The organism is Mucilaginibacter sp. JRF, assembly GCF_015223065.1.
GTDB lineage: Bacteria > Bacteroidota > Bacteroidia > Sphingobacteriales > Sphingobacteriaceae > Mucilaginibacter.
The window spans coordinates 115,343-230,685 of sequence record NZ_JADFBY010000005.1 but is presented as its reverse complement, the minus strand read 5'-3'; the positions used below and the strand labels follow the sequence as shown (position 1 = coordinate 230,685).

The following is a 115,343-nucleotide window of genomic DNA, read 5'->3' as shown; positions in this document are numbered from 1 at the left end:
CCTCCATTAAACGATTGAAAATAACATCCTCACTATCACCTTCCCCAATGACTACCAATTTTGAAAAATATATTTCAGGGTAATTGTATACGGCTTCCTTAATAAATTTATAAGCCTCAGTTGTTTTCTTAGGTAAAACAATCCCGTTTACCTGGGTTTGAAAAAGTTCCGTAATTCTAAAATGATGAATAGATTCCGGGTCGAGCCGCTTAACGATGGCGGAGGTATGAGAAGATAATAAGACCTGGCAATTCGCCTTTTTCGCGATTGTGTTCAAGATTTTTATAACCCTCCCCAATAGTTGCGGGGCAATATGATTCTCCGGCTCTTCAATAGCCAAGATAGTCATTAGTGGCCGATCAATGCCTATGGTTTCTTCTTCTTTATCGTCTTTTGCCAGCTTTTCTTCGATCTCTAAAAGTGCGCATACAAGCGTGAGATAGAACAATGAGCGATATCCTTCACCTAATTCATCCACATTGAATTTTCGATGGACAGGGGTTGGACTAAAGGAAATTTCAAGTTTTTTTAGTATTGAATCAAAGTCACTCCCGCCAAAGCCGAGTGAGGTTTCTTTATATCGTTCATCTTTGTGAAATTTGTCCCAATAGCCATTTATTGCTTTTTGCACGATCTCCAATTCCGGTAACCCCCTGAAATCGTCATTAATTTCAGCGATCTTTTCATCAAACTTTTCCTTGAATTCATCTTTGAAATTTATTTTCCGCAATACCCGGTATAGAATACTACCAGAAGCATACTTTAGCTGTTCGGCTGGCCGACGAATTGCTGGAACGTAAAGTATTTGAAATATTGATTTGAAATGCGATGGGATTGGCTGCTTAATTTCTTCACTTTCTTCTTCGTCGCCTACTTTAATAAAATACGTTTTAATATCAACGCTACCTTCCGGCTCGTAATCGATTTTCTTCCAGTTAGCTTCAAGCCTGATGCGAACATAGGGATCAGCACCTTCCTCATCGACAACCATGTAACTAAAGAAATGAGGGATATTTTCTTTTTCCGCCTCTGAGAAATCCAGTCGCACTTCTATAAATAACTCTCGGGAATCAAAGTCTTCAGGGCTTTCATCCTTACCGATATGAAAATCCTGAAAGCGTATATCGCGTTCGCTATGTAAGCCAAATAATTTCCTTAAAGCCTCCAATGCCGAAGTTTTACCTGAACTATTCAGCCCTATAAATGCGGCCAGATCTTTTTTGATTTCTATTGTGACCTTTTCTCCAAATGACCGGAATCCTTTGATTTTTAATTTACTTATTAACATAAAGTAGTTTATTTTTTAGCAAGCAACACGATAAAAAAAATGAAATATATGGTTAACAATATAAGACCTAATACTCAGGGAAAACTCACGAATTTCGTGCTGAGAAGATTTGAGAAGTATATTGATAAGATTTATGTAGTAAAGTTAATGATTATTATAATGAAATAATATGGTACAGATTTACTATTCAATACTTCAATCTTATCAATCAAAACGCCCCCTGTTTACACCGCTAATTGTCATCAGCAATGTAAAAAGGGGGCGTACCTGGGCCGGCATCGCCGGCCCGCCGGGCATTTTTAAAATCTTAATTCCGTTATCTAAACAGATAAAGGATAGAACGGTCAATGATGGAGAGCGTGGTAATGATATTTACGAAAGCCTGGCCGCAGGCAACAGCCTGTTAAGAAATAGGTTGATATCGCTCTGTTGCTTATGGATTATACAATCTTTACATTTATCACTACAGCAATATTTTTAAAGCAATGGAGATTATAACCGGATATTTCTGGGACCCAAGTCAACCGGATAGTCAGGTATTTGGTGAATTGACCATTAACGTATCAAAAGATCAGATCAAGCTGAAATTACATGGCATGATCGCCTGTTTAGAGCTGCCCATGTGGCAGATCAATTACCATCAGGCCATTGCCGTTATTCAGGGTTATACCACTTCCAGAGAATGCTTATCTTTATTCCAATTGCGGGTTGAACATTATGAAAATTTAAGTCATGACAGCGACCCGAAATCCTTGAACCGAAAAAGTACAACCATTAGGTTACACTGTGAGCGTTATATTATTTCAGCCAATCATTTCTTCTTGGGAAATGAACGTTTCCGATGCCATCAATTAAAATTCTTGCCACAATTTTCAGAAGAGTTGGATGAGGGAGACAATTTCACTTCTAATTTTCGGGAAGTGCATTTTACAGATGACGACTATTTAGAAAAAAAAGGAGATACTCTAACGTATACGCTTCAAGGTAAGCCCCCTCTAGATATTCCATTTTCGGGCGGTAAATTACAATACACCGGGTCTTTTGGAGATCTTCCGCTGATGCCCAGAAACTCGCTTCGTATTGAAAAGTCATATTGCTTTAAATTCATTTTTGATACGCCTTTGACATTTCCTGAGATGCACACTTTTTTAAAAAAGAGCCGCACTTTTTTCACGCTGATGACAGGGACCTATTTAGGGTTGGAAAATATCCGCATCAATGCGAGCCAGCAAAAATGGCATAGTTTCGATGTCGACTTTAACAAGCGAAACATTTATTATCCGGGCGGATTTCCACCCAAAAACCGTATGCTCTATCTTAACGACCTGGTACAGCATAATTATTTTAATATTTTCATGGCGCTTTACCCTGACATTGAATTGCCACTCAGACACTACCTTAATTTCATCGAAAACGATAAAGATGATCCAGAGCAAGACCTTTTATCATTGGTCGCTGCGATAGAGATCATGTTTAATAAAACCCATCAGGCAATTAACTCACAAATCGGGGAACTGTCCAAGGTCGCTAAAGAAGTGATCGCCTTGCCCGGTATTAAACAGCACCAAATCGATTTTTTATTAACCTTCAGGAAAGGAACCAAATTAAAGGCGTTCCGGATCAGGGACAAGTTGATCAAACTGATCGATGATAGTGAGATACTTACTAAGCTAACAAGAGACTCCGAGATCTTTACCGAACAAACGCTGAGCGCGAGGCATTATCTTGTACATGAGGCGGATATGGCGAGTAACGCACTTATCAACGATACCCTGCTATTAAGGCAAGCTAACATGAAACTCAAAATCATCTTAGAGTACTATTTACTGCTTTACTTGAAAGTGCCTAAAGCAACCATAGAGAAAAGGATCTATTTGATTTTGCCCAACCACGTTCAATTTTCCGATTAATAATGGACATCATCAAACTAACTTTTATATCGCTTCAAAAAAGTTCGCACATCGCATTTCCAAATGAAGAAATACCCTATCATGTTTTTCTATCCTTATTTGAGAAACGCTATCATGAAAAAGAGGAGATGTGGGTATTGGAAGCAGTGCAACAAAATACTCCTTATTTCCTGCAAAGTTTAAAGGATTTCGTTCAGGAACACCAGAATGAGCATCCGCAGTTTCATGAAGTATTACGGTTCTTCGCCAGACTAACCACCAATCACTATTTTCTGATCCATAAAGGAATATTAACCGATACCGCCATCATACATCAATACTGGGATTTTTTGGCTAAAAAGCATCAGTCAGCAGGTATCGCTTATGAAAACTACCAGGATGGCTTATTGCCCCCGGCGGTCTTTTCCAGTTATAATCTTAACGTTTACGGACAGCATTATTTAAAGATCGGGCAGCCGGTAAGGTCGTTAAGAATATGCCGGTTTTGTCAGTCCAAGCAGGGCGAACGCAATAAATTCGGCCACGAAGTTTCATTTAAGAATAAGGCGCATGCGATATCTGAAGCATTAGGGAATAAAACGACGGTGCTGCTGGAAGAATGCGATGCTTGCAACGAACGTTTCAGTACAGGTATAGAGCCATCCCTCATTCAATATCTGAGCCCTTACCGATCACTTTTTGGTCTTGACGGCAAGGGAGGAAAAAAGAAGTTAAAAGGCCTGGACTTCAGCATGCGCTCAGATACAAAAACAGTAAGTATCAAGTTGGAAAAAGATGTTCCCGCGCTTACAGATGCCGTTGAACCGAAAAGTTTTAAAGTCGATCTGAATTTAAGGGAAGGCTTCATACCGCAGGATGTTTATAAATCGCTTTGCAAATTCGTGATAAGTGTCATACCCAGCAGCGCTTGTGTTGATTTTGAAGAAACGGTCAATTGGATCAATGGGGACTGGAACGAGAAAAAGTTACCAAAGATCGCGTTATTGCAGGATAACCAGTTTTTCACCGATACATCATTGTTATTAACCTATACCCGTAAAGATGAAAATCTTTCGTTACCATACATGATCGGCGAATTCCATTATGCGCACAACGTATTTGTATTTATCGTGCCCTTTAGTGCAAAAGATAACCAAAAATTCGTGAAAGCAAATGCGTATCAACATTACTGGTCATCATTTAACACGATGCGAAAAGGAAGGAAATGGAAATTCATCGACTTCAGTGTAACAACACAAATTAAATTACAAATCAATTTCGAAATCAAAATTCCTAAAGAAAAGTAATGTACAGGCTACTGAAGAAAGATATCGAGCATTTTTATAGAAATTATAAGTTGATCGGAAAAGCAAAAAAGCGTTCCGAAACTAATTCGGAAGTAGTATCATGCCGGTTTTGCGGAAAATCGTCCCCCGAGGTTACTTTTGGTAACGATGCACATTTAGTACCGGAATTGATGGGCCGGAATGATTTTGTGTATTCGGAAGAGTGTGATAGCTGTAACAACCTATTCAGTAAGTATGAATCCCATCTGGCCATATACCTTCGTCCCTACTTAACAATGCTCGGCGTAAAGGGAAAGAGAAAAGTCCCGGTATTTCAATCCAGGTCGCAAACCGATAGTGTAGATAAGCGAACGACCATTAGAACAGAAGTTAACAATCAAAAAGAAATTGTTTTAGGTTCGTTGGATGATTATCAGATCGACCATGAAAAAAAAGTTATGACCCTTACCTTCAGAAATCCGCCTTATATACCTTTAAATGTTTACAAGGCATTCGTGAAGATAGGCTTATCGCTGCTTCCCAATGAAAAGATAGAAAAATATAAGAACTTGTTCCATTGGATCAGCGACCGGCCTTATGGAAGGCTTGACTACTTTCCCGTCATCGTGAAAACCATGATGACGGAAAGCCAATTCGCGGAACCACGGGCAGAACTTTCTGAAACCAGAAGAACGATTAAAAAGGACGGATTTATCCCAAACCTTACCCTGCATCTTTGCTTTGGTAACCTGATCTTTCAAATCTACCTGCCATTAGCCAAACGTTTCGATCACAGCAGAATGAAGGTTAAAAAACCTATTTATATTCTCAGTCATCATATTTTCCAGGGCCTTGGTGAGAAGGAAGCCTCACGGACAGTCAAAACAGAAGAGCTCGGTGAAAAACAGCCCGTACAACTCGACGAGAAAATCAGCTTTACATTTACAAGCGGAGAGTTTAATATTTAAGTTGTTTAAATCCCGTATAAAATGCAAAGCAATAACCTTATGAATTGTGGCTTTATAAATATTATCTTAGAAGGATGAACCTACCTCATCTTCATCGTTATGAAAATCGCTACACCTGCGCATCTTGCCCGCTACACTTATAATACAGTCAGATTAGCCAAAACATTTGAACAAACTCCGCCCGAGTTGATCATCCGGGACTTGATGGAGGGTCTATATTTTGCGAGTATGAAAACTGAGGAAGGCCGGCCTGTTAAAGTGAACGTTACCTTTATTGACCATTTGCGGCCTGAAGAAAAACCAGTTGCGACAGCAGATGTCTGGCGAGTGACGAACTTTCAAACGCCTTTACCTTTCGATATCAAAACTATCGTAAAATTATCCCAGGCAGCCGATCCCTGGAGTAGTTCACTTGCGGTCTATTATGATGAGAATGACAAGCTGTGGATCAACGGTCTTATCGACCAAACTATCCACGCGCAGCGTTTTATCCATCATGAAGGTAACAACAAACCACAGCTGCCCGGTATGTTTCAGACCAGTATTATTGGCATAGGTTGTTTGTCCGTCATCTATGATTATGAACTAATCGCCGTCTTACGTCAAAACGTACTGGTCAACAAATTTTTGGATGTCCTCCATTATGGACCAATCTCCGAAATGCTAAAGACAGACAGTAAATCGGCCGCCCAAAAGCTTGAAACCTTTATCAAGCAACATCATCGTCGAAGCTTTCAGGGTGACTCATCCCTCTTCGCATTGCGTATTTGGCAAAGCACGCTTTCGCGTTTGTTACTTCAGGTGCAACTTTATCATCATGGCGGTGCAATCCTGATCACCAATCAAACAGAAGGGTTAACCGTCAAATATCAAATGGATTATCCGCGTTTACATCAGGCCATGGTAGCCATGCTGCAAACGGGTGCAGCAGCGAGTGCTAGCGAACAAGCCATTATTACCAGCCGCAAATTACATTTTCCAATCGATGATTACATTTTGCTTGAAAAGGCTCGTATGGAACATCAGGAAGCAGAGAATCAATTAAAGGGCGCCATACGTTTTGTCGCAGCGCAAAGTTGTGTAGATGGGCTTATCGTATTGAATCATCAGTTAGAAGTTTGCGGTTTTGGAGCGGTGATCGATGAGATAGATCCGCCCAAAGAAATCTATTTCTCGGATACCAATAAAGTCACTGTATCGAAACTCACATCCCGTAATCCGGATAATTTTGGTACCCGGCACAGGTCTATGATGTCCTATTGCTGGCATCATGACGACGCACTCGGGTTAGTCATTTCGCAGGATGGTGATCTTCGGGCTGTGAAGAGATTAGGAGATCAATTGGTTATTTGGGAAAATATTAAGATTCAAAACTATGTAAAGAGCAAAAAGATCCGGCATCTTGGTGTATTTGAAAAATCCGTTGGCATGGATGAGTTGGATTAATTCTATTTTATAAGTTTACAAGTATTAAGAGTTTTTAGCGATAAATCACAGACCTTACATGGATTACGAATATGTTTACTACGGAAACGGTTTTAGTTTTTATGATAACTTTATCAAGGGAATCGGAGACCTTATCGTAGTCCCACACAATACAGAAGGTAAGCTCGCTTCCAGTTATGTAGATTTTGTCGATGAGTTTAACCTATTCGACTATATACCCGGTAAATCCCAAATCGGTGATTTAAAATTGATCAATTTACAGGAGGACAGGAAATATGTACTATTCGCTTGCGTAGAAGCCACCAAAGGCACGACCTATGGCGCGATAAGGCTGGTCGCATTGAAAATAGCTGAACTGATGGTTACCGATAAACCGTTATCAGCTGTTATCCCCAATTTTGGTGGAAAAGATCAGTATGAGAGCGCGGTTTATACCCGTATCATTTTAAAAGCGTTTGGCGAGGGCAATTTGAGAAATATCCGTACGAACTTTATATCTAAATATCATCAGGTATATTCTGAACTAGAACCTGATTTCGAAAACGCTGAATCCAGTGCCCGTATCGCGCTTCGTTTCAGCCTCCCTAAAATCGTCAATTATGAATGGGTCAAAGATTTGATAGACTCTAATACCTTTTATCATCAATTGGCTGTAGAAAAATTTAAAGAGTTTAAATCTGCCACCGACAATGGCAATGGTTTTTATCACTCACTAGAACAGGAATTCCATCATTCCGGCCTGGTATTTCAAGAATTCATCCGGAAATTTGATGAAAAAACGGAACAATATAAGGTGCTGAGGCTTTGCGGCGAACTGATCGCTTATTGTGATCGTAACGCTTATAAAAAAAAGGAATGGAACCTAAATAAAGATTTCCGCACACTGGCACAATCAGGCGTCAAGCAGACACAATGGGTATCTAATTTGCTCCGGTACAAGGCTACCAAAAATTCCCTGGATGTCCTGTCTCCGAGTATACGAAATGCTATTTTGTTCTTGGAAGAACCGAGGAAACATTTAACGATGTTGTCCGAAAACCACCGGCAATTTACCTCAAAAGCATTGTGGGATATCCGATATGACCGAGACCAGTTTGAAGCAGACTGTTTTGATATCTTTCAAAACTTTGGTATAAACGCTTCTTTACCGATCAACAATGGCACGCTCTATTCGAGAATACTTTATGCACCGGAAATAAAGATATTGTGGTATCCGGCTGAAAAAGAATTTTCGGAACAATTGGTGGAGCATCAAAGTTCAAAACCGAAACCGGAGACGGGCTTGACAAATGAGCCGCCAGCGGTTGAAGAAGAGTTGCTGAAAACCAAAAACTGGAGGGGCCTGATCCATGCTGATAGTTATTCTGTAACAGATCAATTGGGTTACCGGGCATATGCGGAGGTGATGGCGGCATTTCTTACTTCACCATTGACCAAACCGCCATTGACCATCGGTATCATGGCCCCCTGGGGTAAAGGCAAAACAAATATCATGAAGTTTATCGAAGGCAGGCTTAAGCAGTATCGTCCGAAAATTCAAAAAGATACCGAGGCTGAAAAACCGGAAAAAACCACTTATCGTAAACTTATAGACTGGTTAAAAAAAGATACAGAAAAGATCTTTGGTATCAATGTCAAGGATTACCCAGTTGTATGGTTCAACGCCTGGAAATTTCAAAAAAATGAACAGATCTGGGCTGGACTTGCCCATGAGATCATCACCCAACTGGCTGAGCAATTAGAACCCGTTGAACGCGAAAAGTTTTGGCTGAGGCTTAACTTAAAGCGGGTTGATAAGGATAAAATAAAAAAGGACATCGTTCTGAAATTCCTGCAAAAATTATTTTTCCCGGCAGTGTTGGCCGTTGCCGGTATTATCCTGGGTCTTTTGCTTAAACTTTTTCAATACCCTGTTTTTCAAATAATTTCGCCAACGGTTTCCTTTGGTGGAATCGCAATTGCTATAGGTTGGGGATTAAACGTTGTCGATAAATTAAAAGGCAAACCACTGGAAGCTGATATCAGCAAATATTTATACCAGCCCGCATATAAAGATAAATTAGGCTACTACACGGCGATGGAAGAAGACCTAAAAGAAGCATTAAAGCTTCTTTCGAACGAAACCAAGCCCCCTGTTATTTTTATTGATGACCTTGACCGTTGCTCACCGGCAGCTATCACTGAATTAATAGAGGCGATCAACTTGTTTATCAGCGGTGATATTTCCAGCTGTTATTTCGTTATAGGTCTTGATGCCCAAGTTGTTGCTGCTTCACTCGACGTAACTTACGATAAATTGGGATTAAAAACCGCGAATATGGGTAAGCAGCATGGATCGATTGGCTGGTATTTCTTAGAAAAGTTCATCCAGTTACAGTTTAACCTTCCTGTGATGCAACAACGACAAACTACGCGTTTATTAAATCATCTGTTTGACGTGCAGGAAGAACTTTCAATAGAAGAAGCCACCGTGCGTAACGAAATCATTGCCATCTATGAGACAATCGAGGGAGAAATAGACACAATTGATGATCTTGATCAGATTTTTACCGAAGAGAAAAGAGAGATTGAGGCTAAAATCATTCAGTTCGATATTGCCTTAGTTGAGCGCTTCCAGTTAAAGGTCATTAGCAGAGCAATCAGTAGTTATGAAATCGTAGAAGATGAGCTGCAGGCCGTAGTTGAAAATGTATCTGCTTATTTAAGCACTTCACCAAGGATGATCAAGCGCTTTGTGAATTTGTTTATGTTCTATCGTTTTCTTCAATATACGGAGACTTGCAAAGGGGTTAGTAAGGCTGACCTCAACGTTCTCGGTGATTGGATATTAATCATGATCCGTTGGCCGCAATTGGTAAGGGCTATTCAATGGGATAATGAAAAAGATTTCCTACACGGCGAAGATGCTTTAGCGCGCGCTGAAGACTTGGAGCGATTGATCTCCGAGGGAGCAGACTATGAGGGCTGGTTGAAAAAATGTTCCGAGCGCACGCAGGAACTAACCTGGCAGTCAGACCGCCAATTGTTTCAATTCATTTCTGACCGGGAAGATGAAGAACTCCTGGTCACCGCCGTTGAGAGTGGACTATGGTAATTTACTGGTTTTAATCGCCTCACAAATAGTTTAATTAGGCGATGTCAGTTAATTAAAGCAAAATAGTAATACTTGAGTAACAAAATAACACAATCCGAAAACTCCGATGAGCTTTTCCTTAGCAAATTTTGGCGTTAGTAAACGAATTTATTAGAATATGTCACAAGTAATTATTAATAAAACCTTGGTCAGGCTCGAACCAGTGTTCCTCTACATCTTTCTTGGAAATCCGGCGTTTTAGGGCCGCTTTGGTTGTCTGGAAGGTGTTCCCAAGCGGCCCTCAAGACTATAGCTTTCAACTTAATGTATTGAAATCAACTAAAAGCATAGATGGATATATAGCCCAGGTGGGATTATTTTAAACTTCCTCATCATTGTTAAAGTCTGAAAATTTAACAAAAGGATCTTCTGCTATACGTTTTTGCTTTGCCCAAGCTAGCCACTCTAAAAACGCAGAGCTATGCTCTTGTTTAAGAGTTAATTCAGCCAGATATTCATCCAAAACCTTAAGCTCTTTCCAACGCAAAGCATCAGCTATTAAAGTTTTAAAAGCAGCCTCCTTAGCCTGTTGCTTTTTGATTACTAATTTTCGTTGATTTTCTAATCCTTCCTCTATTTTCTGTCTTTCAGCCCTCTCTGCCCATCCTCTTTCCAGTTCGCGAGCTGATAATTCCATGTGGTTTAGAATAACCAAAATCTGATCTTCTAAAAGTAATCGGCCATCCTTCCATTCTCTTCCTCCAGACCAATCCATTCGAAATGCGAGTTGCCCCGTTGGTTCAAATTCCTGAAAATCATATACACCTTTTTTAGGAAGCTTTTTGTTGATTTCTCTTAAACTGATGCGCTGTCGTACTTTTCTTAAGTGTACAAAAGCTTCACCTTCGTGAATTGTAATTTCGTAGCCGCGTCTTTTCCAGCATTTAACTAATGTGTCCATTATTCTTAGTGCCCGGCCGATATTTGATTTAGAAACCCGGATAGGCAGCTGATCTCTTTCGGTTCTATACATGTCTCTTGATACCCGGGGCGTTCTTTTTAAACCGTTTTCTGCTGCGATTATTAAGGGGTCTGGATTAATCAAACGGTAAGGAACTTTAAATGACAATTCATTCTCACCGGGAAACATAATCGGCGGTTCAACTTCTGAAATATCTTTCTTCTCTATAACCACTTCTTCCGTAGGTTCACTAGCAGATACTGGTGGTAAAGACGTTTTTGTAACTTCTTTACCAAATTGTATTTTCGACCACTGGCCTTGCTCCGGCAATGGAATCTCCGATCTCAAGCAGTATTTACGTAGCTCAGTTGATTTAATTCCCAGTTCCTCAGCTAAACGTGATATGGGTTTTTCCCAAACTAGATGGTAAAGTTCCTCCCGGCTAAGCTTATGTTTTTCCATGACAAGTTTTATTAGGATAAGACGTTTTATTTTGGATGTATGCGGAGAATAAACACAATATAATCCGCAAAATTGCGGATAAAATTAATATATTTACCGCATAACCAAAGATATGTATATACATCAATTAAAGGATTGGCCATCTTTTACGTGGGACACTGAAGCTATACTTATCCGTTTAGGCGAAGTAAGGTATCGGCAAGGGCATATTTGGGGTTTGATGAGTTCGGCGGGCTTTAAATTGAAGGAAAACGCATTATTAGACACGCTGACATTAGATGTTACCAAATCCAGTGAGATAGAAGGTGAAAAATTGAATACGGACCAGGTAAGATCTTCTATAGCCCGAAGGTTAGGTATCGAAATAGCAGGCGCTGTATCCGCTGACCGAAATGTAGACGGAGTAGTAGAGATGATGTTGGATGCAACTCAGAAATATACCGATGTCCTGACAGCAGATCGCTTGTTTGATTGGCATGCCGCGCTATTCCCAACCGGAAGAAGTGGTATGCATAAAATTACAGTTGCGGCCTGGCGCACTCCGGAAGCTGGCCCTATGCAGGTTGTTTCCGGGGCCATGGGCAAGGAAAAAGTACATTTCGAAGCTCCGGAAGCAGAACGGCTACCTGCAGAAATGGAGGCCTTTTTAAATTGGCTCAATGCAGAATCTAATACTGATGCAGTGTTGAAAGCTGCCATAGCACATTTATGGTTTGTGACCATACATCCATTTGATGATGGCAATGGTCGTATAACCAGGGCCATTACCGATATGCTGCTCGCACGGGCAGATGGGACATCGCAACGGTTCTACAGCATGTCGGCTCAGATCATGCGGGAAAAAGCGGATTACTACCACATACTTGAAGCAACACAAAAGGGTAGCCTGGATATTACCCCGTGGTTGAAATGGTTTTTAGATTGTCTATATTTCGCGATGGATCACACGGAAGAAACATTATCTGCCGTAGCGAAAAGAACCCAGTTTTGGGATAAGCATAGAGAAACTGTATTAAATAGCCGCCAGCAGCAGATGGTCACCGCCTTGTTGGATGAGTTTTATGGCAAGCTAACCAGTACTAAATGGGCTAAGATGACAAAGAGTTCTCCTGACACCGCATTAAGGGACATCCAGGATCTGATAGAGAAAGGTATATTAGAGAAAGAAGCAGGTGGCGGTCGAAATACAGCTTATAGTATAGTTGCCTGATACTACTTGTCGCAATACCGATAAATTATGATCGATACCCAACTGAATTTATATAGATCTATATTTAAAGGTAGAGCAGATGTGTTTGCACTACGGTGGGAAAAGAATGGGAAAGGTAGTTATATGCCAGCGTACAATTTTGACCCGCATCGGTATAGGCTTCATAAGATCAAAGGCGGAACCTTTCAAAATTTTAATGAGAAATCCTTTCAGCCATTAACCGACGATCAACTTGTTAAACATCTTAAAGGTCAACAAATAGTAGGTATCTATCCTATGTTGCCAGATAACACTTCATGGTTTATTGCCGCTGACTTTGATGAAGCTAATTGGGTAGATGAATGCAGGATATTTATTAAAACCTGCGAAGAGTACGATATACCGGCTTATTTAGAGCGTTCCCGTTCGGGACAGGGCGGACATGTGTGGATCTTCTTTGAACAACCATACGAAGCATTCAGGAGCAGAAAGATAGTGATGTCTCTATTACAAATAGCGGGCATAGTTTCAGTATTTGATAAAAACTCAAGCTTTGACCGGCTATTTCCTAATCAGGATTATCTTTCAAAGAAGGGCTTAGGTAATTTGATCGCGTTGCCATTAAACGATACGAGTTTAAAACAGGGTAACAGTTGTTTTATTGATCCTGCTTCTTTATTACCGTTTACCGATCAGTGGATATTCCTGAAAACAATAAACAAGGTATCAGTAGATCACCTTAATAACGTCTATAAGGAACAAACCGAACCCGATATACCAACAGTAGGTTTATTTCAGAAAGAGCCGGTACCAGGCAAATTAAATATTGTATTACGCAACGATATCTCTATTGGGCGAATAGCTCTACCTGCTTCGCTTATCGCTTTTCTAAAAGATGAACTCAACTTTGCCAACAACGAATATCAAATAAAAAGAAATATCAATAAAAGCACATTTGGTATAAAGCGCTATTTTAAATTGCTAAACGAAACTTCAGAACAGATCTCGATTCCCCGCGGATTTATTGGCAGGTTATTACGTTTCTGTAAAGAACAACAGATCGATTATATCCTTGAAGATGACAGGCAAAAAGTTGAGCCGATTTCATTTAAAGGTTCAATAAAACTAAGAGACCATCAGATAGGCGCTCAGACCGCCGCGGAGAAAAAGAACTTTGGTGTGATCGTAGCGCCACCTGGTTCCGGGAAAACGGTGCTAAGCCTGGCAATTATAAAAGACAAGCAACAGCCTGCTCTTATTTTGGTTCACCGCAAGCAATTGGCGGATCAATGGATAGAGCGGATCGAATCATTTTTAGGAATTCCCCAAAAAGAGATCGGACGCATTGGTTCGGGTAAAAATAAACCCGGCAAACAAATAACTGTGGCCATGATGCAAAGCATGGAAAAAGCATTGGGGTCAGCAGATGCTTTAGGCCTGATCAATTCTTTTGGAACCGTTATTATTGATGAATGCCACCATGTACCTGCAGAAAGCTTTCAACGTGTGATCTCCAGGTTGAATAGTTATTATATGTACGGTTTAACCGCTACGCCATTCAGAAAATATAGTGATGGTAAATTAATCTTTATTCATCTTGGCGAGGTTATACATGAAGTTAAAGCTCCCGAGATCAAACACCAGACAGAAGCACAGATCATCATCCGGGATACTCAGCTGTTTGTGCCGTTCAATATCAAAACCGACCAGTTTGAAACATTGTTTAAGATATTAATACATGATTCTACCCGAAATCAACTCATTTTAAACGATGTTGTCTCGCAATTAGATCTCGGCAAGAAAGCAGTTATCATTACAGAACGGAAAGAACATATTGCCTCTCTGCAGCAATATTTAAAACAACAGTAGGATACAATATCGTTAAGCGGTGAGGATTCTGATTTAAGTAAGAAAGCCAAATGGACAGCTATCAAAAAGGGGGATTTTCAGGTATTGATCACAACAGGCCAATATTTTGGAGAGGGAACAGATATACAAAATATTGAATGCTTGTTTTTGGTTTATCCCTTTGCCTTTGAGGGAAAGCTGATCCAATACATCGGCAGGGTCCAACGCTCAGAAATAGCCCCGATCATTTATGATTACCGTGACCACAGGATAGCCTACCTTGAGCGGCTATTTAAGAAGCGGGATACACATTATAAAAAGTTCGACAAAGATGGCTTGATAACCCCGGCGGATAAAAGCGAAACAGCAGATCTTCAAATTAATGAACAAATAGAAGTCGCCATTGAAAATCTGGAGTTCAGGTTTGGCTTGATAGCTTTCAAATGGCATATTGCAAACTTCAACAATAAAGCGATCGAATTCGAGATTGAGAATATAAATATCAGACCGGAATTCACTGTACTTAAGCTTTATTTTAAGCGATTGCTCAAAAGGGATAGTGTCAAAATTAATATCCGGGCTACATTTCAAAATAACAGGCTGATATTTAAATCCGCGATGTCTAGTGATATTGATAAGATAAACAAAGAGGTCATTGAGAGCGTAAAATTCAGGTTTTTAAGTAAAGATATCATTAAGGGTGTTTCTTCGTCCGAAGAAAATTTGTTAGACGTACAACAATTACAAAAAGGACAAGAACAACTTTTTTACCCTTCTGAGGAAGACCTGCTTGAAAATATATTGGAGCTCAAAAAATATAAGCATCATCGTCAACTCCGCTACCTTTCCACAATACATGAGCGTCATATCCTCAAACTGAGATTTGTATTAGAGCCCTTTTCGTTTGTATTCCTGCTTTCAGGAGAACAACAATATCACGTAATATGGGAAACACTGGATACCGAAGAAGCAACCTACATATGGCATATTGAAAGATCTGCTAATGAATTGGAAAAGGAACTAAAGAAAATAGATAGACTACTGGGAGTTATCAGAAGTAAAGGCCGCCAAGACTATTTAGAATCCAACCCGGAAAACTTTAGCCGTATAGTCCATGATTATTCAGACGAAAAAGGTTTAGTCATTTGGAAAGACCAATTAGAAGAAAAACTTTATTAAGTTCAAAGGCGCGGTTTATATGTTCAACAAGAGGCTATCACTTAAATCACTATAATCTATTCTTGCCCATAAATAGACTTACAAGCAAGAATAGATCATTTAGCTCAATATTAATTCCTATCCAGTCAACACCTCTATCAGGTGTTTTAATCATTTTAATGCTTCTCTTATCGCCTTAGCAATAACGCTGTCATCAATATCGTCCAGATAAACCCGGGTTTGAATTTGCGTTTCATGACCCAATGCGTCCTGGATTATTTTGATATCAACATTTTTCTCGTTTAAGTGACTGGCGAAACCGTGCCTCAAAGCGTTTGATGTAAATCGCTTTTTCCAGCCCACAGCTTCTGCCATCGCTTGCGAGTCTTCATTAAAATCTTTCAAAGCCGAATCAATTCTGGTATCGATCTTTCTCGCCGTATTATGCTCTGTCATAATAAAAGGGAAGATATACCCGGCATCCGATTGTTCAAAATAGATTTCGAAGGTATTGATGACATCAACAGCTTTCGGATGTAATTCAAAATCATATTGCCGCTTGTTTTTCGAACGTCTGTATTGAATTCCATCATTAACAAACTGCTCTTTCTTTAGCTTAAGCATGTCATTAAAATTCATGCCTCTTGAGTAATACATGAATTGCATAAGCAAATGAGAACGGTACATCCTGGTGTCTTTTGCAAGCTTTAGTTTCATGATCCGTTCCCAATAGTCCGATTTGATCGAGCGTTTCTTTGTCCGGATACGTTTATAAGCTTTAAAATTAATGAAGCTTTTGGGGTGGTGATTGACCGTCACCAACCCGTCCTTTATAGCAAGGTTCCATATCCGGTAATAAGTCCGCAGGTAATGACTTTGTGTTGATTCTGAAGTACCTGATATCTGCTTTTCATACGCTTCATGATCCGCTTTCGTAAAGGCAACAAACATTTTATCCTTGCCTTTCAAGAGTTTCTTAATAGTAAGTCTGCCGTTATAGAATACATTAGCATAACCGGGATTATCAACAGAATCATAATAGTCGACAAGATGTTTAATATAAGCCAAAATTTTATTGGGCTTACCAATGGCTGCTGCTGGCTGCGTTGATTGGCTCGTTAAGCGTGCCTTGATTTCTACATGCGTAATCGGCCGCCCCATCTTCTCTGCTGATTTAATTTCAAAATCAATGTCATCGAGGATTTTCTTTATCCTGGATATTAATTCGATATGATGAGGGTGACTTGATTTGGGGTAACCGGTCTTGGCATCCCAATTTTTAACTGAACTACTATAGCCTGTTGTGATGTACTTAGATATTCGGTTTTGAGTTAACCGTATCCTTACCTCATGTTCGCCAATAATGTAATTTTTTTCAGTTTCTAATATTTCTCTGTACGTCCAAAGAATGGGTTTAATTGCTATTTCCATAGCGATTAGAAAATTATAAATAAGCTGGCAAGCAAACCGCATTGCAAGAGGTTTATCATTCACTGTTTGAGATAAACGCCTGAGAAAACAAAGATAGTTAAAGTTGATTTAAAGAAGCGAATTTTCAACACTAAAAAACCTCTTAAATATCTGATATTGTGCTTTTTGAATACTATTTAAAACCATCTTAAATTGATCAATTAGCCCATGGCATGCAAGAGGTCATCGGTTCGACTCCGATATTCTCCACAAAAATAATCATGAGCATCTACTAATCAGTAGATGCTTTTTTTATGCTCATTTCAACCGTTTATTTTGAGGTCGAGCAATTCCTTAGATATGTTTATGTAACTACATGCGGAGAATACAAAGCATATTCTCCGCAAATTTGCGGAGAATAATAGATATATTTACTGCATAGACCATAACTCATGTATATACATCAATTAAAAAGTTGGCCATCTTTTACGTGGGATACTGAAGCCATATTTGTTCGTTTGGGGGAAGTAAGACATCGGCAGGGGCAAATTTTAGGAATGATGAGTTCAGTAGGTTTTAAACTCAAGGAAAACACACTGTTAGATACGCTGACGCTGGATGTTACCAAATCCAGTGAGATAGAAGGAGAAAAATTAAATAGTGACCAGGTGAGGTCTTCCATAGCCCGAAGATTAGGTATCGAAATAGCAGGCGCTGTACCCGCTGATCGGAACGTAGATGGCGTAGTAGAGATGATGCTGGATGCGACTCAGAAATATACTGATGATTTAACAGCAGATCGCTTATTTGATTGGCATGCTGCTCTATTCCCAACGGGAAGAAGCGGTATGCATAAGATTACTGTCGCAGACTGGCGCAGTCCCGAGGCTGGACCTATGCAGGTTGTATCGGGTGCCATGGGTAAGGAAAAAGTTCATTTTGAAGCACCCGAGGCAGAGCGGCTATCTGCTGAAATGGATATGTTTTTACAATGGCTCAATACTGAAACTAATACTGATGCGGTGTTGAAAGCAGCCATAGCGCATTTATGGTTTGTAACTATACATCCATTTGACGATGGTAATGGTCGTATAACGCGGGCTATTACCGACATGTTGCTCGCACGGGCGGATGGAACATCACAGCGGTTCTACAGCATGTCTGCACAGATTATGAGGGAAAAAGCGGCTTATTATCAAATACTCGAAGCAACGCAAAAGGGTAGCCTGGATATTACACCTTGGATTAAGTGGTTCTTAGACTGCCTTTATTTTGCTATGGAGCATACTGAAGAAACATTATCGGCCGTTGCGATGAGAACCCGTTTTTGGGATAAACATAGAGAAACTGTATTTAATAGCCGCCAGCAACAGATGATCACCTCCTTATTGGATGAGTTTTATGGAAAGCTAACCAGTAGCAAGTGGGCTAAGATGACAAAGAGTTCTCCCGACACTGCGTTAAGAGATATTCAGGATCTGATAGAGAAAGGCATATTGGAGAAAGAAACAGGCGGAGGTCGAAGTACATCTTATCGGATCGTAGAATTGTAGAATGTTATATTTGATGTACTTGAATGATATTCTCCACAAAAAAAGCCCGGACATTTTCCGGGCTTTTCTTTTTTTATCTCGTCGCTGTTAAGATCATTATTCAACAGCTATCAATTTCGGGGCATCAGCTACAAAAGTATCTAATACGCCATCGGCAATTTTTATCGGGCCATCAAAGCGGGTTGCGCCTTTAATGGATTGGATCGCCGCGGCTTCGGCAGCCAGTTTTTTGGCTGTGGCAAAGTAACGTATAGCGGCCGGACTGCTTTGGTCGGCGGCGTTAAGGCCTGCGGCGGTTAGCTGTAAGGCTCTGCCCCATAATTGCAGGGCATCCAACCACGGGCGTGCTTCCTGCGCGAAAGCCGGGTCAACAACGCCCGAACGGATAACATCTGATGCAGCGGCCAAATCATCAGCACATTTTACCAGATTGGCAATGGCTTGTTTGCGGGTGGCTGCATCGCCGCCGGCAATGGCTTCGCGCACGGCATCAAGCGTGGCTTTCAGGCGCGGGGCCTGCTCCTGCCAAGGCTGGTTGCCAAAAGTTGGCGCTATGTGCTGCGTATCAAAAAAGGTAAGCAGGGCGGCGGTAGTGCGTTGATCGCCACCGGCCAGTTCACGTGCCGAAAAATGCCAGGTGCGGTTAGCATCATAAGCCTTATCATTCCAGGCAAAGGCCACAACACCGGTCACAGCCGGGCGACTTGCAGCTTCCTGATTCATCGGGTTAGATAGAATGCCGCTTAAACCTTCAGCTAATCCCGCTTCGCGGCGGGTGTAGGGTGCAAGCAGTAGGCGGCCGGTGGTTTGGGCATAGTCGTTAACCGGGTAGTTATCCCACAACAATGTTTTACGGCCGAAAGCCTTTGTTGCCGCCTGGGCATCTGTAGTGGCTATGGCTGGTGGCACCACGTCGGTGCCGGTCCATTGTACCACTATCTTAGGATCGAGGTGTTTGCGCAGGGATGCCTTGTAGGGACTTTCCTTAGCATCGTAATACTCGGTAGGTACCATAATGAGGGGCTGAGCCTTTGGGTCGTGCGCGTTAAGGCTTGCCTGCACCGCGTTCAGGAATTTGGCTTGCGCCACACCCGCCGCTTCGGCGCCTGGCTCGCCAAAGGCGGCTTTATCCTTATCGCAATTCCATTTGGTATATTCTATATCATCAAGGGCTACATAAAAGTTGTGTACCCCTATCGAACGTAATGCTTCGAACTTACGCTCTATCAGTTTCAGCTCAGCAGGGTCAGAAAAACAAACCGTTGGTCCCGGTGATACAGCATAAACAAAGTTGATATGGTTACGCTGTGCCGTTGCTACCAGTTTGCCCAGCTCGGCAAGGGTGTTCTTCGGATAATCCTCGCGCCAGCGGTCGCGGGCATAAGGGTCGTCTTTAGGGCTGTATACATAAGTGTTGGCCTTAACACCGGCTAAAAAGTCGAGGTGTTTGCTGCGGTTCTCCATGGTCCACGGCGCGCCGTAAAAACCTTCAATGGTGCCACGTATAGGCATAGCCGGATGATCCTGAATTACCAATGCCGGAATAACCGAACGCTGTACCAACTGGCGCAGGGTTTGCACCGCGTGAAACAAGCCATCAGCATCGTGCCCCGCAAGGGTAATAATACCGCCGTTGCCCTTGGCTATGCTGGTTATGGTATACCCTTCGGTATGGTTATCTATAGCGGTGCCGCTTTGTTTTAGGGCATCGTTAACCGCTGCTGATTTAACTGTGCCAATTACTACATAAATACCATCAGTAACCGAAGGCAACTTTTGCGCCGTAGTAATAGTTTTTACCCCTGCCAATCTAAGGGCGGCACGTACCAGATCAACCGTACCGGTTTCGGTGCCGGGGGCAATTATCAGCGTGGTTGATCGGCCTAAAACCATGGCTCCCTTACCCAGCTCAATCGATTGCGGAGTTGGAAATAGCATAGGCAGCGTTACCGGTGCACCCGGAGTTTGCCCCATTTGCGCGAAGGATGTGCCAACACCCAGCATAAGCAGGGCTACACAAGTAAATAACTTATTCATTGATCGTTTTTAAAAAATATTAGCGTTAATAAACCATTATTTGGCCTATACCGGTAAACTATGCATCCCATTGAGGTTACAAACCGCTATTATAATACTTTTTTAGCTTAGCGCCGATGTTTTCGTACTAAAAAGCACGATCTTTAATGATAAACGATCGCTTTTTCGTGGAGAATTAATAATACTTATCGGCCAGTATAAAGCCTTGCCCGGCGGTACGTTATCGAACATAAATTGTTCGATAACGAACGCCTGATTATTTTTAATTTTATATAACTTATTGATTTTCATTGCGTTTTAACATTTGGCATTCGCTTGGTTAAAACATTGGTGAGTAACTGAGTAACATTATCACCCTTAAGCAAAACATCCTATGCTTAAAAATTATATTAAAATAGCCTGGCGCAACCTATTGAAAAATAAGGCGCATACCTTTATAAATGTAACCGGCCTTGCCGTGGGTATTGGCGTGGCCATGCTTATTGGTATATGGATATGGGATGAACTTAACTATGATAAGTATCACGATAATTATGATAACGTAGTTCAGGTACTACAGCATCAAACCATAAATGGCACAACGGGTACACAAAATGCCGTGCCGATGCCGTTAGGTACGCTTTTCAGGAGCGATTACAAAGATGTTTTTAAGAACGTAGCATTGGCCAGCTGGCCATCAAACTATACGGTAACCTTTGGCGATAAAAAGCTGTTGGCCCAGGGCAACTACATACAGGCCGAAATAACCGAGATACTGAGCCTCAAAATGGTTAAGGGTAATCGGGATGGGTTGAAAGATCCATCATCTATAATAATATCGCAGCGGCTGGCCAAATCCCTCTTTGGTGATGCAGACCCTATGTTTAAAATGCTGAAGCTTAACAACAAGTATGCTGTTAAGGTTAGCGGTGTTTATGAGGATATGCCATCGAATACCTCATTGCACGATCTGGAATTGATAGCCCCCTGGGATCTGTACATAACTACCGAGCCCTGGTTAAAAAGGGCGGCTACACAATGGGGTAATAACTCGTTCCAGGTATTCGCTCAACTTAAGGATGGGGTTGATGTTGATAAGTTTAACAAGCAGATAAAAAACATCAGGATGAAATACCTGAAAGAGCAGGGCGATCTGGTGGGTGCATCGTTCAAGCCGGCTGTTTTTCTGCATCCCATGAGCAAGTGGCATTTGTATTCGGAGTTTAAGGATGGCGTAAATACCGGCGGCAATATCCAGTTTGTTAAAATGTTTGGGCTGATAGGCATATTCGTGCTGCTGCTGGCCTGCATCAACTTCATGAACCTGAGCACCGCCCGTTCCGAAAAGCGGGCCAAAGAGGTAGGCATCCGCAAAACCGTAGGCTCACTGCGTGCCCAGCTGATCGTTCAGTTTTTGAGCGAGGCCATACTCATCAGCCTTATCGCTTTTATGTTTTCGCTGGTTATTGTAATGATGGTATTGCCCTGGTTTAACCTGGTTGCGGGTAAGCAATTAACGCTGCCATGGGCTAACCCGCTGTTTTGGATATTAAGTTTAGGCTTCAGCCTGTTTACCGGTTTGGTAGCGGGCAGTTATCCGGCATTTTACCTGTCGTCATTTCAGCCTGTTAAGGTGCTTAAGGGTACTTTTAAGGCAGGCCGGTTTGCGGCATTGCCCCGCAAGATATTGGTGGTGGCGCAGTTTACGGTGTCTGTAACGCTGATAATTGGCACCCTGGTAGTTTTCAGGCAGGTGCAATTCACTAAAGATCGCCCGGTTGGGTATGAGCGCACCGGCCTGGTACAGGTTTATATTTATACCGATGATATACATAAGCACTTTGATGCCGTGCGCGACGAGCTGATACAAAAGCATGTTATTACCGACATGGCCGAATCAATGAGCCCCATGACGAGTATTTTCAGCAACCAAAGCGGCTACAACTGGCGCGGCAAAACGGCAGCTATGCAGGATGATTTCGCTTTTATAACCGTAAGCCCTACCTATGGCCACACCGCGGGCTGGAAGATCATCGAAGGGCGCGATTTCATCCCGGGCAAGGCGTCGGACTCAACAGCTGTTATAATCAACGAGGCCTCGGCAAAATTCATGGGCTTTAAACATGCCGTGGGCGAAATTATCAGTAACGATGATGTAAAGCTCACCGTTATTGGCGTGGTTAAGGATATGATCATGACATCGCCATACCTCCCTGTAAAAACAGCCTTATTTGTGCCGATGAACTACCCGGGCAATATTATTATAAGGCTGAACCCTAAGATGGGTACGCATGACGCCCTGGCCGCTGTTGAAGCGAAGTTTAAGGAATATGATCCGGGTAGTCCGTTTGATTATAAGTTTACTGATGAGGAGTACGCCCAAAAATTCGCCACCGAGGAGCGTACCGGCAAACTGGCAGGCTTTTTCACCATACTGGCCATATTTATAAGCTGCATGGGCTTGTTCGGCATGGCATCATTCATGGCCGAGCAGCGCAGTAAGGAACTGGGCATCCGTAAGGTATTGGGCGCGACGGTATTTAACCTGTGGGTTTTAATGTCGACAGATTTTATATTGCTGGTAGTGATCTCGATAGCCATAGCCGTACCGATAGGCTATTACAACATGGGCGATTGGTTGCAGAAATACCAATACCACGCCGAACTATCATGGTGGATATTTGCCCTCACCGCCGCCGGTGCCATAAGCATTACTTTGCTAACGGTTAGTTACCAGAGCATAAAGGCGGCGCTTATTAATCCGGTTAAGAGTTTGAAGTCGGAGTGATGATTGAGTTAAACAATAGATTGTCTTTAATGGCGATAACTTAAAGACATTTCGTATCGGAATTAAAATCTTGTCTTTAGTAAAGATCTATGGCTTTGGCACCGAGTGGTATGTATTTATAGGTCGGAAAATTTCCTGTTTTTAAAATAGAAATCTTGGTATTTTGATTGAAAAACTATGAAATTATCAGTACGATCATCATCATGATCAAAGATGAATTCAAATTTGAAAGCCGATGTACAATAACTATTTATAATCTTAATTAGTTCAAGATGATGCAAAGCAGTATCGATATCATCATCGTCAAAGGAAGTGAATGAATATGGATTAATGTCATTTGCATCACTATGAGCATACTTTGAATCTCTATCTTTTAGAATTTTTTTAAAGAATACAGTTTCTCGGATTTCATCTATCTTTTTTATCACAATATCATGAGTTGGTTGAAAATTTGATCCAAAATGATATAATATCGCATGACTTAATTTTTCTAAACTGGCCAAGTGTTGACTACTTTCCCCTTTTTTCTTTGCTTCGAAAAGTTTGGTATATTCAAGGACAAATACATAATGTAATGCCCGGGCATATTTCACTAAAGGGCCATGTTCTATAAGCTTCACCTCTGCATGATTAAGCCTCTCTTTTGACAAAATTCTTATTTCATTAATCGCATCATACGTTCGATGCAAGCATATTTGCACATAGTCGAAATTTCTTATGTTGGGCTTGGAGAAACTCATGGTGAATAAGGTTTAAATATTATTGAAAAAGGTAATATGATTTCTATTGCTTGATGGATTCCATTCAAGTTTGTGCTCAAATTAGCAATATCTTTTTAAAAATTTGCTACCTTCGTTTTGCTAATATTTTTATCAAAATGATGCCTGTTGTTTTAGTTGTTGTTGCCGTTGTTATTTTGCTTGTGGCGGTGTTGCTGTTTATTAAAAAGCCCAAGGTTGATGTTATCAGTACTGATGAATTGGTGCGCCTTAAAAACGAGGTGGATGCCCTACGCGTAGCCTTAGCCAAAGCCGAAGAAAAAGCCATAGGCCTGGCCACCGAAAAGGAAAATATAACCCTGTTTTTACGTGAAGAAAAAGATCGCCTGGCCGCTGAGCTGGTGAAGGAGCGCGAAAAACTGGCACAGGCCAATCAATCGTTAGAGAGCGCACGCTCATACTTTAAGGCGCAGCAGGAAAAATTACAGGAGCAAAAATCAGACATTGAGCAAACCCGCCAGCATTTTCAGCGTGAGTTTGAGAACGTGGCTGAAAAGCTGCTGAAAGAAAAATCAAAGGAATTTATCGACGTAAATAAAAACAACCTCGACCATATACTGGGGCCGCTAAAGGAGAACCTGAAGGTGTTTGAGGAAAAGGTTGATAAGGTTTATAACATGGAAGCCGCCGAGCGTAATACCCTTAAAGGTGTTATTACCCAACTGATGGAACTTAACCGCCAGATAAGCGACGAAGCCCAAAACCTGACTAAAGCCCTGAAAGGCGATAACAAGCGCCAGGGCAACTGGGGCGAGGTGATACTGGAGCGCGTGCTGGAGCGTTCGGGACTGGTGAAGGATCAGGAATACCGCATGCAGGCCAGCATGACCACCACCGAAAATACCCGTCTGCAACCCGACGTGGTGATCGACCTGCCGGACGAAAAACACCTGATCATCGACTCTAAGGTATCACTGGTTGCATACGAGCGCTTGGTGAACAGCGAGAGCGAGGAAGAACGCAAGCTGTACTCAAAGGCGCATATCGAATCCATCAGGAGCCATGTGCACAACCTGTCGTCAAAAAACTATCACGATCTGTACCAGATCAACTCGCCCGATTTTGTGTTGCTGTTCATCCCTATCGAATCATCGTTCAGCATAGCCGTGCAGATAGATGCCGAGTTGTTTAGTGATGCCTGGGATAAGCGTGTGGTGATTGTGAGCCCATCAACCCTGCTGGCTACGCTGCGCACCATTGCCAGCATGTGGAAACAGGAGCGCCAAAACCGTAACGTATTGGAAATTGCACGCCTGAGCGGCGAGATGTACGATAAGTTTGTAGGCTTTGTAACCGATATGGAAAGCATCGGCAAAAACATAAAGCAAAGCCAGGATGCTTATGATAAGGCCCTGAACAAACTGGCCGATGGTCGTGGTAACCTCACCATCACTGCCGAAAAGATCAAGAAACTGGGCGCCAAGGCCAATAAGCAGATAGATCAGAAATACATAGGCGAGGAATAGTGCCCGATGAATTTATATATGTAAATTGATATGCTTATTATTACCGCTATTAATTGCCCCATGTATAAATACCTACTCCCAATAGCGCTGCTTTGCGGTAGCGTACAACTCAAAGCCCAGATGCCCGGTTCGGCTGTTGATGTGCAGCATTACACGTTCAACATCACCCTGAGCGACCAAACCGACGAGATAAAAGGCCGTGCCGATGTACAGTTGGCCTTATGCCGCGATGTAAATTCAATAACGCTCGATCTGGATGGTAAGACAGCTACGGGTAAAGGTATGCAGGTACTCGGCGTTACCGAGGGCGCCAAAAAGCTACCCTATGTACATGCTGATGGTAAGCTGGTGATAAAAACCACAGCCAAATCAGGCACAAATCATATGTATCGCATTATCTACAACGGTATACCTGCCGATGGGCTCATCATCTCCCAAAACAAATATGGCGACCGTACCTTTTTCGGCGATAACTGGCTGCGCCGTGCGCGTAAGTGGTTGCCTTGTGTTGATGATGTGGCCGATAAGGCCGGTGTAGATTTTATTGTTACCGCGCCAGCCCATTACAGCGTTGTAGCCAATGGTTTAAAGCTAAGCGAAAAGCAAAGCGGAAGTAACAAAACTACCCACTGGCACGAGGATGTACCCGTATCAACCAAGGTAATGGTTATCGGCGTGGCCGATTTCGCCATCAGCACGCCCGAGTTTGTGAACCAGGTACCCGTAAATGCCTACACCTTTAAACAGGATAAGGCCAACGGATTTAAGGCGTACTCCTGCGCGCCAGAGATACTGAATTTCTATAACCAGCAGATAGGCCCGTATGCTTATAAAAAACTGGCCAACGTGCAATCAAAAACCATTTTTGGTGGTATGGAGAACGCCAGCAATATTTTTTACTACGAAAATTCGGTGAACGATAAGGCCATTGAAGCACTGGTGGCACACGAGGTTGCCCACCAATGGTTTGGCGATGCCGCTACCGAAAGTGCCGTAGCCCATGTTTGGCTGAGCGAGGGCTTCGCTACCTATTTTACGCATTATTATCACGAGCATAAGTACGGCGCGGATAGTTTGCGCAAGCGCATGATAACCGACCGCACGGGTATATTCGCCTTTGAAAAGGAGCGCCTTACCCCTGTGGTTGATACTACGACCGAGAAGGCCGACATCAACCTGCTTAACACTAACAGCTACCAAAAGGCAAGCTGGGTGCTGCACATGCTACGCCACCAATTGGGCGATGCCGCCTTTATAAAAGGTATACGCACATACTACAGCACCTACAAAAACGGCAATGCCGGTACCGAAAACTTCCGTACGGTGATGGAAAAGGCAGGCAACCAAAACCTGGAACGGTTTTTTAAGCAGTGGCTGTACACGGCAAGTCACCCCAGGTTGCGCATCAGTTACGAAACTGATAAAACCAATCATGGCATTCACCTGCATATTGAGCAGTTGCAGCCGCAGGTTTATCAACTTAAGGTCGATCTAAAAATAGGCAGCACCAACTTTACCGCCGAAATGAAAGACAAAGCACTCGACCTCAACATTGCCGCGCCAACGCAAGCGGGTGAACTGATCGTTGACCCGAATGTGAATTTACTGGCCGATTACGAAATTGTAAATAAGGATAAATAACTTTGACAACAACACTGGTGTAACAACCAGCTATATATTTGCATACCTAAAATCTTAATAAATACGTGTTGGTTAAAACTTTCGGCAGCTCGGTATATGGCATTCAGGCCATCACTATCACCGTTGAGGTGAACATTGCACCGGGTACAAAATACTTTATTGTGGGTCTGCCCGATAACGCGGTTAAGGAGAGCTATTACCGCATTGAATCGGCCCTGAAAAACTGCGGCTATAAAATGCCGCGCCAGCAGGTGGTAGTTAACATGGCTCCGGCCGATATCCGCAAGGAAGGTTCGGCGTATGATATGACCATTGCTACGGCCATCTTAGCGGCCTCGGGCCAGATAGAAACTGAGGAGTTGGATAAATACCTGATCATGGGTGAGCTATCGCTCGATGGTGGTTTGCAACCCATAAAGGGTGCTTTGCCTATCGCCATTCAGGCACGTAAGGAGGGCTTTAAGGGTTTCATCCTGCCTAAACAAAACGCCCGTGAGGCAGCCATTGTAAACGAACTTGAAGTTTACGGCGTGGAGAACATACGTGAGGTTGCCAATTTTTTTAATGGCGATGAGCAGCTAAAGCGTGAGGTAGTAAATACCCGCGAGGAATTCTACGATAGCCTGAGCAATTACGACAGCGATTTTAGCGACGTACGTGGCCAGGAAAATATTAAACGCGCCCTCGAAATAGCCGCGGCAGGCGGGCATAATGTGATACTGATCGGTCCGCCGGGGGCGGGTAAAACCATGCTGGCCAAAAGGCTGCCATCCATACTGCCGCCATTAACCCTGCACGAATCGCTCGAAACTACCAAGATACACTCGGTAGCGGGCAAACTTTCGGCTGCCGACGCGCTGGTAACAGCAAGGCCGTTCCGTTCGCCACACCATACCGTGAGTGATGTGGCTTTGGTTGGCGGCGGTGGCAACCCACAGCCGGGCGAAATATCGCTGGCGCATAATGGCGTATTGTTTCTGGACGAATTGCCTGAGTTTAAGCGCAGCGTATTGGAGGTAATGCGCCAGCCTTTGGAGGAACGACGTATCACCATATCGCGCGCCAAATTCACGGTTGATTACCCATCAAGCTTTATGCTGATAGCCAGCATGAACCCATGCCCTTGCGGTTATTATAATCACCCCGAAAAGGAATGTGTTTGCCCGCCCGGAACGGTACAGAAATACATGAGCAAAATATCGGGTCCGTTGCTGGACAGGATAGACCTGCATGTGGAAGTTACGCCGGTGAATTTCAACGAACTGGCCTCAGATCGCCTGGCTGAAAAAAGCGGGGACATCCGCGAACGGGTTATTAAAGCCCGCGACAGGCAGATAGAGCGCTTTGGCAGCAAACCCGATCTGCATGCTAACGCGCAGATGAGTCCGCAAATGGTGCGTGATATATGTAAGATTGATGCCGCCGGACAAAACCTGCTTAAAAAAGCGATGGAGAAACTCGGCCTTTCGGCACGTGCGTATGACCGTATACTGAAAGTAGCGCGCACCATTGCCGACCTTGCAGGCAGCGAAGAAATACATTTGGAGCATTTAGCCGAAGCCATCCACTTCCGTAGTTTGGACAGGGAAGGCTGGGCCGGGTGATCTATTGAGCTGAATATTTATTGAATTATGTATTACAAATATGCTGTAGTGCATAATTCAATATGCATCAGGTAGAGCCATCTGTTGTTTTTATAAGCCACCACAAACCTTTCCTTTTCTCAAAATGATATATCACGTGTACGCCGGTATCTTCAATGGCCAATACTACATCGACCCTGTCATTAGATACCTTTGATTTTTTAGTGATAAGTTTTTTGATCGTATCAAAATTGCTGAATTTCCAATCACTTCTGTTGGTGTGCTCAACCGTTTCCTCATCATGCGATATATAAACTGATTTTAGCGGGAATACAATTCTTGAAAGCTGTGTTGAAGATTGTGTTTTGAATTTTTTAAAGAACAGATCAAAATCTTCGTCAATGTAGGTTTTGCTGTCTGCCGTAAACAAATGCTTGTTTGTATAATGATTGGAACGAAGTCCGCTTTCAACAGCATCTAATAATGGGTTGACTATGCATAGCAAAAAATTAAGAAGCAGTATCGGTTTCAAGATGATTGTTATAAGGTAAGGTTAGTATACTATCGTGTAAAGAGCCGGTAATAATCTATTTAAACTTCAAGGTCAGCACCGTAATATCATCTATCGGTTTGGCCTTTACGTGGTGATCAACGTGGTGAAGTATGGCCTGGTTGAATTTCTCGGCTGATAGTTTGCCGTGTTTTTTTACAGTGGATAGCAAGCGATCTTCGTTCCATATTTTCGCTGTTTCTATTTCCCGGTCAAGCAAGCCGTCGGTATAATTAAATATCAGCGAACCGGGTTCTATCTGCATTTCACCGGGATTAATAAAGGGCAATTCATCAAATGCGCCAATAATGGTGGTACCTGCCTTAAGTAGCGTAGCCTCGCCATTGAGATACAGTATGGCCGGGTTATGCCCCGCGTTAACATAAGTGAGCTTACGTGTTTCGTGGTTGTATATGGCGATGAACAGCGTGATGAATTTTTCGCCTTTGGTATTACGCAAAACTATCTGGTTAAGCTTTTCTACAATAGCCGCCAAGTCATCCTCAACCGATACCCATGCACGCAAACTGGCCTGAAAGTTAGCCATCAGTAAGGCCGCCGATATTCCCTTGCCCGATACATCGGCAATACACCACAAGTATTCGTGATCGTTCACCTGCACAAAGTCAAAGTAATCGCCGCCAACGTTTTGGTGAGGCAGATAGCGGGCACTAAGGTCAATATGATCATCGGTGTATGATTGTACCGGTATCAGCATATTCTGCATCTCGGCGGCAAGCTCCATCTCCCGTTGAAAACGCTCAGATTCCAGTCGCTCCTTAAACAATTTTTTATTCTCCAATGCCACCAATACCACGTTGATAATGGTTTGCATAAAGTTAAGGTCGTTACTCACCATATCATCAGGCGAGTTAAAATCGCCGATAAGGGCATAGGCAATAGCCTTATTTTTTTGATAGATGGGTATAAAGTAATCGTATTTTGCAAGTACCGGGTGCACAATGCCTTCGAGCGAGGCGGGTTCTTTTATCTTTTTAAGATGCTTGCAGGCTTTATATAATTCGCCGGTAGGCTCAAAGGTTCCTCCATATTTTGATATGCAGATGTAGTTATTGCCCTCGGCTATTAAAAAGCGCAACTTGCCTATTTGCAGGTAATTACGGCAAATTACCTCCAGCATTTGGATGAGTACCGGGGTGGCTATATTTTTATTTATGGCCCTGGTAAGCTCCAATAACGAATTTAGCTCCGATTGCCTTTTAAGCAGTAATCGGATCAATTCATCTTCGCCTGAATTTGTTTCGTTTGGCGGCATGTTAGTGTCACGAGGGTGTAAGGCTAAAATATAAAATATATGTATTATATACGTATATTCTGCGATTTAATATCAAAGGCATCCCGTAAGCCTGTAGTTAGCAGGTTAAAAGCGAAAACCGTGAGCATAATAGCCAACCCGGGGATGATGGCCAGGTAAGCGGCATCCATCACAATATAGCCATAATGCTCCTTGATCATACCGCCCCAGGTAGGCATGGGCGGCTGCGCACCAAAGCCCAAAAAACTCAGCCCCGACTCCAGCAAAATAGCCGAGGCGAAGTTGGATGCCGCGATAACCAGCACCGGGCCCGATATGTTGGGCAGTATATGTTTGATGATAATACGCCTGTGCGAAAAGCCCAGCGCTCGGGCGGCCTCCACATATTCTAAACGTTTAACGGCCAGTACCTGTCCGCGTACCAGGCGCGCTACCTCTACCCACATGGATAAGCCCACGGCCACAAATATTTGCCACATGCCCTTACCCAGTGCGAAAGATATGGCGATAACCAGCAGCAACGCCGGTAACGACCATAAAATATTCATCACCCAGCTTAGTACGGCATCAACCCAACCGCCAAAATAACCTGCCGCGGCACCAATCAATACACCGATGATGAGGCTGATGAGCACTGCCAAAAAACCTACCGCCAATGATACCCGCGCGCCTAAAATAGCACGGCTCAGCACATCACGACCGTAAATATCACTGCCTAAAATAAACGTGCGGGTTATAATTTGCCTGCCGGATATTTCATCACTTACGCGTTTGTAAATGGCATCGCCCGCGTTAACCTGTTGCTGTTTGCCATTTGGCAGCACGAAATTTACAAGCCCATTCTTGTAAACCGGTTTTTGCCCCGTGTACACCTCAAAAATATTGTAGGCATGCTTTTCGGGCGCATCCTCATCGCCAATGTATTCATCCACATAAATGGAATCAGCCTTAAAATGATAGCCCGTTATGGGTACCTCACGGTAGGCATCGGGCTGGCCAAATATCATCTTGCTGAAAATATTGACCGTATCAACCCTCTCGGCTTTTTTAATACGCAGCAGCATAAAGCCCGCGCCCGGGTGTTTCACACTCAACTGTACCGACATGTTGTTGGCCAGCGGTGTATCATCGGGCATAATTAAATAGCCCAAAGTAGCGGCAACAATACTCAGCAAAATAAACACAAGCCCACCCGCGGCAAGCTTGTTTTGCCTGAACATGGCCCATACGCGCGATGTGGTTTTGCTGCCGGTCAATTGATGGCGGGTTAAACGGTTGCTTCGTTCAGTTCATCCCAGTACTCAACCGCGCGGCGGTAATGCGGTATCACGATTGACCCACCTACCAGGTTGGCTATCATGAATATTTCGTTCATTTCGTCGTGCTTTACGCCAGCCTCATGGCATTTGCCGAGGTGGTATTTAATACAATCATCGCAACGCAATACCATTGATGCTACCAGGCCAAGCATCTCCTTGGTTTTAACATCAAGCGCGCCATCAGCATACGTAGTGGTATCTAAGGCGAAAAAGCGTTTTATATTGGTGTTGGCCGTATCCATTATACGGTCGTTCATTTTGGTACGATAGTCGTTAAAATCGTCGATAAGCTTTCCCATATCGTTGTTTATGTATATAGATCAAAAAATTAATTGTTGTTCAAAACAGCTACCATGCGGGCAACTTCGGCTTCGTTAGCGATGTATACATTACCATAATCGCTTATTTGTGTATTGATATACGTAAGCGGATTTTCGGCCACCATACGTGCCGAGGAATGATACTCGGTAGCGTTGCTTTCTTCTATCAATTTTTGCAGGTTTACTGATTTTACCCCTGCGCCCGGCATAATGATGATGCGCCCGGCAGCCTGTTCAACCAGTTTGCCCAGCAACTCACCCGCATCCGGCGCGGCGCTGGCTTGCCCTGATGTAAGCACACGCTCGCATCCGCAGGCAATAATATCTTCAAGAGCCTTGAATGGATCGGGCGTGCCATCAAAGGCGCGGTTGCAGGTAACACCCAGCGGACCGGCCCATTCAACAATACGTTTAAGCCATTCGGTATCAATTTCGGCACCAATGGTTTGCGTACCTACTGATATACCGTTGCAGCCTAATTCCTTGCAAATTTCTATATCCTTTTTGATGATGGCATACTCCTCATCGCTATAATAATAGTTGCCTGACCGTGGCCTTATGATAGGATAAATATCGATACCAACACTTTCGCGCGCCTGCCTGATAGTGCCATAGCTGGGCGTAGTGCCACCCTCAATAGGGTTATCGCAAAGCTCAACCCGTGCTGCTCCCGCACGCTCGGCAATTACGCACGATTGTGCATTGAACGCGCATACTTCCAGTATTCTTTTAGTCATGAGATAGAGATGTTTTTCAATGACTAAAGATAGTGGTTTTGGTATAGGTGTACTGTCAAAAAAATAGGTGGCCTCAATAGCTCATCTCATCCAGCTCCACCTTGCCCTTAAACGTCATGAAAACAAAGGTGGTGTAACCTGCCACCAGTGGTACGCCAATGGCGGCTACGGTGAGCATGATGCCCAACGTTTTTTGTGACGATGCGGCATTGTAAACCGTGAGGTGATAGGCCGCGCTTTGTTTGGAGAGCAGCATATTAGGGTATAGCTCCATAGCTACCAGCACCATCAACAGGCTTATAGTTACGGCTGATGATATAAAGGCGAACATGTACTTGCGCTTGGTAATTTGCCGGGTGATGTTGGCGATGGCCAGCACCATCAGCACCGGTACAAAAAACAGCTCGGGGTAGCGGCGTATCACGGCGGCCATGTGTGGCAGGTATAGCAGGGTATAGAACGAGGTAAGCAGTATCATTATCACAAAGAAAATGGTAGTGTTACGCACCATCATGGTAAGCTTGGTGTACATACGGTTCTCGGTTTTCATTACCAGGTAAATAGAGCCGTGCATCATTAGCAGGGCCAGGGTGGTAACACCGGTAAGCAAAGCGTAGGGGTTTAAAAACTCGGTAAAGCTGCCTCGAAAAACATGATCAGCCCCCATGTTGATGCCCTGGGTTACGTTGCCTAATATTATCCCCAATAAAAAAGCTATCAGCGCGCTTGATATGGAGTAGCTTACATCCCACATCTTACGCCACCAGGCCATGGGCTCCTTGCTCCTGAACTCGATGGATATCGCCCTGAAAATAATGGCTACCAAAAACAGCATAAAGGGTATATAAAATGCCGAAAGCATGGTAGCATAAACTTCGGGAAAGCCCGCGAACAACGCCCCGCCGCCAATAACTATCCACACCTCGTTGCCATCCCATACGGGGCCAATGGCGTTGAGGGCAATGCGGCGGCTTTCCTCTTTGTTAAAGAAAAGGTGCAGCGCCCCTGCTCCCAGGTCGAAACCATCCAGAATAATATAGCCTGTAAATACAGCCCCTATCAGCAGGAACCACCAGGTTTGATAATCGATACCTATAAATGTTGCCATGTTGTTAAGGTGTTAAAGTGAATCGGCCATTTCAATGTGCCGCGGACTATGATCAATGTTATGATTATCGTAAGGCCCATGTTTTATTTTTTTGTTTAACAGGTAGATGAACAGGATGAACAATATCACATACACCACCGTAAATAATATAAGCGAGAACAGTATCTGCTCGGCGCTTACCGCTTGCGATAGCGCTTTTGATGTGCGCAGCAAACCGTACACAACCCAGGGCTGGCGACCAACTTCGGCACTGTACCAGCCTACCTGGTTGGCTATTTGCGGCAGCAAAACCGAGAAGGAGAATATATACAGCAACCATCGTTTTTCAAACAAAGTACCACGCCACCATAAAAACGAGGCATACAGGGTAAGCGCTATCAAAAACATACCGATAGCCACCATAAGGTGATAGGTTTGAAAAACAAAATTCACCGCGCCGGGTCTGTCCTCGGGTTTAAAGTTGTTGAGGCCGGTAACCGGGGTTTTAAAATCGCCTTTGGTTAAAAAGCTTAGGCCGCCGGGTATAGCTATGCCTTTGGTTTGATTGTTCTTTTGATCCACATAGCCAAACAGATACATGTCGGCAGCCTTGGTGCCATCGTAATGCCCTTCTAAAGCGGCCAGTTTAGCGGGCTGATATTCTGCTACCACCTCGGCCGAGCTATGGCCTACCGCCAACTGTGCTAATGAAAAAAAGGTAGCCACCGCCAATGCAATTTTGAATGATATGCGGGCAAAATGCGTATGCCGGTTACGCAGCAAATAAAACGCGCTGATGCTTAATACTAAAAATGCCCCTGCTAAAAACGAGCCTATCCAAACATGCGTTAGGCGCGATACTGATGACGGGTTGAATACCATCGCCCAAAAATCAGTTATTTCGGCGCGGGCGTTAAGACCGGTGCCAACAATATGGTAGCCCGCCGGGGTTTGCTGCCACGAATTGGCCACCACTATCCATACGGCCGAGAACATGGAACCCAGCGTTACCATCACCGTTGAAAAGAAGTGAACGCCGGGGCGCACCTTATTCCACCCGAACAGCAGAATACCTAAAAAGCCCGACTCCAATGCGAAGGCGAAGATACCCTCGGCAGCCAGCGCGCTGCCAAAAACATCGCCCACATATTTGGAGTATACCGCCCAGTTGGTACCAAACTCAAACTCCATTACAATGCCCGTAGCCACGCCAATACCGAATATGAGCGCGAAGATCCTTACGTAAAAGCGCGCCATTTGTTCGTACAATTTACGGCCAGTTTTCAGGTATAATCCTTCCATAATGGTCATGATCAAACCGAGGCCAATACTAAGCGGCGGATAGATGTAATGGAATGCTATGGTGAAAGCAAATTGAATGCGGGCTAATATTTCAACATTCATAATGTGTTTATTTTGAGGGTGATGCTGCCAGCAAATGTCGTTACTGTAAGCTTTGGTTTGATAAACTTACAACCGCAAAATACTATTTAGAAAGTATACGAATAAATAATTGTCCCTAATTAAAATTGATATTGTAACAAAAATATTGTATAATAATGGGCTCTACGTAAAACAAATCAAAACCCACGGCGTTATTAATACAGTTGATAAAACGGAGCCGTCCGGGTGTTTTCACTCTCACTGCTTACTTTTATCAATTTAAATTTGTTTACTCAGTATTCGTTAAATATTGAGGTCAGTTAATAGTTAATTAGAAAATGTCAGATACGCGAGGTATCTGACATTTTTTTTGTAATTTTTTATCCTAACTATGCTCAAACGCCGCCAACGCATACTTACTGCTACCCTTACCGGCCTTATAGCCGGCTTTTTTCTGCTATCGGCCCTGGTGGTCCAATTTCCGCAAAATAAGCTCGACCGTGAATTTTCTGAAGAAGTGCAGGAGCACCGTATGCCTATACTTGATGTGCTGATGAAGCTGGTAAGCTACCCCGGTTACGCTTGGATATCAGTTACCATGTGCGCTGTTATAGCGGTTATATTTTTAGCATTCAAGTATAAAAAGGAAGCATTGTTTACCATGCTCACCCTACTTTCGGGCGTAGTAAGCACCATTATCAAAGCAGCGGTTAACCGGCCAAGGCCATCAACAGATATTGTGCAGGTGATAGAAAAAACCGTACAGCAAAGCTTCCCCAGCGGGCACACGCAGTTTTATGTGGTGTTTTTTGGTTTTATTACGATAGTGATGCTCACCCGCCTCTCCATCCCGGCGGCATTGCGTGTGCCTGTTATCCTGATATCGCTGGCATTTATCCTTATCATTCCGTTCTCGCGCATTTACCTGGGCGCGCATTGGTTTACTGATGTTTTAGGCGGATTTATTTCGGGGCTGATATGCCTTTGGGCGCTGGCCTGGTTTTACCTGCGCAAGCGTGGCGACGCGGTTTAACCCAATATCTCCTTAATATCATCAGCCGAAAGCGATTTGATAAAGCTTTCTTCGGTGGTAATCAATGAGCGGGCAACACTCAGCTTGCGGTTTTGCAGGGCCAGTATTTTCTCCTCCACGGTATCCTTAGTGATGAACTTGTAGATGAACACATTTTTGGTTTGGCCGATGCGGTGCGTACGGTCAATAGCCTGTTGCTCAACAGCCGGGTTCCACCACGGGTCGAGGATGAAAACGTAATCGGCCTGTGTAAGGTTCAAGCCCACACCTCCTGCTTTTATCGAGATCAAGAACACGCGTGTTTTTTCATCCTCCTGGAAACGCTTTACCACATCGCCGCGGTTTTGGGTGCTACCGTCAAGGTAAACGTGCGATACGCCCTCCTTTACCAGATGCTCGCGGTACAGGGCCAGTTGCTTAACAAATTGCGAGAATATAAGCACCTTATGCCCGCCATCCAACACATTCGTCAACGTATGTACCACATTCTCGAACTTGCCCGAATCGCCCTCGTAATCCTGATCGATCATAATAGGGTGGTTGGCTATCTGCCTTAGCTTGATCAGGCCTTGCAATACCTGTATCTGCTGCTTGGCGTAGGTGCCGTCCTCAATACTCTTAAGTAGCTCGTTGCGGTATTCTGATTTAATTTTTTCGTACACCTCGGCCTGTTCCTCGCTCATTTTGCAATAGAAAAGGTTTTCGGTTTTTGGCGGCAATTCCGTCGCCACCTGCTCCTTGGTGCGGCGCATTACAAACGGCTTTATCAGGGCTTGCAGTCGGCGGGCTTTTTCCTCGTCCTTCTTCTTTTCTATCGGCGTAACAAACTCGTTCTGAAAAAACTGTTGCGTGCCCAGCAGACCGGGATTAATGAACGACATTTGCGTCCACAGGTCGTTAACCGAATTCTCTACCGGCGTACCGCTCAATATCAGCCTGAAACGTGATTTTAGCTGCTTAACCGCCTGGTACGATTTTGATGACGGATTTTTAATGTTCTGGCTCTCATCCAATATAATGTAATCAAAGAAATAGCTTTTGAACATCTCAATATCAATACGACTGATGCCGTACGTGGTCACCACCACATCGTAATTCTTAAACACCTCCGGCGATTTATAGCGGAACGTGCCCGTATGCACCATCAGCCTAAGCTTGGGGGCAAACTTGCGCGCCTCGTTAAGCCAGTTATATATCAGCGAGGTAGGCATGATCAGCAGCGATGTGCTGTGCCCGCCTTCGGCCTCGGTATCTTCTTTATGCTTTTGCAGCAGGGCCAGCGTTTGTATGGTTTTACCTAAACCCATATCATCCGCCAAACATCCACCAAAATGGAAATCTTTTAAAAAATGGAACCAGTTATAGCCCGCCTTTTGGTATGGGCGCAGTACACCGGCAAAGTCAACCGGCATGGGTACATCCTCCAGCGCCTCAAAATCATTAAGGCGTTGCAGTTTACGTGTCATGGCCAGGCCGGCCATTTCGCCGTCGGCAAGCTCGCTAACCAGGCCCAGGTGATGCCGGCGCAGTTTCAAGTCCTCGCCACCCTCGCTAAAGTGCAGCAGGTTGCCATATTGCGAAAACCATTTTTCGGGTATCACCGCAATCTCGCCTGATGGCAGTATGAATTCGCGCTTATGGTTAAGTATATGGTTTTTTAGTTCGATGAACGGAATGCGGTATGGCCCAAAGTAAACCACGGCATTAATATCAAACCAATCGTTATTCTCCTTTATTTCCAGATCGATCTTGGTATTGCCGAAAATGTAGCGCTTTTGCCCTTCGGGCTGCTCTATCTCAAATCCCTCGGCGGTCAGCTCGTCGTGATATTGGTTAAGCCACTCAAATACAGAGAACGTTTGGTCGGCATCGTCATCGCTTTGCGTCACCTCAAGGTTTTGGAATAAGGATGATGCGGTTTTAAGCCCTTTACTTTCAAGCAGCGCCATCTTATTGCGCTCCCACGTAGTTGAGCGCTTTATACGGTGAAAGATGTAATCGTCGCCATTTTTTTCAATACGTACCGACACATGCCTGCCATCCCCGTAAGGGAAAACATAACCTGCATATTTAAAATACAGTTGCAGCTGCGAAGTACCGCCCTCTACATAAATAGGCTTAAGCACGGGGCGGGCATCATACTTTTCGGTATTGATGGTAAAGCCCTCGGCATAAACATTTTGCTTTTCGATAAGTGGAGCCACAAAGCGCTCAAAGTACGATTGCTCCGAAGCGCGCGGAATGGCGATATAGCGCTTATTTAAAAATGGTTGCAGCTTTTTACCCTCAATATCCTTATCAAAATAATACAAGGTATCATCCAGCAGCATCCAGGCCGGGTGGTTACAAATAATCTCGGCATTTTTGAACATGAACTCGATACGCATACCCTGGTACTTAATGGTAGGGAAGTAACGTATCTCGGTATCATCGCGCCTAAAGTGGAACAGTACCGATGCCGGTTCGCCTGCTATATTCAGCTCACGCTCGGCAGGGTAGCCCTCCTTGCTCATCAAAAAGATGTTTTTGCTGCGCAGCAGGTTTAGCGCCTCGGCCATCCGTTTCTCTATTTTGGGGCGAATGGTATCAAAAAACTGTTCGTTAAATATCTTGGCAAAAAACTCAAAGGGGCGTATCGGCTTTTTGTAGTAGCGCTTAATAATGTTGCCCTGCTCCATCTCCTCCAAAAGCTTGATCAGCTTCAGGTCGGTTTCATCAATACAATTATTGAATTCCTGCGCGGTATTACTAAAAAGGCGTTGATGGGTTAGCGAGAATTCGCCGTTGGGGTTAAGCTGAACAATGTGCGGCTCAATAACATAGCCCAAATACTCATGCCGGGCAATGGCATAAATAATTTTGCAGGGCTTAGTGCTGTCTACGCGTAACATTGATCTTTTAGGCTAAAAATTAATGCAAGCTATAACAACAAAAAATTCAAACGTAAACAGAATTTTGCTGATTTCGAAGTTTTAGGAATGTTTTTTTAATGATTAATGAAAAATAATTGAAAATGACTGAGATAATTAAAAAGTGATTAAGATTTAACAGCCCACATCTGGCTGTTGGTGTGCCTACTACGCCACAGCTATTGTACTGATACTGAAAAACCTTTTGGCTTTCGGGGCAAAAATGTACTTTTGCTCACTTTAAATAAATACGGGCTATGCTTAGAACACATACTTGCGGCGAATTAAATATCAGTAGTTTAGGCCAAACAGTAACCCTTTGCGGATGGGTACAAAAATCGCGCGATTTGGGTGGAACAACCTTTATTGATGTGCGCGACCGTTTTGGTTTAACCCAGCTGATACTCAATGTTGATACTGATGCCCAACTGCGCGAAAAAGCCCGCAGCCTTGGTCGTGAGTTTGTGATAAAGGTTACCGGCAAGGTGCTTGAGCGTACCAGCAAAAACCCTAAGATACTTACCGGCGATATTGAAATTGCCGTTGAGGAATTAGAGATACTGAATGCCGCCAAAATACCTCCGTTTTTAATTGAGGATGAAACAGACGGTGGCGAGGAGCTGCGTGCTAAATACCGTTACCTTGATTTGCGCCGTAACCCTATACGCCAAAACCTGATGCTGCGCCACCGCATGGGCCAGGAGGTGCGTAAGTATCTGGACGCGAAAGGCTTTATGGAAGTTGAAACCCCGGTGTTAATTAAATCGACCCCGGAAGGCGCGCGCGATTTTGTGGTGCCAAGCCGCATGAACCCGGGCGAGTTTTACGCCCTGCCGCAATCACCGCAAACATTTAAGCAATTGTTGATGGTGAGCGGTTTCGACCGTTATTTCCAGATCGTAAAATGTTTTCGCGATGAGGACTTGCGTGCCGACCGTCAGCCGGAATTTACACAGATTGACTGCGAACTTTCATTTGTTGAGCAGGAAGATATATTGAACATTTTTGAAGGCCTAACCCGCCATTTGTTCAGCGAGGTAAAAGGCATTACGCTGGATACCTTCCCGCGTATGCAATACTCGGATGCCATGCGTTTGTACGGTTCAGATAAACCTGATGTGCGTTTTGGTATGCAATTCGTTGAATTGAATGATGTGGTTAAGGGCAAAAACTTCGCCATTTTTGATAATGCCGAGCTGGTTGTTGGTATCAACGCCAAAGGCTGCGCGGGCTATACCCGTAAGCAGGTTGACGAGCTGACCGACTGGTTAAAACGCCCGCAAATTGGTGCTACCGGCTTGGTATACTGCCGTTATAATACTGATGGTACGCTAAAATCATCAGTTGATAAGTTTTATAACGAGGATGAGCTGACCAACTGGGCAGCCGCATTTGAGGCCGAAGCCGGCGACTTAATGCTGGTACTTGCAGGCCCTGCCGATAAAGTGCGTAAACAACTGAATGAGCTTCGCCTTGAAATGGGTGGCCGCTTAGGTTTACGCGATAAGGATAAATTCGCTCCGCTTTGGGTGGTTGATTTCCCGCTGTTGGAGTGGGATGAGGAAAGCAGCCGTTACCACGCCATGCACCACCCGTTCACCTCTCCAAAACCGGAAGATATCGCCCTGTTAGATACCGATCCGGGCAATGTACGCGCCAACGCTTACGATCTGGTGATCAACGGTACCGAAATAGGTGGTGGGTCTATCCGTATCCACGAAAAAACGTTACAATCGCTGATGTTCAAACACCTGGGTTTCTCGGCCGAGGAAGCGCAAAAGCAATTCGGCTTTTTGCTGGATGCCTTTGAATATGGCGCCCCTCCGCATGGTGGTATCGCTTTTGGTTTTGACAGGTTGTGCTCTATCTTCGCCGGTCTGGATTCCATCCGCGACGTGATCGCCTTCCCTAAAAACAACTCAGGCCGTGATGTAATGATCGATTCTCCGTCAACCATAGCACCCGAGCAAATGAAGGAATTAAGCATAACCACCACAATTTAATATAGCCCTGTAGCGTTTTGCTGCAAACTTGCGTTAGTGTACAAAAAAGATATAATGAGCAGATTGAAATACGTTTTTAGCGCTTTGGCCATGGTGATGGTAGTTTTTGCAGCTTGCAAAAAGGATAGCGACTCAAACTCAGGCAAACAAGCCGAGATTGACGACGCGGCAATACAGGCCTACATAGCCGCCAACAATGCCGATACCTCAAAAACTGAAATAAATGCCACTAAGGATGATAACGGCATATATTACCAGGTAATAAAGGCCGGTACCGGCACTTATCCTACAACAAGTTCAACAGTAAATATAAACTATACCGGCACCTTGCTTAACGGTACACAGTTTGATAAAGGCAATACCAACCTGCCGCTAACTAATTATATAAGAGGTTGGCAATTGGGTATACCACGTATAAATACAGGCGGCCGTTTATTGTTGCTGATTCCTTCGGGATTGGCTTATGGCTCATCATCTCAGGGCTCAATTCCGCCAAACTCACCGCTTGTTTTTGTGATCGATATGATCAGTTTCAGATAACCGGCATAAACATTATCTTTAAGGCAAAACCTTCATTTATGAAAAAGTTTTGCCTTATTGCTTTCTCCCTGTTTTCGTTAGCCGCTTCGGCTCAAAATACAAAACTTAAGGCCATAGCCGCTACTAAGGCTGATGCCTTGCAAACCAAATTGGTTGCCTGGCGGCGCGATTTTCACCAAAACCCCGAACTGGGCAACCGCGAGGTGCGCACATCGGGTATTATTGCCAAACACTTACAGAGCCTCGGCATTGAGGTTAAAACCGGTATAGCTACAACAGGCGTTGTGGGTATACTAAAAGGCGGCAAACCCGGCCCCGTGGTTGCCCTGCGTGCCGATATGGATGGCCTGCCTGTTACCGAACGTGTAAACCTCCCCTTCGCGTCAAAAACCAAAACAACTTATAATGGGCAGGATGTAGGCACGATGCACGCCTGCGGGCACGACTCGCACATGGCAATATTGATGACGGTGGCCGAGGTGCTGTCGTCCATGAAAAAGGATCTGGCCGGAACGGTAAAGTTCATTTTTCAACCTGCCGAAGAAGGCTCGCCCTATGGCGAAAAGGGTGGTGCCGAAGAAATGGTGAAGCAAGGCGTACTCACCAACCCTAATGTTGATGCTATATTCGGCTTGCATATCAACTCCAGTTTAGAGGTGGGCACTATCACCTGTCGCCCCGGTGGCACTATGGCGGGTGTTAATGATATGCTGATCACCGTAAAGGGCAAATCATCTCACGGGGCATACCCCTGGCAAAGTGTCGACCCGATGGTGGTTTCGGCGCAGATCATTACCGGGTTGCAAACCATTGTGAGCCGTAACATCAACGTAACGCAAAACCCGGCGGTGGTAACCATTGGCGCCATAAAGGGCGGCACCAGGTTCAACATCATCCCCGAGGCGGTGGAGATGCAGGGCACGCTACGCTTTTTTACCGATGCTGATGAAAAACTGATAACCCAACGGGTAAAACAAATAGCCGAAAAAACCGCCGAAGCCTACAATGCCACGGCCGACGTTAAGATACCCTACAGCAACCATTACCCTGTAACCTATAACGACCCCGCGCTTACCGCCAAAATGCTGCCTACACTACAGGCCACCGCCGGTAAGGATAAGGTATTGCAGGTGCCACCCGTTACCGGTGCCGAAGATTTTAGCTTTTACCAGGAAAAGGTGCCCGGCATATTCTTCTTTTTAGGAGGGATGCCCAAAGGCGGTAACTCACTTACGGCCCCACCCCACCATACCCCCGACTTTTTTATTGACGAAAGCGGTTTTACCCTCGGCGTAAAGGCCTTGTGTAACCTAACGTTGGATTATATGGCAGCGAAAGGCAAATAACAAACCAATTTATATTTTATGCGAAACCTTATCTTATCACTAACACTATTATGCTGTGTTGTTTATAACACATCGGCACAAAAAAAGAATGTTGAAGCTATTGAAAAAGCCATTGTTGATGAAGCTACGGCGCTCTATAATTCCGAATGGGCATCATGGTATGGTACCGATGTTTTTTTGGCGAAATGCGCGGATAAAAAGCCACAGGGCGGAGGCTATCTGTCATACGATGATGGCAAGGGCATGGTCAACATATTTTTTTCAAAGGATAGCATTCCAAAAATAATAGCGACCATATCATTCGGCTACGAATTCGATGAAAATAAATATCAGCTCGACACTGTAAAGCGCGATCTTAACAAGCAGGAGAAAGAATTATACACACTGCGTAAGGCCGCCATGCAACGCATGAACAATGATACCACCTTTAAGTATTACAAAAACACATCGTTAAACCCGGTGCCATTTATTTACAAAGGGCAAAAAAAGGTTTACGTATTAACCGGCACCAATACGAACGGAGTGGTGATATTTGGTAATGATTACCGCATCGACTTTGATAAAAAGGATAAAATAACCCAGGTTACCAAGCTGCATAACAGCATTATCCCTATTGAAAATCCGGGCAAAAATGTTACTGATAGCAGCAAGATAATAGTTGCAAGTTTCCATAATCATGTAAAGGGAAAGGATGAGTTTATTACAGTTACCGATTTATGTACCATAATGCTTTATGCGCATTTAACTACCTGGAAAACATGCTATGTAATGTCAAACACGTATGTTTCAATATGGGATGTTAATCAAAAAAAGTTGGCGATCATTACGCGTGAGGCTTGGGATAAGATAAGCAACGATCAAAAGGCCGGTCAAATATTAGGTAAAGGAAAATAAGAATAACTAAGATATCTTTGAACTTCAAACAGCTTTTACCTCCGGTGGTTATTTATTTATCTAACAAAAAGCAAGCACTATGTCGTCACACCATGTAGTACGTGAAAAGCAGGAGCCGGCATTGTTGGTGCTGGGCCTCAACAATTTTTCGGATGAGTTGCTGGGCCAGCTGCTGGAGTGGAGCCCTACTGTTATTGCGACACCCGATACCGCCGAGCAGCTAAACGCCTTTGGCATAAAGATAGACTGGCTGATAACGGATGACGCGACGGTCGACTTGCAATCGGATGTTAAATTGATGCCTGCCGGAGCCGATGATGCCGCCGTGGCTGCCCTTAAATTTTTGGTAACGCATGGCTACCCCGCCGTTAATATTGTAACCGACGAGGTGCAGCTAAAGGATTTTATGTTTTTTGCCGATAAGATAAACCTGGTGGTGCTAAGCGGCGGGCAGCGTATTTATGCCATACCCAGCGGCTTTAATAAATGGAAACCCGCCGGGCAGGTGATCAGGCTGCTATCGCACCCTAATGAGCTGCATACCGGCGGGCTTGAGGCAATTGGCGGCGGTAACTACAAAACCACGCACGATGGCTTTATAAGTTTACAGTTTGACCTGCCGCAGCTTTTTATTGCCGAAGAAATTTGAGTTACAAGCCGTACGATTCTATCGGATCTTCTTCCTCCTGCTCATGCTTGCCGCGCGGTTGTTGTGGCTGCAAACTTTCGTCCTGATCAACGGCTTTGGTGGCATGCTGCTGGGCATCGGCATTAAACTTTGCCGCGCTGCCATCAGCTTCACTTAAATGATCGTTCTGATCATTTAAATCATTCATGTTAGTACTCATAATTTAAAAATTGGTTTATAATTACACTGTAAACATTGGCCTGCATTATAATGTTTTGCGTGCCAGTGTGTTATAATTATATAACGGTGAGCTTGCGGCAAATAGTATCAAAAATAATTTAAGTTGCTTTAAACCGTTTTAATATTTAACAGTCTGTACTATATATTAACAGCTACGCTGTTAGTAAACAATTATATTAAAAATGAAAAGATCATATAGAAATTTACTTTATGTTGCTTTGAGTGGGCTGCTTTGCTCGTTCACAGTGCTTAATGCCGATGCGCAGCGTGGCGCTCGCGGAGGCGGTGGTGGCGGAGGCGTGCGTGGTGGCGGTGGCGGCAGCGTAGGCGTTTCTCGTCCTTCATTTAGTGGCGGCGGTGGTGGCAGTATGTCGCGCCCGTCGGTAAGTAGTTCAGGTGGTTCACGCCCATCATTTAATGGTGGTGGCGGTAGCAGCATGTCAAGGCCATCATACGGTAGCGCTACGCCGCGCATGTCATCACCGGGTACAAGGCCGGGTGTATCGGGCAGCTTTAGTGGCAGGCCGGGTAATCGCGGTAGTGTATCAGTAAACGGTCGCCCGGGTTATCAAGGGTCAAGGCCATCATATTACAATAACAGAACTTTCCGCCCCGGCGGATATTATAATGGCCGCTACTACGGCAATCGTTACTATGGTAACCGTTATTACGGCGGTCGTGGTTATTATGGCCGTGGCTACTATGGTGGCGGTGGCTTTTACTATCCGTACCGTGGTTTTTATAACTCTTACTACATGCCGCAAATTGGCTTTAGCATAGGTGTGCTGCCTTATGGCTACTATCCGTTTTACTGGAACAACGCGCAGTACTATTACAGCGATGGTTTATACTACCAACAAAGTACTGATGACCAATACACCGTTGTTGAGCCACCATTAGGTGCCGAGATAAAATCAGTTCCTGATAAGGCAAAATCAATCGTGATAAACGGCATACAGTATTACGAGTTGAATGGTGTTTACTATCAACCCGTAACCAAGGATGATGGTACCACTACCTACCAGATAGCCGGTAAAGATGGTGAGCTGAATACCGACGATGGTTACAGCGAACAACTGCCACTGGTTGGCGATATAGTGGTTGACCTGCCACCGGATACACGCAAGGTTACCCTGAATGGCGAAAAGCTTTTTATTGACCAAATGGGTGTATACTACAAAGAAGATCGTGATGCTAACGACAAGAAAGTTTACAAGGTTGTTGGCGTTCCCGAATCAAACAACGATCAGTCGGCCGATGATAACGACGACGACGATCAGTAACAACAGTATTTAAATAGTGATTATATAGTGAGCGGATGGGTACCTGGGGAGGCGCTCATCCGTTTTTTATTGTGCTTTGGTGGCGATGATTTAGCTTGATCGCGGCCATCTGCAAACAAGAAGGCCGTACTTTTCAGCACGGCCTTTTTGTTTTTTATGCGAGGGAATTAATTTGTTCCCTGTGGTTTTGGTTCCTCCTTGCGTGGTATCATTTCGGTACGCTGGGCGGTATGGTAAACAAACGATGCTATAATGGTAGCCGCTTGTTTTAAATCGTCCTCAACCAAACGGTCGTAAGTATCCTGGTTGCTGTGGTGGGTACGTGTGCCGTAATCCAATGGGTCCTGGATGAATTGGAAACCCGGGATGCCCACAGCGTCAAACGCCAGGTGGTCGGTACCACCAGTATTGCCAACAGTAACAGTGCCCGCACCCAAGTCCTTGAACGGATCAAGCCATGCCTGGAATATAGGTGCTGCCGCGCTATCACCTTGCAGATAGATACCGCGTATTTTACCGGTACCGTTATCTAAGTTATAATAGGCTGATATTTTCTTTTGCTCAGGCATCAATTTCATGGTTTTAGGATCGCCCAGGTGGTTTAGCACATAGTTGCGCGAGCCATGTAAACCCTGCTCCTCGGCACTCCATAAAGCAATGCGGATGGTGCGTTTCGGTTTAAAGCCAACCGCTTTTAGTATACGCATGGCCTCCATCATAACGGCGCTGCCCGCGGCGTTATCAGTAGCGCCGGTAGCGGCATGCCACGAGTCAAGGTGACCACCTATCATTACCACCTGATCTTTCAGTTTTTTATCCGTACCCGGAATTTCGGCAATTACGTTATACTCCTGCATATCCTCGGTGAAGAACTGGGTTTTGATGTCGGCTTCCAGCTCTACCTTCTGGCCACCTTTTATCAGGCGAACAATACGCAGGTAATCCTCACCGCTGGTTTCCAGTTCGGGGGCAACGGCTTTGGCAGTGTCGGCGTATGATGCACCGTTGGTAGTAAATACAGTACCATCAGTACCGCGGGCCATGCTTAATATCAGGCCTACGTTTTCGGTTTTCAAAAACTCGTTAATGGCGGTACGCATAGCCCTTGCGCGACGCATAGCTGCAAATTGCGGCGATGTGGCGAAGTTAGCCGGGCGTTGCTGGCGCGCCTGTGGCTTAGCCTCGGCCATTTTGGTTAAAGTGCTGTCGGCATAACGCTCGGCATCAGCGGTAAAGCCGGGCTTAATGGTAGTGGCTACATCAAATATCACGGCCTTGCCTTGCAGTTTGCCTTTGTATTTATCAAGGTCGGTAATGGTATCAGCCTTGATCAGGATAACCTCGCTTTTAATAGCGCCGTTGGTGCCCGGTGTCCAGGCCTTTGGTATGGCGATGATGGCATGATAGTACGGTACGGTAATGGCGGCATAGTTTTTTTGCACTTCCCAGCCTTTACCAAATTTACCCCAGGGCTCGCGCTTAGCATTGGCTAAACCCCATTTGGTGAATTGGCTTACCGCCCAGTTTTGCGCACGCTTTAATCCCGGCGATGCGGCCAAACGCGGGCCCGATACATCTGTAAGGTAAAAAGCGGTTTCCATTACTTTGGAGCGTTGCAGGCCTTCTTCGCGAATTTTTTGAACCATGGCGGCGTCAACCTTCTCCTGCGCGAACGCGCCCGAGGCAAGGCCTGTTAAAAACAAGCCCGAAATAAGTAGTTTTCGTTTCATAAATATGTTAGTCAGTTTAATACCAAAACTATTCAATTTTAGGTTGACGCGTTTTAACAATGTTGTTACAGGTTAAGCTAATGTTACCTGGCTTTCTTGTCGTATGTTTTTGGATCGAGCGCCGCCGGCGACCATCCCTGCAAAAACTCCATCACCTTGGCCTTGCTGTGGCCTTTACCTTCTTCCAAATAGCCCGAGTTTTGGGTGTGCAGGCGGTTGCCCTTATCATCCAACACCACAAAAACCGGGAATCCGAAACGCTGCGGATAACCTAATGTTGCCAGTGTGGCCTCATTCATGTTCTCTTTACTGTAGTTAAGATGCACGGTAACATAATTCTCATTCAGGTACTTGCTCAAATCCAGATCGGTAGTTACCAGGCTGTTAAAACGCAGGCACCAAACACACCAGTTGCCGCCAATTTGCAGCAGTACATTCTTATGCTCTTTTGATGCCTGTTTTACGGCCTGGCTTATTTGCAGTTTGGCATCGGCATTGGGGTTATACAACTTTGCGGTATCCTGGGCGTTAACTATAAAGGCCGATACCATGAATAACAATATAAACAGGGGCTTTTTCATGCTAAATGTTTTAAAAAAATAAATGTAGTTGTTTAAAACAAAAGGGGTTCAATTTTATATAGCAAAATTTGTTAAATGCGCCTTAAAAAAGTGTGAATTTTTAGTTTTCCACACCGTGAAATGGCGATATTTTAACTTCTCATACTAAGCCTTATGGATGGACGTGAGTTACTATGTTGGTATGTGGAAAACTCAAATTGTATCAAGCCGCCGCCGAAGGTAAATTTGATTAAAAACTCTTATAGATTTTTTGACTGACACAATTAATCGTAATAGAACTGACACGTTAAATAATAATATTAAGTAGCTATGGGCAAAAGCATTCCAAAAAAATCAGCAGCTTCAGCAGGCAAAGGACTGAAGTTTAGCAGGTATTTTACCACTGAGGGTACCCCGGTGTTTGACCTGTTTAAATACGAAAAACGCTCATCCGTTATCCGCAACCCATCGGGCGACGCGGTGTTTGAGATGAATGATGTTGAAGTACCGTCATCGTGGTCGCAGGTGGCAACTGATATTTTGGCTCAAAAATATTTCCGTAAGGCCGGGGTTCCGCAACCCGACGGCAGCACCGGATCAGAAAAAAGCATTAAACAAGTGGCTCACCGCATGGCCAATTGCTGGAAGGAATGGGGCAGCCGTTACGGCTACTTCGCCACCCCGCAGGATGCCCAGGTGTTTTACGACGAGATAGTGTATACCATTACCGGCCAGCTGGCAGCGCCAAACTCGCCGCAATGGTTTAACACAGGTTTACATACTTCATACGGCATTACCGGCAAACCACAGGGTCACTACTATATTGACCCGGTTACCGAAACGCTTACCAAATCAACCTCGGCTTACGAGCGCCCGCAGCCTCACGCCTGTTTCATCCTTTCTGTAGATGATGACCTGGTTAACGAAGGTGGCATCATGGACCTTTGGGTACGTGAGGCACGTATCTTCAAATACGGTTCGGGTGTGGGTACCAACTTCTCACGCATCCGTGGCGAGAACGAAAAACTATCAGGCGGTGGTTATTCATCAGGCCTGATGTCGTTCCTTAAAATTGGCGACAGGGCGGCAGGTGCCATCAAATCGGGCGGTACTACACGCCGCGCGGCTAAAATGGTTTGCCTTGATCTGGATCACCCGGAAATTGAAGGCTTTGTAAACTGGAAAGTTGAGGAGGAGAAAAAAGTAGCCGCGCTTATTGCTGCCGGTTATTCGTCAGACTACGAGGGCGAAGCTTACCGCACCGTATCAGGCCAAAACTCAAACAACTCGGTACGTATACCTAACAGCTTTTTCCATGCCCTTAATGAGGGTAAGAATTGGGATCTGGTTGGCCGTATGAATGGTAAAACCGTTAAATCAATATCATCACAAAAACTATGGGACGATATCGCTTTCGCGGCCTGGGCTTGTGCCGATCCAGGTGTGCAATATGATACTACCATTAACGAGTGGCATACCTGCCCCGAAGGTGGCCGTATCAACGCATCAAACCCATGTTCGGAGTACATGTTTTTGGATAACACCGCATGTAACCTGGCATCTATCAACCTTGCTCACTTCTTTAACAAAGAAACCCGTGTGTTTGATGTTAGAGGCTACGAACACGCCTGCCGTATATGGACAGTAGTGCTAGAGATATCAGTACTGATGGCGCAATTCCCATCAAAAGAAGTTGCCGAACTATCATACGATTATCGTACGCTTGGTTTAGGCTACGCTAACCTGGGTTCGGCATTAATGGTTAACGGCATCCCTTACGATAGTGATAAAGCCCGTGCTATTGGCGGCGCTATCACCGCTATCATGACGGGTACTGCCTACGCTACATCGGCCGAACTGGCCCGCGAGCTGGGTACCTTCCGTCGTTACGAGGATAATAAGCAACACATGCTGCGTGTAATGCGCAACCACCGCTACGCGGCATACAACTCAACCGAAAACTACGAAAGCCTGGAGATACTGCCTCCGGGAATTGACCAAAAGGTTTGTCCGGATTACCTGTTATCAGCTGCTTGCAACGCCTGGGATAAGGCTGTTGAAATGGGCGAGAAATACGGTTACCGCAACGCGCAAACTACTGTTATCGCTCCAACAGGCACCATCGGTTTAGTTATGGATTGCGATACTACCGGTATCGAGCCCGACTTCGCGCTGGTTAAATTCAAAAAACTATCAGGCGGCGGTTATTTCAAAATTATTAACCAGGCTGTACCCGAGGCCTTGCAGAACCTGGGTTACAGGGAGCACGAAATTACTGCCATTGTAAACTACGCTAAAGGTGCCGCTACCTTAAAAGGCGCGCCGCACGTTAACCTGGAAAGCCTGAAAGCAAAAGGTCTTACCGATACCGAACTGGAAAAACTGGATAAAGCGGTTGTATCTGCTTTCGAAATTTCGTTCGCGTTCAACATTTGGACTTTGGGCGAGGAAGCCATTAAACGCCTTGGTTTTACTGCCGAGCAATACAACGCGCCTGATTTTAACCTGCTGCGTGCTTTAGGTTTCACCAAAAAACAAATTGCCGAGGCTAACGAATACGTTTGCGGTACAATGACAATTGAGGGAGCTCCATACCTTAAAGAAGAACATTACCCGATATTTGATTGCGCTAACAAATGCGGCGCTAAGGGCGAGCGTTACATACATGCGCATGGCCACATTAAAATGATGGCTGCGGCACAGCCGTTCCTGTCGGGCGCTATATCAAAAACCATTAACCTGCCCAACGAGGCTAAGGTTGATGAGATAAAAGACTGCTACGAACTATCGTGGAAACTGGGCTTAAAAGCTAACGCTCTTTATCGTGATGGCTGTAAATTATCGCAACCGTTATCAACCAAATCTGACGTTAAGGAGGAAGCCGAAGAATCTCTTGAATCGGTAGAGGAAGTATTAGGCGAGGCCGCTAACGTTAAGCTAAGCGACCTTACTGCCGACCAGGTATTGGAAGCAGCTATGGCCATCATCGAAAAATCAAAGGATACCCGCTTTATGCGCCAGTTATCCCGCGTAATACAGAAAAAGAGCCTGCCGTTTAAACGCCGTGGCTATACCCAAAAAGCCAGTGTTGACGGCCAAACCGTTTTTGTTCGCACTGGTGAATATGAGGATGGTACATTAGGTGAGATATTTGTGGATATGCACAAAGAGGGTGCAACCTTCCGCTCGTTGATGAACTGTTTTGCCATTGCCGTATCGGTAGGCTTGCAGTATGGTGTGCCGCTTGAGGAGTATGTAGAAAAATTCACCTTTACCCGCTTTGAACCGGCCGGTATGGTAATGGGTCATGCTAACATCAAGAGCGCTACCTCTATCATCGACTACATTTTCAGGATGCTGGGTTACGAGTACCTTAACCGTACCGATCTTGTACACATAATTACCGAGGATAAAGCGGTTGTTGGTCATGGTTTTGACGATGACGACTACAATACCGATGCAACCAACGTTTACACACCCGAGCCAGCCAAAGCGGTAACCGCTACCGAAACTAAAGGCGGTGCCCAGCACCAGCTATCGGTTGATTTGAGCATGGGTGTACAAAGCGACGCGCCAAGTTGTAACGTATGTGGCCACACTACGGTACGCTCAGGCACCTGCTATAAATGCTTGAACTGCGGTAACTCAATGGGTTGCTCATAAACAACACACGCAATAGACGACGCTGAAAGCAAATGGCCAGCCCAAAGCTTTCAGCCTTTCTATAATAGTTAATCTTACACCAAAGCCCTGCCGGCGTTAAGCTTGCAGGGCTTTTTTGACCCCTCCTAAATCCTCCTCGAGGGGGATTTAAACGTTTACGTCATTGGTACGAAGCAATCTCTTTAGGACAAACAAATAAAAGTAGCGCAGGCCATGTCACCCTGAGCTTGTCGAAGGGGCGAGCGGGGGCCTTACCAAGCGGCGAGTACATCGACAAGCTCAGCATGACAAAGAGGCTAATCTTATCCGTTATTACAACATTGACTTCAACCCCTTCTTATACCCCTTCGTCAATATAAAATCACCATAAAAGGTACCGCTTGCAATAACCTTATACCCTTGTGATGCAAAAACCTGATCAACATTGGGTAGTTTCAATACCGGTATCTGGCTGAACATCCTGAAAAAAGTGTACATGGTTTTTAGTAACAGCGGCTGCCACCATTTGCCGGTGAGCTGAAAATCGGTATTAAGCCATAAGCCGCCGGGTTTAAGGTGTTGGCTTAGCTGGTTTATCAATGCTTCGGCGCCGTGCTGCGGGTAGTTATCGAACAGGAAACCGGTGAAGATAGTATCAAAATTAGTATCGAAATGCACCTGCTCTACGGCATCAACAATAAAATTCACCTGGTTGGCTCCCGCGTTTCGTTTGCGGGCAATGGCCGTCATGTTGGCTGATATTTCAACAAAGGTGATGTGCAGGCCCCCATATTGCAGCGCGGCCAGATCTTCGAGGGTTTGACCGGTGCCGCCGCCGATAATTAATACCCGTGCATTTTTTTGGATAAGTGGCAACAGGTGCCGTTGTGAATTTTTTAGCGCGTTGCCAAACACCAGCCGGGCAAGGCCATCATAAAACCAGGCCGTTTTGTTGTAGTTAGCCACCATAACTTTTTAGCATACTAAAGGCAAGTACAATTACATATTGCAGTATGAGCACACCATCGAGGTAAAAAAAGTAATAGTACTCGTTCTTCTCCCAGGTAGATCTGAAAATGAGCCATCCGGTTAGTAGTGCCGTTAGCGTTAGCGCGAAAAAATCGGCATTGAATCCATTATGGCGAAACATGAACAGCAGCAATATATACCCAGCCAGCAGGAACTGGCAAAACAGGTAAGCGTTCCGTTCGCCCCAAACTACGGGGATGGTTTTTACGCCGGTTTGCCTGTCCTGAAACAGGTCGCGAATATCAAACGGAACTGTTAGCGCGCCAATGAACAGAAAGCGTTTGGCAGTGAGTATCATCATATCGCGCATGCTGATGCTGGCTAAATGTCGTTCCTGTGCTTCCAACAGTGGTAACAGTACGCAGCTCCCTACCCAAACCAAGGTGATCAGTATAGCTTTAAGTCCGGGTATATTACGCAACCCAAACCTTTGCGCCCCCAAGCTAAACAGCGGCAAGCCATATAACACCGATAACGCCCCCATAAATACCAGCAATATTTTTGCCGGGAGCGATACCATAAAAAATAAGGGGATAAGCGACAGCAGACATATTATGGTGAATGATACCATTAACCTGTAATGACTAAAAAACCAGCGTACCCGCACATACGGCGAACGCAATGGCGCCTTGGGCCGGGTTATCAGTATACAAAAGTTATATATGCCGAGGGTTGAGGTGAACAGCAACGCCAACACCGGGTAAATAGGTTTGGCACCTATTAAATGAAAAGTTACCAGCGCCTGCGCCACGGCACACAAGGCCATAAACACATTGCTGAACAATAAGAAGTTGAGCACCGGCTGCAACAGTTTTTTCATTCGGTTTATACAGCCGGTAGTGGTTTATATCCAGGTGGGGTCAGGATCGTGGCCGGCTTTTAATTCAAATATCGTTATCTCTGGTAATATACCAATACGCCCGGTGTAACCAATAAAGCCATAACCCACATTTACATATAACTGCTGCTTGCCTTGCTGGTAGTGCCCGGCCCATTCGTTATACACATATTTTATAGGGCTCCACTGAAACTCCTCGGTACGTACACCAAACTGCATACCGTGGGTATGACCTGAGAACATGGCATCTATCTGCTGATATTTTGGCAATACCTCGGCGCGCCAGTGCGATGGATCATGCGAGAGCAGGAGTTTTACCGGCAGATCATCAGTATCCTTAGTAGCCAGATCCATACGGCCATAGCGTGGGAAACGGCTAAGCGCGGCCCAATTTTCGATACCCAGTATACCTAACTCCTCGCCATCAACCTTAAGGCGGCGGTGGGTATTCATCAGTAAGTCCCAACCCATGTTTTTGTGGGTGGCTTTCAAATCCTCGAGGTTCCTCTTTTTGGCGGCAGCATCCGGCCACCAGGCATAGTCGCCATAATCGTGGTTACCTAATGTTGAGAATACACCCAACGGCGCTTTTACCTTACTGAATATATCCTGATAATCGCGCATTTCGGGCGCGATATCGTTTACCAAATCACCGGTAAAAAATATCAGGTCGGGCTTTTCGGCAAGCAGCATTTCAACACCGCCAACTACGGCTTTCTTTTTGTAAAAGCTACCGGAGTGTATATCGGATATTTGCCCTAACAGCAAGCCATCAAATTTTTTAGGCAAATTAGGCAGGTATAATTTACGGCGACGAACCTGGTAATCGTACACGCTCGTCATGGATGAGTAGCCCATAGCGGCCAGCGGAACCATACCGGCAAGCAAACCGGCCTTCATCAAAAACTCCGAACGGGGCATAGCGGGCAGCTTAGGCTCACCCTCAGTAACGGGTACCGAAACCGGCTCCGGTTGCTTTTTGTTGCGGTTGATGAGCTTAGCGAAAAACCTGCGGATATCATCAATAAATACAAACAGTACAAATACCGCCTTAACAATGGCCTGTAAAAAGAATACCAGCATCAGCGCGGCGCGGATACCTACATTTATTTTAACGTAAACCCCAAAGTACAGCCCGATGATGAGCAATACCGAAAAGCTGAGGAACAGCGTAGTAAATATCTTTTTTTGTACAAATCGCCATTTAGGGAATGCTCCCCTTATGCCGCTGATCACATAAACATCGGCCACTAAAAGTATGATGCTTATTAAAGTGACGGTTAGGATTTTTGCTTGCATAGTTATTGTTAATACCGGTCGTCGTCAAGGTCAATATCATCGTCCTCGTCGTCGGGCTGCAAATTAAACAAACTGTTGAACATGTCCGAAAACGCGAAGCCATTATCCAAAAATCCTTTGTTCAATTGCGAAAACTCGGCTAAACCATGCAGCACAAACTCCATCAGCAGCAATTGCTGGTTCTCGCTCAGCCTTGGGTGAAACTGTTTTACAAATGCCTTTAATCCCGGCACATCGTTCAGCAACTTTTTATAATCGGCAGCAGGCAAGATGTCAATCAGCGCTATGGTGTTGCCATTGCCAAACCAGTTCACAATTTCGGCATACGGGTTAGGCGCTTTTGATTTTTTGGCTTTCTCCGGATCAGGGAAGAATTGCAGCAGCAAGCTTTTAATGGCCTTGCCTATAAGCAGGTTAGCTACCTTAGCCGGGCCTTCCAACTCACCCTCGTAAACCAGCTCAATTTTACCGGTTATTGCCGGGATAACACCTAAAAAGTCGGTAATACGAACAAATGTGCTCGGCTCATGATTAATGATCATGCGGCGTTCGGCATTGCTGATCAAATTCTCATAAGCCGATATAGTTAAACGTGCGGACACGCCCGATTTTTTATCGATATACTCGGAGTTACGTGCTTCAAAGGCTATCTGCTCAACCAGATCCTTTACCAGCCCATCGGCCTCAATAGCTGTTTTTTGCTCCGATGTCAACAAGGCTTCCTGTTGGGTGATCTTACGCGATATCTCCACAGAGCGTGGATAATGCGTTAATATCTGGCTCTCTATACGGTCTTTCAGCGGCGTTACTATTGATCCGCGGTTGGTATAATCCTCCGGGTTGGCGGTAAACACAAACTGTATATCAAGCGGCAAGCGCAGTTTAAAACCACGTATCTGAATATCTTTTTCTTGCAGGATGTTGAACAGCGATACCTGTATACGCGCCTGAAGATCGGGCAGCTCATTAATAACAAATATGCCACGGTGCGCACGGGGTATCAAGCCGAAGTGAATAACGCGCTCGTCCGAATAGGTCAGCTTCATGGTAGCTGCCTTGATGGGGTCAACATCGCCAATCAAATCAGCAACGGTAACATCAGGCGTGGCCAGTTTTTCGGTATAACGCTCGGAGCGGTGCAGCCAGGCGATTGGTGTATTATCACCCTTTTCGGTAACGATGCTGTGGCCGAACCACGAGATAGGGTTCAGCGGATCATCAAACAGTTCTGACCCCTCGATATATGGCGTATATTCATCAAGCAAATTAACCAGTAAACGTGCTATACGTGTTTTGGCTTGCCCGCGTAAACCCAGCAACAATATGTTATGGCGCGACAAAATAGCCGTTTGCAGATCAGGTATCACCGTATCCTCAAAACCGATGATGCCCTGAAAGCCATCCTCACTTTTTTGAAGCTGCGCAATTAAGTTAGTTCTCAACTCATCCTTAACCGAGCGGCTGCGGTAATCAGTTTGCTTTAGCTGGCCAAGTGTTTTTATTTCAAGCAGTTTGTTACTCATTATTATTTATGATTGCACCGATTTATGTTTGATTGCACCGATGCGATTTTACAGATAGTGTAATTATGTTAGTTCAAAAGTCCTGAATATTCTGTTTCAAACAATGAGCTCAAAAATTCTGCCCATTCTAAAATTCAGTAAATTCAGGTTCAGAATCACCTCACCGTCCTTCTTCTATTCTTTATGTAATCCTCAAATATGTATTCGCCCAAACCGTTTAGTGAACTGTAGAACGCCTTGCCACCATTAGTTTCGGTAAACTGGCGAACAAATTGTTGCAGGTATGGGTCCTTAGCGATCATGAACGTGGTGATTGGTATTTTTAACCGCTTGCACTGCGCGGCCATGTTCAGCGTTTTGTTCACCACCTTGCGGTCAAGCCCTATGCTGTTCTTGTAATACCGGGTGCCCTCCTTTAAACAGGTTGGCTTACCATCGGTTATCATAAAAATTTGCTTGTTGTGTGTTTTACGCCTGCGCAGAATATCAGTAGCCAGCTGCAAACCCGCATAGGTATTGGTATGGTACGGGCCAACCTGTAAATACGGCAAGTCCTGCAAATTGATAGGCCAGGCATCGTTGCCAAAAACCACAATATCCAATGTATCCTTCGGGTATTTAGTGCGGATGAGTTCGGCCAGGGCCATGGCTACTTTTTTAGCCGGGGTTATCCTGTCCTCGCCATATAATATCATGGAGTGCGATATATCGATCATCAGCACGGTCGAGGTGAGGGTTTTGTAATCCATCTCCTCCACTTCCAGATCGCGCTCGGTCATCATAAAATCGCCAATGCCGTGGTTAACCTGGGCATTGTGGATGCTCTGCGTCATGTCTATCTGGTCGAGGCTGTCGCCAAACTCAAACTCACGGCGCTCGGCATTCTTTTCATCGCCCTGGCCTGATTGCGGTGAGCGGTGATTACCCTTGCCTGATTTTTTAAGCTTGCCAAATATTTCCTCTAATGCCGACTGGCGAATGCTCTGCTCGGTTTTGGCGGTGATGCTGAACTGTCCGCTGCGGCCATCCTCATTTAAATAGCCACGTTGCTTTAGCTCGTCAATAAAATCACCCATGCCATATTCATCATTGGTGATATTGTATTGTTTATCCAACTCATTCAGCCAGGCCAATGCTTCTTCAGCATCGCCGGAGGTGTAGTTGAGTAACTCAAGGAATAGTTTTAGCAGTTCGTCAAAACCACCCTTGGGTACTTGCCGGGGAATAAACTGTGAAAAACCATAACCACGCATATTTGTCCTTTCCTTGAACTTAAATTAACGGATAATTTTCCTGAAAAGTTTAAGCACCCCGGTTTTGTGGAACAGGAATGACAATGCCGCCGACTATTTGCCTTCAGACAATGCCGCGCGTATCGCCCTGATCTCCTCTTTGGTATACTCGGGGTTGGCACCGCGCCTGGTGGTTACGTATGCACCCACCGCGCAGGCTTTTTCAAGCACCTGCTCCATCGGGCTCTCTTTTAACAAGCCTTTTATAAAGGTGGCTAAAAAAGCATCACCGGCGCCTACAGTATCTTCAACCTGTACTTTAAAGCCCGGGTGTTCGTAAATCTTTCCGTTATGCAGCACCATGGCACCTTTGTCGCCACGGGTTACACATATTGTTTTAACATGATATTTCTTTTTGAACTCGATGATATGTTCCTTCAAATTATCATGGTCCTTAGCGCCAACCAGCAAGTAAGCTTCCTCCTCGTTCATCTTCACCACATCGGCCTTGGCGGCCAGGGTTTCAATGGTTGATAGCTCAAAGTGCGGGGCACGCAGGTTAACATCAAATATTTTTAATGCTGGTGATTCATCCAGCAGCGTACGCAGCGTGTGGCGGGTGGTTTTGCTACGCGATGCCAGGCTGCCATATACTATGGCCGATACCTTTTTGGCATGTTTGCGTAAACCCTTTTCGGCCTTTATATTATCCCACGATACGGGTTCGGGTATAATATAGGTCGCCTGGTTATCGGCATCAAGCTCAACGGTAACCTCGCAGGTTGGCAACTCGTTGTCATGCTGCAGGCAAGCACAATAAAGGTTGTTCTCCTTTAAAAACTGCTCAAGCTCCTTTCCTGATTCATCATTACCGATGCGGCTTGCAAATGAAACCTCAACTTTTTGCTGGGCCAGGTGGCGGGCCACATTCATAGGCGCTCCTCCGGCTTTTTTGCCATCAGCAAAAGTGTCCCATAAAACCTCGCCAAAACATAGTACATGTTTCTTCATACCATAAACCAATTTGGTACAAAGCTACAAGGTTAATGTGAATTAATTGTTTTATTTTAGGACATGAAACGCATTTTGTCCCTATTTATACTCCTTCTATGTGTTATTGTTACACATGCGCAGGATAAGCAGGCAATACTAAAGGTACTTGATAAGCAGCGCCAAGCCTGGAACAATGGCGACATTGAAACCTTTATGCAAACCTACTGGAAATCAGACTCATTGACTTTTGTAGGCAAAAGCGGCCCAACCTACGGCTGGCAAAACACAATGGACAACTACAAACGCGGCTATCCCGATAAGGCGGCCATGGGCACCCTCACCTTCAAGATATTAAAGGTAAACCTGATAGATAAAACCAACGCCTTTGTGTTAGGCGGCTGGAACCTGAAACGGGAAAAGGACGCGCCGGGCGGTTACTTCACTTTATGGTTTCGCAAAATAAAGGGCGAGTGGCTTATCGTATGCGATCACTCGTCATAACGGCATGGGGCAGTTCATATTCGAATTCTTTTTCGAGGTAATATTTCGTGATGTTTTTTGTGGAGCAATTCGCTTTATCGGCGTATGCGTGCTATACTTCATGGGCATAGTGCGGGAGCTTTTTCAACCCAACAAAAAATCGCATACAATAAAGGAGTTATGGAACGCCGACTTTAATAAAAAAGACCCGGTTATGATAAGCTCTGAAAAAACAGGGCAAATAATAACCGGGCTATGTTTTACAGGCGCATGCCTGTTTATTGTACTTCACTAAGATGCTTTACAACGGCAGGCCATCGGCAAGTGCTTTTTCGGCACGTTTAATGGCTACGCCTTCGCGGTATTTGGCATACTTTTCTTTAAAGGCCATTTTAAGCACACTATCTAATCCGCCTTTTACAGCCAAATTGTAAACGCTGGCTGCCTTGCGGGATAATGAAGCATCCCATGCGCGCAGGCTTAGTGAAAATGATCCGTCAAGATATTTCATCCAATGCCAGTAACCGGTAGGCATAAACAGGGTATCGCCATGCTCCAGGAAAACTTCCTGCCCTTCAACGCCATCCAATGCCGGGAATTTGCTGATATCCGGATCAGCAACATCATAATCCTCCAGCGCGTAAGTTGCATTAGGTAAGCAGTACAGGCGTTCTTTCCACTTGTTCTCAAACAATATTACATGCTTGCGGCCACCAAAGTGGGTGTGAAATATATGCGGAAGATCGATATCGTAATGTAAAAAAGTAACCGAGTTTGATCCGCCGAAGAACATGGCAGGCATGCTTTCAATAAAACCGCCCATCAGTTCCTTTGGCAACACAATATCATCCAGCAGTTGCGGGGCATGTTTAAATATATTAAAGAAGAAAATACGCAGCTCGGTAGGTTGCGATTTTATCAGATCGATATATTCATTAAAAGGCATTACCGCTGCCGAAGTATTGATCGGCTTCGCCGGATCGGCCTTTGAATTATCGTAAAGTGGTACGCTTTTGTCGCCCACAATTTCTTTCATGTACTCAGCCGTCCATTTTTCGCGGGCAGGCCAGCTTTTGGTAAGCCCCTTTATAACCAACGGACGACGGGCGTCAAGATAGTTTTTTTTAAAATCGGCAGCAGAAATGTTCTCTACTGTATCGACGCCTGAAAGTTTGAATCCCATACAAATTACCGGAATATATGTTTTAGCCGGATCGTATAAAATTACTGTTTTTATATTATGAAATGGTTAATAATATAAATATAATGGGGATAATCACTTTTAATGACATCCCCATTACAACAATTTTGTTTAAAACAACTATACAGGTTTACCATTTGCAAGGGCTTTATTAGCTCGTTTAACGGCCAGATCTTCCTTCCAATCCATGTAACGTTTTTTGAAACGGCCTTTCATAAAATCATCAAACTTGCGTTGCACGGTAAGGTTGTACAAGCTATGCGCCTTTATGGCCCATGATCTGTCCCAGGCACGCAGCGATATGGAGAACGAGCCATCCAGATACTTCATCCAATGCCAAAAACCGGTAGGCATGAACAGGGTTTCGCCATGCTCTAATATGGTTTCCTGCCCTTCAATGCCATCCAGCGCCGGGAATTTTTCAAAGTCGGGGTTCGCTATATCGTAATCCTCCAGCGCGTAGGTAGCAAACGGCATGCAGTATAAACGCTCGCTCCATTTTTGCTCGAACAATATAATGTGCTTACGCCCATGAAAATGCGTGTGGAATATGTGCGCCATATCTATATCGTAATGCAAAAAGGTTATTGAACCCGCTCCGCCAAAAAACATGTTGGGGTATTTATCCAAAAAGCCTCCCATCAGATCGGATGGTGAACGGTAATCGTCCAGTAGTTTCGGCGCGAACTTTATCGGATCAAATAAAAATATCCGCAGATCGGTAGGTTGCTTTTGTATCAGATCGATATAATCAGCGAACTTCATATCAGCCGCCGACGCGTTGATCGGTGCCGAGGGGTCGGCCTTTGAGCTATCGTAAAGCGGCACGGTTCTGTCGCCTACCACCTCCTTTAAATATTCAAACGTCCACTTTTGCAGTGCAGGCCAGGTTTGGGTAGCCTTGCGTATAACAAGCGGTTTACGGGGTATCAGGTAGTTGTTAATAAAATCCTCTTTTGTGATATTATCAACCTTATCAATTTGGGTTAGTGTAATGCCCATGTTCACAAATAATTAACATCCAAAATTAATTATTTAACAAATATCATCCATACCAAAATGGGTTTTTGATATGGTACTGACAAAAAAAGGGCCGACAAATTGCCGACCCTTTTAACGCATTCATAATTGGTTAATTAAGGCATTAATACGGTATTCACTACATGAATTACACCATTACTCTGATTAACATCAGCAATAGTTACCCATGATTTACCGCCCTTAGCATCAACAAGGTACACCTTGCCGCCTTCAACTTTTACTGTAAGTTTTTCGCCTTGCACTGTGGTTAATGTTGGGGTTGCCGATTTGGCTTTGGCCATTAAATCCTTAGCGCTCATTTTACCGGCAACTACGTGATAGGTTAATATTTTGGTAAGCGTAGCCTTGTTTTCAGGCTTAACCAAGTTATCAACTGTACCGGCTGGCAATTTGTTAAAAGCCTCGTTAGTTGGCGCAAAAACCGTGAACGGGCCTTTACCTTTCAAGGTTTCAACCAATCCGGCTGCTTTAACAGCGGCTACAAGTGTGGTATGGTCTTTTGAGTTAACGGCATTGTCAATAATATCCTTGTTCGGATACATTGCCGCGCCACCAACTACTTTGGTTTGGGCATAACTTTTAGGCGAAATTGCAATAGCTGCTATTACAAACGCCGCGATAATTAATCTTCTCATTTTAATATTGGTATGTTTATAATAGATGTACGCTTGCAAACACAAGCACGGATTGCAAAAGCAGAAAAACACATGCAATCAATTGAAGATCAATATACTAAAGCAAACCCATCCAGGAATAACACCTAAAAGAACAGCTCCGACGCTATGTGATCAGCATAAAGTTTTCCCTCAGATGTCAAATAGAGCGTTCGCTCTTTTTGCAGGAGCCATTCCTTTTCAAGAAATTCGGCGGCACGGGGCAGTAGTTCATCCGCGGCACCGGCGGCTATTTGGTTAAGCCGGTTCAAATCAAGCCCCCACATGGTGCGTAGCGATGTCATGATGTATTCGTTCAGCCTGTCTGCCTCGGTAAGCACCTCTGTTTCGGCAGGTATGGTTCCCAACTCTAACGACTGTATGTATTTTGGATTATTAGCCACATTCCACTGCCGGGTTTCGCCATTAAATGAGTGTGCAGATGGGCCGATGCCCAGGTACTTCACCCCTTTCCAGTAATTGGAGTTATGGCGCGAGTAATGGCCAGGCTTGCAAAAGTTTGATATTTCGTACTGTTCAAAGCCCTGCCTTTCCATCGCCTCTATTAAGTAGGTGAACTGGGCGGCGCTTTGCTGCTCGTTCATGGGTGGTTGTTTTTTTTTGCTGATGAATGATGCCAGGGCGGTTTGCGGCTCCACCGTCATGGAGTAGGCCGATACATGCGGAACGCTCAACCCGAAAACCTTTTCAACATTCTGCTTCCATTTGGTATCGGTAAGCATGGGGTAACCATAAATCAGGTCGACCGTAATATTCTCAAACCCGGCATCCTGCGCGCGCATTACCGAAGCCTCAGCTTCGCTGGCCTGGTGGGCACGGTTCATCCAAAGCAAGTCATCATCAAAAAAGGATTGTATACCGATGCTGAAGCGATTAACATCGGTTTGCCTCAACTCATTCACCTTAGCCTTATCCAGATCATCGGGGTTAGCCTCCAGGGTAATCTCAGCACCGGCGGCAACCGTATGCAGGCGGGTAATAGTATCAAGCAGTCGGTTTACTTCGGCACCTGTGAGCAACGATGGGGTGCCTCCGCCAAAATATATGGTTTCAATGGTTTCGCTTTGCAGATAAGTTTTTTGCAGTTCAAGCTCCCGCAGCATGGCAGCCAAAAGCTCATCCTTATATTTTAATGAAGTACTGAAATGAAAATCGCAGTAATGACACGCTTTTTTGCAAAAAGGTATATGTAAGTAAATTCCCGCCATCCGATGGGCAAAAATACCGATTGACAAGCAATTAATAGTCAGTACATCTTAATTAACAGCCTAAACCCTTACCTTTGTGCCAGTTTTGACACGCTTATTAGCCATATTACTTTTTTTAAGCACGCTATGCGGTACCGCGTTCGCGCAAACCGACAGCACCGAAACCGAGCTGATACCAGAGGCTGATACCGGCTATTACGAAGCCCCCCGCCAAATGCACATGCTCGACTCAGTAGCCATTGCGGCAAAACTACAGGAGCAAGCCGTGTCCGACTCGCTGGCCATGCTCTACATCCAAGCACCCGACCCTGAGCGCCCCAACCAGTTTGTTGAACAAATGCTGGATAAGTACCTGTACAAAGGCTACGGTTTTTGGGATATAAAACCCGCATCAAAAGCTACGGCGGGTACCGGCATTGGCCGTACCGTGCGCGGGCAGTGGGTAATAGGTATTGTTATTGCCCTGCTGCTTTACACCGGCTTTTTACGTTTGACCATAGGGGGCGAGATAGATAATATACTCCGCTCGGCATTTAAAATGCAGCTATTTTCGCAAGGCGAGGAAGGGTCGCCTATTAGCTTTTGGGTATTTACAGGGCTGCTGGTATTGTTCGGCTTCACGTTCGGGTTGTTTCTGTACCAACTATCGGTACATTACCAGGTTTACTACCAGGTGGCGGGAATGGCGCTGTATCTGTCGCTATCAATGGCGGTACTTTTACTGTTCGCCTTAAAAATAATACTGCTTAAGTTTTTGGGATGGGTTTTCGCTATAAAAGAGGTGGTAGAGCGCTACATTACCATTTTATGCTTAACCTACTTTACCGTTGCTATACTGTTTTTACCGGTGGTAATTTGTTTAACATTAATTAATCCGCAGTTAACAACTTTAGTATTATTAATGGCATTGGTTATTGCCGGCGTAATTTTAATTTGGCTGTACCTGCGTAACAGCGTAATTATTATTTCAAGCTTTAAATTTCCAAAATTTTATTTATTTCTCTATCTTTGTGCCCTCGAAATTTGCCCTATTTTAATTTTGATAAAGGCACTTAATATATAATATAATTGATTAGTTATTACGGAGATTGACTTTTGGAAGACAGAAAAAAGAGGGTTAAAAGCATTTTGGTTACATTGCCTAAACCCGAAAATGACAAAAATCCATACGCTGAACTGGCTAAAAAGCTAAATCTGAAAATTGACTTCAGATCGTTCATTCACGTAGAGGGTGTACCAGCCAAGGATTTTCGTAAAGAGAAAATTAATTTGGCCGATTTTACAGCGGTAATTTTTACCAGCCGCAACTCAGCCGACCACTTTTTTCGCATTTGCGAGGAGATGCGCTTTGAGGTACCTGTTGATATGAAGTACTTCTGCTTATCAGAAACCATAGCGCTTTACCTTCAAAAATATATTCAGTACCGCAAACGTAAGATATTCTTTGGCAAGCAAACTGCCTCTGATTTGGCCGAGGTATTGAAAAAGCACTCAGGCGAAAAATTCCTGTACCCATGTTCGGACGTTGCAGCTGAGGAAACTCAAAAATTCTTGTTAGAGAACGGTTATAACTTCACCCCTGCGGTATTATTCCGCACTGTGTGCAGCGACTTGTCAGACCTGGCCGAAGTATTTTACGATGTGATCGCTTTCTTCAGCCCGTCGAGTATACAATCTCTGTACAAAAACTTTCCCGATTTTAAACAGAATAATACACGCATAGCCGCTTTTGGCGCCACCACGCACAAAGCAGTATTAGAAGCGGGCCTTATTTTAGATATTCCGGCACCTACGCCGGCAGCACCTTCAATGACCATGGCCATTGATCAGTACTGTAAGCAAGTAAATAAATAACTGTTACCAAACAGTTATTTATTTACTTTTTTGCAACCCTTTCCCCTTATTTTTCGTTAATATCGTACTTACAGACGCTTATTTGTAATTGAACGGTTTATAGTTTTATACAATTAAAGCTGTAAATTGCACAATTGCATTTGCAGCTATATGGTTATATTTTTTGTTTAAGAAGTTAAAACTATATATTCGGACATTTGTAAGTGTATTTACAGATAGGTTAACACCACATGAAAAAAATTTACTTTTATATATTTCTGGCCGGTTCGGTGCTTTCTGCCTGTAAAAGCAGTGATCGTGGCGAACTAACGGGGGTGCCTCAAAAATCGTTCAGATCAGAGGTACCGTACAACATGGTTTACATACCCGGAGGCTCGTTTTTGATGGGTCAAACTGATCAGGATGTTACTTTCTCGCAAATAGCCCAAACTAAACAGGTGACCGTATCACCTTTTTTTATGGATCAAACCGAGATATCAAACACACAGTATAAACAATATGTAAACTGGGTGCGCGATTCAATAGCCATCACTAATTACCTTAACGACCCAAAATATTACATACAACCCCGTGGCGGCAACAATGCCAACGCTAATAATAATGCAGCTGGCCGCAAGTTCATCAACTGGGATTATGTAAAAAAGAACCCTATCTGGAATTTCAGGGGTAACAATGCCGGTAACGCTGCCAAGCTTGACGGTATGTACTACCAGGGCGACGACCGCGTGTTTGACCGTAACGAGGTTGACGTGCGTCTGCTTAAATACAACTACTCTATTATGGTAATGCGCGATGCCGCCAACCATAAAAACGATAAAAGCGCCAAACGTTCTGATTTCATTTTCCGCGATACGGTGAATGTTTACCCGGATACGCTGGTTTGGTTAACCGATTTCTCGTACGCGGCCAACGAGCCAATGGTTGAGGGTTATTTCTCTCACCCGGCCTTCCGTAACTACCCTGTTGTGGGTGTTACATGGCGCCAGGCACGTGCCTTTACCGTATGGCGTACCCGTTATAACGATGCTTATAAAGATTCGCGCCGTTTACCGCACCGTATGCCATACAGCCTGCCTACCGAGGCCGAGTTTGAATATGCCGCGCGTGGTGGCCGTATTGGTACTGATTACCCCTGGGGTGGCCCTTACGTTAAAAATGCCAAAGGCTGTTTAATGGCTAACTTTAAGCCCGGCCGTGGTAATTATACTGATGATGGCGGCGCTTACACGGTAAACGTACGCTCGTATTTCCCTAATGATTACGGCCTGTATAACATGGCCGGTAACGTAGCCGAGTGGACAGCATCGGCCTACGATCCATCAGCCTCAACTTTTGTGCATGATATGGCCCCAACCTTTAACTACGAGGCCAAAGCGACAGACCCTGAAGTATTAAAACGCAAGGTAGTTCGCGGCGGATCGTGGAAAGATGTGGGTTATTTCCTGCAAAATTCAACCCGCAGTTATGAGTACCAGGACACTGCAAAATCGTATATCGGTTTCCGTTGCGTAACCCACTTTGTTGGCCGCGATATTAGAGATAAACGATAATTAACAATAAGTTCAACCTTATTGCGCTAACATTGTATTTTACTTTGATCAACATTATATAATCCCTCATACTATACATCTTATGGCTCTCAAGAAAAAATCATTCGGCATTGATAACATTATTTCAATTGGTGCTACCGTTGTAATCATAGGTCTGTTATTTAAGATTAACCACTACCCCGGCGCTGAAACTTTGATCGCTGTGGGTTTAATTACCGAAGCCGTTCTGTTCCTGATATTAGGCTTACAGCGCGATACCGAAGAAGTTGACTGGACGCGTGCATACCCTGAACTGGATGCCAACTACAATGGCGAATTACCAACCGTTACCGCACGTGTTGCTGCACCTGCGCAAACAGGTTTTTCAAACACTGCCGCACTTGACAAGATGTTGAGCGATGCCAAAATTGGCCCTGAACTGATCAGCAGCCTTGGCGATAACTTAAGAACCTTTGGCGATAAGGTTGCCGCTATATCAACTGTTGGCGATGCAGGCGTTGCCACTAATGAATACATTACCAAGTTAAAAACAGCTACTGCCAGCTATGATAAGCTGAGCTTATCTTTCGAGAAAGCATCGGCAAACCTGTCTGAAATGGCTAACTCAAACGTTGATTCAAAAGCATACCATGATCAGGTAAACAACCTGGCCAAAAACCTGGGTGCCTTGAACGCTGTTTACGAATTGGAGCTTCAGGATTCAACTGCTCATTTAAAATCAATGAACACGTTTTATCACAATCTGTCGCTTACCATGCAAAACTTTAACGAGTCTATTGAGGATTCGAAAAACTTTAAGGAAGAGGTTGGTCGCTTAGCTAAAAACCTTGCTTCGTTAAACGCTGTTTACGGCAACATGCTTACTGCCATGAGCCAGCCACGCGTTTAATTAAGTAATTAACAGAATTTAGTATCAACCCAATATATTAAAGAATAACACATGGCCGGAGGCAAACAAACCCCCAGACAACGAATGATAGGCATCCTCTACCTGGTGCTTTTGGGCTTGGTTGCCCTTAACGTACCGGATAGTTTGCTGGATGCCTTTAAAAATATAACCGACAGCTTAGATCAGTCGCGTACTAACGTTAGCACCAGTATACAAAACACCTACAGCGCCTTTGAGCAAACCAAGTTAAAGGAGCAGCCCGAGAGAGCCAAACCGATATATGATAAGGCTAAAGAGGCCAGTAAGATAAGTGAGGAACTGGATGCCTACGTTGAATCGTTACGTAAACAACTGGTTGAAGAAGGCGGTGGCATTAACGAAACTACAGGCGACGTTGAAAAACGCGATAACCTTGACATTTCGCCCCGCATCATGATCAACGGTAAAAATGCTGACGTACTAAAACAAAAGATAGAAGAAACCCGCGATAAGCTGTTAGCCTTACTTGACGCTAAGGATCGTGATGGTGTGAATTTTTCATTGAACACCACCGAGCCAAAAACTACGCCGGGTAATACCAAAAAAAGCTGGCAACAAGCTTACTTTGGCAATGGTATTCCGCTGGGCGCTACGCTGACTACGCTATCAAAAATACAATCGGACGCTAAGAATGCCGAGAATGAGGTTGTAAAGAAACTATTAGGCAAGGTAGACCAGGCCGTAGTAAACCTTGATAAATTCGCGGCTGTTGCAGTTGCGCCATCAAGCTACGTGGTAGCAGGCCAGCCATACACTGCCGAGATATTCCTGACGGCTTACGATTCAAAAAGCAACCCTACCATCACCGTTAACGGCTCTACCTTACAGGTGTCTGAAGGTCGTGGTAAATACACGGTTAACACCAGCAAAGAGGGCTTCTTTAAATACTCAGGTACTATTAAGGTTGTTGGTACCGATGGGCAGACCAAAACTTACCAGTTACCAATGCAGGAGTATCAGGTAGCCAAGCCATCGGCAGTAGTATCGCCTGATAAAATGAACGTGTTGTACATTGGTGTACCAAACCCTATTTCGGTATCAGCCCCGGGTGTACCGCTCGAAAAATTACGTGTTAGCGCACCGGGCGCTACCATTAAAGGCGCTAACGGTAAATATACCGCTACGGTTAGCTCAATAGGTACTGTAAAGGTTTCTGTATCGGGCGAGGTTGCCCCGGGTAAAACCCAGGTATTGGGCGTAACCGAATTCAGGGTGAAACGTATACCCGACCCTAAAGCCATGTTTGCCGGCAAAAGTGGTGGCAGCACCAGCTCTGCCAACATTCGCGGCCAGGAGCGTTTATTTGCCCGTTTAGAGAATTTTGAATTTGATGCTAAGTTTGAAGTTACCCGTTTCAGCCTGTTGCTGGCCAAGCCACGTCAGGATGTGATAAAGGTTACCTCAACCAGTGGCAGCGTTAGCCCGCAGATGCGCGCAGCCTTAAATACCGTAACACCGGGAACAAAGGTTATATTTACTGATATTATGGCCGTGGGTCCTGATGGCTCGCAACGCGGTTTGGATGATATAGTAATATCTGCAAATTAATTTGACAGGAACGATGAAGAAATTGTTGATCATAGCATTGGGTTTGGCGTTTACAGCCACCTCTTTCGCGCAAACCAAGCCTGCGCCGGGTAACACCAAACCGGCACCTACCAATGCCGCGCATGCCGCGGATAGCGTTGCACAGGCGTATGATCGCCCGCTTGATGGGTATTACACCAAAACTAATTTTGAGGAGCGTAAGGTTACCCCTTACCCTAACCTGCGCCAGGCCGATGTTATATTCGCTAAACGCGTATGGCGCGAAATTGATGTGCGCGAAAAAATGAACCAGTACCTGGCTTCGCCAAAATCACGTTTGATAGATGTGCTGATGGCTGCTATTGATGCCGGTGAACTTACCGCATACGACCCAACACCAAACCCGGCCAAAGGCGACCCAAGCGGTGATGCATTTTCAACGCCGTTAACCGGTGGGCAGGCAAAAGCACGCATGGCCGATAGCGCCGTGGTTGATCAGTTTGATGCCGATGGCAACAAAATAGGTTCAAGGGTACAGGCAGGTGAGTTTAACCCGGATAGCGTGATCAAGTTCCGCATTAAGGAGGATTGGGTTTTTGATAAGCAACGTTCGGTATTTGAGCCGCGTATTATAGGTATAGCACCACTGATCAGGTTCCAGGTTGAAGGTTTGGAAACTGATTACCAACCGGCATTCTGGGTATATTTCCCTGAAGCAAGGCAGGTTTTGGCTACCAAGGAGGCTGTTAGCCGCAATAATGACGCGACAGGCCTTAGCTTTGACGATGTATTTTTAAAGAGGCTGTTTAGCAGCTACATCGTTAAGGCATCTAATGAGAAGGACGAACGTATTAAAGATTATGCCCAGGGTATTGACAGGCTTTACGAGTCGGAGCGGATCAAGAAATCGCTTATGGACTGGGAGCTGACCTTGTGGCAGTACTAAAAGAGCTACTAACCATCCAGCTATATATGTTAAGTTTAAGGCCCGGCGATATTCATTGCCGGGCCTTCTTTTTTATGCTTTTTATTCGTGCGAGAATTTATAGCCTATCCCCCTTACCGTTTGTAAAAACTGCGGCGAATCGGGGTTATCCTCTATCTTTTTACGCAGGCGCACAATGTGCATATCCAGCGTGCGGGTGTTAACATCGGCATTGTAGCCCCAAACCTCCATCATCAGTTCTTCGCGGTTTATTACCTTGTTCTTGTTTTTCAGGAAGTAAAGTAATATACGGTTCTCTAAAATGGTAAGCTCAACCTTGCGGCCATCCTTTATCAGTAGGTGAGTATTCGGGTGATGCTCCATACCGGCAAAGCGGTATGATTCGGCCTTGTCGCTGTTTAGCGAGAACTTGATCTTGTTATCGATCATCGCTATCAGCACATCCATGTTGAAGGGTTTGGTAATATAGTCGGACACGCCGAAGTTATAGGCCTCTATCTTGTCCACATCCTGTGCCTTGGCCGTCATCATGATCACCAGCTTATCAAAGCCCTTTTCGCGTATGCTGCTGCACACGTCCGATCCTTGTTTGCCGGGCAGCATCCAGTCTAACAACACAATATCGGGCTGCTCATCAATTATTACCTGTTCGGCATCCTCACCGTTTGAGGCCTCCAACACTTTATATCCTTCTGATTCGAGGCGCTCGGCCACCAGAAAACGCAGGTTCTCGTCATCCTCAACCAACGCTATTTTAATTTCCTTACTCATGTATTATGTTTGATATGGGAGTATAACAATAAATTCCGACCCCTGGTTTACTTTGCTTTTAATCAGGATGTCGCCATCCATAAAATTAACCAGTTCCTTACAAAAAGCCAAGCCCAGGCCAACGCTGCCGTTTTGGTTATATTGGTTTTCGAGGCGGTAAAATTTCTTAAATATATTACTTAATTCTGTTTTGGGCACGCCTATACCCTGATCGGCGAATGAAAAGTGTACATTCTTTTTTTCGCGCCATATTTTAATGTCCAAAACCTTTTTTTGAGGGTGCGAGTATTTGTACGCATTCTCCATCAAATTCTGAAAAACACTGCCCAGCATTACCGGGTCGGCATTAAAAAAGTTGGCATCATCCTCAATATTCAGGCTGATCTGAAAATCAGGGTATTTGATACTGAACGTTTCGATATACCGCTTAATAAAGCTCTCAATATCGATACCTTCCTTCTTTGTCGCTATCGAGCGGTTCTCCAATTGCGTGAATGATAGCAGCCTGTTCATCAGCTCGTTCAGCTTGTCGGCTTCCTCATCCAATATGCGGCCGTAATGTTTTAACTGGCGTTCGCTCAGGGGGTTCTCGCCACGCAGGTTTGATCCCGCTATCTTGATCACACTTACCGGGGTTTTAAATTCGTGCGTAAAGTTGTTAATGAAATCGTATTGAAGCTTAAACAACTTCAAATTCACGTTCAGGTTACGGTAGATAAGCCATGCCGTCAACAGTAAAAAGAAATAGATCAGCAAGGCGATGCCACCAATAGGCATAAAGCGCCGGTTGATCTCGTTGGTAAGGTGCGACCTATCCGACACGAAGTAGAGCTTATAATTTGAAAAAGCCCCCGGCAGGGCAACCTCTGTTACTATTTTAGTTTGCTCGATATATAACGGATCATACACAACCGGCTCCACTGATATTTTTTGATAAAGCTCCCGGTGCGGGTTCTTTACCCGTATGTACCGGGGGTCGAGCAAAAAGGTCATCATGTTTTGTTTAAAAAAGGATTGCTGATTGCTTTTCTGCATCTCCTTATACATCTTGATGTCCTGTCGGCGCGGTACATTGAGGTATGATATCTTATCGGGCTTAACGTCATAAAACGTGCGGAATACCTCGTTTTGCGATGGCACGGTCAATGTATCGGCATGGTTAATAAAATCGTTCAGGCGGCCTGCCATGGCCCTGAAATCGGCCTCGTTTGATGGGCTGTAGCGCTCAACACTGTTAACCTTGGGCCAATTGGGCGTAAATTCATATACCGATTGCACGAATATACCCAGCCTGTTACGCTTACCGGGGCGTTTGCCAATGCGTATATCGTAAAAAACCACCCGACGCACAAAGGCGAAATTGGTAAATACCGACGAAGCATAAGTAGCAGCCGACGATGAATCTAAAAAACCCTGATAGTTGGATACCTCGGGAATCTTATTCTGAAAGAAATCGTTATACGGCGATATAGTTTGCTCCAGCACATCTATCTTTTTTGAGGAAAACTCATTTTCGACATACTTGCCCGTGAGGCTGTAGGCGGTAATAAAGGCAATGACCAGCAAAATGGTTATCAGCACCATAAAGATGATGATCAACGAAAAGTTTTTACGGTACAGATTGCGTTGCGCCTTAACCATGGTATGGCTTAATTTTTAGCCGACAGATTGGCCTCGAGGAATTTCTCCATTTCGGTATACATCAAAATACGGTTATCCTCGTTACGGAAGAATGAGCGTTCGTCGTTTTTGAGTATATAGTTCACCGGCACCTTCTTTTTGCGTAATTCAAGTACAAACTGGTTCAGCTCGGTAATGTTTGATCGTATATCCTTACCGCCCTGTAATATCATTAAAGGTACTTTAATTTTATCGGTATGAAAAACCGGCGATATGGCACGTAAATGCTCGGCATCCGTTTCGGGATTGCCTACCATTTCGTAGGTCATTTTAAGGTATGGTTTAAAAAACGGCGGGGCATCCTTTATAAAGGTAAAAAAGTTGATCAACCCGTTTTGTACAATGGCGCAGCGGTACATATCCGGATTAAATGATACCCCGTACAAGGCCGAGAACCCACCGAAACCGCCGCCATATATGGCGATACGTTTAGGGTTGGCTATTTTTTGCTCGATAAGCCAATTCACCCCGTCGGTAATATCCTGCTGTATTTTGCCGCCTACCTGCTTAAAGCCCGCATTACGAAAAGCCTTACCATAGCCCGCCGAACCACGGAAATTCATTTGCAGCACCGCGTAACCACGGTTGGCCAAAAACTGCACCTCGGAGTTATAGCCCCAGGTACTACGTGCCCAGGGGCCGCCATGCGGCATTACCACAACCGGCAGGTTTTTACCATCGCTACCTTGCGGCAGGGTTAGGTAACCGTTTATCAGCAAACCATCGCTGGCGGTATAGCTTATCGGCTTCATATCCGACATTTGGGCAGGCTCTATGCTCGAATTCATTTCGCCGAGGCGGGTAAGCTTGGCGGTAGCATTATCGTACAGGTAATATGATCCCGGGTCGCGGTCGGAGTATGTGTAAACGATGAACTTCTTTTCGGCACTATCACGGTCAACAATACGGGTTTCGTTGCCTTTAAAGTTAACACTTATCTTATCGTAGAGGGCCTTTACGCTGTCGCTAAAAAAGTGCTTTTGTGGTTTCGATTCCTCCCAGGCGGCAAAATCCATGCGGTGCTTATCCTTAAAATATTCCACATACATAATATCCGCGCGGTCATCCTTATAAACCACCTCAATCTGCTTACCTGTTTCGGCATTAATCTTTACCAGTGCCATCTTATCCTGAAACAAGTTCGACAAGGCGTAGAACACCTTGCTGTTACCTGTAAAAGCGATAGGCTTTATCGCATCCCTGAAATTACTTACCACTACGGGTTTAAAGGGAGTTTTTTCATCCGGGCGGTATAATATGGTGGTGTTCACCCCATCGGATGCACGTGCCAGCAGGATACGGCCATCGGTATCAGTTATCCAGTCGGTAATATCGCCGGGATTGGTAATGTACAACTCTAAGGCACCGGTGCGTATGTTGAGGTGATATACATCAAAAATGCCTTCGTCGCGTTTGTTTAAGCTTACCGTAAGTATATCCGGATCAACACGGCTGCGGCTCAACAGCCTGAACTTTACCTTGTAGCCCGTGAATACCTGGCGAGTTTTAAAGGTATTTACATCCAGCGCGAACATGGTAAGGCTATCGGTAACCACCATATCACGACTATAAATTATCTGGTTGTTGTATGTCCAAAAGTAATCGGTAACGGGGTTGTCGCTAAACTCGGTAACCATACGGCCCTTGCCATCAACCAACGATTGTACAAACAGGTTTTGCTTGCCGTTGTGCGATTTTAGGTACGATATATACTTACCATCAGGCGATATGCGGAAGAATGAGCGATCGGGCGTCTTAAAAAAATCAAGAATAGGGATCTTCTCCGGTGTTTTTTCACGACATGAAACCACTCCGGCAAGTATCAGTACACAAAACATCAGGCGCCAAAAACGCATCATTACACTCATCAAGCCACGTTATAAAATGTTAAATTAATGCATTTTAAAATTATATGGCCAAAGTGTCACCACAATTTTACCCGCGTAAACATAAATTTACGCAACGCTGCGTTTAATACTTGAAAACGGTATTTTTGAAAGGATGGATAAGCTGCGCACCCTTATATTTATTGCCCTGATGATGCTTTGCAGCAGTCTGCTCCATGCGCAAAATAATGAGCTTAAACTGGCCCAGCAATACAGCACCAACGGCGAATTACAAAAGGCCTACGAGATATACCAGAAACTGTACAAACAAGAGAACGAAGCCTACTACCCTTTTTATGTGAACAACCTTATCGCCCTCAAAAAATTTGACGAGGCGGAGAGCATCACTAAAAAGATGATCAAAAAGTTTCCTGATGAGAGTGAGTACACGCTAAAGCTGGCCAACATCTATACCCAAAAGGGCGACACTGATAAGGCTAATGGCATTTACAACGACATGATCAGCAAGATGCCTGCCGAGCCGGGGGCGGTATCCATGATCGGGATGCAGCTGTATCAAAGCGGTAATATGGAGTACGCCATTAAAGCCTTTAAGCAGGGGCGCAAGCTGCTGAATAACAACTCATCCTTTAGCCATGAGCTGATCACGCTGTACCGATACAATCGTGATAAGGCATCGTTGATTGAGGAGTATATGAATTTTCTTCCTCAAAATCCGGGGTATGCCAGCCAGGCCAAGAATACCATGCAGGCACTGTTTGAGGATGCAGATTACGATGTATTAAAGGCGGCGCTGTTTAAACGTATACAAAAAGACCCATCTCAGGTTGCGTATACCGATCTGCTTACGTGGTTATTTTTGCAGCAAAAGGAGTATGATCAGGCTGTTAATCAGGCTATCGCCCTAAACCGCCGCAGCAATACCGATGGCGAAAGCATCGTTGAACTATGTCGCATACTGGTTGAGAACAAGGCTTATGATGAGGCTATCCGCGGGTATGAATACGTGGTAGCCAAAGGGCAAACGGAGCGCTGGTTCATCCCCGCCAAAATTGAGTTAACCGATGCCAAAAGTCAAAAGATAACATCGGGCGCGTATACCGCGGCTGATCTGGCAAGTTTGGAGCAGGATTACAAGGATCTGCTCACGCAATTCGGGCGAACACCATCTACCGTATTTGCCATGAAACGACTGGCTAACCTGCAAGCCTTTAAACTGCATAAGTTGAATGATGCTCAGCAACTGCTACAGCAAGCCATTGCCCTGCCGGGCCTGAACGCGCAAACACTGGCTACCTGCAAGCTTGATCTGGGTGATGTGTACCTGCTTAACGGCAAGCCCTGGGAAGCCACATTGCTATACAGCCAGGTTGAAAAGGATAAGCCCGACAGTGAAACCGAGCAGGATGCCAAGCTGCGCAATGCCAAGCTGGCCTATTATACCGGCGATCTGGAATATGCCAGGGGGCAGCTGGGTGTGTTAAAAGCCGCCACATCAAAGCTGATAGCTAATGATGCACTTAATCTGCAATTACTGATAACCGATTATTTAACTAACGACAGTACCGGCGCAGCGCTTAAAATGTATGCCCGTGCCGATATGCAGATTTTTGCCGATCAGCCCGAAAAAGCCATGCGAACGCTGGATAGCATTGATGTTAAGTATCCGGGTAATTCGTTAGGCGATGATATACTGATGGCCAAAGCCCGCATCATGATCAATAAAAAAGATTACGCGGCGGCAAGCACTAACCTGAAAACCATTGCCGACACGCACTCAACCAGCCTTTGGGCTGATGACGCGGTGTTTATGCTGGGCGATTTGTACGAGAATAATTTGAACAATAAGGAGCTGGCCAAAACCTACTACCAGAAAATAGTGACCGACTATCCGGGTAGTTTGTGGCTTAACGAGGCGCGCAAACGTTTCAGGGTGTTGCGTGGCGATGGGCAGGGCACCTGATATTTTTTATATTTTTGCAGCATGATCATTTACAACGAAACCGTTATTGTGGAAGAAGCCAGCCATACCGAGTGGCTTACCTGGATGCAGCAAACCCAGTTGCCCGCTATTATGGCTACCGGCCACTTTAAGCAACATAATATTTTACACGTAATGGATTCGCCTAACGAGGGTGTAACCTACTGCGTGCAATACCATGCCGATAAATTGGAGAACGTAGAAGCCTATTTTACTAACCACCTTGACGGCTTTCAGGCCGAGCAGCAACAACGCTTTGAGAACAAGCTGGTAACCTTCAGCTCATTGATGCAAACTGTGCCTCCTATTTTTTAAGTAGAATACTTACAGCATAAAAAAGGGATCGTTATTTGGTAACGATCCCTTTCTGTTTGTATTGAGTGTATTACTTATTTTGTTGTTATCAGGTTGTACAGTTCATCCAGTTTAGGGCTAAGTACAATTTCAATACGCCTGTTTTTAGAAAGAGCTTCTGCCGAAGTACCCGGGTCAATAGGCTGGAATTCACCTTTACCCGTAGCCGTTATACGTGCCGGATCAATATGTTGCTCCTCTGTTAAAAAGCGGCTTACTGAGGTAGCGCGCAGTACGCTCAAATCCCAGTTATCTTTTATTTGGCCAAGGTTTTTGATCTTCTTGTTATCGGTATGCCCTTCAACGGATATATTGATGTCGGCTTCTTTATTCAATACGGCAGCCAGTTGTGTAAGGGCTTGCTTACCCTTATCATCTATCACAATACTACCCGAAGGGAACAGCAATTTATCAGTTAATGATACATACACCTTGCCGTTACGTATATCAACAGAAAGACCACTCTCCTGGAAACCAAGCAATGCTTTTTGCAGTTTATTCTTGAGGGCATTGGTAGCTTCATCGCGCTTGCGCAGTATCTCCTCAACCTCTTTTAACCGGGCCTCACGCTTTTGCAGGTCGCTTGATAGCTGGTTAACCTTGCTTGAGCTTGCGGCATAGTTAGTGTTAAGGGTTTTGTAATTGCCATTCAGTTCGGCCAGCTCGCGGGTAAGTCTTGTCGAATCACCTTTCAGGCGCGACAGTTCTTCTTCAAGCGTTTCAGAGCGACGGCTTAGCGAGTCGATCTGCGCCAGCATGGCTTTGTGTTTTTTAGGGGATAAAATAACGCAGGACTGGAATAGCAGCGCTGCAAATAAAAAAGCGAAAAGGTACTTTATCTTCATAGTTTAAACGATTGCATTATTCAGGAAAACGTTAAGCGGGTAGATGTGGCTACATACCGATGCTACGTTGGCTACAATATCCTTCTTGATCACCTCGCTATCGGTAAGCTTACGCCAGGCTACAAAGCTTTTTAGCTTTAACAGTTCAATATTCTCGTTATCGGCAGCATAATTGCGCGGGTTGGTTTTCAGTTTCTCCTGATCACGAAAATGGCCGAACAGTTTGATGAATTCCGGGGCGTCAACTATCTCTTTCAGTTCGTGGGCATTATAGTCTATCTCCTGCCTTATGGCCTTTAGGTGATTGGCCTCGGGCATCCAGTAGCCACCGGCAATAAATGAATTGCCCGGCTCTATCTGCACATAGTATTCAGAACCACGGCTGCCGTTAGGGTGCTGGCGCGGAATAGTTATACCGAAATTCTTTTTGTAAGGTGTTTTATCCGGACTGAAGCGAACATCGCGGTATATACGCAATACAGCTTTTTTAGGATCAACATCTGTATTAATGTTCGGGTCTGCCTTAGCCAGCTCCTTGATCAGGATGGCGGCAAACTCAATTACATTTTCGCGGGCCTGATCGTGGCGGGCCTTATTGGCCATAAACCAGTCGCGGTTATTGTTTTGGGCGAGGTCTTTTAAAAAATCAAGCGTTTCCTTTTTTATCATAGGTAGTATTAAGGGCTGACCGCTTGTTGCAAGAGGGCAGATTTTTTAGTTAAGATGCAGCTTTTCGTTTCGCATGTTAAGCTCAACGTTTTCTTTACGGCGATACTTTTTGTACCAAACATAACCGCCAATAGCAGCCGCTATGTAAGGCATAGCCAGCAGGTAAAGTATACCATTGTTAAGGCCTGCTGTTTCGTTACCGCCATTTTGCGCGTCGGACTCAACGGTGGCCGAACACATAGCGCATTGCGCCATTACAACATCGCTGCTAAGCAATATTAAACCGGCAACCATGGCCACAAAAAACAGTTTAAAAGCCTTCATATAGCAAAGTTAATTAAAAATGGTAATACGGCGATATCATCAGGTAAACTACCACGCCGGTAATGGTAACATACAGCCATATCGGGAATGTCCACCTAACCAGTTTGCGGTGTTTTTCAACCTGCATTTGCAGGCCTCGGTAAAAACTCAACAATATTAACGGCAGTACGCCTGCCGCAAGTATAATGTGCGTAATTAAAATTATAAAGTATATGTAGCGTATGCCACCAACCTGCGCTTTCTCCGCATCGGTTACAATATGGTCGCCATTAATATCACCAAAATTGGTTTCGGGCGCCAGGTAATGAAACAGGATGTACGATACCAGGAATAATGATGATAAACAGAACGCAGCAATATTCACCTTTTTGTGCATGCTAATGTTGCCCTTTTTAATGTAATAAAGAGATATCAACAATAACACCGAACAGGTGCCATTAAATATGGCATTCAGTTTTGGTAAAAAATAAGTGAATGAGGGCAGCTCGGCAGGGGCAGGTATTATTTTACGGTTGAGGATGATCACCACCAGTAAAACAAACACCGACACAGCAGCTACAAAACGGAATATGAATTTATCACTCATCTCAACAATCAATTAGGGGCTTTTATTTTGCGCAGTTCCTCGGCTATCTGCACTTTTATCTCATCATTTAACTTATTCACCTCCGGCGCCGATGTACCGGTGTAGTAGCCGCGAATATGCTTCTCCGCGTCAATCAGTATCAGCTTATCGCTAAATACAAACTCCTTATCGTTCACCTTAAGCGCGTTCACCAAAAAGCCGTTGCGGGCAAGGTTATATACCGAAGAAGTATCGCCCGTTAAAAACAACCATTTACCGGCAGGTATATCCTTGTATCGGGTGGCATACTCTTTTAACTTCTCAGGCGTATCATGCTGCGGATCTACCGATATGGACAGGAAGTATACCATATCATTCTTGCGGTAATTGAGCGCCAGTTTACGCACGTTATCGTTAATGTTTTTGCAAACATCAGGGCAACCGGTATAAAAAAAGCTGGCTATAAATATCTTTTTCTCAAACCCGGCAGTGGTTACAGGCTTACCGTACTGATCAGACAGTGAAAAATCGGGTAGCTTGTGGTAAGTAGTGTCAGGTATCTTTTCGCCGTGAAACTTATGGAACGAGCCCGAAAGCTTTTTGGGGCCAAAATAATTAAGCCCTTTATAACGGTTTTTACCGCCAACGGTAAGTAAATAATATAAAAATCCCGGTACTGCAAGTATGAGTACCAGGATTATCAATTTCTTTCCTAAGCCGGAATTACGCATTATCTAATAAGATCGATCCAGTGGTGGCTTTCGTTTGTAAGTACAAGGATCAAACCGATAATGAACAATATAGGCACTACTAATGAGTAGATCAGGCCTACCTTTTCAAACTTTAAGTGCATAAAGTATGCTACAATGTAGAATGCTTTAGCCAAAGTAAGAATGATGTAGATAGGGTTGGCTATGTTTAACGGAATAGTACCGCTTGGAACCAATGATAGAGCGATGATGAACTCAATTACGGTAATACCAAGCAGGATGAAAAACACCTGCCAGATTTTTCCGCGGCTCATTGAAGCATGTTCTTCGTGGCCGTGCTCATCATGCGCGTGAGCTTCTGTATGTTGTGCTGACATAATTTCTTTTTTATTTATCAGTTAAATAGATCAAACTAAATAGAAGAAGGTAAATACGAATACCCAAACAAGGTCTACAAAGTGCCAGTATAAACCAACTTTTTCAACCATCAGGTAACTACCACGACGCTCGTATGTGCCTGCCAATACGTTGATCAGGATAACGATGTTGATGATAACACCACTAAATACGTGGAAACCGTGGAAACCGGTAATAGTGAAAAACAGATTAGCAAATTGTTGTGTATAGGTTGCTGAAACGGCACCCTCCTTAAAGAAGTGATCGAGCTCCTTCGGAACGCTGCCCCACCAAAAACCTTCGTGGTGTAAGTGTGCCCACTCTAAAGCCTGGCAACCCAGGAACATGAAACCACCAATAACGGTAGCTATCATCCACCACGATACTTCCTTTTTAGCATTACGATGGCCGGCCTCAACAGCCAATACCATAGTAACCGAGCTCATGATGAGTATGAACGTCATGATACCTACGAAAACCAGCGGAGCGCCGTGATCTATCATACCCGGAACTGATTGGAAAACCAGCTCGGCTGATGGCCACACATCCGCGCTGAAACGCAAAGCACCATAAGCTATTAATAATGATGAGAAAGTGAAAGCATCCGATAACAGGAAGAACCACATCATCATTTTACCGTACTCTACCGAAAAAGGTTCACGACCTCCGGCCCACGGCGTAGTCTTAACTTGATCAATTTGTGATACTGTTGTACTCATTTGTACTCGTTTGTAGAATTAATTATTTCTGGTTCAAAAGTAAAAAAACATACAGATAAATCCATATAATATCGACAAAATGCCAAAATATAGCTGACATATCCATCCAAAAAATACGCTTTACCTGCGATATATTACGGTAGCTGCCTACCAGTGAATTAAGCAATAACAACAAGCCGGCTACAATATGCAATAAGTGAGCGCCGCTTAGTATATAAATAAATGATTGAGCTGCATTATTGTTTACAATATAAGCACCTATGCTCACCAAATCATTCCAACCGGTTAGTTGTAAAACAAAGAATACTATTCCTAATACTATGGTGAGTATTAAAAACATTCTTTGTTGAGCAAACTTCAATGCCTTTGCTGCCTTTGACGCCAAAAACATAGTTACGCTGCTTAAAATAATGGTAACTGTGCTATACAAGAAAGTGGTAGGCATTTTGAGATTAAGCCCCTGCCCTTTTCCTCCTATATAAACAATGAAACCACTTGTCCATGCAGCAAATACCATGAACGATGAGAACACGATAAGCCACATCACAAATTTCTTGGCTGTATAATCTTCTCTGTCCTTTTGCTGTATCTGAGCCATCATCATTACACTTTTCCTATAAAATCAAATAAAAACATCAATTGTACCACCGGCAGGTATAAAAACGAACCGTACATCAGGCTTTTGGCCGATTTGATATCGCGGTTGCGCATCAGCATAAAGCCCTGGTACAAAAATACCAAACTCAAAATTAACGATACCACACCAACATACATACCGCCGTAGCCATAATAAGTTGGCAGCAAGCTTATCGGCAGCATGATTACCGTTGATACAAAGGCGAACACTGCGCTAACAATATCCCTGTTACCCGAAGGCAACAAACGGAAACCTGCCAGTTTATAATCATCATCTAACACCCAGGCAATAGCCCAAAAGTGCGGAAACTGCCATACAAATTGCACCGCGAACAATACCAGCGCTATTTCATCAATTTTTGGATGCGCGGCCACATAGCCAATAAGCGGCGGCAATGCACCCGGTATAGCACCCACAAACACCGCGATAGGCGATTTACGCTTTAACGGCGTGTAAGCAAATGCGTAAAGCAATATCGAAAACACTGATAAAAAACCTGCCGTTGGGTTAAGGCTACCTAACAGGTAAGTACCAAATATGCCCATAAATAAACTAAGCACAAGTGCTTGCCCGGTGGTCATACGGCCGGCAGGTATTGGCCTGTCGCTGGTACGTTTCATCAGTTTATCAAGGTCTTTTTCGATGATCTCGTTAAAGCCATTTGCTGCCGATGTAACCAGGAAACCGCCTATAATAAGCATTACCCAGTTTTTCCACTCAATAACGCCGTTTACCTTACTGCCGATAAGGAATGATATAGATGCCGAGAACGTTACCAAAAAGGTAAGCCTTAGCTTAATTAGTTTTGAAAAATCTCCCGCTTTCATCCTCTCCCTCCTTGCACATCAACTGAACGGTATAAGTTCAGGAATAAATAGAACTGCGCGCCAAACACCAGGCTGGCCAGCAATATGTGCGATGCCTGCGCGAACGGCGGCAACGCCCAGTATGATAACACCACACCGGTAACTATTTGCAGCATGATCATTAAAAACGTAAAGCTCATAAACTGCTGCTGAATAGAATGGCGACTGAAATTTTTACGCAGCAAAGCGTATAGCAGCACATTCACTATCAGCACGAATAAAGCCAGGTTACGGTGATTATGAAATATCTCACCGGCGTTTTCAACCCATGTTTCGCGGTAGCCGCCCAATAAATGGTCAGATACCGAATCTATCTTTTCGCGCACCTCTGTGCCTATGGCTATCTGTATCAGCGAAAGCACCAGGGCGATCACTGTTATTACGTAAATTATCCCTTTTTTATGAATACGCGGGCGACCTAATGTTTTAACCATGTGGTATGTGGTTATGCTGATGGCTAAAATAGCTATAGCCAATAACATATGCACCGTAACTATCCACGCAACTAAATTTGTTGACACTACGATGGAACCCAGCCATGCCTGATACACTACCAAAAACAAATTCAGTACGCTCAACACTACAATAAGTTTATTGCTGCTCCAATACTTGAATGAGTAGATGGCGCTCAGCAATAAAAATATACCGCAAACAGCACCCACCAAACGGTTGATATACTCTGTCCAGGTCTTGGCGGCATTGAATTCCTCTGGTATCAGTATCGAGCGGTCTTCACGTATACGGCGAGCCATATCATTGTAGCCAAAAAGGTCGAGCGTTTTAGCGAAACGCTGGTTTTTCAACTCGCGTTTCTTTACGTATTGCTCTTTATAATCCTTTGGCAGTTGCGATACATCAGTAGGCGGAATGTAGCCACCGAAGCACTTAGGCCAATCGGGGCAACCCATGCCCGAGCCTGTGCTGCGCACAACGCCACCGGCCAGTATCGTTAAAAAAAGCAAAATAACAGTGATAAGGGTTATCGTCTGAAATCTGTTCTTTGCTTTGTTGTTACTCATTATAATTCCTAAAAATTTAGGGTATCTGCCAGGGAATTATTCCGGTACAGATACCCTAAAAAAATCAGATCAGTAAAGGCCCCGAAGAAGCTTATTTTACTTCTTCGTTAGATCTTTGTGTATTTGTCCATTTGTTGTACTCCTCCATGCCTACAGGATTGTTTTCAAAGTCGTGAGGCAGGTTTGAGCTCATAGTTTCAGAGTAAGGCACAGTTTGAGGGATAAAGTCCTCATCGTGGCCAGGCTTGCTGTAGTCGTAAGGCCAACGGTAAACAGTTGGTATTTCACCAGGCCAGTTACCGTGTATACGCTCGATAGGAGTTGTCCACTCAAGCGTGTTTGAGTTCCAAGGGTTTTGTGTGGTTTTCTTACCGAAGAATATCGAGTAGAAGAAGTTGAACAGGAATGCTACCTGCGCCACAGCTGCCATGATGGCCGCCCATGTAATAAATGTATTTACTGACAACCAACGCTCAAATGATTCGAACTCGGTGAAAGCGTAGTAACGACGAGGCACACCATCCAGACCCATAAAGTGCATCGGGAAGAATACCAGGTAAGCACCGATGAAAGTGATCCAGAAGTGCAGGTAACCCAGTTTCTCGTCCATTAAACGGCCGAACATTTTAGGGAACCAGTGGTAAACACCGGCAAGCATACCAAATATAGCCGCCGAACCCATTACCAGGTGGAAGTGAGCTACTACGAAGTAAGTATCGTGCAGGTTGATATCCAGCGCGGCGTTACCCAGGTAAATACCTGTTAAACCACCCGAGATGAAGAATGATACCAAACCGATAGCGAACATCATAGCCGGGGTAAAGCGAATATTACCGCGCCATAAAGTTGCCAGATAGTTGAATGTTTTTACTGCCGATGGTACCGCGATGATCAGTGTAGTGATCATGAACACACCACCCAGAAACGGATTCATACCCGTAACAAACATGTGGTGACCCCATACGATGAATGATAGTACAGTGATACCAACCAGTGAGTAAACCATCGCGTGGTAACCGAAGATAGGTTTACGTGAGTTGGTAGCGATGATCTCAGACGAGATACCCAACGCAGGCATAATTACGATGTATACCTCAGGGTGACCCAGGAACCAGAATAAGTGCTGGAACAGGATAGGGCTACCACCCTCGAAAGGTTGAGGCACGCCACCCAATACAATGTCAGATAAATAGAAGCTTGTACCAACGCTGCGGTCAAATATCAATAATACCACACCGGCAACCAGTACAGGGAATGCTAATACACCAAGGATAGCAGTAAGAAAGAAAGCCCAGATAGTAAGCGGCATTTTCCAAAGATCCATACCTTTAGTACGCATGTTTAATACAGTACTAACGTAGTTTATACCACCCATTAACTGTGAGGCTACGAATAATACCATACTGATCAGCCACATGGTCATACCCATATCTGAACCCGGCATTGCTTTTGGCAGGGCCGAAAGCGGTGGATAGATAGTCCAACCCGGACCGGCAGGGCCTTTCTCGATAAAGAAAGAACCGATCATTACCAAACTCGCGATGAAGAATAACCAGTATGAAAGCATGTTCATGAAAGGCGAAGCCATATCACGCGCACCTAATTGTAATGGAATAAGCAGGTTACTGAAAGTACCTGACAAACCAGCGGTTAATACAAAGAATACCATGATGGTACCGTGAATGGTAACTAACGACAGGTAGAAGTTAGGGTCCATACGGCCTTCAGGCGCGAAACGGCCTAAGATGGTTTCCATCAAAGGGAATGCTTTATCAGGGTATGCTAACTGTATCCTGAAAAGGATTGACAATAGCATAGCAAATACTGCCATTATAATACCTGTAATAAGGAATTGCTTGGCAATCATTTTATGATCCTGACTGAATATATATTTGGTCAGGAAAGTATCATGATGATGTTCGTGACCGTGTTCGTCGTGGTGTACTCCGTGATGATCCTGAACTGATAATGTTGACATAATCGCTAATTCTTTTATATTAATTGTTTAATGCTAACCTGTTTTCTGACTTTTCTTCCTTTTGCTCTGTTTCAGCAAAATGCAACTCTTTCTTCAACGCGTCGGTCAGATAAGGTTTTTGCTGTGCAAGCCATTTTTGATACTCGGCTTCGGTAACAACACGTACCACTTTTTGCATGTTGTAGTGGCCACCACCGCAAATTTTGTTGCAGTACAGCAAGTACTCAAATTTTGCATTATCTTCTTTAGCCTTCATTTCGCGGGTTGTAACCGTTGGGGTGAACTTAAAGAAAGTTGGCAAGCCCGGTACAGCATTCAATTGTACACGGAAATGAGGCATGTAAACACTATGGATAACATCCTGAGCGTGTATATTTAAACGGATAGATTTGTTAACCGGCACTACCAATGTATCGGCAACCAGGTCATCCATCGAGTTTTTATCTTTAAAGTCAACACCTACTTTGTTGGTACCGCTAACCAGTTTGTAGCTCATTTTACCAAGCTTTTGGTCGTTACCAGGGTAACGCAGCTCCCAGGCAAATTGATGGCCAACAACCTCAATATCGATAGAAGCGGTTTCGCCTTCGGCATCAACGTGGTTAGTGATCTTTCTCCAGGTAGTAAAACCAAACACTACCAGTACGGTAAGTACAATGGCCGGAGCGATAGTCCACGCAGCTTCGATAGTATTGTTATGCGGATAGTAAGTTGCCTTACGTTTATCAGAACCGCGGTATTTAAATACAAAACCGAACAGTAATATCTGGGTAATTATAAATACTGTAGTTGTGATACCAAAGGTTACATAGAACATGGTATCAAGGCCTTCGCCGTGTACTGATGCTGCTGATGGCAATATCATAGCACCCTGAGTGGTGAACGACCAGTATGAGCCATATAAACCAAGTATCAGGAACAACAGGAACAGGATACCTGTAATGTTATTCCAGTTCATTTGCTTTTTGCCTTGAATTTGTTTTGTAAGATCGTACACACGTAATATCTTACCAACAATGTCAACCGCGCAACATACTACTAAAAATAGCAGAATATAATAGAACGGACCTGCCCAAACGCTTGGCTTATCGGCAGCGTTGGCAGCAGCGGCTGGTGCCCCCTCTGCGGCTTTGGTTGTTGATTCAACCTGTGCCATCAACACCTGAGTGCCAAAAAGGGTCAGCATCGCGAATAGCGAAAGTAGTTTTTTAGAATTTATAAGTTTTTTGAATGCCATTTTACTGCTTTGTTTGGTATTCTGTATTTTGAGTGCAAAGTTAACAATATTTATATGTGGTGATGTAAGCTCTCCTCAAGGAACGGATGTTTTTTAGGGATAAGCGATTTGAACTTGCTTAACGAGTTGAACGTAAAGAAAGTAAGCAAACCTGCAAAGCCTATCGCTATAAACAATTCCTGGATGCCGTACATATCCCAGATATGAACTTCGTGTTCCGGGCTATGGTGAATAGTACCCGGCATAATCATCAGGTAATAATCTAACCAGTGACCGATCAGGATAACGATGGCGGTGATCTTTAATCTGCCTGCCAAACGTTTAGCATCACGCGACATTAATAGTAACAATGGCGACAGGAAGTTTAACACAATGTTTAACCAGAACCACCATTTGTATTCAGGCTCCCAACGTTTGTAGAAGTATACAGTTTCTTCAGGCATGTTGGCGTACCAGATCAGGAAGAACTGAGAGAACCAAACATAAGTCCAGAAGATAGAGAAAGCGAACATCAGTTTACCCAGATCGTGCAGGTGGTTTTCAGTAACCCACTGCATGTAACCTTTGTTACGCAGATAAAGTACTATCAGGGTAATAACCGCTAAACCGCTTACGTGCATAGCCGCTAAGTTATACCAACCGAACATGGTTGAGAACCAGTGTGCCTCTAATGACATGATCATATCGAAAGAGAAGATCGGGAAGGTAAAACCGAAGATCACCAGGAATATACATGACATTTTAAAGCTCTTATTGTAGTTGAACATACCACCCAGCTCATCCTCGTTAGTTGAGTATTTAACCAGCAAGTGGCCAAATAATGAGTAAAGGAAAGTTAAGCCCGCTACTACTACAAAAAAGAAAGGAATGTTAAGGAAGCCTGATTTACCGGCGATAAGAGCATCGTAATGCTCGCTGTTAACATCAGTTAAACCGTGTGCAGCCCAGTGGCCGTACAGGTAAGGCATTATTTCTTCGTGGCCTTCTTCATTCACAACGGTATGTGTGGTGAACAAACCTGCCGCGGCAACCAATATCAATATAACAGCCGCAACCGGTAATACTTTAGCCATAGCCTGTGGTACACGCAATATTGAAGCTGACCAACCGGCTTGCGCCACGTATTGGTAAGATAAAAAGAATACAGCGGCTGTACATACACACGCAAAGTAATAGCTCATAAGCAATAAGTTACTGAACGTGCGTTGTATCGAATCGCCACCGGCTAAAAAACCGTAGGCAACTCCCACCACGCCAATAACTATGGCTATTAAACTCCAGGTTTTTAACTTACCTGAAAATTCGTATCGTTCGTCAATACTTGTATGAGTACCCATTAATATTAAGTATTATAAAGTTTGTAAATGGTGAACATAGGCAACAACTTTCCAACGCTCCTGCGGCGACAGTTGCGAAGCGTAAGATCCCATTGCGTTTACACCGTAAGTGATCGTATGATAAATTTTACCATCGGTAAGGTCTTTCATGGCACCACCGCGTGATGACTGCCCTTTTGAGTATGATGGAGGAGCAGGATAGCCATGAGCTACCACTAAACCATCACCCTCACCTTTTATACCATGGCATGGCGAGCAAAAATGCTCGTATAATACTTTACCGTCTTCAAAATTCTTTTTGGTAGCCGGTAATAAGTTTTTAACTACTACACTGGCACTATCATAACCGCCTTTGGTGTTCGGAAAATCAAAACGAACAAAGCCTACAGGTATAGTACCTTTTGGTGGTACCTGCGCGGTTTTGCCATCAGCAAAGTTAGGGTTGGCCTGATCCGGGTCGTACGCTATATGCCTGTACATATTGGGAGCGTATTCCCAACCTGTACTTCTCTTGTCTTTGCATGATGTTACTAATATCGATGCAGCGATAGAGAAGGCTGTAATGCCCAATATCTTAATTTTATTCATAGCTAACATACTTCCTTTCGTTATGCTTTATTTCAACAGCTCCAGCTTCTTTTAACAAATTGGTTATATCATCATGTGGTATGTTCCCTTTAGCGTCAACAGCTATAATAAATCTGTCGTCAGTTGCACGCAGGTCCATAACACGTGGTGCACGGCCCGGGAAAAGGTGCGTAGCAGCAAAAAACGTAAACACCATACCAAAGGCAGTCCACAAAATGGTCCACTCAAAAGTGAACGGTACAAATACCGGCATCGGGAAGTTTGGCTTACCGCCGATGTTCATCGGCCAATCGTGCACCAAAGTATAGTAAACAATGCTGAATATTACTGAGGCGCCAAGGCAGCCAAAGCAAAACGCGGCATAACCCAAACGTGAATCTTTGATACCTAATTTAGCTTCGATACCGTGTATAGGCATTGGCGTATACACATCATAAATAGGTATGCTATTTTTTTGTAGCTTCTCGATCCCGTGCATCATATCATCCGGATCGTCAAAATGGCCTAATATAAATTTTGTGCTGCTCATTATTTTATAGTTTCGTAGTCTGCCAGGTCAACGCTGTCATACTTTTTTAACGCATCTGTATAATCTTTCACGTGTTCCGGATCAAGGTGACCACCGTCGATCAGTTTTTTCTTAGCCTGCTCGCTTGATGTTTTCAGCAACAGTTTCACCTCGGCCATTGCCACTGAAGGCAGGAAGCGGATGAACAGCAGGAACATGGTGAAGAACAAACCAATTGAACCAACAAACACACCTACGTCAACCCAACTTGGGTAGAACATCACCCAGCTTGATGGAATGTAATCACGGTGTAATGAGGTTACGATGATCACAAAACGCTCAAACCACATACCGATGTTCACTACGATTGAAAGCGCCCATGAGAATGGAATGCTGGTACGTAGTTTTTTGAACCAGAACAGCTGTGGAGAGATCACGTTACATGACATCATGCTCCAGTATGCCCACCAGTACGGACCGGTTGCACGGTTAATGAAAGCATATTGCTCGTACTCAACACCAGAGTACCACGCGATGAAGAACTCAGTGATATAAGCCACACCTACTATTGAACCTGTAAGGGTGATGATCTTGTTCATTGACTCGATGTGGAACATCGTGATATAATTTTCAAGACCTAATACTTTACGGGTAACCAGCAACAGGGTTTGTACCATGGCGAAACCAGAGAAGATTGCACCCGCAACGAAGTATGGCGGGAAGATGGTGGTGTGCCATCCCGGCTCAAGCGAGGTGGCAAAGTCAAATGATACGATGGTGTGTACCGAAAGTACCAGTGGCGTTGATATACCTGCAAGGATCAATGATACAGTTTCAAAACGCTGCCAGGTTTTTACTGAACCTGTCCAGCCGAATGATAGTATTGAATAGATGCGACGACGAAGACCCGGTACTGCACGGTCACGTATGCTGGCAATATCAGGTAATAAACCTGTGTACCAGAATACTAATGATACCGAGAAGTAAGTTGAGATCGCGAACACGTCCATCATCAGTGCCGAGTTCCAGTTTACCCAAAGTACATACTGGTTTGGCAGCGGTAATGTAAAGTAAGCTAACCAGGGGCGACCCATGTGCGCTACGATGTATGTAGCGGCGCAGACTACCGCGAAGATGGTCATCGCCTCGGCCGAACGGTTAATGGAGTTACGCCAGTTTTGACGGAACAGCAACAACACCGCCGAGATAAGTGTACCGGCGTGACCGATACCTACCCACCATACGAAGCCGGTGATATCCCATGCCCAACCTACGGTTTTGTTAAGGCCCCACTCGCCCAAACCATACCAAAAGGTAAGGCTTATACTTACTACCCAAAGCATGGCGCCTAAGCTGGCCACGGTGAAACCTATCCACCAGGCTTTGTTGGGTTTATTTTCTACAGGGAGTAAAACCTCATTAGTTATCTGGGCATAGGTAATATTCTTGCCCGTAATTAATGGTTCCCTGATTATTGATTCACTGTGAGATGCCATATATGTTATATCTCTTTTGTAATAATTAAGCTAATTCGTTTTCAATGGTGTTCCTAACTTTTACCTGGTAACCAATACCCGGTTGTACGTTAAGCTCTTGTAACACATAATAAGTTCTTTCGCTCTTAAGTGCTTTTGAAAGCTCTGAGTCAGGATCATTTGCATTACCGAATATGATAGCGTTTGCTGTACAGGTTTGCTGACAAGCCATTTTGATCTCGCCATCAGTAAGCGGGCGTTTTTCAATTTTAGCTTTCAGTTTACCGGCTTGTATACGTTGTACGCACATTGAGCATTTCTCCATCACACCACGGAAACGGGTAGTAACGTCAGGGTTTAACACCAGTTGAGTATGCTCGTTTTGCAGGTAGTTATCAAAACGTGAATCGTTCCAGTAGTTGAACCAGTTAAAGCGGCGTACTTTGTATGGGCAGTTGTTAGCGCAGTAACGTGTACCAACGCAACGGTTGTAAGCCATTTGGTTCAAACCTTCTGATGAGTGTACGGTAGCTAATACCGGGCACACAGTTTCGCACGGAGCGTGGTCACAGTGCTGGCACATCATTGGCTGGTGTACTACGGTTACGTGATCCAGATCATCCAGTTTAGCTATCTGTTTCTCTTTGGTAACCATGCCTGTTTCTTCGTCAGGCTCGGCTTCACCATTCTGCTCGTAGCTGTAGTAACGGTCAATACGAATCCAGTGCATTTCACGACGACGGCGAACCTCATCCTTACCAACAACCGGAATGTTATTTTCGGCACTACAAGCTACAATACAAGCACCACAACCGGTACAGGCATTAAGGTCGATAGCCATTTTCCAGTCATACGTAGGGTTCTCGTGCTTTTGCCAGAACAGATCGTATGTTTTGTGTTCCTTACCGTGGTCAGTACCTGCGGCAGGGTCTTTCAAGTATTCTTTTAAGCTAACCTCACGCACAACGTCACGACCTTCGTATGAGTGGTGTGTTTGTGTTTGCGCTAATGGCGATACTTCACCTGTTTTAGATATGGTAGCTACCAGTGTTTTACCGATAGTGCCATTGCTAAAGCTGGCGAAAGGATAAGCGTTTTTACCTACGCTGTTACCAACCAGGCCTGAGTGAGTACGGCCATAACCAACAGCTACCGATACGGTACCTTGTGCCTGGCCCGGCTGTAATAATACAGGTACCTCAATTGAGTAACCGTTAGCCTCTAACTTAACCACGTCGCCTTCTTCAACACCAAGGTGCTCAGCGTATTTAGGCGCAAGGGCCGCGTAGTTATCCCAAGTAACTTTTGATACCGGATCAGGCAACTCCTGTAACCACGGGTTGTTAGCATAGCTACCATCACCAATGGCTGTGTTAATGTAAAGCTGAAGCTCAACTTTGTCATCACCACCGGCAACAAGCTTAGTGCTGTTAGCAGCTATCAGTTGCGCGGCAGCACCTACATTGGCAGCGTTTGTTGCCGGAGTAGCCGCTTTAGAAGCAACTTTTACAAAACCTGTTTGCAGTAAGGTTTCCCAACCGCTTTGGCCAGACAGACCGCCTAAAGTAAGCAGGTTGTTAACCCAGTTATTGCGTACGTAAGTATAGTAATCAGTAGTATTTTCACTCCAGATCAGTAAGCTTTGCTCAGCCTGGCGGGTGTTATATACCGGGTTGATGGTTGGCTGCATAACCGTGTAGTAACCTGATATAGCGTTATCATCACCCCATGATTCAAGGTAGTGGTGGTTTGGCGCTATCACATTGGCCAGGTCAGCAGTTTCATCTTTTTGGCCGGCGAATGATACCTTAAGTTTGATCTTACCTAAAGCATCCTTAACATCCTTAGCGTTAAAGTAATCGTAAGCAGGGTTAGCGTTCAGGAAGATGGCTGCACCAACTTCGCCGCGTTTTGCTTCGTTTATAAAGGCTACGAATTGCGCATCGTTACCTTTGTATTGGTTTGACGGATTGTCAAGATCGATAGTAGTACCGTAGCTGCCTAACAATACGTTGATGGCGTTGGCCACAACCTGGTTAGCAACTTCGTTTGAGCCTGCAACTACCAGCGCTTTACCTTTAGCAGCAAGCAACTCTTTAGCGGCAAGTGTTACCGCTGTAGCGGCTTTAGCGCTTTCCAGCTTTTTAGTACCCGGCAATGTAGTGCCTGATATAGCGTTGTAAAGGGCAACCAATACTAAACCTTCTTCAGATACTTTTACAGGGATACGGGCATCGGCGTTAGTACCGGTGATGCTCATACCACTCTCGAACTGAATGTGGCGCGACATCTTTTTAGATTCAAGAGCCTTGCTGCCACGGTTTGATACGTATTGCTTGGTGAACTCCTCACCTGAGATCCATGCACCCAGGAAATCGGCACCAACGCTAACAATTACGTCAGCCTTATCAAAGTTATAGTGAGGCAATACCGCTTTACCAAAGCTTTGTTGGTTAGCTTGTATTATACCTGTGTAAGAGAATGCATCGTAGTTGATGTGCGCGGCAGCAGGATATTTAGCGATGAAATCGTTAATTACCGCTTGTGTTGACGGGCTGTGTACGGTTGAGCTGATGATGCGGATCTTTTTACCACCTGCCTGGGCAGCAGCTAATTGTTTGATCACGAAAGCATCCACTGCATCCCAACCGGCATCATTGCCATCCATTTGCGGATCTTTAAGGCGATTGGTATCATACAGGTCAAGTACTGAAGCTTGCGCCTGCGAACCTAAACCACCACCGGCTAATAAGTCGTTAGGGTTACCTTCAACTTTAATAGGGCGACCTTCGCGGGTTTTAACCAATATGGCGTGGCCGTTGTAGGTTGAAGTATAGTAGTTAGCCACACCCGGAGTTACCTCCTCTGGTTTAATAAGGTATGGTATTGATTTATGTACAGGAACTTTTTGACAGGCAGCCAATGTAACGGCACCCACACCAAAGCCCAGCGCTTTAAGGAAATCACGGCGCGGAGTTCTTGAGGCAAGGCCTGCACCACTCAACACTTCCTCAATCGGAAGCGGCTCGGCAAACTCATGCTTGTTTTTCTCAACAAATTCCGGCGTTCTGTTTAGCTCCTCTAAACCTTTCCAGTATTTTTTATTGCTATCCATTTAAGCTATATAAACTGTAATTGCTAAGTTTTAAATCTCTGATATTAATAGTGACATTTAGCGCACTCTAAACCACCCATAACCGCGGCGGTTACTTTCTCACCTTTCTTGATCGCGTCGTGCACCTGGGTCATCTTATCATAGTATGCGTTACCTTTAAAGTTAACCTCAGTACGTTTGTGGCACTGTATACACCATTTCATGGTAAGTGGTGAGTATTGGTAAACCTCTGGCATAGTTTCGATAGGGCCGTGGCATTGCTGACATTTTACACCGCCAACTACTACGTGCTGTGAGTGGTTGAAGTAAGCAAAGTCAGGCAGGTTGTGTATACGCACCCACTGAATTGGCTTAGCCTGTGTGCTGTCATAAGTACCTTTGTCCGGATCGTAACCCAAAGCGTCATAGATCTTGTGGATCTCAGGCGATTCGGTTTTAACTACCTTGTGGCAATTCATACAAACGTTAAGTGACGGGATCGAAGCATTCTTTGATTTGTACGCACCTGAGTGACAGTACTGGCAATCAATCTTCATGGCACCTGCGTGCAACTCGTGCGAGTATTTGATAGGCTGTACTGGTTGGTAACCCTGGTGCATGTTGGTGTTCCACATGGTTACCCAGCTCCAGCTACCCATCGCGATAGCGCCGCAAAGCACTACAAAGAATACCAGTTTCTTATTTTTCGCCAGCTTTTTGATAGCAGCGAAACGATCAACTTCTTCACCTTCAACTTCAGGCTCTTCTTCAATTACCAGGTCTTTGTTTTTAAGCAACAGGCGCTCTAATGAGCCGATCACTTTGTTCAGTACCAGGATAACGATGAAAGCGATAACGATAACGCCGATCAAACCCCAGATCAACAAAGCGCTTGGACCTGTTTCAACTGGTGCGGCAGCAGCACCGGCAGCAGGAGCTGCGGTTAATTTTTTCTGCTCGTCGCGGGCGTAAGCAATAACGTCAGTCACATCAGCATCGGTCAGCTCAGGGAAAGCTGTCATCGGTATCTGATTGTACTCGTTAAAGATCTTTAGCGCTTTTGCGTCTTTAGCGGCAACCAACGCCTGGCTGTTCTGAATCCATTTGATCAGATAAGCATCGTCTGTTTCCGAAGTAATTTGCGGACCAAGGGCCGGACCCACGAGCCTTTTGTCGATCTTGTGGCAGGCAGTACACTTGGCTTTAAAAATAGTTTCACCTTTCTTGGGGTCGCCCTGAGCATTGGCCGCAGTGGTCATTGCTGTTAGGCCCGCAAGCAGTAAAACCGTTCTTGAAAATTGTTTAAAAAGTAATGAGATATTTCTCATAAAGCGTGTTTATGCTGAATTATATTTATTAAAATTTTAAAAACAGGACGGGATTGATGCCGTTTATCCAATTTTTACAGCCACAAAAGTAAAATTTATTACAGTATGGCTGACAAAGAAATGACAGTTATCAACAATTTATAATCGTTCTAAACAAGGCTAAAAACGCTTTAAATGCACTTTATTTGCACTTTTGGCCTATAGCTGTTTAACCACACATTTTTTGTTGACAAAAATCATTTTTGATTTTTTGTTTATTGTTTTAATATCCAGGCAAAAATCAACGGCGCTACAATGGTCGCGTCAGACTCGACAATGAATTTCGGCGTATTTACATCCAGCTTACCCCAGGTGATCTTCTCGTTAGGTACCGCGCCCGAGTATGAGCCGTATGATGTGGTCGAGTCAGATATTTGGCAGAAGTAGCTCCAGAACGGAATATTCTCCATCTCCATATCCTGATAAAGCATCGGTACAACACATATCGGGAAATCGCCCGCTATACCACCACCTATCTGGAAAAAGCCTATTCCTTTACCTTCTGAATTTTTTACATACCAATCAGCCAGCCATGCCATATATTCGATACCGCTTTTCATGGTGGTAGCCTTTATCTCATTCTTGATAACGTATGAGGCGAAGATGTTACCCATGGTTGAATCTTCCCAACCCGGTACAACAATCGGCAGATTTTTTTCGGCAGCAGCCAGCATCCATGAGTTCTTAGGGTCTATCTCGTAGTATTGCTCCAGCTCGCCACTCAATAATATCTTATACATAAACTCATGCGGAAAATAACGCTCACCGGCGGTATCAGCATCTTTCCATATATTGTATATGTGTTTTTGTAAACGGCGGAAGGCTTCTTCCTCCGGGATGCAGGTATCAGTAACGCGGTTGTAATGGTTCTCTAACAGATCCCACTCATCCTGCGGACTAAGATCACGGTAGTTAGGTACACGTTTGTAGTGCGAGTGCGCTACAAGGTTCATTATATCCTCCTCAAGGTTGGCACCCGTGCACGATATAATGTCAATTTTACCCTGACGGATCATCTCGGCCAGCGAAATACCCAGCTCGGCAGTACTCATGGCACCGGCAAGGGTAACCATCATTTTTCCGCCTTCGGTTAAATGGGTTTCATATCCTTTGGCAGCATCAACCAATGCCGCGGCATTAAAATGCAGGTAATTTTTCTCGATAAACTGTGATATCGGACCTCTTGCTTCTGTACTCATGATGGTTACTTGTTAATTTTTGGCAAAAGTAGCTATTTTAATGAGATGCTTATTTGAAATTCAAAAATCTGCATGGCCGTGCATCATAATATATTATAACGGTAACATCATTTTAAGTTAAGCGTAAAACAAAACAGCAGCGTGCTGTTTAATAAATTCGCATCTTAGCGGCACCTTTATCTTTACTGATGAAAAGACTTTTTATAGCATTTGTACTTGTTATTGGCCTGCAACCGGCACATGCGCAAATGCGTTTTTTACCCAAATTCGTCCGCAAAATTCTGTTTGAGCAGGATAGCAGCAAGCACAGCAGCTTTTTTATATTGCCCGTACTCAGCTCGGCACCCGAAACCGGTTTTGAGGGTGGCGGTTCGGCCTTATATTCATTTTATACCGATACCTTGAATGAGGGTACCCGTGTATCAAACATATTTGGCTACGCTACCATAACCACTAAAGGCCAAAGCCGCTTTAGCCTAAGCACTAACTATTGGACACCGGCCAACAAGTATCATTATACCGCCACCGTAAGCTACATCAACTTTCCGTTTGATTATTTTGGAACAGGTAATGAAACCAGCAAGGCCAGCCTTGATCGCCTGGGGCAAAAACGCCTGCGTGTTAACCTGACTGCCGAAAAACGCATCAGCAAAAACATATATATAGGTGTTACGGCCGGTGGCCTCGATTATAAGTTTACTGATAAGGAGCCCGGAGGCATATACCAAACCCTGCAACGCAGCCAGCAACCCGGCGGCGGCAGCATACTTTTTGCAGGCCCAAGCTTTGTTTTTGATGATCGTAACAACAATACTTACACTACCAAAGGCGCCGTGGTTACCGCCTACTTCAACTTTATGAAGGGCATGTTCAGCAATAACAATTACCGTGGCGGGCTATTTAATATTGAATACGCGCAATTCTTCTCCCTCAGCAAAAAGCTGGTATTGGGCTTTAATGTGCAGGGGCAAAGTATAGTAGGCGCGCGTGAGCCGTTTTACCTGCTGCCATCATTAGGTAATGATGAAATTATGCGTGGCTACTACAACGGCCGCTTTCGCGACAGGCACCTTGCCGCCGCGCAAACCGAGCTGCGCTACCGCATAAGCAACCGCTTTGGCATTGTTGGCTTTGGCGGTGCGGGTAAGGTGTTCAGCAACTCATTTAATTTTGATGGATTAAAACCAAGTTACGGCCTGGGCGGGCGCTACTTTTTCGACGTAGAAAAAGGCCTTAGCATGCGTGTTGACTACGCCCTCGGCGAGCAACGCCCCGGCGAAAAAAGGCAAAGTGGCTTGTATTTGAGTTTGGCGGAAGCGTTTTAGAACAGCCCCACCCCACCTAAATCCTCCCCAAGGGGGAGGACTTTGATAAGCATATCTAATAAAACTCGTCTTTGCGAGGCACGAAGCAATCCTCGAGCGCCTTATCTTGAAGAATATCCTAAAGAGATTGCTTCGTACCTCGCAATGACGTGATTTTTATACTAAAGAATCTTTAAAAAAGAGCGGTGGCCTGGCAGAAAACCGGGCCAGGGAGTATGGCCTGCGGGCGGAAGGTTTTTTCTGCCTTGATGTTTGGTTACTTTGCATCTAAGGTAAAGTAACTGGCCTCTGCGGCCAAGAGCAGACTGACGATAGTAAAAGCACAATTCTTGCGTGAGCTTAAGCCGCTAATAAAGCACAGCATTTTCATTACCTGTCCTAAATTTCTTTTGAGCGATCAAAAGAAACAAAAATCGCCGGCTACGCCCTGCCCGGTGAAAGTTTGTGCTTTGGCTGGGACTGTGCTACTCCGGGCATTTCTGATGCCGGTAATAAAGGTTATTTACGGCTTGTGCTTTGTAGTGCTAAGATCAAATCCCTCCCTTGTGGAGGGCAGGGAGGGGTTCACCAACCGTTCAAAAATTGATTCGGTTTTCATAACACTCCATCTAACCTTATCATTTCGAGCGCCAGCGAGAAATCTATCGCTTTGCTATGAACGCAGACAGATTTCTCTCTCGTACCTCGATCGAAATGACATGAAACTTTATTTAGGAGGGGTCTACTTCTTTTTCTTCTCCGAATGCTCGTATATCTTGGTATTTACGGCAACAGAATCTTTAAAGTAAACATAAAGGCGCTTTACGTAGCTTGGCGGGTAGCCATCGTATTTTACTACAATGTCGTAGTAAATATAGTCGTCCTTTTTACCCTGGGGCCAGCCGAGGGTATCGGTAACCTGGTAAAATTTTAGCCCTTTAATGTTATGGTTTTGCAGCAGATCATTAACCATGTTGGCACGATACTTAAAGTCGAGGCCGTCGGCATCTTTCCACAATTTGCGGTTAAATGGCTGATCGCTATTACAGGCTGATAAAAGTATTACGGTAAGAGATAAAACAACAGTAAAGGCCTTATTTAACATGGCTGATAATTATAGCGCAAAGATACTCAATTTTTGTGCTCCTGCACTTTAACAGCCGTAACAACCGAATCGGCACCGAAAGCTATTTCAAGCTCCTTGGAATAAATAGGATCGATATCGGCGCCGTACTTCATCACAATATCGTAGTAGATATGCTTGCCGTCGGTATCATCCGGTTCGCCAAGCATATCGGTAACCTCGCTGAGCGGCTTACCTTTCAGCCCATGGTTTTTGAGCAGATCCTTCAGCATTTTATTACGATGTGGGTAATCCCAATCGTTTTTTTTACTCCATAACTTTTTGTCGAAATTTTGCTTACAGCCAAATACCATAAGCGAAACCATAAGTATGATAATGCAGCGGAGTATCTTCATTAAACGTTGTTTAACAGGTATGTTTTAAAGCTTTGAAAATCGGCAGGCATTTGTACCGCCTGTTTCTCTTTGCCATCAAGCTGTTTAACGGATTCGGGCACCGAAATGTTATTAGCTACCCCGGCCGGTATAACATCCGGAAACTTGCATGGATGAGCGGTTGAAAGGAAAACACCGGCTACTTCTGTATGATCTGCCTGCCACTCCTTCAATGCTTTCCAGGCTATGGCCGTATGCGGACAAACCACATATTCGTGATCGGCAAATACCTTTTCAATAGCCTCAACGGTTTGCTCATCGTTATAGCTATAGCCTGTAATAAGTTGCTTCAGGGCAGCTTCGTCGCCCTTGAACAGATCGGCAATACGCACCCAGTTACTTGGGTTGCCCACATCCATAGCGTTCGATATGGTTTGCACCGATGGCTTTGGTTCATAAAAGCCGGTCTTTAAAAACGCCGGAACAGTATCATTAGCATTTGTAGCGGCAATAAATTGCTCAACCGGCAAGCCCATTTTCCAGGCTAATAAACCAGCGCCTATGTTGCCAAAGTTACCGCTGGGCACCGCAAAGGCTACCTTGCTTTTACCTTTACGCAGCAACTGCGCATAGGCGTTAAAGTAGTAGAACGTTTGCGGTATCAGCCTGGCTATGTTGATAGAGTTGGCTGATGTAAGGCGGTAGGTTTTGTTCAGTTCAGTATCGGTAAAGGCTTGCTTAACCAGGGCCTGGCAATCATCAAAAGTACCGTCAACCTCTAACGCGCGGATGTTTTGGCCGTTGGTGGTTAACTGCTGCTCCTGCACGCCGCTTACTTTGCCTTTAGGGTAAAGAATGGTTACACGGGTATTCGGTACACCTAAAAAACCCAATGCCACGGCACCACCGGTATCGCCCGAAGTGGCTACCAATACATCTAACTGCTTCTCGCCCGCTTCTAAAAAGTAACTCATTACACGGCTCATAAAGCGCGCGCCAAAATCCTTAAAAGCCAGCGACGGACCGTGGAACAGCTCCAGCACATATACATCATCCTCCAACTCCACCACCGGAGCTTCAAAGTTGATGGCATCCTCGATAAGTGCTTTCAGATCAGCCTCTGGGATGGTATCGCCCAATATATTTTTGGCTACGCCGAAAGCGATCTCCGGCAGGGTCAATTCGCCCAGTTTGCCGATGAATTCATCGCTCAAACGCGGAATAGCTACCGGCATATATAAACCCTTATCCTGCGGCATGCTGTTAAAAACCGCCTCTTTAAATGATACTCTTGATGATGTATTGTTAGTGCTGTATAGTTCCATGACCTCTTATTTCGAAATTCGAATTTTCAATTTCGAATTTATTTTATTTGCTGTTCAATTGTTTACTTAACGGATGGGATCAAATTCGAAATTGAAAATCCGAATTTCGAAATCCTTTATCCTATTACCCTCGGCCCGGCATCATTTATGGTTGATACGTACGTGTTTGAGCCTATCTTTAATGCTGTTAAATGTTGCTGTAGTTTTTGGGTGATGTCGCGGGCGGTTTGCTCGTCGCGGGTAAAGGCGAATACTGATGGGCCTGAGCCTGATATGCCAAAACTTACCGCGCCGTTGCTCATGGCAATTTCGCGCATCTTATAAAAATCAGGTATCAGCATAGAGCGTACCGGCTCAACCAATACATCCTGCATACTACGACCGATCAGGTCAATATCCTGCATAAACAAACCGCTTACCAAACCGGCAATGTTACCCCATTGGGTTACAGCATCCTTCATGGCTATTTTGTTGCGGATTATCTGGCGGGCCTCGCGGGTAGGCACATCAACATCCGGGAACACCACGGCACACCACAGATCTTTTGGATGCGGCAGGCGCACCACGTCAAGGGGCTCGTAACTGCGTATCAGCACAAAACCACCTAACAGGGCAGGCGCAACATTATCGGCATGGCCGTGCCCGCAGGCCATCTCCTCCCCTTTCATGGCAAAGGGCAGCAGGTTTATCGGGTCGCGATCATCGCCCATCAGGGTTTTAATGGCGTACAAACCCGCCACAGTACTGGCCGAGCTTGAACCCAAGCCACTACCGATAGGCATCTTTTTATGCAACTCAATATCCAACCCAATATCGGCACGGCCGATGCTGTTCAGGTAATGCTGCACGCTTACACTCACGGTATTCTTAGCAGGGTCAAGCGGCAGGCGACCATCATCACCCGTAATTTTGCTGATGGTGATGCCGGGTTTATCAGTTACCCGCATAATCACCTCATCGCCAGGCTCGTTAACGGCAAAGCCCAGCACATCAAACCCGCAGACCACGTTGGCCACAGTTGCCGGGGCAAAAACGTGCACTGCATTATCAACTATGCCCCCCGTCCCCCTAAAGGGGGTGAAAGCACTGTTTGTATTTATATCCTGTAATTCGTTACTCATGATCGTAGTTATATTTTAAGTTCCCCCTTTAGGGGGTTAGGGGGCGGTGTTCTAATTTGCGCCCACATTTATCAAATCAGCAAATACACCTGCGGCGGTTACCTCGGCACCTGCGCCGGGGCCTTTTACCACCAGCGGGCGCTCCTTATACCTATCGGTAGTGAATGATATAATGTTATCACTGCCCGATAGCATATAGAACGGATGGTTTTCATCAACCATTTGCAGGGTGATGGATGCCTTGCCATTTTCCAGTTTGCCTATGTAGCGTAGTACTTTACCCCCATCCTCAGCTTGTTGTTTAAGGTTGGTGAAGTAAGCATCTTCGGCTTTTAGGGCAGCGTAGAAATCTTCAACCGTAGCGGCATCAAGGCAGGCTTGCGGCAGTATGCTTTCTATCTCTACATCGGTAGCTTCTAAAGTATGGCCGGCATCGCGTGCCAGTATCAGTATCTTACGCATAAAGTCGGTGCCGCGCAGATCGTCGCGAGGATCGGGTTCGGTATAACCTTTCTCCTGCGCCAGTTGTACCACGTCGTGAAAATTAGCATCGCCCTTAAACTGGTTAAAGATGAAGGATATAGTACCCGACAGTATAGCCTCGATACGCTGAACACGGTCGCCGCTGTTCATCAGGTCTTTCAGTGTACGGATCATCGGCAGGCCTGCGCCCACGTTGGTTTCATAGAAAAAGTCGACACCATGTGTACGCGCCGCATCCTTAAAGGCTTTGTATCGGCTATAAGTGCCCGAGTTACCTATTTTATTACAGGTTACTACTGATATTGACGAGTTCAGCACCTCCTCATAAAATTCAACCGGAACCGGGCTTGCCGTATTATCAATAAACACACAATTAGGCAGGTTCATGCTTTTCATGGTATCTATAAACAGGCGCAGATCGGCCTGGTCATTACTTTCATCAAGCGATGCCTGCCAGTTATCCAACTCTATACCATCGGCATCGAACATCATTTTGCGGGTATTGCTTATGCCTACCACCTTTACCTGTATGCCATTTTCGCTGCGCAGAAAACCGGCATGGGCGTTAAGCTGCGTGAACAGCGTTTTACCGATGTTGCCTGTACCCAAACAAAAGGCATGCAGGGTTTTATACAGATCGATAAAGAAAGCATCGTGCACGGCATTCAACGCCTTGGCCAGATCGAACTCGCTGATGATAACCGAGATATTATACTCTGATGAGCCTTGAGCAATAGCCCTTACGTTAACCCCGTTACGCCCCAACGCATGGAACAACTTGCCTGATACACCCGGCGTTTGTTTCATGTTCTCGCCAACCACGGCTAAAATGGCCAGGTTTTCTTCCACCGTGATGGGTTCCAGTTTATTGGCTAATATCTCCAACTCAAACTCCTGTTCAATAATGGCTTTGGCACGTTTGGCATCGCCGGGCTGTATGGCAAAGGTGATGCTATGCTCAGATGATGACTGGGTGATCAGGATCACGTTGATCTGCTCGCGGGCCAGCAACGAGAACAAACGCCCGCTAAAGCCCGACTTACCCACCATACCGCTACCCATTAAATTGAGTATGCTGATATTATTGATGGATGATATACCCTTTATAGGCTGGTTTGATGCCTTGCTTTCGTGCTGAATTACGGTACCTGCGAATTCAGGCTCGAAAGTATTTTTTATAACGATAGGGATCTTTTTAAGGAAAGCCGGGATCATGGTTGGCGGGTAGATCACCTTAGCGCCGAAGTAGGATAGCTCCATGGCCTCGGTATAAGTCAACTCACTTAGCGGGAAGGCTTTTTTCACCATGCGCGGGTCGGCGGTCATCATGCCGTTCACGTCGGTCCATATCTGTATTTCCTGAGCGTTGAGTGCCGCGCCGAAGATAGCCGCGGTATAATCGCTGCCACCACGGCCAAGCGTGGTTATCTGTCCGGCATCATTACTGGCAATAAAGCCGGTAACAAATAACACCTTATCACTATTTGAGGCATACAGATCGCGGATAAGCAATTCGCTCAGCGCGGTATCAACCTTGGCATTGCCGAAGGCGCTGTCTGTTTTTAATACTTCGGATGCATCAACAAAAAAGGCATTGCCAAAGTGCTGCGCCGCTATCTTACTGATCATCAATGTTGAGCATCGCTCGCCATAGCTAACAATCAGGTCGCGGGTTTTGGCGGTAAGCTCACGCAGGGTAAGTACACCTTGCAACAATTCCTCCAACTGGTTAAAGTGAATTTTTAAGCGGGTAAAGGCCGGGTTCTGGTTTTGAATATCCAGCAGGCTTTTTACCACATCAAAGTGGCGACGCTCCAATTCGGCAAGCTGCGCGGTAAACTCGTTGCCCTTAGCTGCCTCCTCGGCCATATTGATCAGCAGGTTGGTAACCCCGCTCATGGCCGAAAGCACCACAACCGGACGTTCGCCCTGCTCAACCTCATTTTTTACTATTTGCAGCAGGGTTGTTATGCTGCTTACTGAACCAACGGAGGTACCTCCGAATTTTAAGACTTTCATGGTTGGTATAGCTATTAAAAAAAACCGCCTTCCTCTTTGTCGGAGGAAGGCGGTCAGTTGGTTTGTTTTATCTTATTTTACACCATACGATTACTTTCCTCCGATATCTATGCCGGTGGTAATAATGGTAATAATAATGGTGTTGCTGTTATACATATAATTTCTTATCGCACTAAGGTCATGGCAAATAAAGTAGTAATATTTTAAAATAGCAAGCACAACAGCTATTTTATTTTGAATATTCGTCAGCATAAAGTGCTGGCTTAAATCTTTTTGCAAGGTAACCTGTAGCCTGTGCCGGGTCGATATCAACTACCATCACCCCCGGAATGCCATATTGCTGATGCGCCAAACAAGTACCATCAGGCGCAATTACTGACGATGCCGAATCAGGATAACGGGTAGCGTTGTTAACACTGGCAAAGTAAATGGTGTTCTCTAAAGCGCGCATCATCATGGCTTTTTCGTAGTAAGGGCTGCTTATGCTGCCCCATTCGGTTGGTGTTGTGCCCGTGGTTTCGCTGCCGCCAAAATGCGGGTGAAAAACTACATGCGCCCCATTGCGTGCCGCCCAGCGTACCGACTCGGGGTAACGGAAACCCTCGTGGCAAATAGTGATACCGAACTTTAACCCGTTCACTTCAAACAACGTGCGTTCGGTACCGGCAACCCATATCTCATCCTCAGATGGATCGAGCTGATTTTTGGTTTGATAGCCCAGCACCTCGCCCTGTGCCGATATTACGTAGGCCACATTATATATACCATCAGGCGTGTACCTATCCATGGGTGCAATAATGGCTATGCTGTATTTGGCTGCAACCTCGCAAACTTTCTTCAAAGCGGCTTCCATCTTTTCGGGCGAGCCTTGCTCGGGGGCGAAGCCCGGCATAGGGTAACCCGGAATATAGGTTTCAGGGTAACAGATGATAACGGCCTGCTGCGCGGCGGCTTGTTCAGTAAGTTGTTCGAGATTTGAAAGGGCTTGATCAATACTGCCCGGAAAGGGCGGCGAGGCTAAGGCGATCTTCATGTTTTGCTTTAGTTTTAAAGCTCTTAAAGTTAGCCATTTTTGCCAACTGATACAATTTTTATAGCAGGCAAATACAAATACCTAACTTTACAGCGATAATGCAGGGAGTAATTACAAAATCAACCGGGAGCTGGTACCAGACCCAAACGCCCGACGGGCAACGTTACGATTGCCGTATAAAAGGCAAGTTTCGGATAAAGGGTATTACCACCACCAACCCTATTGCCGTGGGCGATCTGGTTGATTTTGAGATAGAGCCTGAGCAAGGCACCGCGGTGATCACCACTCTGCATCCGCGTAAAAACTACATTATCCGCAAATCCATCAACCTGTCAAAACAAGCGCAAATTATTGCCGCTAACTTGGATCAGGCCATATTGGTGGTGACCCTGGCATCGCCGCGTACCTCATTGGGGTTTATTGACCGTTTTTTGGTTACTGCCGAGGCGTACGATATACCCGCTAAACTGGTATTTAACAAGCTCGACCTTTTTAGCGATGAGGGCCTTGAAATACTACAGGCCTACAAAGCCATTTATGAAAACATTGGTTACCTTTGCTACGAAGTTTCGGCACTTGAAGGTACCAATATTGATACCGTGCAGGCTTTGTTGAAAGACAATATCACCCTATTTTCGGGGCATTCGGGCGTTGGCAAATCAAGCCTGATAAACCGTTTGCTGCCCGAGCTGGATCTGCGTACGCACCAGATATCAGAATGGAGTGATAAAGGCATGCACACCACCACCTTTGCCGAAATGTTCGAGCTGCCGCAAGGCGGTTTTATTATTGATACGCCCGGCATACGCGAGCTGGGTATTATTGATATTGAAAAGCAGGAACTAAGCCACTTCTTCCCCGAAATGCGGGAGCGTATGCACAATTGCAGGTTCAACAATTGCCGCCACATAAATGAACCGGGTTGCGCAGTGCTTGATGCATTGGAGGAAGGTGAGATAGAACCATCGCGCTATGAAAGCTATTTGAGCATTTATAACGGCAATGATACACGTAGCTAACCCGCTACCGTACTGACCGTTAAAACATGCGCGGCTTTCTGTTTTTATATACAGTTACCACCCGTATTTACCCGTCCAAAAACTCGGTAACAACATTGTTAAAATGGCCCAAATTTTAATTTTTGGTTCATTTGATGATTTTTTAGTTAACAAAACTCACGGTTTTAAGCTTACAAGTGCCAACTAAGCCCAAAACGCTGCCATTTTAATGCAGGTAAGGCCTATTAACGCTTGTGTAACAATAATGTATGACAGCTATTTTTAACATTTTTTAGTTAAACATTTGCATTAAAAAAACACGGATTAACCAAATTTTAATATTTACAAAACAACACACACCCCCAAAATGATGAAACGATATTTACTGATCCTGGCTATGATGTTCGCGGTAACGCTTACTTACGCGCAAACAGGCCGGTCGGTTAGCGGAACGGTGATAGATTCTACAAAACTCTCGGTACCCGGTGCAAGCGTTAAGCTAACATCAGCCGAAGGCGACAGCGTGGTAACCGCTGCCGATATGAACGGAAAGTTCAACTTTCCATCAGTAAAAGGTACTAAACTGAATGTTACGGTAACATCAATAGGCTACCAGGTTTTGCTTAAGCATTACTCGCTTGATGCCGGTACCGAGCCGGTATCATTAGGCAACATTATGCTGCAACTGCAAAGCAACGAGCTTAAGCAGGTAAACATTGTAGGCGCACCTAACCCGGTAACACTTAAAGAGGATACCGTTGAGTACAAAATAAGCACCTACAAAGTGCGCGACAATGCCCCTGTTGAGGATGCCATACGCAAAATGCCCGGCATTGATGTGGATAAGGATGGTAACGTAACCGCGCAAGGCAAATCGGTTACCAAAGTGCGCGTTAACGGTAAGGACTTTTTTGCCGGCGACTTAAAAACCGCTACCCAAAACCTGCCTGCCGATATTGTGGAGAGCGTACAGATAGTTGATGACTACGGCGATCAGGCTAACCTTACCGGCGTTAAAACCGGCGAGCCCACCAAGATACTGAACATCAACATCCGTAAGGATAAAAACTACGGCTACTCGTTACAAGCCACCGGCGGCGAGGGCACTGATGCCTTGCCAAGCAGCGAGGCTAATAATGCCAACCGTTATCTGGGTACAGTAAACTTCTTTAAATTTAAAGGCGATCAGCAAATAGCCGTACTGGGTAACCTGAACAATACCAACCTTAATACCTTTAGCTTTAGCGGTGCTACCGGCGGTGGCTTTGGCGGTAACTTTAATGGTGGCAACCGGGGCGGCGGTGGCGGTCGTGGTAATGCGCTGCAAGGCGGCGGTAGCACCACCACACAGGCCAACGGTATTACCGATGCCAAATCATTAGGCTTGAACTTCAGGGATCAATGGGGCAAAAACGTATCTGTTTATGGCAGCTACAGCTTTAACGATAACAGCACATTTACCAACAGCAACTCATTGCAAATAAACAGGTTTCAAAACCCGAGCACCAGTACCTCAAACAGTCAGGAAACCAACAATCCGCTGAACCATCGTTTTAACTTTAACGTGGAGTGGAAGCCTGATACAGTTAACTACTTTAAGTTCACCCCGTCATTCTCTTACTCACGCACCAATACCGTGGGTTACGAGAGCGTGGCCTATACCCTGGCCGATAGCAGCAGGGCAAGTGCCAATCAATCATACAACGTTAATTCGTTAACAAACACTACTTCGCCAAACTTTGGCATCAACGCCTTATACAATCACAAGTTTGGCAGAAAGGGCCGCAACTTCAGCCTTAACCTGAGCTGGAATACCGCCAAGAACGATCAGTACGATAACCCAATATATGATTATACCCTGGGTACGCCAACTACGCCACTTAACCAGCGTATTACTACCAACAGCCGTACTACAACTTTGGGGGCTAACTTCGCTTACATGGAGCCGCTGAGCTCGGTATCGTTCCTGGAGCTTAACTATGCTTACAATCACTCATCTACCAGCAGTGATAAAATGACCGATACACTTAGCTATACCGGCACCACGCCACCAACTGAATATAATGATGGCGATTTTAACCGTTACGCCCTGCTAAGCAACAGCTACGATTATACTTTTACCACCAACCGCATTGGCTTAAACTACCGTTTGGTTGAAAGCAAGTATAACTTAACAGCAGGTTTTGGTGTGCAGCCGGCATCATTAAAAGGCAACTCAGTTAACGCGCCCGAAACCGTTAAAAACACATTTAACTACATACCTACCGCGCGCTTTGTTTATAACTTTTCGCGCAGTAAATCATTCAACTTTAACTATAATGGGCAAAGCAGTCAGCCATCGTTCAACCAGTTGCAACCGGTGCTTGACCTATCGAACGCCTTATACCCGGTACAGGGTAACCCTGATCTGAAACCATCTTTCACCAACACCATCGAGGCGCGTTATAACAACTTTAGCTTTGAAACCGGTAACGTATTCTTTACCCGTTTTGCCTATACAACCATTGGCGATAACGTTGTATCGCAAACTACTACCTACAGCCAATTTAGCGAGGCAACCCTGGCGGCAGATCCATCGCTGAAAAACCTGCAAAACACCAACTTAACTACTTACCGTAATGCCGATGGTTATTACCAGTTTAGTGGTTTTGGTGTGTTCTCAAAACCGTTTGCCGAGCGTAAGTATACCTTGTTTCTGAATGGTAACGTATCATACAGTAACAACATCGGTTACTCAAATACTGTTGACAGCTTGAATGTAGCATCGGAGTTTGAAAAGAACATATCGAAGAACTTAGTATTTACCCCGGGCGTACGTTTCAGGGTTAATATTGATGATGTGGTTGATGCCGAGGTTAACAGCAGCTACGCCATTAACCGTACGGTTAGCGCCATTGGCAACAACCCATTGCTGAACACCAACGCGCGGACATTAAAATTAGGCGTTAACGGTAAAAACTATTTTTGGAAGGATTGGACATTGAGCTACGATTTTACCCGCTCAATAAACTATGGCTATAACGTGGCTGTAACCAACCCTAACATTTTGAACGTGTATGTTGAGCGCCGTTTTATGAAGGATAACATGGCGACCATCCGCCTGTCGGGCCTCGATCTGTTTAACCAGAACCGTGGCTTTACATCGAATGATAATGGTACCATAACCACACAAAGCAACGTGAACAGGCTGAGCCGTTATGTATTGCTTACCTTCTCGTTAAGGTTACGCAAATTCGCGGGTAGCGCGCCATCACAAGGTGGCGATCGCAATTTCAGGAGAGGCGAAGGCGGTCCTCCGGCTGGTGGCCCTCCTCCGGGTGGCGGCCCAATGTAATGGTCAAATAAAATTCAAGAATTATAAAACGTGGCGTGCAGATATTATTTGTGCGCCACGCTTGTTATGGTTGATACCAGATCGTCCAGATCAAAAGGTTTGGCCAAATGGGTTTCGGCACCGGCCGCTTTGGCTAATGATTCGATATCGCTATTGGCTGAAAAGTATACCACCGGTATATCTTTCAAATCCTCATCCTCTTTTAAGGTACGTGTAGCCTTGATGCCGCCGGTATCGGGTATCCAGTTATCCATCAGTATCACATCAGGCTTTATCATTGATACCCGGTTAACTATATCATTGCAATCCTCAAAAGTATGCACCTTCCATCCATGCTCCTCTAAGATGTATGAACAGATGGATAATATGTCATTATCGTCATCAAAAATTATAATCGTTTTAGCCGGGTCGCTCATAGGGGGAATGCAGCAGTTTTAAATTTTTGCACAATTATAATATTAGTACAGCAATAAATGTTTTATCAACATTAAAATAAAGTTGTAAAGGTGTCGGTTTTTGAAAATCATTATCGTTTTAACTGATTTTATGGCCGATATTTGAATAAAAAAATATTTGTTAAAGCATGTTATTAGCGAGGTATCAGCACGAATTTATTGAGGCAGGGTGTGATGAGGCTGGTCGTGGCTGTTTAGCCGGGCCTGTTTTCGCGGCGGCGGTAATTTTACCTGCCGATTTTGAGCATCCGTTGCTTAATGATTCCAAACAACTGAATGAGGATACCCGCTACCTGCTGCGCGAGGAGATACAGCGCACAGCCCTGGCCTGGGGTGTAGCATCGTGCTGCAATAAGGAGATCGATACCATTAACATCCTCAACGCATCATTCCTGGCTATGCACCGCGCGGTTGATCAGCTAAGCATCAGGCCCGAATATTTGATAATTGACGGTAACCGCTTTAACAAATATGGTACTACCCCGCATTTTTGCATAGTGGAGGGCGATGCCAAATACTACAGCATCGCGGCGGCATCCATACTGGCCAAAACCTACCGCGATGATTACATGAAGCTGATAGCCGCCGAACACCCGGAGTACGACTGGCACAGCAACAAGGGCTACCCTACCATAAAACACCGCAACATGGTTTTGCAAAACGGGCACACGCCCTACCACAGGCTTAGCTTTAAGGTTACCGAGCCGCAGCTAAAGCTAAAATTTGAGGAGAGCCTGTAAACCGGCCGGTTTCTTTAAGTTTTGTGTAGATAAAATGTCATACTAACCGCTTTCAACTTGTTGGTATGGGTTGATTAAAATACATTTGTTAGGTAAACCTGCATTTCGGCTGTTTTGAAGATACTGATACTAACACACCGTGCTTTGTTTCCGCAGAACGGCGGATACCCTATTGTGGTATATAACACCATAAAAGGCTTGCTTGCGCAGGGGCATACGGTTACGCTGATATCATTAGATGAAAAACAGATTACCGACCGCCATTACGAGTCGGACGATATACTCGAAAAGATAGCTTATCGCCATTGCAGTGTTGATACCCGCATAGGCATATTCAAGGCATTCATCAGTTTATTTACCGCTGCCGTACCGTTTATTGATAAGTATTTTGACGAACGGGCAGATAAGATACTGATTGACGAATTGCGTAATAATACTTATGATATTGTGCAGTTTGAGGGCTTGTTTGTTACCCCATACCTCAGCACGGTAAAAAAACACTCAAAGGCGAAGGTGATCTATCGCGCACATAATATTGAGCACCTGGTGTGGCAGCGCATAGCGCAACGCAAGGCCGATCCGTTTAAAAAAATATACCTGCTACTGCTGGCCAAACGCATTAAGGCTTATGAGATCAATCAGCTTAGCCGGTTTGATGGCATCATAGCATTTACCGATCAGGATAAGAAATGCATGCTTGAATACGGCACCAAAGCCCCGGTAGAGATACTACCCATCAGCATTGAACTCAACAAATACCAACCGGATACCAGCCGTACCGAATTCCCGAGCTTATTCTTTTTAGGATCATTAGGCTGGATGCCTAACCTGGAGGGCATTGAATGGTTCATTGATAATTTTCATGCCGATTTAAGTGAGGGCGATCTGCGTGTACGTTTTTACCTGGCCGGTAACGATATACCTGAAACGTTTGACGATTACGAGGTACCCGGCAAAATATACATACAAGGGGAGGTTGATGATGCCCTTGATTTTGTGAATAACAAGGCCATCATGATAGTGCCCCTGCTATCGGGCGGTGGTATGCGGGTAAAGATAGTGGAGGGCATGGCTATGCAAAAGTGCATCATATCCACATCATTAGGTGCCGAGGGTATTGAATATACCCACGGGCAAAACATTATTATTGCCAATACCCGCGCCGAGTTTTTTATGGCCATTAAACGCTGCATTGCCGACGAGCAATATTGCCGCCGCATTGGCCTGAATGCCCGCAAACTGGTTGAGGAAAGGCATAATGTTACCGCCGTTACCAACCGCCTTATTGAGTATTACCGCCATTTGGGCAAGCCCTAAAAATCAGCGTATTTTTTTACTACTTTTGCGGCATATTAACTGAAATGAAAAATACCGCATTAACTGATATACACATTAAGGCGGGCGCTAAAATGGTGCCTTTTGCCGGTTACAATATGCCTGTACAATACGTTGGCATTAACGCTGAACATGATACCGTACGCAAAGCCGTTGGCGTGTTTGATGTTAGCCACATGGGCGAATTCATCCTGAAAGGTGATAACGCGCTTGATCTGATACAGCGTGTAACCAGCAACGATGCCTCAAAGCTGTATGATGGTAAGGTGCAATACTCATGCCTGACAAATGAGGACGGCGGTATTGTTGACGACCTGCTGGTTTATCGTATTGACGAGAAAACCTACATGCTGGTAGTTAACGCATCGAACATTGAAAAGGATTGGAACTGGATATCAAAATTCAATACCAATGGTGTTGATATGAAAGATATATCAGACCGCACCTCACTGCTTGCCGTACAAGGCCCTAAAGCTGCCGAAGCTTTGCAAAGCCTGACCGATATCGACCTGGCATCAATGGAGTATTATACCTTTAACAAAGGCACTTTCGCAGGTATTGAAAACGTGTTGGTATCAGCAACGGGTTACACCGGCGCTGGTGGTTTTGAGATATACTTTGATAATGCCAATGCCGAAGCTATTTGGGATGCTATTTTTAAAGCCGGTGAACCATTTGGTATCAAACCTATCGGTTTGGGCGCTCGTGACACGCTGCGTCTGGAGATGGGTTTCTGCCTGTATGGTAATGATATTGATGATACCACCTCGCCGCTTGAGGCTGGTTTGGGCTGGGTAACCAAATTCAGCAAGGAGTTTACCAACTCGGCAGATCTGGCTGCACAAAAGCAAGCCGGAGTTAGCAAAAAGCTGGTAGGTTTTGAAATGATAGACCGCGGTATACCACGCCACGATTATGAGATAGTTGATGCGGAAGGTAACAACATCGGTCGTGTAACATCGGGCACGCAATCGCCATCGTTACAAAAAGCTATTGGCCTGGGTTATGTGGCCAACGCCTTTGCTAAAGAGGGCACCGAGATATACATCAAGATACGTGATAACAAAGTAAAGGCCAAGGTTGCAAAACCTCCTTTTTACAAATAAACCATACCCAAATTGGTTAACCAAACAAACAGCGCAACAACAGCTTGCCCAAGGTTAGAGGTTTGCCTAACCCCTGCTCTGCTGCCGCTTTACAAGGTTGAAGATTTTATTGTTGTGGTGATTGATATTTTTCGCGCCACAACATCAATTTGCTACGGTATTGAAAACGGCGCCGAGGCTATCATCCCCGTATCGCAGGTAGAAGAATGTGCCGCTTATCGCGAAAAAGGGCTAAGCTACCTGTTGGCTGCCGAGCGCGATGGCCGGGTGGTTACCGGGTTTGATTTTGGTAACTCACCATTCTCGTACACTGCCGAAAAGGTATCGGGCAAAACCGTGGTGCTTACCACTACCAACGGTACGCACGCGCTGCACCTGTCGCGCAGCGCGAAGCAGATCGTTATCGGTTCATTCCTGAATATTACCGCGCTTTGTAACTGGCTTCGCGATCAGCATGAAAACATTTTGCTGGTATGCTCGGGCTGGAAGAACAATTTTAACCTGGAGGACACCCTGTTTGCCGGTGCCGTGGTTGAACAGCTTAAAGGCTCGGCCCATCGCACGGACGACCCGGCTATTGCCGCTAACGACCTGTTTCAGCTTGCTAAGGATGACCTGGCCGGTTATCTCAGCAAAACATCGCACAGCGAACGCCTCAAGCAGCTGGGCATTGAAAAAGATATTGCCTTTTGTCTCAACGTTGACCTTACCACCGCCATCCCCGTTTTAAAGGGTGATAAGTTGGTTAAATTGAGCGTTTAGCTATTTTGCTGAGCACGTTTTGCCCTGCGGCGTTTAATCATCCGGCGTATAACATAAATAACAGCGGCGGTAAGCAGCCATACCGGCCATAGGGTTATAATGCCAAAGAAAAGCGTTACCGCGATATTCCAGCTATCACCAATAGATTTTTGCCAACGGTAGGCAAAACCCTGGCCGTTATCCTTAACTGATTGTTGGGTATAAAAGGTAATGCTTAACGAGCTGTAATCAATTTGTTTGTTGAGATAGTTTAACTGCCCCTGGCTGCTCTCAATATCAGTACGTACCTCATTCAGCTTGTTCTCAATTTCGAGTACGTCGGCCATTTTACCGGCTTTGGCCAGTAGTTCAAGGTAGCGTTTCTCTAAAGCCTTTTTGTTGTTGAGACGGGTGGTTACGTCAATATACTCGGCGGTAACATCGCGGGAGCGAATGTTCTTTGATTCAATACGGTCGCCCGCGGCGGTGATCTCCTTCAAAAAGCCATCAAACTTAGCGGCAGGGATACGTACGTCTAAGGTATATTCATTGCGTTTTTCGTAACTGTTATTTGCCTGACGTTCCTCGCTTACATAACCGCCTACGGTTTTTAAGGCGTCGGTTACACGTTTGCGCGCCTTGGCTATATCGTTGGTTTCAAAATTGATGTTACCCTCTTTAATTATCTTTTTGGTGGTAGCATCTGCGGGTGCAGGTTTATTTGCAAGCTTTGATACCTGATTACCAGCCGGAGGTTCTGTTAATATAACATCATTTACAATTGTTTCATCATCCCCCGCAAAACCATATGAAACTCCTTTTTTATCCTGGCATCCCGAAATAACCAATGCCACCATGGCAGCAAGCGCAAACTTTTTCATATCCTGTTATTTTAATTTCTCGTTGTTCTTGTGCCTCTCGGCATCGCGGATACTTTTTTTATCGAGGTTTTTTAACAGCGCGTCGGTAAGGTCAATGCCCGTTTGGTTGGCCAGGCATATCAGCACAAACAGCACATCGGCCATTTCATCGGCCAGGTTAACCTCCATGTCCGATTTTTTGAACGATTGCTCGCCGTACTGCCTGGCCATAATGCGGGCCACCTCACCTACTTCTTC

General features: G+C 44.8%; 94 protein-coding genes (2 of these 94 running past the window's edge). 37 read left to right on the top strand and 57 right to left on the bottom strand.

Features of this window, described 5'->3' with window-relative positions:
* Window positions 1-1,288: the 5' portion of an AAA family ATPase gene (locus IM792_RS14730; protein ID WP_194102648.1), read on the bottom strand. The gene continues 713 nt to the left of window position 1, outside the view; only the first 1,288 of its 2,001 coding nucleotides appear in the window; the start codon lies at window positions 1,286-1,288; the stop codon falls past the left edge of the window.
* 485 nt (window positions 1,289-1,773) lie between these two features.
* On the opposite strand from IM792_RS14730, the gene IM792_RS14725 reads away from it, so the two are divergent.
* From IM792_RS14725 to IM792_RS14705, 5 genes are all read left to right on the top strand, one after another.
* Window positions 1,774-3,198, top strand: coding sequence for a hypothetical protein (locus IM792_RS14725; RefSeq protein ID WP_194102647.1), 1,425 nt, complete (start codon window positions 1,774-1,776; stop codon window positions 3,196-3,198).
* Window positions 3,199-3,200: 2 nt separating this feature from the next.
* A complete protein-coding gene (locus IM792_RS14720; protein ID WP_194102646.1) occupies window positions 3,201-4,484 on the top strand; it encodes a hypothetical protein in 1,284 nt (427 codons plus the stop codon).
* The gene (locus tag IM792_RS14715) at window positions 4,484-5,431 is read left to right on the top strand and encodes a hypothetical protein (RefSeq protein ID WP_194102645.1); all 948 of its coding nucleotides are present in this window, start codon (window positions 4,484-4,486) and stop codon (window positions 5,429-5,431) included. Before IM792_RS14720 ends, IM792_RS14715 begins: the two co-directional genes overlap by 1 nt.
* A 99-nt stretch (window positions 5,432-5,530) precedes the next feature.
* Entirely contained in the window at window positions 5,531-6,877 is a 1,347-nt protein-coding gene (locus IM792_RS14710) for a putative sensor domain DACNV-containing protein (protein WP_194102644.1), read from the top strand.
* A 58-nt stretch (window positions 6,878-6,935) separates the two neighbouring features.
* Window positions 6,936-9,971: a P-loop NTPase fold protein gene (locus IM792_RS14705; protein WP_194102643.1), complete on the top strand. Its 3,036-nt coding sequence runs from the start codon at window positions 6,936-6,938 to the stop codon at window positions 9,969-9,971.
* A gap of 358 nt (window positions 9,972-10,329) precedes the next feature.
* Here IM792_RS14705 and IM792_RS14700 read toward each other — a convergent pair whose 3' ends face one another.
* Window positions 10,330-11,373, bottom strand: coding sequence for a hypothetical protein (locus tag IM792_RS14700; protein ID WP_194102642.1), 1,044 nt, complete (start codon window positions 11,371-11,373; stop codon window positions 10,330-10,332).
* A 112-nt stretch (window positions 11,374-11,485) separates the two neighbouring features.
* Here IM792_RS14700 and IM792_RS14695 point away from each other — a divergent pair, with 112 nt between their 5' ends.
* The 3 genes from IM792_RS14695 (at window position 11,486) to IM792_RS21310 (ending at window position 15,589) form a co-directional block, all read left to right on the top strand.
* Window positions 11,486-12,583 (top strand): Fic family protein, encoded by a 1,098-nt coding sequence (locus tag IM792_RS14695; RefSeq protein WP_194102641.1) that lies wholly within the window; start codon window positions 11,486-11,488, stop codon window positions 12,581-12,583.
* Between the two features lie 27 nt (window positions 12,584-12,610).
* A complete protein-coding gene (locus tag IM792_RS21315; protein WP_228085129.1) occupies window positions 12,611-14,431 on the top strand; it encodes a DEAD/DEAH box helicase in 1,821 nt (606 codons plus the stop codon).
* An 84-nt stretch (window positions 14,432-14,515) separates the two neighbouring features.
* Window positions 14,516-15,589, top strand: coding sequence for a hypothetical protein (locus tag IM792_RS21310; protein ID WP_228085126.1), 1,074 nt, complete (start codon window positions 14,516-14,518; stop codon window positions 15,587-15,589).
* A gap of 150 nt (window positions 15,590-15,739) precedes the next feature.
* On the opposite strand, the gene IM792_RS14685 is transcribed toward IM792_RS21310, so the two are convergent.
* A complete protein-coding gene (locus tag IM792_RS14685) occupies window positions 15,740-17,062 on the bottom strand; it encodes a tyrosine-type recombinase/integrase (protein WP_194102640.1) in 1,323 nt (440 codons plus the stop codon).
* Between the two features lie 368 nt (window positions 17,063-17,430).
* On the opposite strand from IM792_RS14685, the gene IM792_RS14680 reads away from it, so the two are divergent.
* On the top strand, window positions 17,431-18,531 hold the full coding sequence (locus tag IM792_RS14680; RefSeq protein WP_194102639.1) for a Fic family protein: 1,101 nt from the start codon (window positions 17,431-17,433) through the stop codon (window positions 18,529-18,531).
* Between the two features lie 96 nt (window positions 18,532-18,627).
* On the opposite strand, the gene IM792_RS14675 is transcribed toward IM792_RS14680, so the two are convergent.
* Entirely contained in the window at window positions 18,628-20,568 is a 1,941-nt protein-coding gene (locus IM792_RS14675; protein WP_194102638.1) for a beta-N-acetylglucosaminidase domain-containing protein, read from the bottom strand.
* A 373-nt stretch (window positions 20,569-20,941) separates the two neighbouring features.
* Between IM792_RS14675 and IM792_RS14670 the strand changes: the two genes are divergently transcribed.
* Window positions 20,942-23,335: an ABC transporter permease gene (locus tag IM792_RS14670; protein WP_194102637.1), complete on the top strand. Its 2,394-nt coding sequence runs from the start codon at window positions 20,942-20,944 to the stop codon at window positions 23,333-23,335.
* Window positions 23,336-23,451: 116 nt separating this feature from the next.
* Here the strand turns inward: IM792_RS14670 and IM792_RS14665 are convergent, their stop codons facing one another.
* Window positions 23,452-24,075 carry a hypothetical protein gene (locus IM792_RS14665; RefSeq protein ID WP_194102636.1) on the bottom strand — a complete coding sequence of 208 codons (624 nt, stop codon included), beginning with the start codon at window positions 24,073-24,075 and terminating at the stop codon, window positions 23,452-23,454.
* Between the two features lie 140 nt (window positions 24,076-24,215).
* Here IM792_RS14665 and rmuC point away from each other — a divergent pair, with 140 nt between their 5' ends.
* The 3 genes from rmuC (at window position 24,216) to IM792_RS14650 (ending at window position 28,825) form a co-directional block, all read left to right on the top strand.
* Window positions 24,216-25,580: a DNA recombination protein RmuC gene (gene rmuC / locus IM792_RS14660; RefSeq protein WP_194102703.1), complete on the top strand. Its 1,365-nt coding sequence runs from the start codon at window positions 24,216-24,218 to the stop codon at window positions 25,578-25,580.
* Between the two features lie 60 nt (window positions 25,581-25,640).
* Window positions 25,641-27,221 (top strand): M1 family metallopeptidase, encoded by a 1,581-nt coding sequence (locus IM792_RS14655; RefSeq protein ID WP_194102635.1) that lies wholly within the window; start codon window positions 25,641-25,643, stop codon window positions 27,219-27,221.
* Window positions 27,222-27,286: 65 nt separating this feature from the next.
* Window positions 27,287-28,825 (top strand): YifB family Mg chelatase-like AAA ATPase, encoded by a 1,539-nt coding sequence (locus IM792_RS14650; RefSeq protein ID WP_194102634.1) that lies wholly within the window; start codon window positions 27,287-27,289, stop codon window positions 28,823-28,825.
* Between the two features lie 67 nt (window positions 28,826-28,892).
* Here the strand turns inward: IM792_RS14650 and IM792_RS14645 are convergent, their stop codons facing one another.
* The 7 genes from IM792_RS14645 to IM792_RS14615 all read right to left on the bottom strand — a co-directional run bounded on the left by IM792_RS14645 (window position 28,893) and on the right by IM792_RS14615 (window position 35,497).
* The gene (locus IM792_RS14645; protein WP_194102633.1) at window positions 28,893-29,234 is read right to left on the bottom strand and encodes a DUF4348 domain-containing protein; all 342 of its coding nucleotides are present in this window, start codon (window positions 29,232-29,234) and stop codon (window positions 28,893-28,895) included.
* A gap of 157 nt (window positions 29,235-29,391) precedes the next feature.
* On the bottom strand, window positions 29,392-30,630 hold the full coding sequence (locus IM792_RS14640; protein WP_194102632.1) for a PP2C family protein-serine/threonine phosphatase: 1,239 nt from the start codon (window positions 30,628-30,630) through the stop codon (window positions 29,392-29,394).
* A 44-nt stretch (window positions 30,631-30,674) separates the two neighbouring features.
* Window positions 30,675-31,886 carry an ABC transporter permease gene (locus tag IM792_RS14635; RefSeq protein WP_228085123.1) on the bottom strand — a complete coding sequence of 404 codons (1,212 nt, stop codon included), beginning with the start codon at window positions 31,884-31,886 and terminating at the stop codon, window positions 30,675-30,677.
* A gap of 11 nt (window positions 31,887-31,897) precedes the next feature.
* Window positions 31,898-32,248 carry a carboxymuconolactone decarboxylase family protein gene (locus tag IM792_RS14630; protein ID WP_194102631.1) on the bottom strand — a complete coding sequence of 117 codons (351 nt, stop codon included), beginning with the start codon at window positions 32,246-32,248 and terminating at the stop codon, window positions 31,898-31,900.
* 29 nt (window positions 32,249-32,277) lie between these two features.
* Window positions 32,278-33,006, bottom strand: a complete 729-nt coding sequence (locus tag IM792_RS14625; RefSeq protein ID WP_194102630.1) for a copper homeostasis protein CutC — start codon at window positions 33,004-33,006, stop codon at window positions 32,278-32,280.
* Window positions 33,007-33,079: 73 nt separating this feature from the next.
* The gene (cydB, locus tag IM792_RS14620) at window positions 33,080-34,114 is read right to left on the bottom strand and encodes a cytochrome d ubiquinol oxidase subunit II (RefSeq protein ID WP_194102629.1); all 1,035 of its coding nucleotides are present in this window, start codon (window positions 34,112-34,114) and stop codon (window positions 33,080-33,082) included.
* A 12-nt stretch (window positions 34,115-34,126) separates the two neighbouring features.
* Window positions 34,127-35,497, bottom strand: coding sequence for a cytochrome ubiquinol oxidase subunit I (locus IM792_RS14615; RefSeq protein ID WP_194102628.1), 1,371 nt, complete (start codon window positions 35,495-35,497; stop codon window positions 34,127-34,129).
* A 370-nt stretch (window positions 35,498-35,867) separates the two neighbouring features.
* On the opposite strand from IM792_RS14615, the gene IM792_RS14610 reads away from it, so the two are divergent.
* Complete coding sequence (locus IM792_RS14610; RefSeq protein ID WP_194102627.1) at window positions 35,868-36,509, top strand: phosphatase PAP2 family protein; 642 nt, start codon at window positions 35,868-35,870, stop codon at window positions 36,507-36,509.
* Here IM792_RS14610 and IM792_RS14605 read toward each other — a convergent pair.
* The gene (locus IM792_RS14605) at window positions 36,506-39,400 is read right to left on the bottom strand and encodes a DEAD/DEAH box helicase (protein ID WP_194102626.1); all 2,895 of its coding nucleotides are present in this window, start codon (window positions 39,398-39,400) and stop codon (window positions 36,506-36,508) included. The genes IM792_RS14610 and IM792_RS14605 overlap by 4 nt on opposite strands.
* A gap of 275 nt (window positions 39,401-39,675) precedes the next feature.
* Between IM792_RS14605 and aspS the strand changes: the two genes are divergently transcribed.
* The 5 genes from aspS (at window position 39,676) to IM792_RS14580 (ending at window position 44,850) form a co-directional block, all read left to right on the top strand.
* Window positions 39,676-41,421, top strand: a complete 1,746-nt coding sequence (gene aspS, locus IM792_RS14600; protein ID WP_194102625.1) for an aspartate--tRNA ligase — start codon at window positions 39,676-39,678, stop codon at window positions 41,419-41,421.
* 54 nt (window positions 41,422-41,475) lie between these two features.
* Window positions 41,476-41,961 carry an FKBP-type peptidyl-prolyl cis-trans isomerase gene (locus IM792_RS14595; RefSeq protein WP_194102624.1) on the top strand — a complete coding sequence of 162 codons (486 nt, stop codon included), beginning with the start codon at window positions 41,476-41,478 and terminating at the stop codon, window positions 41,959-41,961.
* Between the two features lie 38 nt (window positions 41,962-41,999).
* Window positions 42,000-43,307: an amidohydrolase gene (locus IM792_RS14590; protein WP_194102623.1), complete on the top strand. Its 1,308-nt coding sequence runs from the start codon at window positions 42,000-42,002 to the stop codon at window positions 43,305-43,307.
* An 18-nt stretch (window positions 43,308-43,325) separates the two neighbouring features.
* Entirely contained in the window at window positions 43,326-44,201 is an 876-nt protein-coding gene (locus IM792_RS14585; RefSeq protein ID WP_194102622.1) for a hypothetical protein, read from the top strand.
* Between the two features lie 79 nt (window positions 44,202-44,280).
* Window positions 44,281-44,850 carry a thiamine diphosphokinase gene (locus IM792_RS14580; protein ID WP_194102621.1) on the top strand — a complete coding sequence of 190 codons (570 nt, stop codon included), beginning with the start codon at window positions 44,281-44,283 and terminating at the stop codon, window positions 44,848-44,850.
* Between the two features lies 1 nt (window position 44,851).
* Here IM792_RS14580 and IM792_RS14575 read toward each other — a convergent pair whose 3' ends face one another.
* A complete protein-coding gene (locus tag IM792_RS14575) occupies window positions 44,852-45,037 on the bottom strand; it encodes a hypothetical protein (RefSeq protein WP_194102620.1) in 186 nt (61 codons plus the stop codon).
* A 214-nt stretch (window positions 45,038-45,251) separates the two neighbouring features.
* On the opposite strand from IM792_RS14575, the gene IM792_RS14570 reads away from it, so the two are divergent.
* Window positions 45,252-46,352 carry a DUF6515 family protein gene (locus IM792_RS14570; RefSeq protein WP_194102619.1) on the top strand — a complete coding sequence of 367 codons (1,101 nt, stop codon included), beginning with the start codon at window positions 45,252-45,254 and terminating at the stop codon, window positions 46,350-46,352.
* 167 nt (window positions 46,353-46,519) lie between these two features.
* On the opposite strand, the gene IM792_RS14565 is transcribed toward IM792_RS14570, so the two are convergent.
* Together IM792_RS14565 and IM792_RS14560 are read right to left on the bottom strand one after the other, a co-directional pair.
* On the bottom strand, window positions 46,520-48,082 hold the full coding sequence (locus IM792_RS14565) for a M20/M25/M40 family metallo-hydrolase (protein ID WP_194102618.1): 1,563 nt from the start codon (window positions 48,080-48,082) through the stop codon (window positions 46,520-46,522).
* 83 nt (window positions 48,083-48,165) lie between these two features.
* Window positions 48,166-48,663 carry a thioredoxin family protein gene (locus tag IM792_RS14560; RefSeq protein ID WP_194102617.1) on the bottom strand — a complete coding sequence of 166 codons (498 nt, stop codon included), beginning with the start codon at window positions 48,661-48,663 and terminating at the stop codon, window positions 48,166-48,168.
* A 309-nt stretch (window positions 48,664-48,972) separates the two neighbouring features.
* On the opposite strand from IM792_RS14560, the gene IM792_RS14555 reads away from it, so the two are divergent.
* The gene (locus IM792_RS14555) at window positions 48,973-52,305 is read left to right on the top strand and encodes a vitamin B12-dependent ribonucleotide reductase (protein ID WP_194102616.1); all 3,333 of its coding nucleotides are present in this window, start codon (window positions 48,973-48,975) and stop codon (window positions 52,303-52,305) included.
* A 312-nt stretch (window positions 52,306-52,617) separates the two neighbouring features.
* On the opposite strand, the gene IM792_RS14550 is transcribed toward IM792_RS14555, so the two are convergent.
* The 6 genes from IM792_RS14550 to IM792_RS14525 form a co-directional block, all read right to left on the bottom strand.
* Entirely contained in the window at window positions 52,618-53,253 is a 636-nt protein-coding gene (locus tag IM792_RS14550) for a class I SAM-dependent methyltransferase (RefSeq protein WP_194102615.1), read from the bottom strand.
* Window positions 53,243-54,133, bottom strand: a complete 891-nt coding sequence (locus IM792_RS14545) for a hypothetical protein (RefSeq protein ID WP_194102614.1) — start codon at window positions 54,131-54,133, stop codon at window positions 53,243-53,245. The genes IM792_RS14550 and IM792_RS14545 overlap by 11 nt, the downstream gene beginning before the upstream one ends.
* Window positions 54,134-54,157: 24 nt before the next feature.
* Window positions 54,158-55,450, bottom strand: a complete 1,293-nt coding sequence (locus IM792_RS14540) for a metallophosphoesterase (protein WP_194102613.1) — start codon at window positions 55,448-55,450, stop codon at window positions 54,158-54,160.
* An 8-nt stretch (window positions 55,451-55,458) separates the two neighbouring features.
* Entirely contained in the window at window positions 55,459-56,973 is a 1,515-nt protein-coding gene (locus tag IM792_RS14535) for a sigma 54-interacting transcriptional regulator (protein ID WP_194102612.1), read from the bottom strand.
* Between the two features lie 155 nt (window positions 56,974-57,128).
* Window positions 57,129-58,226 (bottom strand): VWA domain-containing protein, encoded by a 1,098-nt coding sequence (locus IM792_RS14530; RefSeq protein ID WP_194102611.1) that lies wholly within the window; start codon window positions 58,224-58,226, stop codon window positions 57,129-57,131.
* 93 nt (window positions 58,227-58,319) lie between these two features.
* Entirely contained in the window at window positions 58,320-59,216 is an 897-nt protein-coding gene (locus tag IM792_RS14525) for a carbohydrate kinase (RefSeq protein ID WP_194102610.1), read from the bottom strand.
* A 63-nt stretch (window positions 59,217-59,279) separates the two neighbouring features.
* On the opposite strand from IM792_RS14525, the gene IM792_RS14520 reads away from it, so the two are divergent.
* Window positions 59,280-59,699 carry a nuclear transport factor 2 family protein gene (locus IM792_RS14520; protein ID WP_194102609.1) on the top strand — a complete coding sequence of 140 codons (420 nt, stop codon included), beginning with the start codon at window positions 59,280-59,282 and terminating at the stop codon, window positions 59,697-59,699.
* Between the two features lie 280 nt (window positions 59,700-59,979).
* Here the strand turns inward: IM792_RS14520 and IM792_RS14515 are convergent, their stop codons facing one another.
* The 4 genes from IM792_RS14515 to hemW all read right to left on the bottom strand — a co-directional run bounded on the left by IM792_RS14515 (window position 59,980) and on the right by hemW (window position 63,802).
* Entirely contained in the window at window positions 59,980-60,861 is an 882-nt protein-coding gene (locus IM792_RS14515) for a cupin-like domain-containing protein (RefSeq protein ID WP_194102608.1), read from the bottom strand.
* Window positions 60,862-60,999: 138 nt separating this feature from the next.
* Window positions 61,000-61,881, bottom strand: a complete 882-nt coding sequence (locus IM792_RS14510) for a cupin-like domain-containing protein (RefSeq protein ID WP_194102607.1) — start codon at window positions 61,879-61,881, stop codon at window positions 61,000-61,002.
* A gap of 134 nt (window positions 61,882-62,015) precedes the next feature.
* Window positions 62,016-62,555 carry a fasciclin domain-containing protein gene (locus IM792_RS14505; RefSeq protein ID WP_194102606.1) on the bottom strand — a complete coding sequence of 180 codons (540 nt, stop codon included), beginning with the start codon at window positions 62,553-62,555 and terminating at the stop codon, window positions 62,016-62,018.
* Window positions 62,556-62,680: 125 nt separating this feature from the next.
* The gene (hemW, locus tag IM792_RS14500) at window positions 62,681-63,802 is read right to left on the bottom strand and encodes a radical SAM family heme chaperone HemW (RefSeq protein ID WP_194102605.1); all 1,122 of its coding nucleotides are present in this window, start codon (window positions 63,800-63,802) and stop codon (window positions 62,681-62,683) included.
* A 76-nt stretch (window positions 63,803-63,878) separates the two neighbouring features.
* Between hemW and IM792_RS14495 the strand changes: the two genes are divergently transcribed.
* The 6 genes from IM792_RS14495 (at window position 63,879) to gldN (ending at window position 70,607) form a co-directional block, all read left to right on the top strand.
* On the top strand, window positions 63,879-64,865 hold the full coding sequence (locus IM792_RS14495; protein WP_194102603.1) for a DUF4271 domain-containing protein: 987 nt from the start codon (window positions 63,879-63,881) through the stop codon (window positions 64,863-64,865).
* A gap of 32 nt (window positions 64,866-64,897) precedes the next feature.
* Complete coding sequence (locus IM792_RS14490; protein ID WP_194102602.1) at window positions 64,898-65,656, top strand: uroporphyrinogen-III synthase; 759 nt, start codon at window positions 64,898-64,900, stop codon at window positions 65,654-65,656.
* A gap of 230 nt (window positions 65,657-65,886) precedes the next feature.
* Entirely contained in the window at window positions 65,887-67,206 is a 1,320-nt protein-coding gene (locus tag IM792_RS14485; RefSeq protein WP_194102601.1) for an SUMF1/EgtB/PvdO family nonheme iron enzyme, read from the top strand.
* Between the two features lie 82 nt (window positions 67,207-67,288).
* Window positions 67,289-68,095: a gliding motility protein GldL gene (gldL, locus tag IM792_RS14480; RefSeq protein ID WP_194102599.1), complete on the top strand. Its 807-nt coding sequence runs from the start codon at window positions 67,289-67,291 to the stop codon at window positions 68,093-68,095.
* Between the two features lie 51 nt (window positions 68,096-68,146).
* A complete protein-coding gene (gldM, locus tag IM792_RS14475) occupies window positions 68,147-69,682 on the top strand; it encodes a gliding motility protein GldM (RefSeq protein WP_194102597.1) in 1,536 nt (511 codons plus the stop codon).
* Between the two features lie 13 nt (window positions 69,683-69,695).
* The gene (gene gldN / locus IM792_RS14470) at window positions 69,696-70,607 is read left to right on the top strand and encodes a gliding motility protein GldN (RefSeq protein ID WP_194102596.1); all 912 of its coding nucleotides are present in this window, start codon (window positions 69,696-69,698) and stop codon (window positions 70,605-70,607) included.
* A gap of 81 nt (window positions 70,608-70,688) precedes the next feature.
* Here the strand turns inward: gldN and IM792_RS14465 are convergent, their stop codons facing one another.
* From IM792_RS14465 to IM792_RS14455, 3 genes are read right to left on the bottom strand one after another with little or no spacing between them, the layout of a single operon-like run.
* A complete protein-coding gene (locus tag IM792_RS14465; protein WP_194102595.1) occupies window positions 70,689-71,378 on the bottom strand; it encodes a response regulator transcription factor in 690 nt (229 codons plus the stop codon).
* 3 nt (window positions 71,379-71,381) lie between these two features.
* Window positions 71,382-73,019, bottom strand: coding sequence for a HAMP domain-containing sensor histidine kinase (locus tag IM792_RS14460; RefSeq protein ID WP_194102594.1), 1,638 nt, complete (start codon window positions 73,017-73,019; stop codon window positions 71,382-71,384).
* 8 nt (window positions 73,020-73,027) lie between these two features.
* On the bottom strand, window positions 73,028-74,917 hold the full coding sequence (locus IM792_RS14455; protein WP_194102593.1) for a prolyl oligopeptidase family serine peptidase: 1,890 nt from the start codon (window positions 74,915-74,917) through the stop codon (window positions 73,028-73,030).
* A gap of 142 nt (window positions 74,918-75,059) precedes the next feature.
* Between IM792_RS14455 and IM792_RS14450 the strand changes: the two genes are divergently transcribed.
* Window positions 75,060-76,868 (top strand): tetratricopeptide repeat protein, encoded by a 1,809-nt coding sequence (locus tag IM792_RS14450; protein ID WP_194102592.1) that lies wholly within the window; start codon window positions 75,060-75,062, stop codon window positions 76,866-76,868.
* Between the two features lie 21 nt (window positions 76,869-76,889).
* Complete coding sequence (locus tag IM792_RS14445; RefSeq protein ID WP_194102591.1) at window positions 76,890-77,201, top strand: DUF4286 family protein; 312 nt, start codon at window positions 76,890-76,892, stop codon at window positions 77,199-77,201.
* Window positions 77,202-77,275: 74 nt separating this feature from the next.
* Here the strand turns inward: IM792_RS14445 and IM792_RS14440 are convergent, their stop codons facing one another.
* The 19 genes from IM792_RS14440 to IM792_RS14350 all read right to left on the bottom strand — a co-directional run bounded on the left by IM792_RS14440 (window position 77,276) and on the right by IM792_RS14350 (window position 96,773).
* On the bottom strand, window positions 77,276-78,085 hold the full coding sequence (locus IM792_RS14440; RefSeq protein WP_194102590.1) for an OmpA family protein: 810 nt from the start codon (window positions 78,083-78,085) through the stop codon (window positions 77,276-77,278).
* A 3-nt stretch (window positions 78,086-78,088) separates the two neighbouring features.
* Window positions 78,089-78,754, bottom strand: a complete 666-nt coding sequence (locus tag IM792_RS14435; RefSeq protein ID WP_194102589.1) for a DUF2461 domain-containing protein — start codon at window positions 78,752-78,754, stop codon at window positions 78,089-78,091.
* Window positions 78,755-78,799: 45 nt separating this feature from the next.
* Complete coding sequence (locus IM792_RS14430) at window positions 78,800-79,078, bottom strand: hypothetical protein (protein ID WP_194102588.1); 279 nt, start codon at window positions 79,076-79,078, stop codon at window positions 78,800-78,802.
* 13 nt (window positions 79,079-79,091) lie between these two features.
* The gene (locus IM792_RS14425; RefSeq protein WP_194102587.1) at window positions 79,092-79,664 is read right to left on the bottom strand and encodes a DUF420 domain-containing protein; all 573 of its coding nucleotides are present in this window, start codon (window positions 79,662-79,664) and stop codon (window positions 79,092-79,094) included.
* Window positions 79,665-79,672: 8 nt separating this feature from the next.
* On the bottom strand, window positions 79,673-80,374 hold the full coding sequence (locus tag IM792_RS14420; protein ID WP_194102586.1) for an SCO family protein: 702 nt from the start codon (window positions 80,372-80,374) through the stop codon (window positions 79,673-79,675).
* A complete protein-coding gene (locus IM792_RS14415; RefSeq protein ID WP_194102585.1) occupies window positions 80,374-80,730 on the bottom strand; it encodes a cytochrome C oxidase subunit IV family protein in 357 nt (118 codons plus the stop codon). Before IM792_RS14415 ends, IM792_RS14420 begins: the two co-directional genes overlap by 1 nt.
* A 30-nt stretch (window positions 80,731-80,760) precedes the next feature.
* On the bottom strand, window positions 80,761-81,468 hold the full coding sequence (locus IM792_RS14410; RefSeq protein ID WP_194102584.1) for a cytochrome c oxidase subunit 3: 708 nt from the start codon (window positions 81,466-81,468) through the stop codon (window positions 80,761-80,763).
* A gap of 22 nt (window positions 81,469-81,490) precedes the next feature.
* On the bottom strand, window positions 81,491-82,072 hold the full coding sequence (locus IM792_RS14405) for a cytochrome c oxidase subunit 3 (RefSeq protein WP_347343817.1): 582 nt from the start codon (window positions 82,070-82,072) through the stop codon (window positions 81,491-81,493).
* Window positions 82,072-82,932, bottom strand: a complete 861-nt coding sequence (gene cyoE / locus IM792_RS14400; RefSeq protein ID WP_194102583.1) for a heme o synthase — start codon at window positions 82,930-82,932, stop codon at window positions 82,072-82,074. The genes IM792_RS14405 and cyoE overlap by 1 nt, the downstream gene beginning before the upstream one ends.
* Window positions 82,929-83,990: a COX15/CtaA family protein gene (locus IM792_RS14395; RefSeq protein ID WP_194102582.1), complete on the bottom strand. Its 1,062-nt coding sequence runs from the start codon at window positions 83,988-83,990 to the stop codon at window positions 82,929-82,931. The genes cyoE and IM792_RS14395 overlap by 4 nt, the downstream gene beginning before the upstream one ends.
* Window positions 83,991-84,081: 91 nt before the next feature.
* Window positions 84,082-85,968 (bottom strand): cbb3-type cytochrome c oxidase subunit I, encoded by a 1,887-nt coding sequence (locus tag IM792_RS14390; RefSeq protein ID WP_194102581.1) that lies wholly within the window; start codon window positions 85,966-85,968, stop codon window positions 84,082-84,084.
* A 19-nt stretch (window positions 85,969-85,987) separates the two neighbouring features.
* Window positions 85,988-87,205, bottom strand: a complete 1,218-nt coding sequence (locus tag IM792_RS14385; protein WP_194102580.1) for a cytochrome c oxidase subunit II — start codon at window positions 87,203-87,205, stop codon at window positions 85,988-85,990.
* 50 nt (window positions 87,206-87,255) lie between these two features.
* Complete coding sequence (locus tag IM792_RS14380) at window positions 87,256-88,542, bottom strand: quinol:cytochrome C oxidoreductase (RefSeq protein ID WP_194102579.1); 1,287 nt, start codon at window positions 88,540-88,542, stop codon at window positions 87,256-87,258.
* A gap of 12 nt (window positions 88,543-88,554) precedes the next feature.
* Window positions 88,555-89,130, bottom strand: coding sequence for a cytochrome c (locus IM792_RS14375; protein ID WP_347343816.1), 576 nt, complete (start codon window positions 89,128-89,130; stop codon window positions 88,555-88,557).
* Window positions 89,123-89,659: a DUF3341 domain-containing protein gene (locus IM792_RS14370; protein ID WP_194102577.1), complete on the bottom strand. Its 537-nt coding sequence runs from the start codon at window positions 89,657-89,659 to the stop codon at window positions 89,123-89,125. Before IM792_RS14370 ends, IM792_RS14375 begins: the two co-directional genes overlap by 8 nt.
* On the bottom strand, window positions 89,659-91,134 hold the full coding sequence (gene nrfD, locus IM792_RS14365; RefSeq protein WP_194102576.1) for an NrfD/PsrC family molybdoenzyme membrane anchor subunit: 1,476 nt from the start codon (window positions 91,132-91,134) through the stop codon (window positions 89,659-89,661). The genes IM792_RS14370 and nrfD overlap by 1 nt, the downstream gene beginning before the upstream one ends.
* 25 nt (window positions 91,135-91,159) lie before the next feature.
* Window positions 91,160-94,228, bottom strand: a complete 3,069-nt coding sequence (locus tag IM792_RS14360) for a TAT-variant-translocated molybdopterin oxidoreductase (protein ID WP_194102575.1) — start codon at window positions 94,226-94,228, stop codon at window positions 91,160-91,162.
* A 44-nt stretch (window positions 94,229-94,272) separates the two neighbouring features.
* Window positions 94,273-95,466 carry a cytochrome c3 family protein gene (locus IM792_RS14355; RefSeq protein WP_347343815.1) on the bottom strand — a complete coding sequence of 398 codons (1,194 nt, stop codon included), beginning with the start codon at window positions 95,464-95,466 and terminating at the stop codon, window positions 94,273-94,275.
* 323 nt (window positions 95,467-95,789) lie between these two features.
* Window positions 95,790-96,773: a deoxyhypusine synthase family protein gene (locus IM792_RS14350; protein WP_194102573.1), complete on the bottom strand. Its 984-nt coding sequence runs from the start codon at window positions 96,771-96,773 to the stop codon at window positions 95,790-95,792.
* 188 nt (window positions 96,774-96,961) lie between these two features.
* Here IM792_RS14350 and IM792_RS14345 point away from each other — a divergent pair, with 188 nt between their 5' ends.
* On the top strand, window positions 96,962-98,098 hold the full coding sequence (locus IM792_RS14345; protein ID WP_194102572.1) for a polymerase: 1,137 nt from the start codon (window positions 96,962-96,964) through the stop codon (window positions 98,096-98,098).
* A 721-nt stretch (window positions 98,099-98,819) separates the two neighbouring features.
* Here the strand turns inward: IM792_RS14345 and IM792_RS14340 are convergent.
* The 6 genes from IM792_RS14340 to IM792_RS14315 form a co-directional block, all read right to left on the bottom strand.
* Entirely contained in the window at window positions 98,820-99,182 is a 363-nt protein-coding gene (locus tag IM792_RS14340) for a hypothetical protein (RefSeq protein ID WP_194102571.1), read from the bottom strand.
* A gap of 26 nt (window positions 99,183-99,208) precedes the next feature.
* Entirely contained in the window at window positions 99,209-99,556 is a 348-nt protein-coding gene (locus IM792_RS14335; protein WP_194102570.1) for a hypothetical protein, read from the bottom strand.
* On the bottom strand, window positions 99,556-100,860 hold the full coding sequence (thrC, locus tag IM792_RS14330; RefSeq protein ID WP_194102569.1) for a threonine synthase: 1,305 nt from the start codon (window positions 100,858-100,860) through the stop codon (window positions 99,556-99,558). Before thrC ends, IM792_RS14335 begins: the two co-directional genes overlap by 1 nt.
* 116 nt (window positions 100,861-100,976) lie before the next feature.
* Window positions 100,977-101,981 carry a homoserine kinase gene (locus tag IM792_RS14325; protein ID WP_194102568.1) on the bottom strand — a complete coding sequence of 335 codons (1,005 nt, stop codon included), beginning with the start codon at window positions 101,979-101,981 and terminating at the stop codon, window positions 100,977-100,979.
* Between the two features lie 51 nt (window positions 101,982-102,032).
* Complete coding sequence (thrA, locus tag IM792_RS14320) at window positions 102,033-104,483, bottom strand: bifunctional aspartate kinase/homoserine dehydrogenase I (protein ID WP_194102567.1); 2,451 nt, start codon at window positions 104,481-104,483, stop codon at window positions 102,033-102,035.
* Window positions 104,484-104,712: 229 nt separating this feature from the next.
* Window positions 104,713-105,516: a carbon-nitrogen hydrolase family protein gene (locus IM792_RS14315; RefSeq protein WP_194102566.1), complete on the bottom strand. Its 804-nt coding sequence runs from the start codon at window positions 105,514-105,516 to the stop codon at window positions 104,713-104,715.
* Window positions 105,517-105,614: 98 nt separating this feature from the next.
* Between IM792_RS14315 and rsgA the strand changes: the two genes are divergently transcribed.
* Both rsgA and IM792_RS14305 read left to right on the top strand, forming a co-directional pair.
* A complete protein-coding gene (gene rsgA / locus IM792_RS14310) occupies window positions 105,615-106,535 on the top strand; it encodes a ribosome small subunit-dependent GTPase A (RefSeq protein WP_194102565.1) in 921 nt (306 codons plus the stop codon).
* A gap of 346 nt (window positions 106,536-106,881) precedes the next feature.
* The gene (locus IM792_RS14305) at window positions 106,882-109,848 is read left to right on the top strand and encodes a TonB-dependent receptor (RefSeq protein ID WP_194102564.1); all 2,967 of its coding nucleotides are present in this window, start codon (window positions 106,882-106,884) and stop codon (window positions 109,846-109,848) included.
* 44 nt (window positions 109,849-109,892) lie between these two features.
* Here IM792_RS14305 and IM792_RS14300 read toward each other — a convergent pair whose 3' ends face one another.
* A complete protein-coding gene (locus IM792_RS14300) occupies window positions 109,893-110,264 on the bottom strand; it encodes a response regulator (RefSeq protein ID WP_194102563.1) in 372 nt (123 codons plus the stop codon).
* Between the two features lie 167 nt (window positions 110,265-110,431).
* Between IM792_RS14300 and IM792_RS14295 the strand changes: the two genes are divergently transcribed.
* The 4 genes from IM792_RS14295 (at window position 110,432) to IM792_RS14280 (ending at window position 114,246) form a co-directional block, all read left to right on the top strand.
* Window positions 110,432-111,043: a ribonuclease HII gene (locus IM792_RS14295; RefSeq protein ID WP_194102562.1), complete on the top strand. Its 612-nt coding sequence runs from the start codon at window positions 110,432-110,434 to the stop codon at window positions 111,041-111,043.
* Window positions 111,044-111,157: 114 nt separating this feature from the next.
* Entirely contained in the window at window positions 111,158-112,360 is a 1,203-nt protein-coding gene (locus IM792_RS14290; protein ID WP_194102561.1) for a glycosyltransferase family 4 protein, read from the top strand.
* Window positions 112,361-112,404: 44 nt separating this feature from the next.
* Window positions 112,405-113,484, top strand: a complete 1,080-nt coding sequence (gene gcvT, locus IM792_RS14285; RefSeq protein WP_194102560.1) for a glycine cleavage system aminomethyltransferase GcvT — start codon at window positions 112,405-112,407, stop codon at window positions 113,482-113,484.
* A 12-nt stretch (window positions 113,485-113,496) separates the two neighbouring features.
* Window positions 113,497-114,246: a 2-phosphosulfolactate phosphatase gene (locus IM792_RS14280; RefSeq protein WP_194102559.1), complete on the top strand. Its 750-nt coding sequence runs from the start codon at window positions 113,497-113,499 to the stop codon at window positions 114,244-114,246.
* Here the strand turns inward: IM792_RS14280 and IM792_RS14275 are convergent.
* Together IM792_RS14275 and IM792_RS14270 are read right to left on the bottom strand one after the other, a co-directional pair.
* Entirely contained in the window at window positions 114,243-115,106 is an 864-nt protein-coding gene (locus IM792_RS14275) for a DUF4349 domain-containing protein (RefSeq protein WP_194102558.1), read from the bottom strand. The genes IM792_RS14280 and IM792_RS14275 overlap by 4 nt on opposite strands.
* A gap of 6 nt (window positions 115,107-115,112) precedes the next feature.
* Window positions 115,113-115,343, bottom strand: partial view of a nucleotide pyrophosphohydrolase gene (locus IM792_RS14270; protein ID WP_194102557.1) — the 3' portion only. Its footprint extends 96 nt past the window's final position; only the last 231 of its 327 coding nucleotides appear in the window; its start codon lies beyond the right edge, outside the window; it ends in the stop codon at window positions 115,113-115,115.

What these genes read in the sequence shown, in the direction of transcription:
- IM792_RS14725 (WP_194102647.1), top strand. Translation starts at nt 1,774, where the DNA reads ATGGAGATTATAACCGGATATTTCTGGGACCCAAGTCAACCGGATAGT.
- IM792_RS14720 (WP_194102646.1), top strand. Translation starts at nt 3,201, where the DNA reads ATGGACATCATCAAACTAACTTTTATATCGCTTCAAAAAAGTTCGCAC.
- IM792_RS14715 (WP_194102645.1), top strand. Translation starts at nt 4,484, where the DNA reads ATGTACAGGCTACTGAAGAAAGATATCGAGCATTTTTATAGAAATTAT.
- IM792_RS14710 (WP_194102644.1), top strand. Translation starts at nt 5,531, where the DNA reads ATGAAAATCGCTACACCTGCGCATCTTGCCCGCTACACTTATAATACA.
- IM792_RS14705 (WP_194102643.1), top strand. Translation starts at nt 6,936, where the DNA reads ATGGATTACGAATATGTTTACTACGGAAACGGTTTTAGTTTTTATGAT.
- IM792_RS14700 (WP_194102642.1), bottom strand. Translation starts at nt 11,373, where the DNA reads ATGGAAAAACATAAGCTTAGCCGGGAGGAACTTTACCATCTAGTTTGG.
- IM792_RS14695 (WP_194102641.1), top strand. Translation starts at nt 11,486, where the DNA reads ATGTATATACATCAATTAAAGGATTGGCCATCTTTTACGTGGGACACT.
- IM792_RS21315 (WP_228085129.1), top strand. Translation starts at nt 12,611, where the DNA reads ATGATCGATACCCAACTGAATTTATATAGATCTATATTTAAAGGTAGA.
- IM792_RS14680 (WP_194102639.1), top strand. Translation starts at nt 17,431, where the DNA reads ATGTATATACATCAATTAAAAAGTTGGCCATCTTTTACGTGGGATACT.
- IM792_RS14675 (WP_194102638.1), bottom strand. Translation starts at nt 20,568, where the DNA reads ATGAATAAGTTATTTACTTGTGTAGCCCTGCTTATGCTGGGTGTTGGC.
- IM792_RS14670 (WP_194102637.1), top strand. Translation starts at nt 20,942, where the DNA reads ATGCTTAAAAATTATATTAAAATAGCCTGGCGCAACCTATTGAAAAAT.
- IM792_RS14665 (WP_194102636.1), bottom strand. Translation starts at nt 24,075, where the DNA reads ATGAGTTTCTCCAAGCCCAACATAAGAAATTTCGACTATGTGCAAATA.
- rmuC (WP_194102703.1), top strand. Translation starts at nt 24,216, where the DNA reads ATGCCTGTTGTTTTAGTTGTTGTTGCCGTTGTTATTTTGCTTGTGGCG.
- IM792_RS14655 (WP_194102635.1), top strand. Translation starts at nt 25,641, where the DNA reads ATGTATAAATACCTACTCCCAATAGCGCTGCTTTGCGGTAGCGTACAA.
- IM792_RS14640 (WP_194102632.1), bottom strand. Translation starts at nt 30,630, where the DNA reads ATGCCGCCAAACGAAACAAATTCAGGCGAAGATGAATTGATCCGATTA.
- IM792_RS14630 (WP_194102631.1), bottom strand. Translation starts at nt 32,248, where the DNA reads ATGGGAAAGCTTATCGACGATTTTAACGACTATCGTACCAAAATGAAC.
- IM792_RS14625 (WP_194102630.1), bottom strand. Translation starts at nt 33,006, where the DNA reads ATGACTAAAAGAATACTGGAAGTATGCGCGTTCAATGCACAATCGTGC.
- cydB (WP_194102629.1), bottom strand. Translation starts at nt 34,114, where the DNA reads ATGGCAACATTTATAGGTATCGATTATCAAACCTGGTGGTTCCTGCTG.
- IM792_RS14615 (WP_194102628.1), bottom strand. Translation starts at nt 35,497, where the DNA reads ATGAATGTTGAAATATTAGCCCGCATTCAATTTGCTTTCACCATAGCA.
- IM792_RS14610 (WP_194102627.1), top strand. Translation starts at nt 35,868, where the DNA reads ATGCTCAAACGCCGCCAACGCATACTTACTGCTACCCTTACCGGCCTT.
- IM792_RS14605 (WP_194102626.1), bottom strand. Translation starts at nt 39,400, where the DNA reads ATGTTACGCGTAGACAGCACTAAGCCCTGCAAAATTATTTATGCCATT.
- aspS (WP_194102625.1), top strand. Translation starts at nt 39,676, where the DNA reads ATGCTTAGAACACATACTTGCGGCGAATTAAATATCAGTAGTTTAGGC.
- IM792_RS14595 (WP_194102624.1), top strand. Translation starts at nt 41,476, where the DNA reads ATGAGCAGATTGAAATACGTTTTTAGCGCTTTGGCCATGGTGATGGTA.
- IM792_RS14590 (WP_194102623.1), top strand. Translation starts at nt 42,000, where the DNA reads ATGAAAAAGTTTTGCCTTATTGCTTTCTCCCTGTTTTCGTTAGCCGCT.
- IM792_RS14585 (WP_194102622.1), top strand. Translation starts at nt 43,326, where the DNA reads ATGCGAAACCTTATCTTATCACTAACACTATTATGCTGTGTTGTTTAT.
- IM792_RS14580 (WP_194102621.1), top strand. Translation starts at nt 44,281, where the DNA reads ATGTCGTCACACCATGTAGTACGTGAAAAGCAGGAGCCGGCATTGTTG.
- IM792_RS14575 (WP_194102620.1), bottom strand. Translation starts at nt 45,037, where the DNA reads ATGAATGATTTAAATGATCAGAACGATCATTTAAGTGAAGCTGATGGC.
- IM792_RS14570 (WP_194102619.1), top strand. Translation starts at nt 45,252, where the DNA reads ATGAAAAGATCATATAGAAATTTACTTTATGTTGCTTTGAGTGGGCTG.
- IM792_RS14565 (WP_194102618.1), bottom strand. Translation starts at nt 48,082, where the DNA reads ATGAAACGAAAACTACTTATTTCGGGCTTGTTTTTAACAGGCCTTGCC.
- IM792_RS14560 (WP_194102617.1), bottom strand. Translation starts at nt 48,663, where the DNA reads ATGAAAAAGCCCCTGTTTATATTGTTATTCATGGTATCGGCCTTTATA.
- IM792_RS14555 (WP_194102616.1), top strand. Translation starts at nt 48,973, where the DNA reads ATGGGCAAAAGCATTCCAAAAAAATCAGCAGCTTCAGCAGGCAAAGGA.
- IM792_RS14550 (WP_194102615.1), bottom strand. Translation starts at nt 53,253, where the DNA reads ATGGTGGCTAACTACAACAAAACGGCCTGGTTTTATGATGGCCTTGCC.
- IM792_RS14545 (WP_194102614.1), bottom strand. Translation starts at nt 54,133, where the DNA reads ATGAAAAAACTGTTGCAGCCGGTGCTCAACTTCTTATTGTTCAGCAAT.
- IM792_RS14540 (WP_194102613.1), bottom strand. Translation starts at nt 55,450, where the DNA reads ATGCAAGCAAAAATCCTAACCGTCACTTTAATAAGCATCATACTTTTA.
- IM792_RS14535 (WP_194102612.1), bottom strand. Translation starts at nt 56,973, where the DNA reads ATGAGTAACAAACTGCTTGAAATAAAAACACTTGGCCAGCTAAAGCAA.
- IM792_RS14530 (WP_194102611.1), bottom strand. Translation starts at nt 58,226, where the DNA reads ATGCGTGGTTATGGTTTTTCACAGTTTATTCCCCGGCAAGTACCCAAG.
- IM792_RS14525 (WP_194102610.1), bottom strand. Translation starts at nt 59,216, where the DNA reads ATGAAGAAACATGTACTATGTTTTGGCGAGGTTTTATGGGACACTTTT.
- IM792_RS14520 (WP_194102609.1), top strand. Translation starts at nt 59,280, where the DNA reads ATGAAACGCATTTTGTCCCTATTTATACTCCTTCTATGTGTTATTGTT.
- IM792_RS14515 (WP_194102608.1), bottom strand. Translation starts at nt 60,861, where the DNA reads ATGGGATTCAAACTTTCAGGCGTCGATACAGTAGAGAACATTTCTGCT.
- IM792_RS14510 (WP_194102607.1), bottom strand. Translation starts at nt 61,881, where the DNA reads ATGGGCATTACACTAACCCAAATTGATAAGGTTGATAATATCACAAAA.
- IM792_RS14505 (WP_194102606.1), bottom strand. Translation starts at nt 62,555, where the DNA reads ATGAGAAGATTAATTATCGCGGCGTTTGTAATAGCAGCTATTGCAATT.
- hemW (WP_194102605.1), bottom strand. Translation starts at nt 63,802, where the DNA reads ATGGCGGGAATTTACTTACATATACCTTTTTGCAAAAAAGCGTGTCAT.
- IM792_RS14485 (WP_194102601.1), top strand. Translation starts at nt 65,887, where the DNA reads ATGAAAAAAATTTACTTTTATATATTTCTGGCCGGTTCGGTGCTTTCT.
- gldL (WP_194102599.1), top strand. Translation starts at nt 67,289, where the DNA reads ATGGCTCTCAAGAAAAAATCATTCGGCATTGATAACATTATTTCAATT.
- gldM (WP_194102597.1), top strand. Translation starts at nt 68,147, where the DNA reads ATGGCCGGAGGCAAACAAACCCCCAGACAACGAATGATAGGCATCCTC.
- gldN (WP_194102596.1), top strand. Translation starts at nt 69,696, where the DNA reads ATGAAGAAATTGTTGATCATAGCATTGGGTTTGGCGTTTACAGCCACC.
- IM792_RS14465 (WP_194102595.1), bottom strand. Translation starts at nt 71,378, where the DNA reads ATGAGTAAGGAAATTAAAATAGCGTTGGTTGAGGATGACGAGAACCTG.
- IM792_RS14460 (WP_194102594.1), bottom strand. Translation starts at nt 73,019, where the DNA reads ATGGTTAAGGCGCAACGCAATCTGTACCGTAAAAACTTTTCGTTGATC.
- IM792_RS14455 (WP_194102593.1), bottom strand. Translation starts at nt 74,917, where the DNA reads ATGATGCGTTTTTGGCGCCTGATGTTTTGTGTACTGATACTTGCCGGA.
- IM792_RS14450 (WP_194102592.1), top strand. Translation starts at nt 75,060, where the DNA reads ATGGATAAGCTGCGCACCCTTATATTTATTGCCCTGATGATGCTTTGC.
- IM792_RS14445 (WP_194102591.1), top strand. Translation starts at nt 76,890, where the DNA reads ATGATCATTTACAACGAAACCGTTATTGTGGAAGAAGCCAGCCATACC.
- IM792_RS14440 (WP_194102590.1), bottom strand. Translation starts at nt 78,085, where the DNA reads ATGAAGATAAAGTACCTTTTCGCTTTTTTATTTGCAGCGCTGCTATTC.
- IM792_RS14435 (WP_194102589.1), bottom strand. Translation starts at nt 78,754, where the DNA reads ATGATAAAAAAGGAAACGCTTGATTTTTTAAAAGACCTCGCCCAAAAC.
- IM792_RS14430 (WP_194102588.1), bottom strand. Translation starts at nt 79,078, where the DNA reads ATGAAGGCTTTTAAACTGTTTTTTGTGGCCATGGTTGCCGGTTTAATA.
- IM792_RS14425 (WP_194102587.1), bottom strand. Translation starts at nt 79,664, where the DNA reads ATGAGTGATAAATTCATATTCCGTTTTGTAGCTGCTGTGTCGGTGTTT.
- IM792_RS14420 (WP_194102586.1), bottom strand. Translation starts at nt 80,374, where the DNA reads ATGCGTAATTCCGGCTTAGGAAAGAAATTGATAATCCTGGTACTCATA.
- IM792_RS14415 (WP_194102585.1), bottom strand. Translation starts at nt 80,730, where the DNA reads ATGTCAGCACAACATACAGAAGCTCACGCGCATGATGAGCACGGCCAC.
- IM792_RS14410 (WP_194102584.1), bottom strand. Translation starts at nt 81,468, where the DNA reads ATGAGTACAACAGTATCACAAATTGATCAAGTTAAGACTACGCCGTGG.
- IM792_RS14405 (WP_347343817.1), bottom strand. Translation starts at nt 82,072, where the DNA reads ATGATGATGGCTCAGATACAGCAAAAGGACAGAGAAGATTATACAGCC.
- cyoE (WP_194102583.1), bottom strand. Translation starts at nt 82,932, where the DNA reads ATGAAAGCGGGAGATTTTTCAAAACTAATTAAGCTAAGGCTTACCTTT.
- IM792_RS14395 (WP_194102582.1), bottom strand. Translation starts at nt 83,990, where the DNA reads ATGAGTAACAACAAAGCAAAGAACAGATTTCAGACGATAACCCTTATC.
- IM792_RS14390 (WP_194102581.1), bottom strand. Translation starts at nt 85,968, where the DNA reads ATGTCAACATTATCAGTTCAGGATCATCACGGAGTACACCACGACGAA.
- IM792_RS14385 (WP_194102580.1), bottom strand. Translation starts at nt 87,205, where the DNA reads ATGGCATTCAAAAAACTTATAAATTCTAAAAAACTACTTTCGCTATTC.
- IM792_RS14380 (WP_194102579.1), bottom strand. Translation starts at nt 88,542, where the DNA reads ATGGGTACTCATACAAGTATTGACGAACGATACGAATTTTCAGGTAAG.
- IM792_RS14375 (WP_347343816.1), bottom strand. Translation starts at nt 89,130, where the DNA reads ATGAATAAAATTAAGATATTGGGCATTACAGCCTTCTCTATCGCTGCA.
- IM792_RS14370 (WP_194102577.1), bottom strand. Translation starts at nt 89,659, where the DNA reads ATGAGCAGCACAAAATTTATATTAGGCCATTTTGACGATCCGGATGAT.
- nrfD (WP_194102576.1), bottom strand. Translation starts at nt 91,134, where the DNA reads ATGGCATCTCACAGTGAATCAATAATCAGGGAACCATTAATTACGGGC.
- IM792_RS14360 (WP_194102575.1), bottom strand. Translation starts at nt 94,228, where the DNA reads ATGGATAGCAATAAAAAATACTGGAAAGGTTTAGAGGAGCTAAACAGA.
- IM792_RS14355 (WP_347343815.1), bottom strand. Translation starts at nt 95,466, where the DNA reads ATGACCACTGCGGCCAATGCTCAGGGCGACCCCAAGAAAGGTGAAACT.
- IM792_RS14350 (WP_194102573.1), bottom strand. Translation starts at nt 96,773, where the DNA reads ATGAGTACAGAAGCAAGAGGTCCGATATCACAGTTTATCGAGAAAAAT.
- IM792_RS14345 (WP_194102572.1), top strand. Translation starts at nt 96,962, where the DNA reads ATGAAAAGACTTTTTATAGCATTTGTACTTGTTATTGGCCTGCAACCG.
- IM792_RS14340 (WP_194102571.1), bottom strand. Translation starts at nt 99,182, where the DNA reads ATGTTAAATAAGGCCTTTACTGTTGTTTTATCTCTTACCGTAATACTT.
- IM792_RS14335 (WP_194102570.1), bottom strand. Translation starts at nt 99,556, where the DNA reads ATGAAGATACTCCGCTGCATTATCATACTTATGGTTTCGCTTATGGTA.
- thrC (WP_194102569.1), bottom strand. Translation starts at nt 100,860, where the DNA reads ATGGAACTATACAGCACTAACAATACATCATCAAGAGTATCATTTAAA.
- IM792_RS14325 (WP_194102568.1), bottom strand. Translation starts at nt 101,981, where the DNA reads ATGAGTAACGAATTACAGGATATAAATACAAACAGTGCTTTCACCCCC.
- thrA (WP_194102567.1), bottom strand. Translation starts at nt 104,483, where the DNA reads ATGAAAGTCTTAAAATTCGGAGGTACCTCCGTTGGTTCAGTAAGCAGC.
- IM792_RS14315 (WP_194102566.1), bottom strand. Translation starts at nt 105,516, where the DNA reads ATGAAGATCGCCTTAGCCTCGCCGCCCTTTCCGGGCAGTATTGATCAA.
- rsgA (WP_194102565.1), top strand. Translation starts at nt 105,615, where the DNA reads ATGCAGGGAGTAATTACAAAATCAACCGGGAGCTGGTACCAGACCCAA.
- IM792_RS14305 (WP_194102564.1), top strand. Translation starts at nt 106,882, where the DNA reads ATGATGAAACGATATTTACTGATCCTGGCTATGATGTTCGCGGTAACG.
- IM792_RS14300 (WP_194102563.1), bottom strand. Translation starts at nt 110,264, where the DNA reads ATGAGCGACCCGGCTAAAACGATTATAATTTTTGATGACGATAATGAC.
- IM792_RS14295 (WP_194102562.1), top strand. Translation starts at nt 110,432, where the DNA reads ATGTTATTAGCGAGGTATCAGCACGAATTTATTGAGGCAGGGTGTGAT.
- gcvT (WP_194102560.1), top strand. Translation starts at nt 112,405, where the DNA reads ATGAAAAATACCGCATTAACTGATATACACATTAAGGCGGGCGCTAAA.
- IM792_RS14275 (WP_194102558.1), bottom strand. Translation starts at nt 115,106, where the DNA reads ATGAAAAAGTTTGCGCTTGCTGCCATGGTGGCATTGGTTATTTCGGGA.